This is a genomic window from Brevibacillus laterosporus LMG 15441 (genome assembly GCF_000219535.2).
Lineage (GTDB): Bacteria > Bacillota > Bacilli > Brevibacillales > Brevibacillaceae > Brevibacillus_B > Brevibacillus_B halotolerans.
Genome location: NZ_CP007806.1, coordinates 4,847,844 through 4,963,186, shown reverse-complemented (window position 1 = coordinate 4,963,186; position 115,343 = coordinate 4,847,844). Strand labels below are relative to the sequence as shown.

Annotated in this window: 101 protein-coding genes (2 of these 101 cut by a window edge); 82 read left to right on the top strand and 19 right to left on the bottom strand. The window is 42.2% G+C overall.

Annotation, left to right across the window (positions count from 1 at the left end; genetic code table 11):
* The 3 genes from BRLA_RS21915 to BRLA_RS21905 form a co-directional block, all read left to right on the top strand.
* Positions 1-1,291, top strand: partial view of an amino acid permease gene (locus BRLA_RS21915; protein ID WP_003334136.1) — the 3' portion only. 134 nt of this gene lie to the left of the window's left edge; the window shows 1,291 of its 1,425 coding nt (coding positions 135-1,425); its start codon lies beyond the left edge, outside the window; it ends in the stop codon at positions 1,289-1,291.
* Positions 1,292-1,439: 148 nt separating this feature from the next.
* Positions 1,440-1,979 carry a flavin reductase family protein gene (locus BRLA_RS21910; RefSeq protein ID WP_003334137.1) on the top strand — a complete coding sequence of 180 codons (540 nt, stop codon included), beginning with the start codon at positions 1,440-1,442 and terminating at the stop codon, positions 1,977-1,979.
* Positions 1,980-2,152: 173 nt separating this feature from the next.
* Positions 2,153-3,103 (top strand): aminopeptidase, encoded by a 951-nt coding sequence (locus BRLA_RS21905; RefSeq protein WP_003334138.1) that lies wholly within the window; start codon positions 2,153-2,155, stop codon positions 3,101-3,103.
* 107 nt (positions 3,104-3,210) lie between these two features.
* Here BRLA_RS21905 and BRLA_RS21900 read toward each other — a convergent pair whose 3' ends face one another.
* Complete coding sequence (locus BRLA_RS21900; protein ID WP_003334139.1) at positions 3,211-4,539, bottom strand: FAD-dependent oxidoreductase; 1,329 nt, start codon at positions 4,537-4,539, stop codon at positions 3,211-3,213.
* A gap of 478 nt (positions 4,540-5,017) precedes the next feature.
* Here BRLA_RS21900 and BRLA_RS21895 point away from each other — a divergent pair, with 478 nt between their 5' ends.
* The 3 genes from BRLA_RS21895 to rihC all read left to right on the top strand — a co-directional run bounded on the left by BRLA_RS21895 (position 5,018) and on the right by rihC (position 8,135).
* Positions 5,018-6,484 (top strand): flavocytochrome c, encoded by a 1,467-nt coding sequence (locus tag BRLA_RS21895; RefSeq protein ID WP_003334140.1) that lies wholly within the window; start codon positions 5,018-5,020, stop codon positions 6,482-6,484.
* 33 nt (positions 6,485-6,517) lie between these two features.
* On the top strand, positions 6,518-6,874 hold the full coding sequence (locus BRLA_RS24460; protein WP_003334141.1) for an FMN-binding protein: 357 nt from the start codon (positions 6,518-6,520) through the stop codon (positions 6,872-6,874).
* A gap of 334 nt (positions 6,875-7,208) precedes the next feature.
* Entirely contained in the window at positions 7,209-8,135 is a 927-nt protein-coding gene (gene rihC / locus BRLA_RS21885) for a ribonucleoside hydrolase RihC (RefSeq protein ID WP_003334142.1), read from the top strand.
* 86 nt (positions 8,136-8,221) lie between these two features.
* On the opposite strand, the gene BRLA_RS21880 is transcribed toward rihC, so the two are convergent.
* Positions 8,222-9,652: an alanine/glycine:cation symporter family protein gene (locus BRLA_RS21880; RefSeq protein WP_003334143.1), complete on the bottom strand. Its 1,431-nt coding sequence runs from the start codon at positions 9,650-9,652 to the stop codon at positions 8,222-8,224.
* A 238-nt stretch (positions 9,653-9,890) separates the two neighbouring features.
* On the opposite strand from BRLA_RS21880, the gene BRLA_RS21875 reads away from it, so the two are divergent.
* Positions 9,891-10,691 carry a TatD family hydrolase gene (locus tag BRLA_RS21875; protein ID WP_003334145.1) on the top strand — a complete coding sequence of 267 codons (801 nt, stop codon included), beginning with the start codon at positions 9,891-9,893 and terminating at the stop codon, positions 10,689-10,691.
* A 176-nt stretch (positions 10,692-10,867) separates the two neighbouring features.
* Positions 10,868-12,538, top strand: coding sequence for a glutamine--tRNA ligase/YqeY domain fusion protein (locus tag BRLA_RS21870; protein ID WP_003334146.1), 1,671 nt, complete (start codon positions 10,868-10,870; stop codon positions 12,536-12,538).
* Between the two features lie 88 nt (positions 12,539-12,626).
* Here the strand turns inward: BRLA_RS21870 and BRLA_RS21865 are convergent, their stop codons facing one another.
* The 4 genes from BRLA_RS21865 to BRLA_RS23465 form a co-directional block, all read right to left on the bottom strand.
* Positions 12,627-13,406 carry a DUF2705 family protein gene (locus tag BRLA_RS21865; RefSeq protein WP_003334147.1) on the bottom strand — a complete coding sequence of 260 codons (780 nt, stop codon included), beginning with the start codon at positions 13,404-13,406 and terminating at the stop codon, positions 12,627-12,629.
* 2 nt (positions 13,407-13,408) lie between these two features.
* Complete coding sequence (locus tag BRLA_RS21860; protein ID WP_003334148.1) at positions 13,409-14,323, bottom strand: ABC transporter ATP-binding protein; 915 nt, start codon at positions 14,321-14,323, stop codon at positions 13,409-13,411.
* A gap of 523 nt (positions 14,324-14,846) precedes the next feature.
* Positions 14,847-15,455, bottom strand: a complete 609-nt coding sequence (locus tag BRLA_RS21855) for an acetate uptake transporter (RefSeq protein ID WP_003334149.1) — start codon at positions 15,453-15,455, stop codon at positions 14,847-14,849.
* A 239-nt stretch (positions 15,456-15,694) separates the two neighbouring features.
* Positions 15,695-16,729 (bottom strand): Ig-like domain-containing protein, encoded by a 1,035-nt coding sequence (locus BRLA_RS23465; RefSeq protein ID WP_003334150.1) that lies wholly within the window; start codon positions 16,727-16,729, stop codon positions 15,695-15,697.
* Positions 16,730-17,359: 630 nt separating this feature from the next.
* Here BRLA_RS23465 and BRLA_RS21845 point away from each other — a divergent pair.
* The 9 genes from BRLA_RS21845 (at position 17,360) to BRLA_RS21805 (ending at position 27,652) form a co-directional block, all read left to right on the top strand.
* Positions 17,360-18,595 carry an exosporium glycoprotein BclB-related protein gene (locus BRLA_RS21845; RefSeq protein ID WP_081870835.1) on the top strand — a complete coding sequence of 412 codons (1,236 nt, stop codon included), beginning with the start codon at positions 17,360-17,362 and terminating at the stop codon, positions 18,593-18,595.
* A gap of 456 nt (positions 18,596-19,051) precedes the next feature.
* Positions 19,052-20,305 carry a cation:dicarboxylate symporter family transporter gene (locus BRLA_RS21840; RefSeq protein ID WP_003334152.1) on the top strand — a complete coding sequence of 418 codons (1,254 nt, stop codon included), beginning with the start codon at positions 19,052-19,054 and terminating at the stop codon, positions 20,303-20,305.
* A gap of 188 nt (positions 20,306-20,493) precedes the next feature.
* Positions 20,494-21,171 carry a uracil-DNA glycosylase gene (locus BRLA_RS21835; RefSeq protein ID WP_003334153.1) on the top strand — a complete coding sequence of 226 codons (678 nt, stop codon included), beginning with the start codon at positions 20,494-20,496 and terminating at the stop codon, positions 21,169-21,171.
* A 129-nt stretch (positions 21,172-21,300) separates the two neighbouring features.
* The gene (locus tag BRLA_RS21830; RefSeq protein ID WP_003334154.1) at positions 21,301-21,666 is read left to right on the top strand and encodes a Na-translocating system protein MpsC family protein; all 366 of its coding nucleotides are present in this window, start codon (positions 21,301-21,303) and stop codon (positions 21,664-21,666) included.
* Positions 21,667-21,829: 163 nt separating this feature from the next.
* Complete coding sequence (gene fdhD, locus BRLA_RS21825) at positions 21,830-22,651, top strand: formate dehydrogenase accessory sulfurtransferase FdhD (protein WP_041752429.1); 822 nt, start codon at positions 21,830-21,832, stop codon at positions 22,649-22,651.
* 70 nt (positions 22,652-22,721) lie between these two features.
* Positions 22,722-23,984 (top strand): molybdopterin molybdotransferase MoeA, encoded by a 1,263-nt coding sequence (gene glp / locus BRLA_RS21820; RefSeq protein WP_003334156.1) that lies wholly within the window; start codon positions 22,722-22,724, stop codon positions 23,982-23,984.
* Positions 23,985-24,002: 18 nt separating this feature from the next.
* On the top strand, positions 24,003-25,034 hold the full coding sequence (moaA, locus tag BRLA_RS21815) for a GTP 3',8-cyclase MoaA (protein ID WP_003334157.1): 1,032 nt from the start codon (positions 24,003-24,005) through the stop codon (positions 25,032-25,034).
* 300 nt (positions 25,035-25,334) lie between these two features.
* The gene (locus BRLA_RS21810; protein ID WP_003334158.1) at positions 25,335-27,227 is read left to right on the top strand and encodes an OPT family oligopeptide transporter; all 1,893 of its coding nucleotides are present in this window, start codon (positions 25,335-25,337) and stop codon (positions 27,225-27,227) included.
* A gap of 65 nt (positions 27,228-27,292) precedes the next feature.
* Positions 27,293-27,652 carry a PqqD family protein gene (locus tag BRLA_RS21805; protein WP_003334160.1) on the top strand — a complete coding sequence of 120 codons (360 nt, stop codon included), beginning with the start codon at positions 27,293-27,295 and terminating at the stop codon, positions 27,650-27,652.
* 53 nt (positions 27,653-27,705) lie between these two features.
* Here BRLA_RS21805 and BRLA_RS21800 read toward each other — a convergent pair whose 3' ends face one another.
* The gene (locus BRLA_RS21800; RefSeq protein ID WP_003334161.1) at positions 27,706-29,073 is read right to left on the bottom strand and encodes an aldehyde dehydrogenase; all 1,368 of its coding nucleotides are present in this window, start codon (positions 29,071-29,073) and stop codon (positions 27,706-27,708) included.
* 429 nt (positions 29,074-29,502) lie between these two features.
* Here BRLA_RS21800 and BRLA_RS21795 point away from each other — a divergent pair, with 429 nt between their 5' ends.
* Genes BRLA_RS21795 through BRLA_RS21780 form a run of 4 tightly spaced genes read left to right on the top strand, consistent with a single transcriptional unit; the run spans position 29,503 to position 34,997 of the window.
* Positions 29,503-31,254 carry an ABC transporter ATP-binding protein gene (locus BRLA_RS21795; protein WP_003334162.1) on the top strand — a complete coding sequence of 584 codons (1,752 nt, stop codon included), beginning with the start codon at positions 29,503-29,505 and terminating at the stop codon, positions 31,252-31,254.
* Positions 31,255-31,259: 5 nt separating this feature from the next.
* On the top strand, positions 31,260-33,281 hold the full coding sequence (locus tag BRLA_RS21790; RefSeq protein ID WP_003334163.1) for an ABC transporter ATP-binding protein: 2,022 nt from the start codon (positions 31,260-31,262) through the stop codon (positions 33,279-33,281).
* Between the two features lie 22 nt (positions 33,282-33,303).
* Positions 33,304-34,326, top strand: a complete 1,023-nt coding sequence (locus BRLA_RS21785) for a DUF2804 domain-containing protein (protein WP_003334165.1) — start codon at positions 33,304-33,306, stop codon at positions 34,324-34,326.
* 50 nt (positions 34,327-34,376) lie between these two features.
* Positions 34,377-34,997, top strand: coding sequence for a sterol desaturase family protein (locus BRLA_RS21780; RefSeq protein ID WP_119912749.1), 621 nt, complete (start codon positions 34,377-34,379; stop codon positions 34,995-34,997).
* A 58-nt stretch (positions 34,998-35,055) separates the two neighbouring features.
* On the opposite strand, the gene BRLA_RS21775 is transcribed toward BRLA_RS21780, so the two are convergent.
* Positions 35,056-36,510 carry a catalase gene (locus BRLA_RS21775; protein WP_003334168.1) on the bottom strand — a complete coding sequence of 485 codons (1,455 nt, stop codon included), beginning with the start codon at positions 36,508-36,510 and terminating at the stop codon, positions 35,056-35,058.
* Between the two features lie 429 nt (positions 36,511-36,939).
* On the opposite strand from BRLA_RS21775, the gene cls reads away from it, so the two are divergent.
* From cls to BRLA_RS21755, 4 genes are all read left to right on the top strand, one after another.
* Complete coding sequence (cls, locus tag BRLA_RS21770) at positions 36,940-38,451, top strand: cardiolipin synthase (protein WP_003334169.1); 1,512 nt, start codon at positions 36,940-36,942, stop codon at positions 38,449-38,451.
* Positions 38,452-38,729: 278 nt separating this feature from the next.
* Positions 38,730-40,106 carry an aspartate kinase gene (locus BRLA_RS21765; protein ID WP_003334170.1) on the top strand — a complete coding sequence of 459 codons (1,377 nt, stop codon included), beginning with the start codon at positions 38,730-38,732 and terminating at the stop codon, positions 40,104-40,106.
* A gap of 179 nt (positions 40,107-40,285) precedes the next feature.
* Positions 40,286-40,558 carry a hypothetical protein gene (locus BRLA_RS21760; protein ID WP_022586118.1) on the top strand — a complete coding sequence of 91 codons (273 nt, stop codon included), beginning with the start codon at positions 40,286-40,288 and terminating at the stop codon, positions 40,556-40,558.
* A 108-nt stretch (positions 40,559-40,666) separates the two neighbouring features.
* Positions 40,667-41,479 (top strand): class I SAM-dependent methyltransferase, encoded by an 813-nt coding sequence (locus BRLA_RS21755; RefSeq protein ID WP_003334172.1) that lies wholly within the window; start codon positions 40,667-40,669, stop codon positions 41,477-41,479.
* A gap of 117 nt (positions 41,480-41,596) precedes the next feature.
* Here BRLA_RS21755 and BRLA_RS21750 read toward each other — a convergent pair whose 3' ends face one another.
* The 7 genes from BRLA_RS21750 to BRLA_RS21720 all read right to left on the bottom strand — a co-directional run bounded on the left by BRLA_RS21750 (position 41,597) and on the right by BRLA_RS21720 (position 48,585).
* Positions 41,597-42,646, bottom strand: a complete 1,050-nt coding sequence (locus BRLA_RS21750) for an ABC transporter substrate-binding protein (protein WP_003334173.1) — start codon at positions 42,644-42,646, stop codon at positions 41,597-41,599.
* Between the two features lie 29 nt (positions 42,647-42,675).
* Positions 42,676-43,464, bottom strand: coding sequence for an ABC transporter permease (locus BRLA_RS21745; protein ID WP_371807996.1), 789 nt, complete (start codon positions 43,462-43,464; stop codon positions 42,676-42,678).
* Between the two features lie 10 nt (positions 43,465-43,474).
* Positions 43,475-44,323, bottom strand: coding sequence for an ABC transporter permease (locus tag BRLA_RS21740; protein WP_003334176.1), 849 nt, complete (start codon positions 44,321-44,323; stop codon positions 43,475-43,477).
* Positions 44,320-45,294, bottom strand: a complete 975-nt coding sequence (locus BRLA_RS21735; protein ID WP_003334177.1) for an ABC transporter ATP-binding protein — start codon at positions 45,292-45,294, stop codon at positions 44,320-44,322. Before BRLA_RS21735 ends, BRLA_RS21740 begins: the two co-directional genes overlap by 4 nt.
* Before the next feature lie 389 nt (positions 45,295-45,683).
* The gene (locus tag BRLA_RS21730; protein ID WP_003334178.1) at positions 45,684-46,523 is read right to left on the bottom strand and encodes an ABC transporter ATP-binding protein; all 840 of its coding nucleotides are present in this window, start codon (positions 46,521-46,523) and stop codon (positions 45,684-45,686) included.
* A gap of 14 nt (positions 46,524-46,537) precedes the next feature.
* Positions 46,538-47,575 (bottom strand): FecCD family ABC transporter permease, encoded by a 1,038-nt coding sequence (locus tag BRLA_RS21725; RefSeq protein WP_003334179.1) that lies wholly within the window; start codon positions 47,573-47,575, stop codon positions 46,538-46,540.
* Positions 47,575-48,585 carry a FecCD family ABC transporter permease gene (locus tag BRLA_RS21720; RefSeq protein WP_003334180.1) on the bottom strand — a complete coding sequence of 337 codons (1,011 nt, stop codon included), beginning with the start codon at positions 48,583-48,585 and terminating at the stop codon, positions 47,575-47,577. The genes BRLA_RS21725 and BRLA_RS21720 overlap by 1 nt, the downstream gene beginning before the upstream one ends.
* A 173-nt stretch (positions 48,586-48,758) precedes the next feature.
* Here BRLA_RS21720 and BRLA_RS21715 point away from each other — a divergent pair, with 173 nt between their 5' ends.
* Positions 48,759-49,763, top strand: coding sequence for an ABC transporter substrate-binding protein (locus BRLA_RS21715; RefSeq protein WP_003334181.1), 1,005 nt, complete (start codon positions 48,759-48,761; stop codon positions 49,761-49,763).
* A 62-nt stretch (positions 49,764-49,825) separates the two neighbouring features.
* On the opposite strand, the gene mutM is transcribed toward BRLA_RS21715, so the two are convergent.
* Complete coding sequence (mutM, locus tag BRLA_RS21710; RefSeq protein WP_003334182.1) at positions 49,826-50,635, bottom strand: bifunctional DNA-formamidopyrimidine glycosylase/DNA-(apurinic or apyrimidinic site) lyase; 810 nt, start codon at positions 50,633-50,635, stop codon at positions 49,826-49,828.
* Positions 50,636-50,860: 225 nt separating this feature from the next.
* Between mutM and BRLA_RS21705 the strand changes: the two genes are divergently transcribed.
* The gene (locus BRLA_RS21705; RefSeq protein ID WP_003334183.1) at positions 50,861-52,036 is read left to right on the top strand and encodes a THUMP domain-containing class I SAM-dependent RNA methyltransferase; all 1,176 of its coding nucleotides are present in this window, start codon (positions 50,861-50,863) and stop codon (positions 52,034-52,036) included.
* 65 nt (positions 52,037-52,101) lie between these two features.
* Entirely contained in the window at positions 52,102-55,035 is a 2,934-nt protein-coding gene (locus tag BRLA_RS21700; RefSeq protein ID WP_003334184.1) for a DUF4855 domain-containing protein, read from the top strand.
* 105 nt (positions 55,036-55,140) lie between these two features.
* Here the strand turns inward: BRLA_RS21700 and BRLA_RS21695 are convergent, their stop codons facing one another.
* Together BRLA_RS21695 and BRLA_RS21690 are read right to left on the bottom strand one after the other, a co-directional pair.
* The gene (locus tag BRLA_RS21695) at positions 55,141-56,385 is read right to left on the bottom strand and encodes an MDR family MFS transporter (protein WP_003334185.1); all 1,245 of its coding nucleotides are present in this window, start codon (positions 56,383-56,385) and stop codon (positions 55,141-55,143) included.
* A 400-nt stretch (positions 56,386-56,785) separates the two neighbouring features.
* Entirely contained in the window at positions 56,786-57,268 is a 483-nt protein-coding gene (locus BRLA_RS21690; protein ID WP_003334187.1) for a TspO/MBR family protein, read from the bottom strand.
* 205 nt (positions 57,269-57,473) lie between these two features.
* On the opposite strand from BRLA_RS21690, the gene BRLA_RS21685 reads away from it, so the two are divergent.
* From BRLA_RS21685 to BRLA_RS21660, 6 genes are all read left to right on the top strand, one after another.
* Complete coding sequence (locus tag BRLA_RS21685) at positions 57,474-58,586, top strand: aminopeptidase (RefSeq protein WP_003334188.1); 1,113 nt, start codon at positions 57,474-57,476, stop codon at positions 58,584-58,586.
* Positions 58,587-58,794: 208 nt separating this feature from the next.
* On the top strand, positions 58,795-59,733 hold the full coding sequence (locus BRLA_RS21680; RefSeq protein WP_003334189.1) for an RluA family pseudouridine synthase: 939 nt from the start codon (positions 58,795-58,797) through the stop codon (positions 59,731-59,733).
* Between the two features lie 52 nt (positions 59,734-59,785).
* Positions 59,786-61,084, top strand: a complete 1,299-nt coding sequence (locus tag BRLA_RS21675; protein ID WP_003334191.1) for an HD domain-containing protein — start codon at positions 59,786-59,788, stop codon at positions 61,082-61,084.
* A complete protein-coding gene (locus BRLA_RS21670; protein WP_003334192.1) occupies positions 61,077-61,586 on the top strand; it encodes a YwgA family protein in 510 nt (169 codons plus the stop codon). The genes BRLA_RS21675 and BRLA_RS21670 overlap by 8 nt, the downstream gene beginning before the upstream one ends.
* 180 nt (positions 61,587-61,766) lie before the next feature.
* Positions 61,767-62,282, top strand: coding sequence for a YwhD family protein (locus BRLA_RS21665; protein WP_003334193.1), 516 nt, complete (start codon positions 61,767-61,769; stop codon positions 62,280-62,282).
* A 205-nt stretch (positions 62,283-62,487) separates the two neighbouring features.
* Complete coding sequence (locus BRLA_RS21660) at positions 62,488-62,763, top strand: hypothetical protein (protein WP_003334194.1); 276 nt, start codon at positions 62,488-62,490, stop codon at positions 62,761-62,763.
* Positions 62,764-62,912: 149 nt separating this feature from the next.
* Here BRLA_RS21660 and BRLA_RS21655 read toward each other — a convergent pair whose 3' ends face one another.
* A complete protein-coding gene (locus tag BRLA_RS21655) occupies positions 62,913-64,955 on the bottom strand; it encodes a transglycosylase domain-containing protein (RefSeq protein WP_003334195.1) in 2,043 nt (680 codons plus the stop codon).
* Between the two features lie 331 nt (positions 64,956-65,286).
* On the opposite strand from BRLA_RS21655, the gene speE reads away from it, so the two are divergent.
* The 48 genes from speE to atpG all read left to right on the top strand — a co-directional run.
* Positions 65,287-66,120 (top strand): polyamine aminopropyltransferase, encoded by an 834-nt coding sequence (gene speE / locus BRLA_RS21650; RefSeq protein WP_003342247.1) that lies wholly within the window; start codon positions 65,287-65,289, stop codon positions 66,118-66,120.
* Positions 66,121-66,132: 12 nt separating this feature from the next.
* Positions 66,133-67,002 (top strand): agmatinase, encoded by an 870-nt coding sequence (gene speB, locus BRLA_RS21645; protein WP_003334197.1) that lies wholly within the window; start codon positions 66,133-66,135, stop codon positions 67,000-67,002.
* A gap of 197 nt (positions 67,003-67,199) precedes the next feature.
* A complete protein-coding gene (locus tag BRLA_RS21640) occupies positions 67,200-67,616 on the top strand; it encodes a YwiB family protein (protein ID WP_003334199.1) in 417 nt (138 codons plus the stop codon).
* Between the two features lie 15 nt (positions 67,617-67,631).
* Positions 67,632-68,021, top strand: a complete 390-nt coding sequence (locus BRLA_RS21635) for a hypothetical protein (RefSeq protein ID WP_003334200.1) — start codon at positions 67,632-67,634, stop codon at positions 68,019-68,021.
* 112 nt (positions 68,022-68,133) lie between these two features.
* Entirely contained in the window at positions 68,134-69,567 is a 1,434-nt protein-coding gene (locus BRLA_RS21630; RefSeq protein WP_041752704.1) for a sigma-54 interaction domain-containing protein, read from the top strand.
* 241 nt (positions 69,568-69,808) lie between these two features.
* On the top strand, positions 69,809-71,173 hold the full coding sequence (gene ablA, locus BRLA_RS21625) for a lysine 2,3-aminomutase (RefSeq protein ID WP_003334203.1): 1,365 nt from the start codon (positions 69,809-69,811) through the stop codon (positions 71,171-71,173).
* 341 nt (positions 71,174-71,514) lie between these two features.
* On the top strand, positions 71,515-73,599 hold the full coding sequence (locus BRLA_RS21620; protein ID WP_003334204.1) for a (Fe-S)-binding protein: 2,085 nt from the start codon (positions 71,515-71,517) through the stop codon (positions 73,597-73,599).
* Positions 73,600-73,759: 160 nt separating this feature from the next.
* Complete coding sequence (locus BRLA_RS21615; protein ID WP_003334205.1) at positions 73,760-74,947, top strand: acetyl-CoA C-acetyltransferase; 1,188 nt, start codon at positions 73,760-73,762, stop codon at positions 74,945-74,947.
* 82 nt (positions 74,948-75,029) lie between these two features.
* Positions 75,030-75,881, top strand: coding sequence for a 3-hydroxybutyryl-CoA dehydrogenase (locus BRLA_RS21610; protein WP_003334206.1), 852 nt, complete (start codon positions 75,030-75,032; stop codon positions 75,879-75,881).
* Between the two features lie 68 nt (positions 75,882-75,949).
* On the top strand, positions 75,950-77,092 hold the full coding sequence (locus BRLA_RS21605; protein ID WP_003334207.1) for an acyl-CoA dehydrogenase: 1,143 nt from the start codon (positions 75,950-75,952) through the stop codon (positions 77,090-77,092).
* A gap of 29 nt (positions 77,093-77,121) precedes the next feature.
* The gene (locus BRLA_RS21600) at positions 77,122-78,264 is read left to right on the top strand and encodes an acyl-CoA dehydrogenase (RefSeq protein WP_003334208.1); all 1,143 of its coding nucleotides are present in this window, start codon (positions 77,122-77,124) and stop codon (positions 78,262-78,264) included.
* 12 nt (positions 78,265-78,276) lie between these two features.
* Positions 78,277-79,218: a methylmalonyl Co-A mutase-associated GTPase MeaB gene (gene meaB / locus BRLA_RS21595; RefSeq protein WP_003334209.1), complete on the top strand. Its 942-nt coding sequence runs from the start codon at positions 78,277-78,279 to the stop codon at positions 79,216-79,218.
* 132 nt (positions 79,219-79,350) lie between these two features.
* The gene (locus BRLA_RS21590; RefSeq protein ID WP_003334210.1) at positions 79,351-79,983 is read left to right on the top strand and encodes a TetR/AcrR family transcriptional regulator; all 633 of its coding nucleotides are present in this window, start codon (positions 79,351-79,353) and stop codon (positions 79,981-79,983) included.
* Between the two features lie 32 nt (positions 79,984-80,015).
* Entirely contained in the window at positions 80,016-83,261 is a 3,246-nt protein-coding gene (icmF, locus tag BRLA_RS21585; protein ID WP_003334211.1) for a fused isobutyryl-CoA mutase/GTPase IcmF, read from the top strand.
* A 305-nt stretch (positions 83,262-83,566) separates the two neighbouring features.
* Entirely contained in the window at positions 83,567-84,121 is a 555-nt protein-coding gene (gene rpoE / locus BRLA_RS21580) for a DNA-directed RNA polymerase subunit delta (RefSeq protein WP_003334213.1), read from the top strand.
* 235 nt (positions 84,122-84,356) lie between these two features.
* Positions 84,357-85,961, top strand: coding sequence for a CTP synthase (locus BRLA_RS21575; protein ID WP_003334214.1), 1,605 nt, complete (start codon positions 84,357-84,359; stop codon positions 85,959-85,961).
* 273 nt (positions 85,962-86,234) lie between these two features.
* Entirely contained in the window at positions 86,235-86,600 is a 366-nt protein-coding gene (locus tag BRLA_RS21570) for a response regulator (RefSeq protein ID WP_003334216.1), read from the top strand.
* Between the two features lie 98 nt (positions 86,601-86,698).
* On the top strand, positions 86,699-87,553 hold the full coding sequence (gene fba / locus BRLA_RS21565; protein ID WP_003334217.1) for a class II fructose-1,6-bisphosphate aldolase: 855 nt from the start codon (positions 86,699-86,701) through the stop codon (positions 87,551-87,553).
* 15 nt (positions 87,554-87,568) lie between these two features.
* Positions 87,569-88,213 carry a fructose-6-phosphate aldolase gene (fsa, locus tag BRLA_RS21560; RefSeq protein WP_003334218.1) on the top strand — a complete coding sequence of 215 codons (645 nt, stop codon included), beginning with the start codon at positions 87,569-87,571 and terminating at the stop codon, positions 88,211-88,213.
* Between the two features lie 203 nt (positions 88,214-88,416).
* Positions 88,417-89,688: a UDP-N-acetylglucosamine 1-carboxyvinyltransferase gene (locus BRLA_RS21555; protein WP_003334219.1), complete on the top strand. Its 1,272-nt coding sequence runs from the start codon at positions 88,417-88,419 to the stop codon at positions 89,686-89,688.
* A gap of 14 nt (positions 89,689-89,702) precedes the next feature.
* Positions 89,703-90,665 carry a class II fructose-bisphosphatase gene (gene glpX, locus BRLA_RS21550; RefSeq protein ID WP_003334220.1) on the top strand — a complete coding sequence of 321 codons (963 nt, stop codon included), beginning with the start codon at positions 89,703-89,705 and terminating at the stop codon, positions 90,663-90,665.
* 54 nt (positions 90,666-90,719) lie between these two features.
* Positions 90,720-92,012, top strand: coding sequence for a transcription termination factor Rho (gene rho, locus BRLA_RS21545; RefSeq protein ID WP_003334221.1), 1,293 nt, complete (start codon positions 90,720-90,722; stop codon positions 92,010-92,012).
* A gap of 66 nt (positions 92,013-92,078) precedes the next feature.
* Positions 92,079-92,987 (top strand): M23 family metallopeptidase, encoded by a 909-nt coding sequence (locus BRLA_RS21540; protein ID WP_003334222.1) that lies wholly within the window; start codon positions 92,079-92,081, stop codon positions 92,985-92,987.
* Positions 92,988-93,058: 71 nt separating this feature from the next.
* On the top strand, positions 93,059-94,318 hold the full coding sequence (locus BRLA_RS21535) for a radical SAM family protein (protein ID WP_003334223.1): 1,260 nt from the start codon (positions 93,059-93,061) through the stop codon (positions 94,316-94,318).
* A gap of 128 nt (positions 94,319-94,446) precedes the next feature.
* On the top strand, positions 94,447-94,647 hold the full coding sequence (gene rpmE / locus BRLA_RS21530) for a 50S ribosomal protein L31 (protein ID WP_003334225.1): 201 nt from the start codon (positions 94,447-94,449) through the stop codon (positions 94,645-94,647).
* Between the two features lie 215 nt (positions 94,648-94,862).
* On the top strand, positions 94,863-95,471 hold the full coding sequence (locus tag BRLA_RS21525) for a thymidine kinase (RefSeq protein ID WP_003334226.1): 609 nt from the start codon (positions 94,863-94,865) through the stop codon (positions 95,469-95,471).
* 87 nt (positions 95,472-95,558) lie between these two features.
* The gene (locus BRLA_RS21520; RefSeq protein WP_003334227.1) at positions 95,559-96,005 is read left to right on the top strand and encodes an ATP-binding cassette domain-containing protein; all 447 of its coding nucleotides are present in this window, start codon (positions 95,559-95,561) and stop codon (positions 96,003-96,005) included.
* Between the two features lie 175 nt (positions 96,006-96,180).
* On the top strand, positions 96,181-97,254 hold the full coding sequence (gene prfA / locus BRLA_RS21515; RefSeq protein WP_003334228.1) for a peptide chain release factor 1: 1,074 nt from the start codon (positions 96,181-96,183) through the stop codon (positions 97,252-97,254).
* On the top strand, positions 97,241-98,140 hold the full coding sequence (gene prmC, locus BRLA_RS21510) for a peptide chain release factor N(5)-glutamine methyltransferase (protein WP_003334229.1): 900 nt from the start codon (positions 97,241-97,243) through the stop codon (positions 98,138-98,140). Before prfA ends, prmC begins: the two co-directional genes overlap by 14 nt.
* Before the next feature lie 86 nt (positions 98,141-98,226).
* Complete coding sequence (spoIIR, locus tag BRLA_RS21505) at positions 98,227-98,994, top strand: stage II sporulation protein R (protein ID WP_003334230.1); 768 nt, start codon at positions 98,227-98,229, stop codon at positions 98,992-98,994.
* Between the two features lie 197 nt (positions 98,995-99,191).
* Positions 99,192-100,259 carry an L-threonylcarbamoyladenylate synthase gene (locus BRLA_RS21500; RefSeq protein WP_187349302.1) on the top strand — a complete coding sequence of 356 codons (1,068 nt, stop codon included), beginning with the start codon at positions 99,192-99,194 and terminating at the stop codon, positions 100,257-100,259.
* An 82-nt stretch (positions 100,260-100,341) separates the two neighbouring features.
* Entirely contained in the window at positions 100,342-100,902 is a 561-nt protein-coding gene (locus BRLA_RS21495; protein ID WP_003334233.1) for a manganese efflux pump MntP, read from the top strand.
* A gap of 29 nt (positions 100,903-100,931) precedes the next feature.
* Positions 100,932-101,411: a low molecular weight protein arginine phosphatase gene (locus BRLA_RS21490; RefSeq protein ID WP_003334234.1), complete on the top strand. Its 480-nt coding sequence runs from the start codon at positions 100,932-100,934 to the stop codon at positions 101,409-101,411.
* A 183-nt stretch (positions 101,412-101,594) separates the two neighbouring features.
* Positions 101,595-102,050, top strand: a complete 456-nt coding sequence (rpiB, locus tag BRLA_RS21485) for a ribose 5-phosphate isomerase B (RefSeq protein WP_003334235.1) — start codon at positions 101,595-101,597, stop codon at positions 102,048-102,050.
* Between the two features lies 1 nt (position 102,051).
* Positions 102,052-102,618: a TIGR01440 family protein gene (locus BRLA_RS21480; protein ID WP_003334236.1), complete on the top strand. Its 567-nt coding sequence runs from the start codon at positions 102,052-102,054 to the stop codon at positions 102,616-102,618.
* A 69-nt stretch (positions 102,619-102,687) separates the two neighbouring features.
* Positions 102,688-103,941 (top strand): serine hydroxymethyltransferase, encoded by a 1,254-nt coding sequence (glyA, locus tag BRLA_RS21475; RefSeq protein ID WP_003334237.1) that lies wholly within the window; start codon positions 102,688-102,690, stop codon positions 103,939-103,941.
* Positions 103,942-104,228: 287 nt separating this feature from the next.
* Complete coding sequence (gene upp, locus BRLA_RS21470; protein WP_003334238.1) at positions 104,229-104,858, top strand: uracil phosphoribosyltransferase; 630 nt, start codon at positions 104,229-104,231, stop codon at positions 104,856-104,858.
* 14 nt (positions 104,859-104,872) lie between these two features.
* On the top strand, positions 104,873-106,039 hold the full coding sequence (gene wecB / locus BRLA_RS21465) for a non-hydrolyzing UDP-N-acetylglucosamine 2-epimerase (protein WP_003334239.1): 1,167 nt from the start codon (positions 104,873-104,875) through the stop codon (positions 106,037-106,039).
* 162 nt (positions 106,040-106,201) lie between these two features.
* Positions 106,202-108,934: a phosphodiester glycosidase family protein gene (locus BRLA_RS21460; RefSeq protein WP_003334241.1), complete on the top strand. Its 2,733-nt coding sequence runs from the start codon at positions 106,202-106,204 to the stop codon at positions 108,932-108,934.
* 286 nt (positions 108,935-109,220) lie between these two features.
* Positions 109,221-110,411: an acetyl-CoA C-acetyltransferase gene (locus BRLA_RS21455; protein ID WP_041752425.1), complete on the top strand. Its 1,191-nt coding sequence runs from the start codon at positions 109,221-109,223 to the stop codon at positions 110,409-110,411.
* Between the two features lie 119 nt (positions 110,412-110,530).
* Complete coding sequence (locus BRLA_RS21450; protein ID WP_022586152.1) at positions 110,531-110,743, top strand: AtpZ/AtpI family protein; 213 nt, start codon at positions 110,531-110,533, stop codon at positions 110,741-110,743.
* Positions 110,744-110,754: 11 nt separating this feature from the next.
* Positions 110,755-111,117: an ATP synthase subunit I gene (locus BRLA_RS21445; RefSeq protein ID WP_022586153.1), complete on the top strand. Its 363-nt coding sequence runs from the start codon at positions 110,755-110,757 to the stop codon at positions 111,115-111,117.
* A gap of 88 nt (positions 111,118-111,205) precedes the next feature.
* Positions 111,206-112,048 carry a F0F1 ATP synthase subunit A gene (gene atpB, locus BRLA_RS21440; protein WP_003334245.1) on the top strand — a complete coding sequence of 281 codons (843 nt, stop codon included), beginning with the start codon at positions 111,206-111,208 and terminating at the stop codon, positions 112,046-112,048.
* A 36-nt stretch (positions 112,049-112,084) separates the two neighbouring features.
* Positions 112,085-112,306 carry a F0F1 ATP synthase subunit C gene (gene atpE / locus BRLA_RS21435; protein WP_003334246.1) on the top strand — a complete coding sequence of 74 codons (222 nt, stop codon included), beginning with the start codon at positions 112,085-112,087 and terminating at the stop codon, positions 112,304-112,306.
* Between the two features lie 117 nt (positions 112,307-112,423).
* Positions 112,424-112,927 carry a F0F1 ATP synthase subunit B gene (atpF, locus tag BRLA_RS21430; RefSeq protein WP_003334247.1) on the top strand — a complete coding sequence of 168 codons (504 nt, stop codon included), beginning with the start codon at positions 112,424-112,426 and terminating at the stop codon, positions 112,925-112,927.
* Complete coding sequence (locus BRLA_RS21425; RefSeq protein ID WP_003334248.1) at positions 112,924-113,451, top strand: F0F1 ATP synthase subunit delta; 528 nt, start codon at positions 112,924-112,926, stop codon at positions 113,449-113,451. Before atpF ends, BRLA_RS21425 begins: the two co-directional genes overlap by 4 nt.
* 29 nt (positions 113,452-113,480) lie before the next feature.
* On the top strand, positions 113,481-114,992 hold the full coding sequence (gene atpA, locus BRLA_RS21420; RefSeq protein WP_003334249.1) for a F0F1 ATP synthase subunit alpha: 1,512 nt from the start codon (positions 113,481-113,483) through the stop codon (positions 114,990-114,992).
* A 76-nt stretch (positions 114,993-115,068) separates the two neighbouring features.
* Positions 115,069-115,343, top strand: the 5' end (the start) of a protein-coding gene (gene atpG / locus BRLA_RS21415; protein ID WP_003334250.1) for an ATP synthase F1 subunit gamma. The gene runs 592 nt beyond the window's last position; the window shows 275 of its 867 coding nt (coding positions 1-275); it begins with the start codon at positions 115,069-115,071; its stop codon lies beyond the right edge, outside the window.

The window sequence follows — 115,343 nt, the reverse complement described above, 5'->3', positions numbered from 1 at the left end:
AATTGCCTTATATTTTATTCCTTATGCCTTAATGGTGGGTCAATTAGGTTCTACCTTTAAAGAGGGTAAGGGTGGTGTTAGTACCTGGATTAAAGAAACGATGGGGCCTAATATTGCCTATTTGGCAGCATGGACCTACTGGGCTGTTCACATTCCATATCTAGCACAAAAGCCTCAGGCTATCTTGATTGCACTAGGCTGGACATTTACAGGCAGTGGTAAGGTACTCGACCAATATTCTACGTTGGTCATTCAATTAGCTTGTTTAGTTATCTTTTTACTCTTTGTATGGATTGCTTCTAAAGGTATTTCGTCCTTAAAGCGAATTGGGACCGTTGCCGGTATTTCTGTATTTGTGATGTCCTTGTTGTACATTTTGCTAGCTGTTACGGCACCAGCACTCACAGGTGTAAGTGTTGCAACAACCAATATGACGCTCAGCACATTCATTCCTGAATTTAATTTTGCTTATTTTACTACCTTATCCATGCTGGTCTTTGCGGTAGGCGGGGCAGAGAAGATCGCACCGTATGTCAACTTCACGAATAACCCAACTCGTGAGTTCCCAAGAGGGATGTTGATTCTAGCGATCATGGTTGCTGTCTGTGCGCTCTTAGGCTCGTATGCTATGGGGATTATGTTTGATGCGAATAACATTCCTGCTGACTTAAAAATGAATGGTCAATATTATGCGTTCCAAATGCTAGGTAATTACTATGGAATTGGTAACACGTTCTTAATTTTGTATGCGATTTCTAATACCTTGGCTCAAATTTCAGCATTGGCATTCTCGATTGATGCGCCATTGAAGGTATTATTATTAGATGCTGATGAAAGATACATTCCAAGAAAGCTTTTGAAAAGCAATGACAAGGGCGTCCCTACTAATGGTTATATCCTAACTACGGTGTTAGTAGGTATTCTCATCATCGTACCAGCTCTAGGTATCCGTAATATGAATACATTGTTTGACTGGTTGCTAGACTTAAATTCTGTAGTTATGCCGCTTCGTTACCTATGGGTATTTGCAGCCTATATTGCTGTAATGAAAATGGCTGATAAATTTACGTCTGAATATCAATTTGTGAAAAATAATAAGTTTGGTCTGCTGATTGGTGGATGGTGCTTTTTCTTCACTGCGTTTGCTTGCTTGATGGGGATGTTCCCGAAAGTACCTGCTTTTACACCACAATGGTACTTCCAGATTACTCTTAATATCGCAACACCGCTCGTGCTGTTAGGTTTGGGTCTGATCCTGCCGTCGATTGCTAAACTGACAAATAATAAATAAGCGTAAGAACGAATCCATCCTGTGTTTATACATGGGGTGGATTTTTTCCTGTAAAAGTGCGTCATGCTTTTGTCAAAAAGAGAGAAGGGACAAGGGGAAAATCCTCAGTACAATGAAAGGGAGAATAAACATCGAAAGGGTGTTTTTGATGGAGCAACAGCTAAGGAATACAGAAGATCATGAGCCGAAAAATCAAATGCCCGTGGCTTTTTTAGAGCAAATGGAGCTTGCAACAGACTGGCTGCATCGAAGAGGGGCTTTTCTAACAACCAAGGACAAAGAAGAGATCAACACGATGACAATTGCTTGGGGTAGCATTGGTTTTCTATTCGGAAAACCCACGCTGACCGTGATGGTGCGTAAAAGTAGGCATACCACCCAGCTTTTACAGGCTTCCAAGGAGTTTACGGTTAGTGTTCCTTTTTCAGAGGATATGGGGGAAAAGCTCTTTGCCTGTGGAACACAATCCGGTCGTACGGTGGATAAAATCTCTACATGCCAATTAACCCTTGCAGACTCTCAGGTCATTGATACACCTGTGATCGGCGACTGTGAGCGTTATTATGAATGTAAGGTGATCGTGGCTCAAGAAATTACGGCACCTGTCCTGTCCGAAGAGATTAGGCAGGAGCATGTGATAGCAGATGATCCTTATTATTGTTATATCGGTGAGATCGTTCATTGCTAGGGACACGGAGGGGCATATTACACGACAGGTGTTTAAAGAGATTCTGTATTTGTCGCGGAATACGACAGTAGGGAAGGTCGGTCCAAGCTGTGCCTATGTAAGGCGATCATGGTAAAGTATATGTCGGAATGAGTAAATAAAATTTCTCAAACGCTAGGAGAAAGGTGGTTCATATGCAACAATCTATCATTGAAATTAGTAAAAGTGTGCTGCAAAGCTCGTTGGGAGTAAAAGCTGGTGAAACTCTTTTAGTTGTAACGGATGACTCCAAGAAAAACCTAGCGGAGGCTCTCTATGAGGCAGGAAGAAGTCTAGGAGCCCAAGCCTTACTTATGGTTATGCAGGACCGTACCAAATCGGGGGAGGAGCCTCCTGAAGCCGTAGCGATCGCTATGACGAAGGCTGACGTAGTGATTGGGATTACCAAGCATTCGCTCACTCATACGCATGCCCGAAAAAATGCGGTAGCAGCAGGAGCTAGGGTGGCTACGATGCCAGGGATAACAGAGGATATGTTCATGGCAGGCGCTATTGCGGCCGATTATGCAAAAGTAAAAGAACTGACTGAAGAAGTAGCTAGCATGCTGACAGAAGCTAAGCAAGTAAGAATTGACAAAGCGGGTTATTCCCTAAGCTTTTCCATTGAGCAAAGAAAAGGGATTCCCAGTACCGGTGTGTATGTGAATCCCGGAGAATCGGGCAATCTGCCGTCCGGAGAAGCTTATATCGCTCCTTTAGAGGGAACAGCTACCGGGCAAATCCTTGTAGATGGTTCCATTGCTGGGATTGGAAAATTAACAGAACCTGTCTTGCTTACAATTGATAAAGGACGCATTGTCTCTGCAGAAGGCCCAAGCGGAAAACAGCTTTTGGAATTGCTGGGCGATGGAGATGGCCGACTATTAGCCGAGTTTGGAGTAGGGACGAATGATAAAGCTCGTATTACTGGGGTTGTTTTAGAGGATGAAAAGGTATACAGCACAATTCATGTAGCGTTTGGAAGCAACAATACCTTTGGGGGAGTCATCTCAGCAGGTGTACATATTGATTGTGTTGTAATGGAGCCAGACTTCTATTTAGATGAGCAGAAAGTAATGGAACAGGGAGCCTTGCTTGGCGTGTAGGTTAAAAAAGCATGAGAGAAAAAGAGCGTTAGCTAGGCTGACGCTCTTTTTGCTGATCACCTGGTTATTTGCAAAATAGGTGTACGAAGCTGTTGAATCTATTGTTTCTACATGGCTTGCAAGCCAGCCTGATTTAAGAAGTTCCAAGGCTTGTTGTAATGCGGTTGGAAGAAGAAATCGACAAAGGCAAGCTGGTCGATTGTCATATGATTTTGGATGCAGACAGATAAGGTATTCATGGATTGCGTTAAATCAGCCTTGGACATGATTTGGGCTCCGAGAATGCGGCGAGAAGCCTCTTCAAAGACTACTTTTAGTAAGACCTTTTCATGCTCTGGCATGAATTCTGGTCGATAGCTGTCTTCGATTGTGACAGTTTTCACATTGATAGCCAAGTCTGATGCAGCCCCTTCTGTTACTCCAGTAGAAGCGATGTTATAATCATAGATTTTAATCCCGGATGTTCCTTGTGTGCCCATATAAGCCATGGTAGGGGCTACTAGATTCTTAGCAACTAGTGTACCCATACGTACAGCATTAGTGGCTAGGGGAATATAGGTGTGTTGCCCGGTAGGATTGTAGCGAATCGCACAACTGTCTCCAGCAGCATACACATCCGTTTTGCTAGTTTGCATGTATTCATTTACGATAATGGCTCCGTTACTCAACATATCGACTTGTCCTGCAAGCAAGCCTGTATTGGGACGAAAGCCAATGCATAGAATCACCAAGTCAGCCTCGTATTCGCCTTTTGTGGTGATGACCTTTGTCACTTTACCGTCCATGCCATCAAATTTCGTAACAGTTTGACCTAGAGCAAGTGTAACACCATGGTCCAGTAATTCTTTTTCGGTAACTTGAGTAAATTCTTCATCAAGATAACGGTTTAGAATCCGATCAGCACTATCAATGAGAGTCACCTGCTTGCCATTCATTTCAAAGGCCTCGACTAATTCAATCCCAATGTATCCGGCCCCAACGACGACTACATTTTTAGCTGTTTTTGCCTTTTCAATAATGGTATTGGAGTGGTTAAAATTCTTGGACAGTACGATATTGTCTAGCTCAATTCCTGCTAAGTTAGGCATGATTGGCCAAGAACCAGTAGTAACGATTAATTTATCATAGGAATCTATGATCTCTTCATTTGTATTTAAATTGCGAACGACCAATGTTTTTTGATCGGTATCTATTGAGATCACATCGTGGCGCATATTGGTAACCACGCCAAGCTCAGCTAATTTCTCTGGGGAAGAGTAGAACAAGCCTTGCGGGTCTTTCACTACACCACCTACATACAAGGCAATACCGCAAGAAAGAAAGGAGATATTATCATTTCGTTCATAAACGGTAATGTGAGCATCTGGATATAACTTAGCAGCAGTAACAATAGCGGCAGTTCCGGCATGTGTGCATCCAATAACAGCAATTCTCATAGCTAGTCCTCCAAGCAGTTAGGATTTATGTGCAAGTCTGTTATTCCTCTTTTTACGATAAACACTGTTGTAATAGTGTTTATGATGTTTATTATAGGAGCGTATTAGTAAAGATGACAGTGAACGTTTTGTGAATGTTATCACATTCACAACCGTTGCTTTTTTCACTATGCACGTTCTGCTATAAATAGGGTAAGAACCGCATACATACAAGAATAAAAACAGATAAAGTTCTTTTGAATCCAGATGATGCACTTGTCTGATTATGACAGAAAATACCTTACATTTGAAAAAAACGAGATAAGAAGGGTGCATGGACGGACTTAGAAAAATATGGTGTGAAATTATTCACATACATTAGAACATCTACTGTTTATACTACCATCGAAGGATAACGTTATTGCTTTCATATAAAAAAGAGAAGAAAAAGGTACTGAATATCCATTTATCAAGTAGTAGAAAAAAGGGAGGATTCAACATGAAGAAATGGATGTCTCTTATGATGGCTGCATTTTTGGCAGTTCCTGTGCTGTCTGGATGCGGCAGTGCAACGACTCCGGGTGCAACGGAAGGCAAGGCTACAACCGAGACAGCAACTCCTCAGGATGAAAGTACGGATATCGTAGTAATTGGTGCAGGCGGTGCAGGTCTATCGGCCGCGGTAGAAGCCACAAATGCTGGTGCCAAGGTAATCGTACTGGAAAAAATGCCGATGGTCGGAGGTAACACAACTCGCGCTACTGGAGGATTAAATGCAGCGGGAACGGAAGCACAAAAGAAAAAAGGAATTGAAGACAGCCAAGAGCTGTTTTACCAAGATACAATGAAGGGCGGATACAATAAGAATAACCCTGAGCTAGTAAAAATTCTGACTACGCAAGCGAAAGATTCTGTGGTTTGGCTAGAATCAATGGGTGCTGATTTATCTGACGTTGGCCGTGCGGGTGGAGCAAGTGTAAGCCGTATTCATCGTCCGACTGGCGGAGCGGCTGTAGGCTCTAATGTTATATCTACTTTAAAGAATAAAGTAAAAGAACAAAATATTGATGTCCGTGTCAAAAATAAAGCGGTCGCAATTATCAAAGAACAACAGGGCAAAGTTACTGGTGTAACAGCCGAGAATAAAGATGGTAAGGCTTACACGATTAATGCAAAGGTGGTCATTTTAGCTACAGGTGGCTTTTCAGCTAATCAGGAGATGGTTATTTCCTATAAACCAGAGCTAAAAGGCTTTGCGACAACCAACCATCCAGGAGCATTGGGTGAAGGGATTACGTTGGGCGAAAGCGTTGGTGCCAATTTAGTTGATATGGCTGAAATCCAAACCCACCCAACAGTTGTTCCTGAAAAAGGTGTGATGGTAACAGAAGCTGTTCGCGGAAATGGAGCTATTCTAATCAATAAAGACGGGAAACGTTTCATCAACGAGCTATTAACTCGTGACGTAGTGTCTAAAGGTATTTTGGATCAAAAAGATGGTGTTGCTTACCTGTTCTTTGATGACGGATTAAGAAAAGGTCTAAAAGCGGTAGAAGAGTACTTCAACATGCAGCTAGTAACAGAAGCTGATTCTGTCGAAGAGCTGGCTGGTAAAATCGGTGTAGATAAAGACGCTATGATGAAAAGCGTAAAAACATATAATGATGCGGTAGCAGCGAAACAAGATAAGGAATTTAAGCGTGATGACCTACCTCTTCAATTAAACCAAGGAAAGGTTTATGCCATTCAAGTAACTCCTGCGGTTCATCACACTATGGGTGGCCTACAAATCAACACCAATGCAGAAGTCATGAATAAAGAAGGCCAAATCATTAAGGGTCTTTATGCAGCCGGAGAAGTTACAGGTGGCGTACATGGTGGTAACCGCCTAGGTGGTAATGCTATGGCTGATATCGTAACATTTGGTCGCATTGCAGGACAAAATGCAGCAAAGGCCGCGAAGTAATCTTGAAAGCAAGAATTTGAGGAGAGAATGATTATGAAAAAACTATTTTATCTAGTAGCTATGCTAGCGATGGCGGCGATGGTGCTTGTTGGCTGTGGAGCGACAGCTGATACCGGTAAATTTAAGGACGGTTCATATGAAGGTGTGGCTCGCGGTGCTAGTAGCGATATTAAAGTGTCTGTAGAAGTGAAAGCAGGCAAAATTGATGGTATTAAGATCCTAGAGCATGAGGAAACCCAAAATCTGATTGAAGCTGTTATGGAGAACACGATCCCCGAGATCATCGAAAAACAAGGCACAGAGGGTGTAGAGGCTATCTCTGGTGCATCTAAATCTAGTAGTGCTGTAAAAGAGGCAGTTAATCAAGCCTTGGAAAAAGCGAAAAAGTAACATAGAAAGACAAAAGATAAGAGAAGGATTAGACCAGTAGCGGTAGCCGATATGAACTAGTGAGTTATCAGATCAGCACGATTGACCTTATCTGTTCGGAGCATTATTACATTTCGTTACTTAAATAAGAGTTTTTTTGGAGTAAAACTCTTACAAAGAATATAGAAGGATGTAAGGCCGTTCCTGTAGGGAGCGGCTTTTCTTTATGAAAATATAACTCTCGCAGTGCTGGTCTAGTCGTATCTTTTTTCTCTTGTAATTGACGAACTAGCTAGCCCATCCTTACAATAAGATGCGTAAACGGTTACATAATGGATAAGAAAGGACGATCGAGATGGAACCAATACACCACATTATCATTGATACCGATCCGGGAATAGACGATGCAGTAGCAATTGCAGCAGCTCTGTTTCATGATCAGATAGATGTGAAATTAATCACCACAGTTGCTGGCAATGTGTCATGCGATAAAACTACCAATAATGCCTTAAAGCTCCTCGAATTCTTTCACAGTGATGTACCGGTTGCACAAGGGGCAATCAAGCCTCTATTACGGACACTAGAGGACTCTAGTCATATCCATGGCAACTCTGGGCTAGATGGATATGATTTTCCTCATCCAAAGAAGGAGACCCTTGGTATTCACGCTATTGAGGCAATGCGTGAAACCATTTTGAGCAGTAAGGAACCTATTACGTTAGTTCCTATTGGTCCGTTAACCAACATTGCTCTCCTATTATCTGTTTATCCAGAATGTAAGCAAAATATCAAAAGAATTGTGTTCATGGGTGGTTCAGCTTCACGCGGCAATCATTCTCCTGCGGCAGAGTTTAATGTGTTTGTTGACCCGGAAGCAGCGAAGATAGTATTACAGTCGGGGCTTGATATTACAATGTGTGGTTTGGATGTAACAAGCCTAGCTACTTTAACGAAGGAAAACGTAGAGGCTTTAAAAGAGATGAATCGAACAGGTGAAATGCTCTATGGGTTATTTCAGCATTATCGTGGCGGTAGCTTAGCGACTGGCTTACATATGCATGATCTCTGCGCTATTGCGTATTTAGTAAAGCCAGAGCTTTTTGTCACAAAGGAATGCTTTGTAGATGTAGAAGTTAATGGGAGATATACGGCTGGGGCGACTATCGTTGATCTGAAGAGCTATTATCAACAGCAAGCGAATGCAAAAGTATGCTTGGAGATTCGAGTAGAGGAATTCCGTCAGTGGTTTATGGAAATATTTACTAATCCGAGTATTTTGTAAAAAGATAAATAAGTAAAAAGAAGAGGACACTACTGCCTGTAGTATCCTCTTCTTGTGTATATTCTCATGTTTTTCCATTCTTATTGCTAGGAGACCTCTTTTACTTTATTAGGATCACGTTCCCAGCATTCTGTATTAACTAGTCCTGGAATAGAATCAGAATAAAAGACTGGGTCTTGGCCTGCTTTTCGCTGTTGAACATAATCGGTCAGAGCAGCAAATGCATATTTTCCAAGTAGGAAAATAGCAATCAGGTTAAGGAGTGCCATCATCCCCATAAATAAATCAGCTAATGTCCAGACGATATTGTTTTGTGCCAAGGATCCAAACATGACCATTCCGATAACGCAAAGTCGATAGAGAAGCACCCACGTGCGAGATTCACTGCGAATAAAGTCGATGTTAGTCTCACCATAATAGTAGTTACCAACAATGGAACTATACGCAAAAAAGAAAACAATTATGGCAACAAAGTAAACAGCCCAATAGCCGAGCTGAGTGCTTAGCGCCGCTTGTGTCAACTCAATTCCACCCATACCACTATCCACATAAATGCCAGATGTAAGAATAATAAACGCAGTTGCACTACATACCAACAAAGTATCTACATATACTCCCAGCGTTTGTAACAAGCCTTGTTTAACAGGATGTGTAATATCAGCAGTGGCTGCTGCATTAGGAGCACTACCCATCCCAGCTTCGTTAGAGAATAGTCCACGCTTGATTCCCATGCTAAGTGCCATACCAATACCGCCACCAAATGCTTCTTGCAGACCAAACGCATGACTTACTATGCTCATAAAGACAGCAGGAATTTGCTGATAATTCATAAGCATTACAAATAAGGCAATGCCAATATAAAGAGTTGCCATGATCGGTACAATCCATTTTGAGATAGCCGCTACGCGTTTTACTCCACCAAATACAACAATAGCAGTAAGGATACATAAAATGATACCCGTCGTTACTTTATCTACCCCGAAGGCCGTTTGCATAGCTGCCGTAATGGTATTGGCCTGTACGGCATTAAAGACAAACCCGAAGCAAAGCGTAATTAGAACAGCGAAGGTAATACCCATCCAGCGCTGATTTAAAGCTTTCTCCATGTAATAAGCAGGACCGCCTCTAAATCCATGCTTATCATGTACTTTATAAATCTGCGCCAGTGTGCATTCTACGAAGCTTGAAGCCGCTCCGACTGTAGCCAGCATCCACATCCAGAAGACTGCTCCAGGCCCACCAACTGCGATGGCAATAGCTACCCCAGCTAAATTTCCCGTTCCCACACGGGAGGCAGCACTCATACAAAAGGCTTGGAAAGAGGAAACCCCTTTTTTCTCCTGTGAATTACGATTAGCACCATCACCGAGCAGTCTAAACATTTCACCAATTAGGCGAATCTGCACAAATCTGGTACGAATCGTAAAATAAATTCCGACTGCAATGAGAATGAAAATGAGAATGTAAGTCCATAGGAAATCATTGCTAACAGATAATACTCTTTCTAATGATACCAAATGAAAGAGCCTCCTTTCTCCATAACCTTCCTAACATATTTTATCTATTTTAACATATATACACGTAAATAAAATTAGTAAAAGCTGATTATTTACTTTCGTGAAAAATTATGAATTATATATAAAAACTTAAAACGCTGTTGTTATAAGGTTTTTCCTACATATTTTTGTTTTAGCAGGAATGTGTAAAAAATTGCTACAATGAAAAAGATCAAGAGCCGATAAAGGAGGAATTCTCTTGCCAAATGGTTCCTATCCTATGATTGATGCGCATATACATGTAGATTCATATCATCCTGCTGATGCCCAGCGGATCATGGCTGAGTGTCAGTCATACGGGATTGAAAAGGTGATTTCTGTTTCTATGAATCTATCATCATGTCTTGCAAATCGGGACTGGTTACAGCGATATCCCGGCCGGGTTAACGTAGCATACGGTTTTCATCCTGAACAAAAATTGCCGGCAGAGGCAGAAATACAGCAATTGTTTGATTGGATTGACCAGCACCAAACGGAGATGGTAGCGATTGGGGAGGTAGGTTTGCCTTACTATACTCAATTAGAGGCCAGCAGGAATGAACAGGCATTTAACCAAGAGCCATATATTCACTTACTGGAACGTTTTATTATGACAGCTAGTCGCTATGATAAACCGATTATCCTACACGCTGTTTATGAGGATGCCGAAATAGCTTGTGAGCTGCTCGAAAAACATAATGTGACGAAAGCGCACTTTCATTGGTTTAAAGGCAGTAAGGCTACTACTTTAAGAATGAGTAGGAGTGGCTACTATATTTCTGTTACACCAGATGTTGTCTATGAGGTCGAGATTCAGCAACTGATTCTACAATATCCCTTGGAACAAATTATGATAGAGACAGATGGCCCATGGCCGTTTGAGGGGCCGTTTACGGGCCAGCTTACCCATCCCGCTATGATGAAGGAGAGCTGTCAAGCTATCGCCCGTTTAAAAGGTCTATCAGTTGAGGAGACAGCTTCTATCCTGTATCAAAATACAAAGCGTTTTTACAAGATATAAGATTCTTGTTTCTGTCATATCAATTGGTCAGAAGCAGGTGTAGTTTTTTCCTGTTTACGGCTAAACTAAAAAAGATTGGTTTATAAGCGAAGGTAGGTTGAACTAAAAAGTAGTAAACTGTATTATTTTACTTATACAAAATGGTACAAGGTACACGTTAACTTGGTGGAGAAAGGTTGATTTTAGTGGAAAACACTTCGGCATCATCAAATTTCATTCGTAACATAATTATTGATGATCTTGAATCAAAAAAAGTAGATGAGGTCGTGACAAGGTTTCCTCCAGAACCAAACGGCTACTTGCATATAGGCCATGCCAAATCTATTTGCTTAAACTTTGAGTTGGCGAAAGAATTTAACGGAAAAGCATTTTTACGTTTTGATGACACGAATCCTACGAAAGAGGATCAGGAATATGTAGAGTCCATCAAGGAAGATGTAAAGTGGCTTGGTTTTGAGTGGAATGAACTGTATTTTGCATCTAATTATTTCGAGGAAATGTATGAACGTGCAATATTGCTGATTAAAAAGGGGAAAGCGTATGTTTGTGATCTGTCCGCGGAGCAAATGAGAGAATATCGCGGTACCTTAACACAGCCAGGCAAGGAAAGCCCGTATCGCAATCGCAGCATCGAGGAGAATCTGGATTTGTTCGAGCGCATGCGCAAGGGTGAATTTGCGGATGGAGAAAAGGTGTTGCGTGCTAAGATTGACATGACTTCTCCGAACATGAACATGCGTGACCCAGTTCTTTATCGTATCTCGCACGCTACTCACCATAACACAAGTGATACCTGGTGCATTTACCCGATGTATGACTATGCTCATCCATTAGAGGATGCAATTGAAGGGGTTACGCACTCTATCTGTACTCTTGAGTTTGAAGACCATCGCCCTTTGTATGACTGGGTAGTCGCTGAGACAGAAATGAAGCATGTACCGCACCAATACGAATTTGCACGTTTGAATCTAACGCAAACAGTAATGAGCAAGCGTAAATTAAAACAGCTCGTTGATGAAAACATTGTGGATGGATGGGATGATCCGCGAATGCCAACCATCTCAGGATTACGCCGCAGAGGATTTACTCCGGAATCTATCCGAACCTTTGCTAGAGAGATTGGTGTTGCTCGCAGCTACAGCGTAGTAGATTCTAAGATGCTGGATCATTTTATTCGTGAAGATTTAAAGCTAAAAGCACCACGCACAATGGGAGTAGTAAAACCGCTTAAAGTGGTAATTACTAACTATCCAGAGGGACAAGTGGAGTGGCTTGAAGCTGAAATTAATCCGGAAAACCCAGAGATGGGCTCTCGCTTGATTCCGTTTACGCGTGAAATTTATGTAGAGCAAGATGATTTCATGGAAAACCCACCAAATAAGTATTTCCGACTATTCCCGGGAAATGAAGTTCGACTCAAGCATGCTTATTTCATTAAATGCAACGAGGTCATTAAGGATGAGAACGGCAATGTTGTGGAGCTTCACTGCACCTATGATCCTGAAACAAAGAGTGGCTCCGGTTTTACAGGACGCAAGGTAAAAGGGACACTTCATTGGGTAGATGCAACGCATGCTATTCCTGCTGAGTTCCGTCTCTATGAACCATTGATTTTAGATGAAGAGGAAGAAGAGGGCAAAACCTTCCTTGATTATATCAATCCGTCATCTTTAGAGATTCTACAAGGGTTTGTAGAGCCGAACATGGCAGAGGCAAAACCTCAAGATAAATTCCAATTTTTCCGCCATGGGTACTTCAATGTTGATCCGAAGCACACAACCGCTGATAAGCTGGTATTTAACTTGATTGTGTCACTGAAAAGTTCATTTGACCCAACGAAAAAATAAGCAAGCCCGATCAAGATGATCAAAAAAAGCTGGTTCTTCCGTTCGAAGAGCCAGCTTTTTGTATCTTGTACGATTTATTTTGAAAGGCTTATTGCACATCCCGTTTTTTGAAGATCAGGATTGATAAATAAACCATCAGGGCAATATAAATAGCGATTATCATCAAGGAGAACCAGATGCCTAAATCGGGATAGGCAGGTACAGACAAGCGAGAGACCAACGGATTGTCAGAATACGCTTGTAAGTCCAGATGATTGAAAATCACAAACTTACCCCATACATATTTCTTGGTAAACATACTAACGATGGAACCGGAAAAGTATGCAATGATAGCTACACTAATCGCAAGTGCATTTGTCTTAAATATAGTTGCAGTGAAAAAAGATAGTGTAGCTAAAAAGAATAATGCTGGAATGTTGTAAAAATAGGCTTGTAGTAATGTTATGAAGTCCAAACCGGCCATTGATTCTGTTCCGAAAAAGACTACTCCTACCAAACTGCTAAATAGCATCAAAAATAAAGTAGCAGCAACTAACATGATAAGAACTGTCACATATTTAGAAAGTAAAATGGTTGTACGGCTGCTAGGACGAATCAATAGTTGTTTAATAGTGCCTTCTTTATATTCGTCCGTCAGGATTTGAGAACCTATAACAAGGCCAAATAGAGTAATTAAAAAGCCAAGACCAATTTGCATGAAGACCGAGAATCCAGCATAGCCAATTCCAGATGTCATGTCGGTTGCATAAAATTTACCTATAAGTCCTGCTAATAAAACAAGAACGGCCAGTAAGGAGAAGAATAGCACGGTTTGTCTTTTCGCATTGAGCTTCATGATTTCATTTTGTATGAGATGGAAAAATTTCATCGCTATTTACCTCCTTTTGTCAGGGCTAAGAAGCGATCTTCCAGCGACTTGGTTCTAATTTTAATCTGATAAATAGGGCAATTGTTCTCTACTAAGCGTTGTACAATTACCGGAATGTCCGATTTTTCAATCTGAAGCAGAAGAAGCTTGTCGCTCATTACTTCAACTGTCCAGTCGTGTAAAACGTCTACTGCTTGCTGACTGCTTTCTACTTCAAATTCAACAGATAGTCCTTTAACCTCTGTTGCCTGATTGTTAACAATCATTTCTTCAATAAATCGACCTTCTTGGATTACAAGAGCCCGGTCACACATCAGCTCTACTTCAGAGAGTAGGTGACTGGAGACTAGAATAGCGATATTTTCACGTTTGGCTAACTCCCGTAGATAGTCGCGGAGCTGGCGAATCCCTGCCGGATCAAGGCCGTTTGTTGGTTCATCTAGAATCAAAATGGACGGGTTGTGTAGCAGAGCTTGAGCAATTCCTAAGCGCTGGCGCATCCCTAGAGAATAGGTTTTTACCTTTTGATTGATAGCACCTGTCAGCTCTACAAGGTCAATAATTTGATGAATGCGTTCCTTCGATACTGGTTGAACAGCCATCCGGGCAAAGTGGATCATGTTCTGCATCCCGGTCATATAGCCATATAGTTCAGGGTTCTCCACAATAGCACCGACATGAGCCATTGCTTTTGACCGATCCTTTTTTATATTGTAACCTTCCACATATATTTCGCCTTCCGTAATGGAAGAGAGGCCAACAATCATGCGAATGGTGGTAGTTTTACCAGAACCATTGGGACCAAGAAAACCATATACCTCTCCACGTTGTACGGAGAACGTCAGGTCTCTAACAAGTGTTTTCCCCGCGACTCTTTTTGTCACGTTTTCTAATTTCACCACTGGTTGGTTAGACATTCAGTTTCCTCCCACATTTTTTAATAATCTTCTATTAGCAAAAGAAATAGACATAGAACATCCTTTTTTTGCTTTTACTAGACTATTATAGTTGAAAAACCTTTCAGTGGACTTAACCTACTCTTAAACTTACCTTAAATAAGTGAAGGTTACCATTTCAAAGGCGTTTTTATTATGTTTGATTTTATCTAAGAATCGTTAAAACCAGATTAAGGTTAGACGCAAAATTAGAAAAGTAAGGTGAAGTGTAGACGGCCACCAGAACATGCCCTCTAGATTAACAGGTGGAGTAGTTATTATCGGCAAGGGAGGATTACGGAGCTTCGTGTTCCCTCCTTTCCCAGGTAAAGGGGAGGTGTAACACGTGTAGGATTTCTCTTTTATTGGGCATGGGCGTATGGTAACGAAACGGTTGAGATGTTTAATCAAGTCGCCTATGAACGCTATCTAAAAGGGGACTTGCATGTAAAAAGCCGCCTACGCAGGTGCGCAAGCGGCTATATAGAACGAAGTAACCAGTTCTTTACTTTTTAAAGATGCCCATTGGTTTGCCGATTGGTAGGAATTCACGACCAAAATGTGCATTAAGTACACAAGCAGCAGAACCATAGAAGGATGAGATAGAAATAAGTAGCTCTGATACTCCAGCAAGAGTATGCATTGGACCTTTAGCGATGCCAAGACTACTGAAAGTAAGTCCAATAAATAAGAAATCAATGAAAACAAAGATGATGAACAGGACTTTATTTGTTTCAGTGGCACCAATTGTCATGAATATGCTAAAGATGAGATATCCAAGGAAAGCAATCCCTAGATGTTTTCCATCTACTTTGGCAGCCATTTCCGCCCCGAAAACCCCCATCTGAATCATCCAAGATAATGCCATAGCAAACCAGAAAAAAGCAAAAGCCCCGAAAGCCGTAGTACCAAAAATATTATTGCGTTTCGAATCATTGATGCAAGCAAATAACTGTGCAAATGCTCCTAAGAAAATAGCCCACGGTATAACCATGGATAGGCCTTCAGTGAAGCCAAGTTTTTGCATAGAAGCTACCAATGTTACCATAGCTAAACCAAACAAACCTAATGCCGATGGATCGCAGTTGGTAATCTTCACGGATTGAGTATTCATCCTAGTGTGTTTCCTCCCTATATCTTGCTACGAAAAAATACTTACTTATTCTAAGGCAAGGATAGGGGGTCTTGCTATTGTAAATTCTAACAAATGTGTTACATTGCTATATTTGTTATATTCAAAAAACAACAAACGACTTTTTTATTTGGAAAAGCTATGTTCCATATTAGAAATCAAACACAAAGAAAGCAGTCCTGTTGATTGTCAGGCCTGCTTTTTTAGATAAAGAAGATGGATTACTCCTCCGTGCATGTTTTACTAGTGCTGGATTCAAAACAACTGCTGAAATAGCTGGAATCGCTAGAATGACTGGAAGAACTGGAAGGACTAGAATGACTGGAACGACTGGAAGGACTGGAAGGACTGGAAGGACTAGAATGACTGGAAGAACTGGAAGAACTGGAAGGACTAGAATGACTGGAACGACTGGAAGAACTGGAACGACTAGAACGACTAGAAGAACTGGAACAGCTAGAAAAGCTAGAATGGCTGGAGGAGGACGATTGGGAATGTGAGCAGCTCGAAGAACGAGATTTGTGATGGTGGTCACAACATTTTGCCCTCACTAGAACAATGACTCGCACAATTGCTGTGGAATGGCAAATCGGATCTATTACCAAGACTGTAAAGATATCTTTTCCAGTAAAATTGTGTTTTGGTTTATAAGCGTATCGACCATCGATTAAAAGTTTAAGACTACCGTGTTTTGGAGAAGACAGAAGTTTAAATAAGAGAGTGTTTCGGCTTGGATTAGCAATTTTAATAAACGATTTAATTCCTTCGCCTTGACGAACGACAATTCCATTATTTGCCGCCTGTAGTGGGAGGCAGGCTCCTTGGAAAGGTATCGTTACTACATTGGACAGGACAGTAATAGGAATTCGGCGCCCTTTTGAAAAGACCAGTGTACCAGTCAATCTTGCTTGACTACTGATTTTGGCTGGTGATGGAACAGTGACTACACGGAATTGATAAGTAACACTTACGGATTTTACTCTTTCAGGAATGGTCCCTAGACTGATGCCAGTTACGGGCGAAGCACCGGGCTGAGGAAATCCATTTACAGTGACGCTATTTGGTACAAACACAGTCCCTGTAGGAGTTTCATTAAACAAAAAGGCGTTAGTCAAAATCCCCTTACTTTTTCTATTACGTATTCGAGCTGTGAATGTAATGATGCTCCCAACCGCGACAAATGAGGTATTAGCTGAGAGTTTAACAATAATTTTTTTGTCGGGATGATGGTCACAATCGCGTGATGAAATATTCACGGTAATTTGTTCACCTCCAGGATTATTAAAAAATGGGGTAGCCCGAGTTTTAAATGACGAATGTAGAGTAATAAGCCGGGCTACTCACATGAGGTAACCTGGTATCCTTATTAACTGGTTACCCATAATACCTATCATCTTTTAAGAGGAAAAGGATGATATATACAGAGTGAAGCTAAGAATTACTCATGCGTAATTCTGGTAATTGGTGCGGGTGTATTAGGAATTACATGATAGGAACATGAAACCAAACTTGCTTTCCCTACATTTTTCAAAGAAAGAAAATATACTGTGTCAGATCACCTCTTTAGCCAGATGAAGTTTTCCGTAGCCATAGCTAAAGGGAGAACATAGGAGACAGGAGGAAGGTGTAGGGATGTAAACGCAAGTATGGTACCTCCTTTAACTAAGATAGTTATGTATATGTGTCGTTATGGTAGAAGGGTCACGATCAAACTTGGTTTGGGTTAAAAATGGTCATATGTAATAGGGATACTAGTCTAGTGATATCGTAAAAAGATGTTGTAAGGCCTATTTTTTACAAGTAAATCAACGTTTTTAAAATTAATGATAACCGAGTCTTTGGGTTTTCCATAAGATATCACATATTATTAAGGGAGGTGTGATTTTTTGCGATACGATAATCATGATGATTTACAAAAGATTAAAGATGGATTGATTGAATCGGAATTATTTGACTTTATGCGGCGAAATCCAACAGATAAATATAAAATGCACGGACATTGTACGTCCAGCTTTTCTAGATCTTCATGCACACATTTCACCACTTTTTGTCCGATAACAGGCCCAACAGGGGCAACGGGAGCGACAGGGGCAACGGGAGCGACAGGGGCAACGGGAGCCACGGGGGCAACGGGAGCCACGGGAGCCACGGGAGCGACAGGAGCCACGGGAGCGACAGGAGCCACGGGAGCCACGGGAGCGACAGGAGCCACGGGAGCCACGGGAGCGACAGGAGCCACGGGAGCAACAGGGGCAACAGGAGCAACAGGGGCAACAGGAGCGACAGGGGCAACAGGAGCCACGGGAGCGACAGGAGCGACAGGAGCCACGGGAGCGACAGGAGCAACAGGAGCGACAGGAGCGACAGGGGCGACAGGAGCCACGGGAGCGACAGGAGCCACAGGAGCAACAGGAGCAACAGGAGCGACAGGAGCGACAGGGGCAACAGGAGCGACAGGGGCAACAGGAGCCACGGGAGCAACAGGAGCCACGGGAGCGACAGGGGCAACAGGAGCGACAGGAGCCACGGGGGCAACAGGAGCCACGGGGGCAACAGGAGCCACGGGAGCCACCGGCCCAACAGGTCCAACCGGCCCAACAGGTGGAGGTTCAATCATTCCATTCGCATCCGGTGTTCCTCTTGTATTAACTACGCTTGTCAGTGGCCTTGCTGGAACTGTTGGATTAGTTGGTTTTGGTAGCTCAGGCCCAACAGTATTTGCCCTAGGAAGCACTATCGATTTGACAGGAGCAGCAGGTACACTTCTCAACTTTGCTTATTCTGTACCACGTGACGGTATTATTACGTCTATCTCAGCATTCTTTAGTACGGCAGTAGGTGTGACTATACTTGGAGGTTCAGCAACTATCACAGCTCAGCTCTACAGTTCGCCTACTCCTAATAACATCTTTACCCCAATTCCAGGAGCAATTGTGACCTTAACGCCTTCTCTTACAGGACTTGTCCCTATTGGTACGATAAGTAATGGCCTTACCACAGGATTAGCGATACCAGTAACAGCCCAAACCCGTCTATTAATGGTGTTTTCTATCACTACTACTGGTTTAACAGTAGTCACTGCTGTCACAGGTTATGCAAGTGCAGGTGTGACTATCGTATAATTCAATATGAATGAAATATCCCTCGAAGCTTGAGGGATATTTTTTTGTTTCATAATAGGCAATTTTTTGTTAAATGGATGTACCCGGAATGAATGGGGAATAAATAATCCAAAGGTAATATAGCCCTATAAATCGCCAATCATCGCTTTTACTATACGGCATAGTGAACGATTTATTGTCAATTAAACTTGTTACATATTGGAACTGAATATGCGCTCAGTTGTGAAAATATATTGTCTACTCGCTAGAGGCTTGATAAGATAAGTAAGCGATCACTTTCAACAAAATTAAATAACAAGTACATTTATATTTATACGAATAATGATATACCCCCTGTTTTTATAGCTTTTTCACTTAGTGTAATCGAATATTTTCCCCAATGATCGTAGGTTACTTTTTCTCAATCACCGTACATTTTTTTGTAAATATTTTAAGTTTTTTTAGCGAGGTGCTGGAATGAAAAAATATGGTTTAGCAGTGCAAATCCTTATTGGTCTTGTATTAGGTATTACAGTTGGTGCAATTTTTTATAATAATCCTGTTATAGAAGGTTATCTAAAGCCCATTGGGGATATTTTTCTTCACTTGATTAAAATGATCGTAGTCCCAATTGTAATTGCTAGCTTAATTGTCGGCGTAGCAGGTGTAGGCGACATAAAGAAACTGGGGAAAATTGGTGGTAAGACAATCTTGTATTTCGAGATTATTACTACGATTGCTATTGTCGTAGGTTTACTTGCAGCTAACGTCTTCAAGCCTGGTGTTGGGGTTAACATGGCTGAGTTGACTAAGACTGATATCAACAAATATGTTCAAACGGCAGATCAAGCCACTCATCATAGCTTTGTAGATACTTTTGTCAATATTGTACCGACAAATGTGTTTGAGGCTATTGGTAAAGGGGACATGCTGGCGATTATTTTCTTCTCTGTATTGTTTGGACTAGGTGTGGCAGCAATTGGAGAAAAGGGCAAACCAGTATTACAATTCTTCCAAGGTGTGGCAGACGCCATGTTCTGGGTAACGAATCAGATTATGAAATTTGCTCCGTTTGGTGTGTTCGCTTTAATTGGAATTACAGTATCTAAGTTTGGCTTACAATCTCTTGTCCCATTGGCCAAGCTCATGATTTTGGTATATGGAGCGATGTTCTTCTTTATTATCGTGGTGCTAGGTATTGTAGCTAGAATTAGTGGAATTCGCATCTTTACGATAATGAAAATCCTAAAGGATGAAATGCTACTAGCTTATACAACAGCTAGCTCAGAGACTGTATTGCCTAAGATTATGGAGAAGATGGAGAAATTCGGCTGTCCAAAGGCAATTACTTCCTTTGTGGTTCCGACTGGATATTCCTTCAATCTAGATGGCTCCACACTCTATCAGGCAATTGCAGCTATTTTCATCGCCCAAATGTACGGTATCGATTTATCTCTTTATCAACAGATTACACTAATGCTGGTTCTAATGGTAACATCTAAAGGGATTGCAGGTGTGCCAGGGGTATCCTTTGTTGTATTGCTTGCTACGCTGGGAACGGTAGGAATTCCGTTGGAGGGCTTAGCGTTTATTGCAGGGATTGACCGTTTGCTAGATATGGCACGAACTGTTGTTAACGTAATTGGGAATGCCTTAGCTGTTGTAGTTATTTCGAAATGGGAAAAAGAATATGATCCCGAAAAAGGAAAGCAGTATGTTGCTACTCTCTAACGGGATGAATTGAATAAGTACAAAAAGGTTGTCGGCAGAGGTCGGCAACCTTTTGTTGTATGAATTGGTTCGCATGGCAGGGCGAATCAATTGCGCTACACAACGATTGCTAGGGTAAGGGCAGAGACTTGGCGCTTTTTTACTTTTACTTTATGCTTAAGAAGTAAAAAAGCGGGGAGGTAAGATATATGGCTATTTTAAAAAACGACTGGGCTCCGTTGTTAGAGGATGAATTTCAGAAACCTTATTATTTACAATTACGAGAGTTTTTGCGAAACGAATATGCTACGAAAACGATATATCCAGATAAATATGATATTTTTAATGCTTTGCACCATACACCTTATCAACAGACGAAGGTAGTTATTTTAGGACAAGACCCTTATCATGGTCCGAATCAAGCACATGGATTAAGCTTTTCAGTTAATCCAGGCACGAAAATACCCCCTTCTCTCGTAAATATTTATAAGGAATTGCGAGACGACCTAGGGTGTTTCATTCCGAATCATGGATATTTAGTCTCTTGGGCGAAGCAAGGCGTTCTTTTGTTAAACACAGTACTTACAGTTAGAGATGGAGAAGCCAATTCTCATAAGGGGAGAGGCTGGGAGCTTTTCACTAATCGCGTGATTGAAGAGATAAACAAGCGGGATAAGCCAGTGGTCTTTATTTTATGGGGAAGACATGCTCAAGATAAAAAAAGTATGATTGATACCAATAGACATTATATTTTAGAATCAGTTCATCCAAGTCCGTTATCTGCGAGTAGGGGATTTTTCGGTACAAAACCGTTCTCAAAAGCGAATCAATTTCTTGTAAAAATAGGAGAAGAACCAATTGATTGGCAAATTCCCACGTTAAGCTAGATACGAACGGAAGGAATTGGGTTCTATTTAGCTAGGTGTTTTTATACAGATGTTTGCAATTGCCTAATCAGATCGATACTGTTAGAATTTATGAAATAGGTATATATTTGAATAAGTGAGTTGGATAACATGACGAACTATGAAGCTGAATTTAGCAATTTGGTCAGGACATTTCGCAAGCGTCATATGGGAAAGGGACCTAGTCAAATTAAAACTACATTTTGCAAAAACTGGGCGATCTGTGAAATGCAAGGGAATCTTTCTCCTGTAGAAAAATTCATTGCAACGGCAGATACAGGTAAGCAAATGCTTCGTTCAGCTAGGACTGAAATGGTCAAGGAGATGTACCAGAAAACGCGTCCTGTGGAGATGGAAGAGCTTCTTGGAGCTAAGTTTATAGACCTATTCGTAGATATTGATATTGAAAGTGACTTTGGGATGTCCATTTTTGTTTTTGACCAAGATATTGAGCGCAAATTTGGATCGGATCGCTAATCATAAGCTTACTTATATTTCAATAAGAGCAGTTGGAACTTGGTAGCGTACCTGCTAAAGACTAACCGCCGCAAGTTGCCTCCTTGTATTTCAAGGTAGGTTTAGCTTGTGGCATTTTTTATTTGGTTTAAAGGACTATTACATGGATGGAAGGAAGAGGGCTATGAGCAAGAAAGTATCAACCTTACGTGCCGTCATGAGATATGATGGAGAGGTTTTTCAAGACATAGACGACGAAATTGCCTGTGAATATCCATTAACCATCATGGTAAATGGCATGGAATTTGCGACCATGGTATGTACGCCGGAGCATATGGAGGAGCTTCTTCTTGGGTTCCTTGCATCAGAGGGGATTATTAGACTTCCAGATGATGTAGAGTCATTTTCCATCAATCAGAAAACGGGCTTTGCTTATGTAGAGGTAAAAAATAAAGGCAAGCTTTCACCGCAGCATTCCAAGCGTTTTATCGGCTCCTGCTGCGGTAAAAGTCGGCAGTTTTATTTGCAAAATGATGTCCGAACCGCTAAAACCATCATGTCAAAGCAGCAAATTAGCGTTCAAGATTGCCAGGCAATGATTAAGTATATGCAAGAACATTCCTCTTTTTTTAAGCAAACAGGCGGTGTTCATAATGCTGCCTTATGCAATACAGAAGGAGTCGTGGTGACAAGAACCGATATTGGGAGACACAATGCATTAGACAAGATATATGGATTTTGTTTGCAGAATCGGATTGGTTTATCGGATAAGGTTATTGCTTTTAGTGGAAGGATATCCTCAGAGGTATTGTTAAAGGTAGCGAAAATTGGTGTAGGAATCGTTCTCTCCAAATCAGCACCTACAGATCTTGCACTTGATCTTGCGGAAGAGCTGGGTATTACGACAGTCGGGTTTATCCGGGGGAATACGCTTAATGTATATACGCATCCAAAACGAATAATAGAGACACAGTCTGTAAAATGTGAAAGCTCTTATGATGTATAATATGTTGTAGGGACAAACATAATGGGCGTTTCATAAAGCACCTGTACACTAAAGGAAAGTGTGACATATTATGAATAGAACTCACCGATTTAAACGAAAAGCTCTTCCGGTTGAAGAAGCACAAAAGCGAATTCTTTCCCGCATAACAATCATGAATACGGAAGTGATTTCATTAGTTGACAGTATAGGAAGAAGATTAGCCGAGCCTATATATGCCACTAATCATATCCCTGCTTTCCCAAGAGCAGGTATGGATGGGTATGCTATCAGGTGTGCAGGAATTGAGAAGGCAACACCAGCAGAGCCGCTTACTTATCGAATTGTGGGAGATATTGCAGCAGGGAGTGCTCCCACAATGAAGCTGAACAAGGGAGAAGCTGTTCGAATCATGACCGGCGCTAGCGTTCCTGAAGGTGCTAATGCAGTGGTTATGTTTGAACAAACACAGGAATACGAACAAAATGAACAAGCTTTTGTACAGGTCAAACATAATGTGGGACAGGGTCAGAATATTGCACAGGTAGGAGAAGAAATCCAAGAGGGGCAGATTATCATAGAGTCTGGGAGAATCATTCAGCCGGGTCAAATGGCATTGCTCTCTACGTTTGGCTATCACCGTGTAAAGGTATTTACCCAGCCTAAAGTAGGGATTTTTGCTACAGGGACGGAATTGCTGCCAATTGATGAGCCTCTCCAGCCTGGCAAAATTCGCAATAGCAACAGCTATATGATCCAGGCATTGGTGGAAGCCTCTGGTGCAATCCCTTTTCTATACGGAATTATTCCAGACAACAAGGAACAAGCAAAGGCTTTATTGGAAGAAGCTTTTCAAGAGATGGATATTGTGATTACCACAGGTGGCGTATCAGTTGGTGATTATGATATTATGGCAGAAATCATTCGCGAGCAAGGGGAAGAGATGCTGTTTAACCGGGTATCCATGAGACCTGGCAGTCCTACCTCAGCAGCAGTCATTCATAACAAATTACTATTTGGCTTGTCCGGGAATCCGGGGGCATGTTTTGTTGGTTTTGAATTGTTTGTTAAGCCGGCTATTCGGGCCATGTTGGGTGCTAAAGAGGCCCTTCCTGCTGTAATGGAAGCCTTTTTAGCTACTGATTATGATAAAGGCTCTCCCCATGTGCGTTACGAACGGGGCAAATTATGGATTGAAAAGGGACTAGTCAAGGTAAAGTCGATTGGTGTGACTAAATCAAGCCATATGCTTTCCATACAGGATGCCGATTGTCTCCTTACGATCCCTTCAGGTAAATTAGGAGCAGCTAAAGGAGATTTAATTCAGGTAATCCCACTTCAGTACGATGTCACCTAAGGAAGGGAGCTGTGGCCAATGGACCAGAAGATTTCACATACAAAAGTAACGGACCAATTGCAACGTCCATTGCGAGATCTGCGCATTTCTGTTACCGATAAGTGCAATTTTAGGTGCCGCTATTGCATGCCAGAAGAAATTTTCCACAAGGATTTTCAGTTCCTACCCAAAGAGAAGCTGCTCTCGTTTGAGGAAATAGAACGGCTTACTCGCATTTTTGTAGGTATGGGTGTTGAAAAAATCCGATTAACCGGTGGAGAGCCCTTATTGCGTAAGGATATAACGATCTTGATCCAAAAAATCAGGCAGATTGAAGGCGTAAAGGATATCGCACTGACAACTAACGGTTCGCTGCTAGAAAAGTTTGCCCTCCCGTTAAAGGAAGCAGGACTTGATCGAGTATCGGTAAGCTTGGATAGTCTTGATGATGATCGGTTTGGCTATATGAATGGGCGAGGAATTAAAGTAAGTACGGTGTTAAAAGGTATCGAGGCCGCACAAAAAGCAGGGCTCGGGATCAAGATAAACATGGTAGTACAAAAAGGAGCAACAGATCCGGATATACTTCCTATGGCCCGCTATTTTAAGGAAGCTGGGATTACGTTGCGATTTATTGAATTTATGGATGTCGGAAATGCAAATGGCTGGGAATTGAAACAGGTGGTACCGAGCCGAGATATTCTAGAGATGATTAACCGGGAAATGCCGGTAGAACCAGTAGAGGCTGAGTATTTTGGAGAGGTTGCGAAACGTTACCGTTATTTAGGGACCGATACAGAGATTGGATTTATCTCTTCGGTCACACAAGCCTTCTGCTCTTCCTGTACAAGAGCCCGCTTGTCTGCCGAAGGTTATATATATATGTGTTTATTTGCTACAGAAGGAATAGATGTAAGAAGTCGCCTTCGCGATGGAACCACGGATGAAGAATTGACCCGCTATGTTCAACAGCTATGGTCAAATCGCAAGGATCGTTATTCAGAAGAACGTCTGTCAGCTACACAGGGGTTACCACGAAAAAAGGTGGAAATGTCTCATATAGGTGGATAAATAAACGTAGGCTATCTAAAAAAATACGACAATCAGAGAGAGGATACAAGGATTTCCTAATAGAGGAAATCAGTATTCTCTTTCTGTTTTTTGGCCTCAATAAAGAAGCGTAGAAGTCATCATGTAAGCATAAGAAACTAGTAGATTTGAAATAATAGCAGTAAGGAACACTTTACAGTTTGACCAATAAATGGTTTTGGTGTAAATAATAAGATATATTCTATTTTATTTCGCTACTATTGTTCTTAAAAATCAAAAAATTAAGAACTGCGAATCCATTTAAAGTTAGGGGGACCCTTTATGAATGGTGGAAAATCTAATTCTTCCTCATTCGTCCCGTATGTTCCTGCATCACGTTCCTTGCCAGAGCTTACTGTGGTTGCAGTCGTATTGGGATTAATCTTAGCTGTTGTTTTTGGAGCAGCCAATGCCTATTTAGGCCTTAAAATTGGTTTAACAGTCAGTGCATCTATCCCGGCTGCTGTTATTTCGATGGCAATTTTACGTGGTATTTTGCGTCGAGAGTCTATTTTAGAGAACAATATTGTGCAAACAATGACTACTGCTGGTGAAGCGGTTGCGGCGGGTGCTATTTTTACGTTGCCGGCTTTGTTTCTATGGAATGTTGTACCTAGTCAATTAACGATCAGCTTTATTGTGCTAACAGGTGGTTTTTTAGGCGTATTAATGATGATACCGTTACGTCGTCTGTTGATTGTAAACGAGCACCAAACGCTGCCTTACCCGGAAGGTACTGCTTGCGCGGAAGTTCTGATTTCTGGTGAAAAAGGGGGCAATAGCGCTAAGCTGGTCTTTACGGGGTTCGGACTAGGTGCTTTAGTAAAAGCATTAGGCGATGGATTTAAGCTATTTAAGACCGAAGTAGAGACAGGCATTGCCAATTTTAAAAATGCATTGATTGGATTGGATACATATCCGGCTCTGCTTGGCGTGGGATATATTATTGGCCCCAAAGTGTCTGGAGAGATGATGGCGGGCGGAATACTTGCGTGGGTTGTAATGATACCAATGATTAGCTTTTTTGGTATGCATAATTCCGAGGCAATTCAGCCAGCTTCCGGTATGATTGCTTCCATGGACGCATGGGCTATCTGGGGAGACTATATTCGTTATATTGGTGCGGGTGCTGTAGCTACAGGTGGTTTAATTAGCTTAATCAAAACGTTACCAATCTTATATTATTCATTGCGTGATACACTTGCAGGTTTAGACAAAGGCAATAATCAATTGCTAGTGGAGCGTACCGATCGTGATATTTCGAAGACATGGCTCTTACTCGGCATAATAGCAATCATCTTATTAATCGCCTTCTCACCGTTTACAGAAGTGGGGATGATAGGGGCTGTAGCTATTGCTATTTTTGGATTTTTGTTCGTTACAGTGGCTTCTCGTATCGTTGGGCTGATAGGTAGCTCCTCCTCACCTGTCTCAGGAATGACGATTGCTACCTTACTCATTGTTACAGTGGTATTTAAATCAATGGGTGTAACGGGTCAAACAGGAATGGTCACTGCTTTAATTGTGGGAGCGATCGTGTGTACTGCACTTGCTGTCGCGGGTGATATTTCACAGGATTTAAAAACAGGTTATTTAGTCGGAGCTACTCCGTGGAAACAACAGATAGCAATGATGCTCGGGGTGTTGATCTCAGGTCTGGTCATCGGTTATGTCCTTGTTATTTTACATGAAACATATGGAATGGGGACCAGGGATTTAGCGGCACCAAAGGCAGTTCTAATGAAAATGGTAATTGAAGGGCTTATGGATAATAACCTGCCGTGGGATTTAATTTTTATTGGTGCGGCTACCGCCATTTGTGTTGAATTCTTAGGCCTTCATTCCTTGACTGTAGCAGTAGGGATTTATTTACCGATCCACACCAGTGCACCGATTATGGTAGGTGGTTTGGTTCGTTGGCTAGTGGAATATTACTCGAAGGATAAAAGCCGCAGAAAGCTACGTTTGGAAAGAGGAACGCTGTTTGCATCTGGTCTAATTGCGGGTGAGTCGCTGTTAGGGGTAGTTATTGCTATGCTCATTTCAGCAAAAATAACGATGCCAGAGCATGTTATGTTTGAAAATGGCTTGGTAAGCACGGTTATCTTCGCAATAGTAGCGGCCGTCCTTTTCTGGGTGTCCATGCGTGCCAAAGAGCGGAGCAGTAGCCTTTAATGCCCTCATGTCAGGTGTCAATTCCTATGGAACTTGCTTATTACTAAAGTGTAGGTGAGAGGAGCATGCGGATTTTTACAAAGAAACAGCATCGAAATCTATTGACGATGAGACCTATGTTGACAAAACGGATTACACTAGAGAACACAGAAGAAGGCATTTCTACCGTGATTATCCCTCGCGATAGCTGGTTGGAACGATTGTCTGTACGCTATTTGAGACAGCCTGCCGTTTTCCGTATCAAGCTAGATACACTGGGGAGTTATGTGATTACTAGATGTACAGGTGCACATACCGTAGCAGAAATTGCCGATGAAATTCGACATGAATTTGGTGAACAAGCAGAGCCTGTACTACCACGACTAAGCCAATTCTTGCAAATGATTGACTCGAATCAATGGGTAACGTGGAGAGAGCACGAGTAGAGGAAGAGCCAATGACTGATCAGATGAGATCAATCATTGGCTCATTGTATGATTTATTTAAAAAACCATTTCATCTTTTTTAAAGCTTGCTTGGTTGTATGATAGCGAACAGGAATATCAAAGAGTGTAGTCTGCTTCAACACACTTTTTTGGTGGGAGAAAATTTCAAAGCTTCCTTTTCCATGATAGCTACCGATACCGCTATTACCAACCCCTCCAAATGGTAAATAGGGAGTAGCAATATGAAAGACCGTATCATTAATACAACCCCCGCCAAAGGAGAGGTGGGACAGGACTTGCTTCTGCGTCTCTTTATTTTCGGTGAAAAGATAAAGAGCTAGTGGCTTCGGCTGCGCATTTACCTTAGAAATAGCTTCAGCCAGATCATCGTAGGTTAGGATTGGGAGAATAGGTCCAAAAATCTCGTCCTGCATGACCGGGTCCTGCCAGGTTACGTTATCTAAGAGAGTAGGCTCAATCGCTAACGTACTAGGGCTTGTATTTCCCCCATGGATAACCTTTTTCTCATCCAGATACCCAAGCAATCGCTCAAAATGTCGTGTATTTACAATATGAGTATAATCGGAATTATGTAAGGCATCAGGATAAAGCTCTTGAATAAAGGTCTTGAGCTGTCTAATGAGTTCCTGTTTTACTGAGGAGTTCACAAGTAAATAATCGGGTGCTACACAGGTTTGGCCAGCATTTAGAAATTTGCCCCAAACAATTCGCTTAGCAGCCAAACGCAGGTTAGCATCTCGATGTACAATGCACGGACTTTTTCCGCCCAATTCAAGTGTTATCGGAGTTAGATGCTTGGAGGCGGCTTCCATTATCACACGGCCAACAGGGACACTACCTGTAAAAAAGATATAGTCAAACTTCTCTGCTAGCAACTGATTACTGACTTCAATCCCACCCTCTACTACACAAATAAATTCTGCAGGAAAGGTCTGTTCAAGTAACCGCCGAATAAGATTGGAGGTTCTAGGTGTAAGCTCTGACGGCTTGACAACAGCACAATTCCCGGCAGCAATAGCACCAATTAACGGTAACAGGGCGAGTTGAAATGGATAGTTCCATGGGGCAATAATCAGTGTGACACCATAGGGTTCAGGGTAAAGGTAACCCTTGGAACCAAAGTGGGTAAGTGCTGTTTTGACTCGTTTTGGCTTTACCCAGTTTTGTAAATGTTTACAGATATAACGAATTTCCTCCAGCACGATTCCAATTTCAGTTGAGTAGGATTCAAATTGTGATTTATGCAAATCGGCCTGTAGAGCTTCGTAGATTTGTTGTTCGTGCAAGATGATGGCATTACGTAAGTTTTGGAGTGCTTCTATTCGGAATGCAACGTGTTTTGTTTGTTGCGTGTGAAAGAATTGATGCTGCTTGGCTACTAATTCTTGAATAGGGTTCATAAGCGCCTCCGTTCATTTTTCTCAGGTATCCTGAGTTTATCATTGACAAAATATCGAATCAAATATTGCATGAATACTTAGATAATTAAACATAAAATATTCTGAAAAATAGATTGACGAACCTGAGGTTGTGAGGTAGAATCTGTAAATACGAAAGTAGCCTAAAAGGAAAAGGAGATGAGTAACGTGAGAATGATGTTGTTTCCCAATGCAAAGCAAATACAATTTCATATCTCCTGTAATCTATCTCTTATGTCCAAGGCATCACTGTCTTGATTAAACGTAGGTAAAAACTAAGAGTGTAGGTTACAGCAGTTTGTAACGTGCGCTTTTTATGACAGAACAGATGTAAAGACATGTCGCACATAGTGACGTGTCTTTTTTGATTCTGTCAGATATTGGGTTCATGCGAGAAGGGAGAGAGAATGCATGATAGCTGTGTTTCAAAAGTTAGGCTGGTTTTTTCGTGAAGAGTGGAAAAGATACTCCATTGCAGTCGTTTTTTTGGTGATAAATGGGGTATTGGAAGTTTTACCTCCGAAGTTAATGGGGACATCGATTGACCAAATTTTTGCTGGCTCTATGACAACCACAAGATTGTTCCTCATGATTGGCTTATTGCTGGCAATTGCTTTAAGTAATTATGGAGTCACTTATATTTGGATGAGAAATTTGTTCGGTGGCTCGTTTTTGGTTAGTAGGAAATTGCGCTCCAATTTAATGGGACAATTTTTAACAATGACCCCAACCTTTTATGAAAAAAATCGGACGGGAGATCTGATGGCTCGGGCGACGAACGATATTCAAGCAGTATCGCTAACCGCCGGGTTTGGGATTCTTACCTTAGTGGATGCGACTGTCTATCTGGGGGTTATTCTCCTTACAATGACGGTTGTAATTAGTTGGAAGCTTACCCTCATTTGTGTTTTACCAATGCCGCTGGCAGCTTACATATTAAGTAAGTATGGGGAGATGCTTCATAAAAGATTTACAGATGCACAGGATGTTTTTGGAAAAATGAATGATCAGGTGCTGGAGAATATTTCAGGTGTCCGGGTGGTTCGTGCTTATGTACAGGAAGCGGCAAGTAGGAAGAGCTTTCGAGAAATCTCTGAGGAAACGTATAAGAAAAACCTGTCCGTTGCCCGTATCGATTCACTATTTGAGCCAACGATGAAGTTGCTAAATGGTATAAGTTTTTTATTAGGCATTGGGTTTGGAGCGTATTATGTTTACCATCAAGAAATTACAATAGGCGATATGATTTCATTTAACATTTATTTAGCTATGCTGTCTTGGCCGATGTACGCGATTGGGGAGCTAGTTAATATTATGCAGCGGGGTAATGCTTCTTTGGATCGTGTGAACGAAACACTTGCTTATGAACCGGATGTTCAGAATGGGCCCGATCTAGTGGATGTGCCAACACCGGCTACCATCTCATTTCAGAATGTCACCTTCCGTTACCCTTCATCTGAAGTAGATAATTTAAAAGATATAACGTTTGAACTGAACCGAGGGCAAACCTTGGGAATCGTTGGACGTACAGGCAGCGGCAAGACAACTTTGATACGTCAGCTTCTGCGTGAGTATCCGTTAGGCAAAGGAGAAATCTTGATTTCAGGAACTTCCATGCAAAAAATTGCGATCGAGCAAGCAGTGGGCTGGCTAGGATATGTTCCGCAAGGGCAAATCTTATTTTCTAAAACCATTTTACAAAACATTCGATTTGGTAAACCGACCAGCTCGATGGCTGAAATCGAGCATGCGTTGGTGATGTCGGCTTTTCAAAAGGACATTGCCTACTTACCAGAGAGATTGGATACGATGGTTGGGGAGAAGGGTGTCTCCTTGTCTGGGGGCCAGAAGCAACGCGTCTCGATAGCCCGTGCACTAATAGCAGACCCAGAGATTCTTTTGTTAGATGATGCTCTTTCTGCGGTAGATGCTAAAACAGAGACGGAAATTATCACTCATATTCGTCAGGAGCGAGCAGGAAAGACCACGTGGATTACTACGCACCGCCTGTCAGCAGTTCAGCATGCCGATTTAATTATCGTAATGGATGATGGAACCATTGTGGAACGTGGAACTCATGATCAGCTTATGAAACAGGATGGCTGGTATAAACAACAATATGAACGTCAGCAAATCGAGGCAACTTTAACAGATGGAGAGTGAGAGACATGGGTAGGCCTTCTAAAAGGTTATGGCAATATGCCTTGCAGTTTAAGAAAACCCTCATCTTGGCTTTAACCATGCTATCATTAGCGGTTGTAGCTGACCTGATGGGGCCGATTTTAGTCAAACAGATGATTGATGTGCATATACGAGGAATCGAGTATAGCTGGTATCAGAGCGAACAGGGGAGTGAAGCTGTACCTTACCGAGGCCAGTATATAAAACGAAGTGATCATTGGGGGCCTGATGAGCAAAAAGGAAAAGAAGTTCGCATCTTACAGATCGGGCGAGAATATTACTTCATTGATCAACCGATTGCATTTGATGGGGAACGAACCTTTGAAAATGGAGTTATCCTGATTCAAAAGGGTTCGGACAAAGCGATGTACCCTGCTGAAAAATTAACGTCAGCGGAGGTATTTGCATTATACAAACCGGAAGTGCAGCCGCTTATTGCCCTTTGTTTGATTTACTTTGGCTTATTGGCTGTGATCTCCCTCCTGTTATATGTTAAAAAGTATTGGTTACAAATCTCCGCGAACCAGATTATTCAAAAGATGCGTGTAGACGTCTTTGACCATATACAGCGACTTCCGATTCAGTATTTTGACAATTTACCAGCAGGAAAAGTGGTTGCACGAGTGACCAATGATACAGAGGCAATTCGAGATCTTTATCTAACCGTGCTCTCGAACTTTTTTACGGGGATTATCTATATCACAGGTATTCTGGTCGCTATGTTCTTGCTAGATCCTATGCTAGGTGCCCTTTGTCTTGTGATCATTCCTATTTTGGTCGTGTGGATTTACGTCTATCGATATTTTGCTTCCCGTTTTAACCATGTCATTCGGGCAAGAATCAGTGATATTAATGGGATGATTAATGAATCGATTCAAGGGATGGCTATCATTCAGGCCTTCCGTCGTCAAAGGGAGACAAAGGAAGAGTTCGAGGAATTGAATTATGATCATTTTAAATACCAAAACAAATTATTGCTGCTCAACTCACTTACTTCCCATAATCTAACCAATTTCCTGCGAATCGTGGGATTTGCCCTGTTATTGTGGTATTTTGGAGCACAGTCTTTAACATTGGGCAACGTATTGTCCCTTGGAATGATGTATGCCTTTTTGGAATATATCGTTCGGCTCTTCAATCCAATTAGTGGGATTGTTAACCAGTTACCACAATTAGAACAAGCATTGGTGGGAGCCGAACGCGTATTTGAATTAATCGATGAATCGGGTATTCCAGTAACTGACGGTAAAATGGATCGATATAGGGGAAATGTGAAATTCGAAAATGTATGGTTTGCTTACAAGGATGAGGAATACGTGCTGAAAAATATCTCCTTTGAGGCGAAGGAAGGTCAAACCATTGCATTGGTTGGTCATACAGGATCAGGTAAGAGCTCCATCATGAATATCCTATTTCGATTTTATGATTTTGACAAAGGGAAAGTAACCATTGATGGCAAGGAGATTCAGGAATGGCCCAAACAATATGTACGTCAGCATATGGGAATCGTACTACAGGAGCCGTTCTTATTTACGGGAACGATTGCTAGCAATGTCAGTCTGGGCGACCCCAATATTTCTCGGGAAAGGATTGAGAAAGCTCTAGATGATGTAGGGGCCAGACAGTTGTTTGCCCATCTAAGTAAAGGTTATGATGAGCCTGTTGTGGAGAAAGGAAGTACGTTATCAGCGGGACAACGTCAAATCGTGTCATTTGCTCGTGCCCTTGCCTTTGACCCGGCTATTTTAATTTTGGATGAAGCAACCGCCTCTATTGATACGGAGACGGAGTCCATCATTCAAAAGGCGCTGGATGTAGTGAAGAGGGGACGTACTACCTTTATTATTGCACATCGCCTTTCTACGATCCGTCAGGCAGATTGTATTCTGGTCCTTGATAGAGGGGAAATTGTAGAACGCGGTAACCATGATGAATTAATGCAAATCAAAGGCAAGTATTATCAAATGTACCAGCTACAGCAAGGTGAAACGCAGGAGATAGGAGTATAGGACTTAGTAGAGGGAGGACACTATGGCGTTTCCTGCTCAAATTGAAAAAGAGATTACAGCGCATACCATTCTTTGTGACAGACGGGGAAATTTGCGACCAGAGGCCATTGGCTGGTCGCGTTATCCCTTGCACGATTGTCAGATACCAGGGCATTTAGGGCGAAAAAAGAAGTGGAATTTTTGGTTTATTGTAAATAATCAAGTTATTATAACGGTAGCTGTTTGTCATTTGGATTATATCGGAGTGGCATTTTTTCATTTGATCGATCTTCAATCGGGTCAGAAGGTGGAGCAAACGGTAAAGGTGCCCTTTGCGAGAGGAATATATTTGCCTGATTCTGTCCATGGTGATGTTCATTTTCAGCATAAGCATCTTCAGATTTCTTTTACGTCTCAGCAGACGACTACAATGATCGTGGTTGATGGGATGAATAGAGAAGGGATGCCTTTTTCAATAGAAATTAGTATCTCAGAGACTGCGGAAGCCTTGCATATGGTCATTCCTTGGAGTAATAGAAGATTTCAATATACAAAAAAACAACCGGGAAGAGCAGCCGCAGGTAAGGTACGCATAGGCAGTAAACATTACAATCTTACACAGGAGACGACATCAGCGAGCCTCGATTTTGGTCGTGGTGTTTGGCCTTATATAACCAAATGGAACTGGATGACTTGTAGCTTTCAATGGAGGGGGAGCTGGTGTGGGTGTAACTTAGGGGCTGGTTGGACGGATGGAACGGGAATGACTGAAAATGGCCTGTTGATTCAACAGCGAGCTGAAAAAATAGCAGAACCGATTCAATTTGAATATGATAAAACCTCGCCTATGAAACCGTGGCGCATCTCGACCATTGGCAGCGACCGCGTTCAACTCAAATTTACCCCTATTTATTATCAGGAGAAACGCGAAAATTATTTGGCATTATCCACTCATTTACAACAATATATTGGAAAGTATAGTGGGACGCTTCAAACAAAGAACAGCGAAATAATCAGAATAGATGATGTCTGGGGAATCTGTGAAGATCAACAGGCAAGGTGGTAACAGGCAGGTAACAATCAGTTGGAATGATAAGAAAAAACAGGGGGTTTAATCTGTTGAAGGAGTATGTTAAACAATATTTTAGCCAATTTGATGTGCTAGTGATTAGCATTTTGTTTGCTTTCGGCTTTTTATGGTTAATTCCTGATATGCATCGAATTCATGTTTGGATGGCATTGGCGATCGGGATGCTTTCCTACGCGGTCAGCGAATACCTCATCCATCGATTTATCTTTCATATGACCCCCCCTAAAATACGTTGGCTTTTAGCAATGCTAAAGCGATTACACTACGATCATCATGTATCACCCAATCAATTGAACCTGTTGTTCCTACCGGTCTGGTATAGCCTGCCTCTGATCATGCTTGCAGGGTGTGCCGCTTTTTTCATCACAAAGGATTTTTCTCTTATGGTTGCATTTGTAACAGGGATTATGGGTTATCTACTTTATTATGAATGGACCCATTATATTGCACACCAGCCTGTGCAGCCGATCACTCCATGGGGGAGATGGATGAAGAGAATGCATCTTTGGCATCACTATAAAAACGAAAACTATTGGTATGGCGTAACCAATCCTGCCCTCGATCTATTATTTTGTACCTATAAGAATGAGAAACAAGTCAACCGTAGCTCTACAGCTCGTAATTTGGAACAAAACGATATGAAATAAAAGCAGGAAGCCCATCTCTAAAGTGTCTGAGATGGGCTTATTATGTGTTTTCCTTTGGTTATTTGACATAGGAGCTAATGTCAACATTCAGAGCACTAGCGAGGCGCATGCCGAAATCTCGATCTGCACGGAAGAAGTTGCAAATAGCGAGCATTTTTGTTCGCTCATGTACAGTAGCCAAATCGTTAGCCAGATTAGCAATTAAATTGGCTTGTTCCTCTGGACTATAGCTGCGATAACGCTCGCCAGCTTGGGCAAAATCATTCGGTTTATCAATTTTTTCACGACTAACATACCCAAACAGAGGTGTCTCAGACTCCTTGTATGCAGGATCTTCTACAGGATTTTCCGCATGCCGGCTCGGTTCATAATTAACAGGAGAGCTTTGCTGCTTGAATGGCATTGCACCATCGCGTTGCTGATTATGTACAGGAGCATACGGACAATTGATCGGGAGTTGCAAGTAGTTAGCGCCTAACCGATAGCGCTGTGTATCGGGATAGGAGAACAAACGTCCTTGCAAAAGCTTATCCTCTGAAGGCTCAATACCTGGAACGGTTACACTTGGAGAGAAGGCAACCTGCTCTACTTCCGCGAAAAAGTTTTGTGGGTTACGATTCAGGGTCATCACACCCACTTCTTGTAATGGATAGCTTTGTTCATCCCAAATCTTTGTAGGGTCGAGTGGATCGTAATCCAGCGAATCCAGCTCATCGATAGGCATAATTTGAACATAGAGCGTCCACTGAGGGAAATCACCGGCTTCAATATGATCATACAAGTCTCGGGTAGCGTGGTTAAAATCCTTTGCCTGAATCTCTGAAACCTCCTGAGCAGTTAAATTTTTAACGCCTTGGGCTGGTTTCCAATGATATTTTACATATATGACTTGGCCTTCTGCATTGACCCATTTAAATGCATGGACACCAAAACCCTCCATTTGCCGATAGGTAGCAGGTGTACCATAGTCAGAGAATAGCCAGGTAAGCATATGTGTTGATTCAGGAGTTAGAGTCATGAAATCCCAATAACGGTCTGGGGTTTGGAGATTTGTATCAGGAGATGGCTTTAGGGAGTGAACCATGTCAGGGAATTTCAGGGCATCACGAATAAAAAACACCGGTAGATGGTTACCGACAAGGTCATAATTACCTTCTTCTGTATAAAATTTGGTAGCAAAGCCACGTGGGTCACGCAAAGTCTCTGGGGAACCCTGCCCATGAATAACGGTGGAGAATCGAACGAAGACAGGCGTTTTTTGTCCTACTTCCTGTAGGAAGGCAGCTTTCGTATATGAACGCATACTGTTCGTCACTACGAAAACCCCATGCGCACCTGAACCTCTAGCATGCACGACACGCTCAGGAATTCTTTCTCGATCAAAATGAGCTAACTTTTCAATTAAATGATAATCATCTAATGTCGCAGGTCCTCTTTTCCCAGCAGTGCGAGAATTTTGATTATCGCCTACAGGAACACCTTGATTGGTAGTTAAACGTGGTTTATTATCCATATATGAACCTCTCCCTTGATTAGAGTTATTATCATAAAATAAATGTATTAATTACTAATTTATAATTATTATAAAATTAAAGTCATTTTTGTCAATGGGAAATGTTAAGCAGTGGCCTCTGTTTGACCGGAATATTTAGATAAAACTGTTGAGAACATACTCATCCTTTTCAGCAATGACTCCGATATTTACATTAGATTGTTCTGCAACATCCTCGCAGGTACTATCTAATCTAGCCGATGAAATGCAGGGACGTTTGCAACGTTTTACATTATGAATATAGAAGTTCTAATAAAGCCAGCAGGCAATGATCCTGCTGGTTTTTTAATTCCCTGTGATTACTAATCATGATTTGGCAGGAAAGTAGGAAACCTACATACCAATGAATTATTTTCCCTACATGACCGGTTGAAAAGCGAGGGTGATTTTATGCTGTATTACTTTTTTGTTTCAACAATCATCCATCTTATCATTGCGCTCCTTTTTACAATTTTTATTATTAAGGAAAAACGTATGCCAGAGCGTACATTAGCATGGATTTTTGCAGTATATAGTTTTCCAGTGATTGGAATTTGTTGTTATTTTCTTATAGGGAGATTTTGGAGTTACGAGGAGAAGGATAGACAGGATAACAAGTATCAGAAGAAGGTAAATCAAATCACCGACACTCCACAAGGATTAGCCTTGCGATGTACAGATGAAGACTCTCAATTAGAGGCGAGTTGTTTAGGGTCGTCTATTAGAAAGCTGATCAGATTCAATCAATCTAATGCGGGTGCGCAACTAACACAGGAAAATCAAGTGGAATTATTTCATAAAGCGGCTCCTTTTTTCACTGCTTTATGGGAAAAAATAGACAAAGCTATGTATCAGATTCATGTATTGTTTTATACAATTGAAGGAGATTATGTGGGACGATCTCTGCTTGATTTATTGAAGAAAAAGGCTGAGCAAGGCTGTGAGGTACGCGTTATTGTGGACGACATAGGAAGCAAAACCTTTCCTGATGCTTGGGCTGATGAACTACGCCAAGCTGGCGGGCAGTTCTACAGATTCAGTCCGCGTAAGCATTTACGAACTTTTATACGACTTAATTATCGCAATCACCGCAAGATCGTTGTGATTGATCATGCTATTGGATTCTTTGGAGGCTGCAATATTGGAAAAGAATATGTAGGGGAAGATCCTAAGCTGGGATTTTGGCGAGATACTCATATACAGGTTACTGGAGAAGCTGCCTGCGAGCTTCAAAAAATCTTTATAAAAGACTGGAAGATGGTGTCTGGTCTTACCATAAATATGTCGAATTCTGAGGTAGCAACTAGTTCTGCCCAGACGAAGCAGCATGACGAACAGATGGGCAAATCAACTGTTGAACCGACTGATGAGCATGAGAATAAGCATCTGATTCAGGTGATTGAGACTGACCCACGAGAACGCTGGGAGCCCATTCGCCAAACCTTCCTGCAAATGATCATGCGGGCAGAAAAATCGGTGAAAATTACCTCCCCTTATTTTATCCCTGATGAGGTGCTGCTGGTAGCCTTGTGCACCATTGCACAGGCAGGAGTAGAGGTAACGCTTATCCTGCCAGGCATTCCTGACAGCAAGCTGGTCTACTATGCTTCTCAAAGCTTCCTCGACGAGTTAAGAAAAGCGGGGGTTAGCATTTATTTGTACGACAAAGGCTTCCTACATGCCAAGGTGTTACTAGTTGATGATAATCAAGCACTAGTGGGAACGAGCAATTGGGATTTCCGGAGCTTTTATCTCAATTTTGAAGTTAACGCCCTTTTTTATGGAAGGTCACGTTTCATTCAGGAGCTAACAGCGCAATTTGAACAGGATATTAGCAATAGTAAAGTAAGCAACGAAGAGCCTAAAACCATTAGCCGTAAATATATAGAATCTGTAGCGCGGCTATTCTCGCCTCTTCTCTAAATGATAGCTAAATAAAAATTTTTTGGATGAAATGTACATGTGGAGAGGACAATAGTTTTCATGGAATGGATTATGTGGTAGAGTGTAAACAGTAGAAGGTCGGATAAGGTGATACTATCTGTTTTTGCAGATTGGTAGTATCACCATTCCTCCTTATTTTAGGTTAAAACTGTAAAAAATGAGGAAATTTGAGTTTGTGTGATAGACATATGAAAAAGCAAGAGGTAGGATAGTGTACAACCTAAAGAGAAGCAATACGGAATGGTGGAGGGAACGACATGAAAGTATGTAAATTTGGTGGTACTTCCTTGGCTAACGCCGAACAGATTCGCAAGGTATGTCAGATCATTCTGAATGATGGGACTCGTAGGCTTATTGTGGTCTCAGCTCCTGGAAAGCGTTATAAGGAAGATATCAAGGTCACTGATTTACTGATTACATTTGGGGAGAAATTAATTGAATCAGGGCAAGCTCAAGCGGAATGGCAGGCGGTTGTCGATCGTTATCAGGAAATTTGTTCAGAGTTACAATTACCACCAACATGCATAGGGGAAATCATAGCTAATCTTCAAAAATTGTTGCAATGGAATAAAGAAGACTCAGAAGGTTTTATGGATGTAGTAAAGGCCTCAGGAGAAGATAATTGTGCCAGAGTGGTTGCAGAATATCTAAGAACACTAGGAGCCCCAGCGACGTACATTAATCCAAGAGATGCAGGTCTTCTAGTCAGTGGTGAATATGGCAATGCTCAGGTACTTCCAGAGGCTTATGAAAAATTAGCTCTATTAAAAGAGAAAGAAGGGTTGCTTATCTTTCCGGGCTTTTTTGGTTATACACAGGAGGGTAAGCTAACAACCTTTTCACGTGGGGGCTCTGATGTGACTGGCTCCATTTTGGCTGCTGCTGTTAGAGCAGAGCTATATGAAAATTTTACTGATGTTGATTCGGTGTACGCAGTAAATCCACAGTTAGTTCCTAATCCTTGTAAGATAAAAGAAATAACATATCGAGAAATGCGGGAATTATCATACGCAGGTTTTTCTGTTTTTCATGAGGAAGCGTTAATACCCGCCTTTCGTGCTGAAATTCCTGTTTGCATAAAAAATACGAATAATCCATCAGCACCAGGGACAAAAATTGTGACCAGACGAGATAATTCTTCTCGCATTGTAGCTGGTATTGCCAGTGATGTAGGGTTTTGTCGCATATATGTAAGTAAATACTTGATGAATAAAGAGATCGGCTTTGGCAGAAGGCTTTTGCAAATTCTTGAAGAGGAGCACCTGTCCTACGAGCATAGTCCCTCTGGAATTGACGATATTACAGTCATTCTTCGGCAACATCAGCTCACAAAGGAAAAAGAGGCTCGAATTGTATCTCGCATAAAAAATGAGTTGCATGTAGACGATGTACATGTACAATATAATATGGCTCTTGTTATGCTGGTAGGAGAGGGAATGAGGTCTTCTGTAGGTATTTCTGCTCGGGCAGCCACAGCGCTAGCTATCGCCGATATTAATATCGAAATGATTAACCAAGGTTCATCAGAAGTTAATTTAATGTTTGGTGTAAGAGCAGGGGATGCAGATAATGCTGTCATAGCTTTGTACCAGGAGTTTTACAAAGAAGAAGAGCTTTCTCTTGGAATATGCTAAAATAGATAAGTGCAAGGTTGTCCGTTGTCTGGACATGATTTCCTACGTGTAACAGAGATACCCCTATTTCAAGGTTGATAGATCGTACATGATTTGGATATCTTATAAAGGTAGAACAGACAACAAAACAGGCACGGATATTCAACATGTAAAAGAAAGGGTGAGGAAACATGTCGACAATGAGATGTATCACTGTATTTACAAACAATTACAGCGTGTTTTCTGAAATTTATCAGGTTGTGCTTAACACACCTTTGGCTGAGGATGAGGAAAAAGAAGTAGAAGGCGTTACCATCAGTGACGCAGGAGAAGTACCTGATGAATATATCGAAATGATGAAGCAAAAGCCAGAAGTTGCTGTTATGAGAATTAAAAAACAGAATATCACAATTCTACAGCATGGAGAAGTTTTTGAAATTCTGATGCCGTCGAATGAAGCAATTACTGCTTAATCTATTTACATTGGATTAAGCCGAATATAAGCAACAGAAGAGCCACCCATTCATACATTAGGAAAAGAAGAAGAACTTCTATCCAGTATGAAATGAGGTGGCTTTGTTTTGAATATTTTTCTTGAATATCCTGTATGTCCTCTGCCACGGCATGGTTATGGAAAACCCCCGCATGAAAAACTCCAACAAAAAATGGATCTGCAACGTAGTACGTATAGGGAATATCTTGAGGAGACCATGAAGCATGTTGATGCGTTAGCTGCGATATCGTTAGATTATCCACAGAATGATCAAGAGCCGTTTTATCGCAATAATTGGCTTCCTTTAATAGATGGTGCAGCCATATACACTTTCTTAGCAAAACATAAGCCGGCTCGATATGTAGAAGTAGGGTCAGGTAATTCCACGAAGTTTGCACGTAGGGCTATTCGGGATCTTCATTTACCAACTAAGATCATTTCGATTGATCCACAACCGAGAGCAGAGATTGATTCTTTATGTGATGAGGTCATTCGACAAACGCTGGAAACGATCCCGATGCAATTCTTCCAACAGCTAGAACCGGGAGATATCCTGTTTATCGATAGCTCACATCGTTCATTTACTAATTCTGACGTAACAGTTGCCTTTGTAGAGATTCTACCAATCTTAAAGCCAGGGGTAATTGTTCAAGTTCACGACATTTTCTTACCATATGATTATCCGCATGAATATATGAACCTCTTCTATTCGGAGCAATATTTATTAGCGTCTTATCTATTAGGCGGTTCCAAATTGAAGCTGTTATTGCCTAATTTTTATGTAGCGGAGGATTGCGAATTATTTAGTATGCTAGAGCCACTGTATACTAGGCTGGGTGTTCTTAGTACGAATCCGGTTTGTGAGGGATGCTCTTGTTGGCTAGAGGTTCAATCCGATTAAAATAGCATTACGTAATGAATCAGAACAAATATAGCCTAGATTAGCATGGTACATAGGCAAAATAAAAACCTGTTGTCTACAAAAAATGTTGACAACAGGTTTTTTCGTTTCAATATCTTAACGACCGCTTTTTAGCTCCGTCCATAGACGATCGTATACTTGCAAGGTTTCGCCGACATCTTTTAACCACTCTGTACGGCTCATCTCTTCAGGAGACAGGAAAATCATCTTATTGTTGCGATACTTTTCGCTATGCAGCGGATGCGCTTTTTCATTTGGATTGCTATAGCCGATTGTTTCATAGTTTTTCACAGATACTGCTGGGTCCATCATGTAATTGATGAATTCTTCGGCTAGTTTTTTGTGCTTGGCACCCTTTGGAATGGCAAAGGTATCAGCAAAAATGGTTCCGCCTTCTTTTGGAACAACGTAGCCAATGTCGTTATTTTCGGGATAAATAAAGGCTGCATCACCAGACCAAACAGTACCAATCCAAGCCTCTTCCGCAATGAATTTTTGCTTGATAGTGTCCGTATCAAATGCTAATAGGTTCGGTAACAGTTTCTTCAAGTCAGCATTGGCAATATCCAATTCTTTTTCACTGATTGTACTGTTGGAGAAGCCATTTTTTTTCAAGGACATGCCCAAAGCTTCACGAGAATCATTTAATACTACAACACGACCTTTATATTTCGGATTCCATAGATCGCTCCAGCTTGTTGGTGGCTCTGTTACATATTTTTTATTATAGGCAATCCCAGTTACACCCCATGTGTATACGACAGAGTATTTGTTGTCTGGATCATACGGAGGTGTTTTAAAGGTAGACACCAGATTTTGCAGATTAGGGATCGCTGATTTATCCAGTTCCTCTAGTAGGTTTAATTTGATCATCGTATCAACCATGTAGTCGGAAGGCTGAATAAGGTCAAATTGGGCACCGCCAGCCTGAACCTTTGCTAGCATATCTTCATTGCTGGAGAAAATCGCATAATTGACCTTAGCATCGAATTTTTGCTCGAAATCCTTAATAACATCCATATTAAAGTTATCTGCCCAGCTATAGATGTTTAATACTCTTTCTTCTTTTCCGCTATTAGATGAGCATCCAGTCAGGGCAAGTACAGTAGTCATAACGATTGGCACAATGGCCTTAAGTAAACGCATAGCATATCCTCCTCCTGTGAGAAAAAAGTTTAGTCTTGAGTGGTTTTATTTCCGGTACCTTTAAAAGCAAGTGATTCTGCAAGGACAATTAATACCACAATCACGAGAATCATTATTGTCGATAGGGCATTTAGTTCAGGAGAGACACCACGTTTGACCATACCATAAATATATAGTGGCAACGTAGTAGAATCTGGTCCTGCTACAAAGAAGCTGATGACGAAATCATCCAGAGACATCGTGAACGTCATTAAAGCAGCCGCGATCAGTCCTGGAGAAATAATGGGCAACGTAATATAACGGAACGTATTAAACGAGGAGGCGCCTAAATCTTGGGCTGCTTCCTCCAATTCCTGCCCCATACCAGCTAGACGAGCGGTAATGATGACCACCGCAAAAGACAAGCTAAAGGTGATATGAGCGATAATGATCGTTAGTTTACCCAGCGGCATATACAATTGGCTAAACATGACCAGCAAGGATAATCCCATCAGAATATCGGGAATTAGGATTGGTAAATAAATTAATCCATTGAATGCTTGCTTAAAGCGAAATTTGTAACGATGGAGGGCCAGTGACAGAAAGGCTGCCAGAATGGTAGTGACCACCGTTGTAACTACAGCGATAATCAAGCTATTCGTCAATGCATCTAGCACACGATCATTTTCAAACAGAGAAGTGTACCACTTTAAGGTGAAGCCTGACCAAGTGGCATTGATCCTCGAATCATTAAAAGAATAGAGGATGAGTACGGCGATCGGTAAATATAAAAACCCGATAATCGCCAAGGAGTATGCAAACAGGAGATTTTTACGCATTTTCATCGCCTCATCCTCTCCCTTCTTGTTTCTCTTGCATTTTTGTTGCGCGATAGTATAAATAAATCATGATGATCGAGAAGAGTACAATCACCATGGATAATGCTGAACCAAATGGCCAATCACGTGCAGACAGGAATTGGTTTTGAATGACATTACCAAATAGTGAAGATTTAGCTCCACCCATTACATCTGGAACAACGAACATACCCAGTGAAGAAACGAAAACTAAAATACAGCCGCTTACAACTCCCGGCATAGTTAGAGGCAGGGTAATGTGCCAAAATGTTTTGGCTGGTGTAGCTCCTAAATCATAGGCAGCCTCCAGCTTTTTACGATCTAATTGTTCTAAGGAGACATAGATCGGCAAGATAATAAACGGCAACAACGCATAGACCATCCCGAGCAAAACAGCTCCTGGTGTATACAAGAGCGTGAGCGGTTGGTCGATAAGGCCAAGCGATTGCAAAACAGTATTTACAAGACCTTGTGTACGTAAAATGATGACCCAAGCATAAGAGCGAACCAGAAAATTAATCCAAAATGGAATCATCACTAATAAGAGCCATAAGTTTTGCCACTTACGATCTAGTCGGGTAATCATATAAGCTAAAGGATAACCCAACAACAGACAAATGATGGTCGTTCCCACGGATACAAGCAAGGTTTCGATAAAGATTTGTACATATAGCGATTCAAAGAATCTAGCATAGTTAGCTAGTGTAAATTCATAGACGATTTGCCCGTATATTCCCCTCTTCAGAAAAGAAAGCATAACCACAAAAAGCATGGGCACTAAGAAAAAGATCGTTAACCAGAGGAATCCTGGGAGAGCAAGTAGCTTTCCTTTATTTTTCAACGCAGAATCACCTCATCTTCTTCTGCCCAGAATACACCAACTCTCTCGCCTTTGTGCCAAGAGCCTTTTTCGTAAAGATGTGCAGTAATAACAATGTCGTCCTCGGCGCGGACAAACACCTTAAAGATATTACCTAAGAAAATAATATCTTCAATGATTCCCTTGCTCTTGTGTCGAGCTACTTCCTCATTTTCTTTATATAAACGAATCTTTTCAGGACGTACTCCTAAAAGACCTGCTTTTGTATTTAAGATATTGTTTTCACCAATAAAGGTTGCAACAAACAGACTGTTTGGCTTGTAATAAATTTCTTCTGGTGTGCCCAATTGCTCAATTCGACCTTGGTTTACAACCGCGATGCGGTCTGACATCGACATAGCTTCATCCTGATCATGCGTCACATAGATAAAGGTAATGCCCAAATTCCGCTGAATATTTTTTAGTTCAACCTGAAGGTTTTTGCGCAGTTGGTAGTCGAGCGCACCAAGCGGCTCGTCCAATAATAATACCCTTGGATTGTTAATGATCGCACGGGCAATTGCAACACGTTGCTGCTGTCCACCAGATAGCTGTTTTGGTTTACGTTTCTGATATTCGGTCAGTTGTGTAAAATGCAGCACTTCTTCCAAACGAGTCTTTTGTTCGGCCTGAGGCACATTTTTCATTTTTAAACCAAAAAGAATGTTTTCAGCAACGGTCATGTGTGGGAACAGAGCATAATGTTGAAATACCATGTTCATATCTCGTTGGTAAGGAGGGATTTTGGTTACATCCTTTCCATCCAGGTAGATATGTCCAGAAGTAGGCTCTTCAAACCCAGAAATCATGCGCATCAGCGTCGTTTTTCCGCATCCGCTGGGACCGAGCAAAGTGATGAATTCACCTTCCTGGATTGACAGTGAAAATGCGGGAATGACCACGTGATCATTAAAGCTTTTTTCCACTGAATCCAAGTGTATGATCGTTTTCATTTATCATTTCCCATCTCTATATAAATTTAGTAGTTCTCACCCAATTTACTCTAAAAAAACGCTAAATATTAAGATATATCATTGGGGCAATAAATTCAATGAAATCACAAATAAAAAAGCAAGAAAAAATCTCCATCAACTAGCGACGGAGACATGTTCATAGTAGCGTGCAAGTAGCCTCGTAACAGTTATAAGAGCAATATGTATTCTAGATAGATTGTCTGTCAGACACAAAGTAATTATGAATGGCAAAAACTATCACACGAGGATTGTAACGTGAAAGACGATCGTTTGTCGAGTTCTAGAGCCAAATATCCACAAAATAATCTACATTTGCATGATGACTTTTATGGAGATCATTTATGCTTCAAATACATCCCGTTATCGTTTTACGTAGCAAGTCGTTGTGCTGGCAAAATCTCATCTTTTGCAGATGATAGTATCCGGCGACTGTTTCCTACAGGGATACACATTGGTGTTCCATACAGAGGATCGGCAATAATTTTCGATTGCATACGGAAAACATGTTCGACCATTTTTTCGGTCAGTACGGTTTCTGGACTACCTTGAGCATAAATTTGTTTATCTTGAACAGCGACTAAATGATGTGCATATCGACATGCTAAATTAAGATCATGCAGCACCATGACAATTGTAGATGCACGTGTCTGGTTTAATTCAAATAAAATATCAAGCACTTCAATTTGATGAGTCATATCTAAATAGGTAGTAGGCTCATCCAGCAAAATAATATCCGTATCTTGAGCCAGTGTAAGAGCAATCCAAGCACGCTGGCGCTGACCACCGGAAAGCGAATCAATGGGACGGTGAGCAAGCTCTGTTAATTGCGTCACTTCCAGAGCAAAGGCGACCTTTTCCTCATCTTCATCAGTCCATTGCTTGAGCCAGTTTTGGTGTGGATAACGCCCTTGTTTCACTAGCTGCAAGACAGTTAATCCTTCTGGTGCAATCGGGCCCTGTGGCAGAATAGCCATTTGTTTGGCGATCTCTTTTGTTGTTTGTTCTGCAATACCTTTCCCATTTAATAATATATGTCCTGATGCCGGTTTTAATAATCGAGCCAAGGAGCGAAGAAGGGTGGATTTCCCACAACCATTGCTTCCAATTAAAACGGTAATTTCACCCTTAGGAATTTGCAGACCAAGATTTTCAATTATAATGGAATCCCCGTATTGCAGGGTTAGTCCTTTGGTTTCTAGAGCAGACATTGCATCTCATCTCCTTACTTATTACGATTTTTAACCAATAGAAATATAAAGAATGGCGCTCCGATGAGGGAGGTGAAAATTCCTACAGGCAGATCAAGTGGCGCAAAAACTGTGCGAGCTACGAGATCAGAGACTAAGACGATAAGAGCACCCAGCAGTGCAGATGCGGGCAATAAAGCTCCAAAAACAGGACCTACTACCTTTTTTGCAATATGAGGAGCTAGCAGTCCAACAAAGCTGATTGCCCCACCGATGGCCACAGCAGCGCCTGCCAATGCCACGGAGAAGGACAATAGGATGAGTCGATGCAATTCAACAGCAGAGCCAGCTCCTTGGGCCACATCATCTCCTAATTGCAGCAGGTTGACACTACGACCGTATATAAAAGCGAGTAACATAAAGCAAGCGATCCAAGGAGCTAACATAGATACGGTATCCCATGATGTTCCATAGACACTGCCTGTTAGCCAAATTTTAGCTTTAGGCGTCAAATACAGCGGGCTTGCAACGGTGATTAAGGTGGTAAGTGCGGCTAAAATCTCTTTCACACCAACGCCTATCAATACTAGTCGTACAGGAGTTACTCCTTTTTTCCAAGCTAAGACATAAATGAGTAAGCCTGCAATACCAGCTCCTACAATAGCAAACAACGGAAGCCAGAAAATACTCGCTGTTTCAAACAAAACAATGAAGACGACTGCTGCAACACTAGCTCCACTGGTGATGCCAATAATGTCAGGAGAAGCGAGTGGATTGCGAATGATGCTTTGAAGGATTGCTCCTGATACACCAAGCCCCATTCCAACGAGCATACCTGTCAAAAGACGAGGCATGCGAAATTTCATGACAATCAGATTTTCCTGGTCGCTTCCTAATCCAAGAAACACTTTCATAACATTCCAGGGAGAAATTGGATATTCACCTACTCCGAGGCTGCACACCATTGCCATAAACGTTAGGAACAGAATAGCAAGCACGATCCATAGCACACGTTTTTCCATTAAATAGGAAATGTTTGGTTTTTTAAGTCGAAAAACAAGGAGTTTTTTCATCAACGAAGCATCCCCTTTCGAATGACATAAATGAAGAAGGGAGCTCCAAATAAGGCTGTCATTACACCAATTGGTAATTCCTGAGGCATCGCTATCGCTCTAGCTAAGATATCAGAGATAACCAGTAAAATTCCTCCGAATAATCCGCTGTACAATATTGTCCACTTCATATCGTTTCCAGTAAGGTAACGAGCTACATGAGGAGTGAACAAACCTACAAAGCCTATTGGTCCTGCTACAGCCACCGAACAGCCAGATAAAATAATCACAACTGCACCCATTCCGATTTTTAACAAAAGAGTTCGCTGTCCTAAGCCTTTTGCTACGTCTTCTCCTAGCATGAACGTATTAATTGCTGGGGCTAACAGCAGTGCTATTATCCATGCTGCGATCATGAACGGTAACCCTTCCATTAAATAGGAGAGCTTACGATCAGCTACAGAGCCAGCTAACCAAAATAATACTTCCTCTAAGGCTTGTTCATTTGTAACTAAAATTCCATTCGTGAAGGAAGAGAACAGAGCGGTTAATGCCGCACCTGCCAATGTCATTTTTAAGGGAGTTATCCCATCGCGACCAATAGAGCCTAAGATATAAACAGCGATCCCACCTAGCAGGGCTCCCGTGAAACCAGCCCAGGTTAAGGCTTGCATAGAGTTTGCTCCTAAGAAACCAACAGAACAAACAATAGCAAATGAAGCGGCCCCATTTATTCCAAAGATGCCTACGTCCCCAATCGGATTACGTGTCAAAGCTTGCAGAATACAACCTGCTATACCTAAATTAATCCCTATGGCTGCTGCAATAATACTGCGCGGAACTCTCGTTTCAAGAATGACAATATGTTCGTTGCTTCCGTTAAAATGTGTATAAGCTTCTATCAGAGTGTGTATATCAGTATTAATTACACCGTAAACGACACTGACGAGCATACAAGCTAGCAATACTAACAATCCGAGTAGTAGACCTATTGCTTTTACAAAAGGCCGTTCTAAGATGCTTTTTCCCATTTCAGTGTTCTCCTATTTTTTTGCATCAGATGACAGCTGTTCAACATAATCATTTTTTGAAAGTTCAAAACAGTAAAAGGAAATGTTTTCCCTTGTTGACACATTGTATTCTGGCATATACGATTATATCCGACATTGATAATCGTTATCAAGAGTTCTAGGGGGAACAACAGATGAAAATTTCACAAATCATGCATCATTCACGTCTCATGAAGATTGCTGCGCCTGTTTTGCTACTTATGATGCTTGTTGTAGGATGCGGTCAACAGCAGAATGCTACAACAGAAGCTAAGCCTAGTGAGACAAAGCAAGAGGGTACAGCTTATAAGGTGAAGCATGCAATGGGAGAAACGAATGTAAATGGAACTCCCCAACGTGTGGTAGTTTTGACACGTGAAGGTACAGAAGCTGTTCTCGAACTAGGGATTAAGCCAGTTGGTGCTGTACAATCTTGGGATAAAAAGGACCAACCCTTCTATGATCATATCAAAGCAGATATGGAGGGTGTAAAAGATGTCGGTGATGAGCTACAGCCTAATATTGAAGCAATTGCGGCTCTAAAACCCGATCTCATTCTTGGTGTAAAAATCCGTCATGAAAAGATTTATGATCAACTAAGTGCCGTTGCCCCAACTGTTTTAGCAGAAACATTGCGCGGTGAATGGAAAAACAACTTTAAATTGTATGCGGAAGCGTTACATAAGAAAGCAGAAGGCGATAAGGTAATTGCCGATTTTGATAAAAAGGTAGCAGACCTGCGTGCAAAAGCTGGGGATAAATTAAAAACAGAAGTATCTCTAGTTCGTTTTATGCCTGGCAAAACTCGCATTTACTACAGTCAAACCTTTGCAGGAATGCTATTGAATGAAGTAGGCTTTGCGCGACCAAAAGCACAGCAAAAAGATGATTTTGCAGCCGAAATTACCAAAGAACGCATGCCTGAATTAGATGGCGATATCTTGTTCTACTATACGTACAATAAAGGTGTAAAAGATGACAGTGGTAGCAAGCTAGAACAAGAATGGACAAATGATCCGTTATGGAAAAACCTTAAAGTATCAAAGAACAACAAAGTATTTAAAGTAGATGATGTCATCTGGAATATAGCAGGCGGTGTACGTGCAGCTAATCTGCTGTTAGATGAATTTGATAAGTATCTGGTAGAAGGTAAACAATAACATATTGTAAAAGAAAGAGGACTGATCCAGTAGCCTGAGAGGCTTATGATCAGTCCTCTTTTCTAATGCTGGCAGTTTGGGCAGTAAAATACCTTGCGGGAAGCTAAACGAGTCATGACGATAGGTGTCTGACAACGTAAACATGGCTCTTGAGGGCGGTCATAGACCAAGCAATGATGATTATATCCTCCGGTGAGACGATCACTCTTATAAAATCGGTACTCCATATAACCCCCTAGCTGTAAGGCGCGTGTCAATACCTCATGAAGTGCTTGGGATAATGCTTGAATATCTGCTTGCGATAATTCCTGACAATTTTTAAGAGGCAACTGCCTTGCTTGAAAGCAAATTTCATCAGAATAACAATTACCAATGCCTGCAATAACATGCTGATCGGTAAGGGCTTTTTTTAACACGGTTCGTTTCTTTTTCAACAGTTTGGCCAGAGTGGCTGCGGTAAATAACGGCATAAGCGGTTCGGGTCCAAGTGTAGCAAGCTGCTGAGAAATGCCTTCGTCTTTGTATATATGTAAGTAGCCGAGCCGCAGACCATGGAAAAAAAGCTTATGTTGATCAAAGCTCAGGGTAACCTGGGCCGTCCGATCCAATTTATCAGCATCGCTACCCCAGTACATAAATCCGGATAACATGAGGTGGAGCAACAGAACCTGGTTGTTGCTTAGATGAAATAATAGATACTTACCACGGCGCTGAACAGTTGTGATCGTTTGATTCAGCAGTGTCTGCTGGAAGTAAGTGACAGGACAATTGATGGTTTTCTCCCGTGTTACCTCGACATGTCGAATCGGTTTATCTAAGATGTAGCGATTTAACATGCCCCTATAATGCTCCATCTCTGGAAGTTCTGGCATAGAAGTTCCTCCTTTTACAAGAGTGGCAATACTAGATCTATAATCTCTGTTTACCTTCTCCATATCGTGAAGCCTTCAGCAGTAATAGTCTGTTTCAATTTCATAAGAAAAATGAGGAAGATAGGGAGAACCTTTCGTTTTTCGGGGAAAAATATACTATAATGAGACGAGTTGACTTCAAAATATCGAGTTCGTGAATAGATACATAAAGACAGGAGACTAAACATGAAACATCAAGTAGATTTGATCGCAACCGCTGCATTTGGCTTAGAAGCAGTAGTAGCGGAAGAAGTACGCGGGATGGGGTATGAGAATGTAACGGTAGAAAACGGAAAGGTTATGTTTCCTGCTGATATTTCGGATATTCCGCGTACAAATTTATGGCTGCGTACGGCAGATCGCATCCGATTGAAAATTGGTGAATTCAAAGCGACCAGCTTTGATGAATTATTTGAAAAAACAAAGGCATTGCCTTGGTCTGATTTTATTCCAGAGAATGGACACTTTCCTGTGGAGGGGAAATCAGTAAAGTCGGAGTTGTTTAGTGTATCTGATTGTCAGGCAATCGTAAAGAAAGCAGTTGTAGAAAGCTTAAAGGGAACCTACCATACTAGCTGGTTTAACGAAGATGGTCCTACTTTTAAAATTGAAGTGGCGTTATTAAAAGATATTGCGACGCTAACCATTGATACCAGTGGAGCAGGCTTACATAAACGTGGCTATCGTGATTGGATCGGGGCAGCTCCTATTAAGGAGACGATGGCAGCTTCGTTGATCATGCTTTCGCGTTGGAAGCCAGATCGTGTATTGATTGATCCGTTCTGTGGGTCTGGTACGATTCCGATTGAAGCCGCTATGATTGGCAGAAATATTGCTCCTGGTATGAACAGAGAATTCGTTTCGGAGAACTGGCCGATTATTCCGCGGACAACATGGCGTCAGGCGCGTGCTGAGACGCATGATTTGGCTCAATACGATCGGCAACTAGAAATTATAGGAACCGATATTGATGAAGAGGTTATTAAAATAGCGAGACGGAATGCAGAGGAAGCTGGAATAGATGACACGATCCACTTTCAACGCATGGATATGAGAGATTTACGTTCCAAAAAGAAATATGGCTACCTGATTTGCAATCCGCCATACGGAGAGCGTCTAAGCGACTATCGCACGGTAGAAAGATTGTATCGTGACATGGGGCAGGTATTTAGTAAGTTAGATACATGGTCTTCTTACGTGATTACCTCTGATGAAAATTTTGAGTCATATTTTGGCAAGAAAGCCAGCAAAAAACGCAAGCTATTTAATGGAAACATGCGTGTGGATTACTATCAATTCTTTGGGCCGCGTCCACCGCGTCCACGGGCTAATTCTGGGGATGTAACAGATCAAGAGAGATAAACGTCATATATAAGGTTGAATAGATAGAAAAGATTGATTCAGGTAAGGAGAGAGGTTGTTTTTTTATGTGGAAAAACGGTTTTACTCATAAGCTGATGAGTGTGGCAACAGCTACTGCCTTGTTATTGACCTCAGGCTTCATGACACCCCAAGCTTTTGCGGCAAAAGAGGGGAATGCTTCTATTCCGGCATCCTCTTCTGCTTATCTAGGGAATGGTGAGTTCCTTGATACGAAAGGTCACTATGCAGAAAAAGCAATTAAGCATCTTGCCAGCATGCAGGTTATTAATGGGGTGACGGCTACCGAATTTCGGCCAAATGCTCAAATATCCCGCCAGGATTTTATTGTACTATTGTCCCGTTCATTAGGAGTGCTGCCAAGCGAGCATGCAGAAAGCACATTCTCTGATCTTGCAAAAGATAGTGTGTATCAGGCATATGCTTCTACATTGGCTGATAATGGAATTATGAAAGGCAAAGCTGACGGTAGTATGGGAGGCAAAGAACCGCTTTCCCGTCAGGAGCTAGCTGTGCTGTTAGAGAGAGTTAATCAGCACCTTTCAATTGGAGCAAACGAGAAAAAAGCGAATCCTGCTACTTTTTTGGATGAAAAAAAGATAGCTGGCTTTGCACAAGAGGCAAGTTATGCAGCAGTTCGTCAAGGATGGCTGACGGCTTATAAAGGAGCATTTCAGCCTGATAAATTGGTAACGCGTGGCGATGCGGTTGTGTTAGTGGATCGCCTAGTAGAGCTTCGAAAAAAACAAGCTGATGGAAAAGGCTTTACTGTTAATCACTCTAGGATCAAGATCATGACTGGAATGACTGAACAAATCAAGGTCAAGCCTGAGGGAGATCAGCCACTGCCATTTACGCCGATTTTTGCTTTTGACGATAAAGCGCTAGGCCATATTTCTGCGGACGGTACATTCGTAGCGGGTACAGCAGCAGGTAAAGGAGTAATAACGGTAACGGTTGGTTATCAAAGCATCCAAATACCAGTAGAGGTAACAACTCATGGTGTAGCTGAGGATGAGAAAAAAGCGGAGAATCAAGCAAAAACAGACGAAGCCAAGACAAATCCTGCTGAATCTAAAGCTGATGATACGAAGCAAGCAGATGAAAAGAAACAAAACGTTGAGCAAAAATCATCAACGGACCAAGCTTCTTCCGAACAAAAAACACCAAGCCAGTCTGTAGCAACTGAGACAGATACTGTTAACAGCAATACAGCTAAGGAAAAGAAACAGGAACAAAAAGAGGAAGAGCCAGTAGAAGGCTGGATTAATTATGCCCGTAACAGTCAGGTAACCGTAAAATCACTCGATCCTGCTGACCCTTTATTTAATGAGTCAGAGAAGAAATACCCTGGTCCAGCTGGCGGATTGACCGATCCGGCAGATGTTTGGACAGGCTATCTTCGTCAAATGGGACGTGAAGTAACGCTTGATCTACATAAGGTACAGACGCTGGATATGGTAGAGCTTACCTTTAGACAAGAGAAAACAAGCGGGATTACATTGCCTTCCGAGCTAGAGGTGGAAGTATCGCGGGACGGTAAAATTTGGGGTTATGCGGGTAAAGCTACGCATGCTATTTCCCCTGGGGAATTACAAAAACTGGATCGCACCCTGCGCATTAGCTTACCGGAATTGGATGCACAGTATGTTCGAGTACGTTTTCCTGTAAAAGTGTTCACATTTGCTAAACAACTGAAAGTATATGGACATGAAGCAGAGCCTGCACGGGCTAAGCTCATCTCCTTTCCTTTAAGCAAAACAAGCACACCTATTGAAGATAATAAGGCAGATGACCGGGTAAAAGATATGCTATTGGTATACCATGGGGCATATGACGACCGTGGTAGCTGGTCGAAAGACGACTTTTTACCGATGGCGGGCTATATTGAGCCAGATGGTTCCATTCCTGATCAAATGTTTGATACCATGTTGTTCCTTCCGTTTCCGAACATGACGGAAACAAAGGCTGACTGGGAGAAGTATATGGACAATCTATTCGAACCGGGTCGCCAATTGGATGCCTTAAACTCAGCTATGTTTGAAATGAATAAACGACGTAATTCTCTTGTATTAAATACGAAGAAGGAAAAGGTGGTACTAACCTTGCCTTATCCTTCTCCAAAGGTGAGCGATTGGGGTAAGCTGGAGGAAAATGGGCCGTCTCTATCATTTGACCCTGCTAAGGTAGGGCAAGAGCAAGCCTATAAAAACCGCTTAGCAGCCATTACCTGGTACAAGGATAAGCTAATTAATCGTTGGTACCAATCAGAATATAAGTATTTGAAGCTAGAAGGAATCTACTGGTTCCAAGAGCTTGTAGATGACGCGGCACCGAAAGAACGCGAGTTGATTCGCAACGTTGCCGACATGGTTCATTACCATGGATTCCGTTTCTACTGGATTCCGTATTATGGCGCTCCAGGTTTAGAGGAATGGAAAAATCTTGGGTTTGATTATGCTTTCCTTCAGCCGAACTATTATCAGGCAAATGAAGTACCTATAGAACGGGTTCAGCTTACCTTAGATGTAGCTAATAAATATGGAATGGGTGTAGAGATCGAGGGAGACGAGAAATTCTTACGCGATATGCGTCTCTATCGTACCTACTACAATCAACTCATTGCCGGTCATAAAATCGGAATTGATAAGGACAAAATCCATGCGTATTATTTCGGTTCTAAAAATCTGTTGATGGCTTACCGCAGTAAGGAGCAGCAAGCCAGAAAGATTTATGATGATACGTACAAGTGGATGAAGGGCAAGTTTGATATGAAAGAATTCCTTGTTCCTGAGGTAGTGCCAACTCCTACTACGAAGCCAGAGGATCAAAAGCAAACAACGGGGGATGCAAATCCTGCTGCTAAGGATGAAGCTGGGGAAAAAGCTGATCAAAAGGCTGAGGATCAGAAAGCTGAATCTGAGAAACCAGTCAATGAGAAAACAACGGAAAATCATGATAAGGCTGAAACAAAAGAATAACGACATGTGTTGAAATGTAGACGCTGACAGGCCCCTGCCGCTCACGTAAGTTGAGAAGCAGGGGCCTGATTTTTTGAGCAAGGTTTTATAACAAAGCATTTAGGCCTAGACCGATTTTGCACGCCCCATTATGGTGAACATTTTTTGATAGCAAAGGATACTAAGAATTGTTACACCAAAAATAATTCCGAAAATGACTAGCGGACCAAACCAATTAGATAAAGTAACGAGCAGTGGTGCTAGGATGCGCCCAATCGTAAATTGTAGTGTGGAGGCACCCATATACTGCCCGCGTTGGTGTTCAGGGGCTAGTTTACTAACGAAGCCTAGAGCGATTGGAGTACGGATCAGCTCTCCAATTGTGAGAACAGCCATACAGAAGAGCAAGAACCAGATATTTTTACTAAAAGCCATCATGAAAAAGCCGATCCCACCCAGAAAAGATGCAATCACAAATGCTTTTTGATCGCTCCACGCACTAATCCAGCGTGTCATCGCTGCGGTTAGCGTCACTACCATGAATCCATTCAAGGCCATCATCCAGCCAAAAAAGGATGTTCCACCTAGAGAATAGGTCCAATCTCCCCACCATATCAACGGTTGATGTAACACATGTTCCTTTATATAAATCGCCATGTAAAGATCCATCTGGGAAAAAGCGATAAACACAAAGACCCCCGCTAGCAAGTAAAGAGAAAAAACCTTGTCACGAAAAATAACCTGAAAGGATTGCCATTCTTTTTTCCAACTGGGTGCTGAATCGACTACATCTGAGCTAGTTTGAGGTGCTGACGGCTTAGTCTCTTTTAAGACGAAAAAGTAGACAACAAATAGAATAGCAGTCACAATCATACAGGCTAGCATAAGCTCATTACGGTAATTTACAAAGAAAAAGGCTCCCAGCAAAGGGCCGATAACAACCCCTAAATTCATAGCTGTGTAAAACATGGCAAACACAAAATTGCGATCTTCCTCGTTGGTCAAATCTGCGATCATAGCTTCGCTAGCTGGTTGATACAAAGAGGCACTCAGATTCAGTCCGACAAAAGCAAGGTACATCATCCAAGGTGAAGAGGATAGAAAAAATAACAGGAACATGAGAACCTCAAACGCCACAGAAAATAGCATAACGGGACGACGCCCCAGTTTATCAGAAATACGACCACCAATTAAGCTTATGACAACACTAAGTAACGGGGGAATGATTAATAATACCCCAGCAGTACTCTTACCAAACGTTTCACTGAAAAACAGAGCCATGAAGGGTAAGAACATCCATAAAAAGATGGAAAATAAGGTTTCTCCGATCAGACGAACCTTTAAATTTACATCCCAAGATAGCCAGCTCATGCGCTGCACCTCCAACGTGTTTTCTGACTTACATACATGCTGGCTTCCTTCTTTCCCGTCTGAAAAAGAAGTGGTTTATGGTCCTGTTAGAATGTTACTGTTTATCAAAAAAGCGACTATATGCTGAAAAGCTTGCCGAACATACAAGCTTATCGCATAAATGCCGCTTCTTTCGTAAAGAAACGGGGCCGATAACCATAAATTCCATCAGTAAAGAAGAAAGCCGACCTCAATCAAGCATGACAAAAAGAATAGATTACCTTTTGTCTTTGCTGGATTAGATTAGATGGCTACAATTTTCTTTACTGATGAATTTCATTGGTTACATGCCCCTTTATTTTCGGTATTTTTTGATAAATGAAATTCTAACAGGTTTTATAAGGATGTGCAAGACAGGTTTCTAGAGATTGATTTGATAAATAACCCATGACATATACGTAGTTAGGCAGGACCAAACAAGATACGGAATAAGTAACAGTGCTGCCCAGCGAGAGTATTTGCCTGTGTACAATAGCAAGAGTAGGGTCGATATTGCGGTAGCCAGACAATCATAAAAGGCTAACGACAAATCCTTCTGAATAGACAGGATAAAGGTATAAGCTTGATTGATCACGTAGTTAATCACAAATAACAGATACCAAGAGTGGTTTAGGTTATCTAACCCAATGGTTTTTTGTAATACAACGACTGCAAGAGCAATCAGTGCGTATAATACAAACCATATGATAGCAATCAAGTTGCTTGAGGGAAGCCAATCAGGCTCTGCAAGGGTGTTATACCAGATTAGGTCACTTGGAAAAAGAATACCTGACAGCGAAAAAAGAGCTATTATGACGAGGAATAATATGATGGAGGATAATAGACTTGGCTTTTGCTGCGTCATGTAAAACTACCCCCTTTTCTTATAAGCTAGTACTTAGTTTATTATTGATTTTGTCGTCCATGCTTATTATTTCTGATTGCAAGATGAACATCATAGATGGACTAAGGCGTTTTGATAAAATATTTTTAATCAAAAACACAAAGAGAAGTGTCTATGCTACAATTTGTAATAAATCCCAATGGGAACGGACTGGAGGAGTCTCATCGTGCAAGATCCACGATTAAAAAAATTGGCTTATAATTTATTGCACTATTCTGTGGGTTTGAAGGAAAAGGAAGTTTTAAATATTGAAGTCCGTGGAAACGGGCATGATCTAGCTCGGGAGCTGATAAAAGAGGCATATGCTATCGGCGCCTATCCTTATGTGGAGATAATGGATACACGTATTCAACGGGAGTTAATGATGAATGCTAGTGCCGAGCGGGCAGAATATCTAAGAAAATGGTCTGAAGAACGCATCAAGGATCAGCATGCAACCATCATTATTAACGGGGTTGATAATGACAGCGAAATGTCTGATGTGCCAAATGATAAGCGTCAGGAGCATTACAGGGTGCTAAAGCCACTTAGTGATTACATGATCGCTAATACTCGTTGGGTTCTGCTTAATTATCCTACACCCTCTATGGCGCAAAATGCGAATATGTCGACTGAGGCATTTGAAGATTTCTTCTTTGATGTCTGTATAACAGATTACCGAAAGATGCATGATGCATTTCTGCCCCTGCAACAACTGATGAATAAGACGGATAAAGTACGATTAGTCGGGCCAGGAACCGATTTGACCTTTTCCATCAAAGGAATTCCAAACGTGATTTGTGCGGGAGAAAATAATATTCCAGATGGAGAGATTTTCACTGCTCCTGTGCGTGATTCGGTCAACGGTGTACTTACTCACAATGCGACGACACAATATATGGGGACTAAATTTGAGAATATTACCTTGCGTTTTGAGAATGGAAAGATTGTAGAAGCGACCTCAAATAATACCAAGAAGCTCAATGAAATTCTTGATACTGACGAAGGAGCTCGCTATATTGGAGAATTTGCCATCGGTGTAAATCCGTATGTGCTGCATCCGATGAATGATATTTTATTTGACGAGAAAATCGCAGGTAGCTTCCACTTTACTCCGGGTCAGGCCTATGAAGATGCTGATAATGGCAATCGAAGCATCGTGCATTGGGATATGGTAACCATTCAACGTCCGGAATACGGTGGCGGTGAAATTTGGTTTGATGATGTGTTAATCCGTAAAGATGGACTATTTGTGCTGGATACATTACAAGGTCTTAATCCAGATGCTTTAAAATCCTAAGCCAATCAAAAGAGCGAAAGAAACCCATATTCAAGATAGAGCACGAAAAAAAGTCTGGTGATGCCAGGCTTTTTTGCTTGAGATGAATGGAGATAACCTATATCAATATTCCCTTGATAGAACCAGCTTCTCGTCTCTAAAGTGGCATCCGATCTCGCTTTTCGTTACAATGAAGCGTAGAAACTGTAGAACGGAGAAAAAACTAGCTATGACAATGAAAAGATGGTTGGATCACACTGTAGACGATCAGGAAAAAGGAATGACTGTGGAGGAGATCGTACGACAAAAAATGTCGGTCTCTGGACGTATGCTGCAACGTCTGACACGGAGTAAAGGAATACTGGTAAATCGCAAGGTCCCTTTTCTTAAAAGGCAGGTCAAGGCTGGAGATGTGATTTCTGTACGCATTGTTGATGATAAACGCGAGCAGGAAGCGTTAGTCATGTTACCGCCAGCGCCATTTGAAATTCAATTGGAAGTTTTGTATGAGGACGAGTATTTTATTGTTGTCAATAAACCAACAGGTATGACTACGCATCCTATTCGTGAGGATCAGCATGATACTTTATTAAACCAACTTGTACTTTATTGGCATAAACAAGGCAAGTCGATTATGCCACATACCGTTCATCGCCTAGATCGCGAGACTTCAGGCACTATTTTAATCGCGAAGAGTTCCTATGCTCATCAGCTAGCAGATAAGCTGATAAGGGAGGGAAGTATAGAGCGGAATTACGTTGCTTTCGTAACTGGTCGCATGCAACCAGAATCGGGAACAATAGCAGAACCGATCAAGCGCGATCCTATGCATAAAGTAAAGCGTCAGGTACATCCAAAGGGTGAAGAAGCGGTTACTCATTACAAGGTGTTGGCTTCAAATGACGAGGTTAGCTTAGTCGATATTACATTGGACACAGGGAGAACCCACCAAATCCGTGTGCATTTTGAATACATGGGACATCCATTGGTTGGGGATACCCTGTACCGAGGTTCTCGAATGGGCTTTTCCAATCAAGCGTTGCATGCCTATCAGCTTTGTTTTAAGCATCCAGTGACAGAAGAGCTCCTTGAGATTAAGGCACCTATGCCATCAAAGATGAAGCGCTTTGTGGAGGATAGGTTTTTTCTCCCAAATTTTATGCTATAAAGATGATGCATGTGCAAAATAAATACAATGGGGAAGGGTGGAGGTGTAGAGCATGGTAGTGCAGAGGCTATTAGATGAGGAAAAGGTGTTTAAAGACCCTGTTCATCGCTATGTGCATGTCAGGGAGAAGGTCATTTGGGAGCTAATTGATTCACCAGAATTCCAACGACTAAGACGTATCAGACAGCTTGGGACAAGTTATTTTACCTTCCATGGCGGTGAGCATAGCCGATTCAATCACTCGCTGGGCGTCTATGAAATTATGAGACGCATCCTAGAGACCTTCGAGGGTAGAGTTAATCTTCCTTACGAAGAAAAGCTCCTGTGCCTTTGTGCGGCTTTACTGCACGATGTTGGACATGGTCCTTTTTCACACTCCTTTGAAAAGGTATTTCGGTTTGACCATGAGGAATGGACGAGAAAAATCATTATGGGCAGGACAGGCATTAATCAAATTTTACGTACGGTTAGCGAGACCTTTCCTAGAAAGGTTGCGGAGGTGATCGCAAAAACGTATGAGAATAAACTGATTGTCTCCCTTATTTCCAGTCAGATAGATGCAGACCGAATGGATTATTTGTTGCGAGATGCTTATTATACCGGAGTTAATTACGGTAATTTTGACATAGAGCGCATTCTGCGTGTAATGCGACCCTCTGAGGATGGAGTAGTGATTAAAGCGAGTGGGATGCATGCAGTGGAAGACTATATCATGTCACGCTATCAAATGTACTGGCAGGTGTATTTTCACCCGGTGACGCGGAGTGCAGAGGTTGTTCTACATAAAATTTTCAAACGTGCGAAGGAATTATTCCAGCGCGATTACCGTTTTCAATTAGAGCCGACACATTTCCTGCCGTTTTTCTGTGATCGTATCCAATTGAAGGACTATCTGATGCTGGATGAATCTATTGTTTATTTCTACATGCATCAGTGGCGAAATGAGCGAGATTCTATATTATCTGATTTGTGTTCACGATTTTTAGACAGGAATCTTCTGCAATACGTCGAATATAATCCTAGAAATTTCCGAACGGAATATGAGATCAGGGAATTGTTTCAAGAAGCGGGAATTGATCCCGACTATTATGTAGAAGTTGATTCTACATCCGATTTGCCCTATGATTATTATCGCCCTGGGAAAGAACAAGAACGGATTTCTATTATGTTAGTCAAACCAAACGGTGAGCAAGCGGAATTATCAACGATGTCAGAGATTGTAGAAGCGGTTTGTGGGAAGCGGAGATTTGATTATAAGCTTTATTATCCTGCTGATCTGATAGAATCGCTGCCTGCTGAACTTGCCCAAAAGATTAAAGAACGACTAGGAGTAGTGATGTCGGATGCATAGAGGGCACGCCAAAATAATGCGGCTAGTGGAGGTCCTTGGTGAAGTAACAGGAAGAAAGAAACTGCAAAAAATGGTGTATATCTCTAAAAAAATGCAGGTGGATTTTGAGGAAAGATTTGAGTTTCATATGTTCGGGCCTTATTCCGAAGAACTGACATTGCGCGTAGATGAGTTGTGTAGCTTTGGGCTGTTGAACGAACAACATGAAAGCAAGGGAGCGATCGAAGTATATCGTTACTCCTTAAACGAATTGGGAAAGGATTTTTTGCGTTATCATGATGTAGACCTAGGGGTAGGAGAGCGTCTGATTAAACGTTTAAATGAAGAAAATTCCCGTTTTCTTGAATTGGTGTCCACCATTCTTTATTTTGAGCACTTATCCTATGAGGAAATGCTGGTTAAAGTCTTTACATTAAAAAGCAAACAGCGCTATACAGAAGAGGAAGTACAAAAGGGACTTGCTTTTCTCGACGAATGCAAACAAATTAGCTTGCAGCATTAAAGGGTATAGCATTCTGGAGTCTGCTAGTATGACCATCTCGTTTACGCTTATGTGTGAACGAGATTTTTTTGTCCCACATCATCTATTTCACTAGATGTTATCCATGCGCCCCAAAAATTGCACGAGTATAAGTTTTCAGGGTAGAATAGACAGAAGATCTTTTTAGGGGTTGGTGATAACATGAATTTATTTGATAATAAAAAAAATAACGGCTTTACCATTGTGAGTAAAAAGACAGATGTTCATGGCGGATTTGGTCAAGGAGTGCTTGATTTAAGTCATGTTTCCTCTGTTATTATTGATGTTGAAGAAAATTATGCCTACATTGACATGGGAGCGTTGCATGCCAAGAGTGCTGTTGAACGAGGCATTAAATTTTCTACGAATAAGGAAGATGTTCCAAACGGAAAGCCGTACTGGCTTGTTTGGGTTACCATCGACCGCAAAGAAGAGGGACCTTACTATGCAGGTGTAACTGCTTGTTATATGGAGATTGACCGTGAAGCCCGCCGTGGATACAAGCTATTGGTAGATCACGTTAACCGTATGGATGCTGCTATGAAGCGCAAAATCATGATAAGTGAGCTAGGAGAAGTCGAAAAAGCAGCATTGCGCAAATTACTGATGGAACACAATGCAGACATGTGGGCAAACTCTGCTGAAGAACTTAAGCAGGGCTTAGAAACACAAGCATAGTTTGTACATGGGCGCTAGTTGAAAATCTGGTTTTTATTAGGAAAAAATGAACGCTGTGTGAACAACTAGCAAAAGAATTGTACGAAGAAACCAAAAAAGAGTAAACTTAGATTTGTATATAAAAAGCACTAGGTCAGCAAACAGGGAGCGACATTATGTCACTCCCTGTTTGTCTTAATTTGCAGGTTATGAATTAGCATTAGGGATGCACACTAAGAAGGCATATCAATACTTTATCTTCTCAGAGGGGGAGAATGCCTTGGATCATCAGAATGATCATTTTGTCAAACATGGTGGAGTGCATTTCCGCAATAATGTACCACCGCAAGAGATTAATAAATTTATTAATAGGCTACCGGCAGGAAAGCGAGAAAGTCTTTTTGAAGTGCTGGATAAATTGGAAAAAAACGGGCTTATCACGGTTTATAACGACCACGTTTTTACTGATGGAAATGGTGTTATTGGCGGCGGGGAGCAATAAGATAACGAAATAGAAATATGTCAAAGCCAGGCGCAGATATGATTTCCAGCGTAATAACAAGCTGCATGAATGAACAAAAAGCGCAAGAAAAAAGGGGTACCTAATCACAATAGTGATCTACGGTAGCCCTTTTTCATAAAGCTGACATGTTATCTGCCCCATAATTTGTTCCACAACGATTTCTTTTCTTTTTCAGGTGGTTTGGCATCGGGTATTGCTTGCTCAGGAATATGCTCGGAACAGTAATCCTGAGGCTCTGTTCCCGCCTTAAAATACATAACTTGCGCATGCGGGCAGTTCTGGGTAGCCAATTTTTTGGTGACTGGGTCGATGTAAACTGATACGACACCGGTAGGAGCATTAAATTGGCTAGGGGGTTGATTATCGAGAGCACTTTCCATGAATTCCGCCCAAAGCGGAGCCGCTAGACGGGCATCCTTAATCGGGTCAATCTTCTTCCCTTCATCATAGCCTGTCCAAACGCTGGTTACGAGCTGGGGTGTAAATCCGCCTATCCAGGAGTCATAGTCAGTGGAGCCTGTTTTCCCAGCAACGGGACGGTTTAATTGGCCTGCAACACGGTGAGCTGTGCCGCGCGTATCGCTAAAAACAGTCTGCATCATCTGATTTAACACATATGAGCTACTCGGATCTGCTACAGGGACATGGGCAGAGGAATCCTCAGCTAAAATGGCACCTGTATTATCCATAATTTTTAAAATCGCTACTGGTGTAATGTACGACCCATTATTTGCGATGGTACTGTAAGCTGCTGTTAATTCCAAAGGGGAGATAGGCGATGTTCCCAAAGCTAGAGAAGGTACAGCCTGTAGAGGGCTAGTTATCCCTAATTTTTTGGCTTCATCTACTATTTTTTGTGGTGTTAATTGGTTAATTGTTTTAACAGCATAAATATTATCTGATGTAGCGATGGCTTCTTGCATCGTAATAAAGGTATTCGTAAATTTATTACCATAATTACTAGGAACGTATTCCTTTCCATTTTCGTAAGTGAAGACAGTTGGCTCGCTTTTCATCAACGTTAAAGGAGTAAACCCATTATCTAAAGCTGATAAATACATAATTGGTTTAAAGGTAGAACCAGGCTGTCGTTTGCTCAATACACGATTGAATTGGCTTTTTTTATAATCGCGGCCACCTACCAGTGCCTTAATGAAGCCCGTTTTAGGATCAATGGCTACTAGGGCTATCTGTAATTCTTGATTATTTTTAGGCATGTGTTTACGAATAGCTTCTTCCGCTTTCTTTTGGATTGCAACGTCTAAGGTGGTGTAAATTTTTAATCCGCCGTTCTGAACAGCCTCTTCACTGATTCCATACTTATCCTTGGCTAAAGTGAGAATATAGTCCCGAAAATATGGGGCTATCGAAGCTTTTTGTACTTCCTTAGGTGAACGAAATGTTAATTTCTGCTCGTAAGCCTCCCGCATTTGTTTTTCGGAAATGTAACCGTCACGGTGCATAGCCGCTAGGATTAATTTTTGACGCTTTTTCGCATTATCAAAATTCGTAATCGGGGAATAATAGGTAGGCCCCTTTGGAATTCCTGCTAGCATAGAGCTTTCTGCAAGCGTTAAATCCTTCGCTTTTTTGCCAAAATAGGTTCCCGCGGCGGCCTCTGCACCATAGGCAGAATGTCCATAATAGATTTGATTCATGTACATTGCTAAAATTTCATCTTTTGTGTAATTAAGCTCTAGCTGTAGGGTGAGTAAGGCTTCTTTTGCCTTGCGAGTCCAGGTTTTCTCATGACTCAAATACAGATTGCGAGCTAGCTGCTGTGTAATCGTGCTGGCCCCTTGAGCTTTGTTCATTTCGACAATGTTGACGTAAGCTGCTTTTGCAGTCCGTTTTAGATCAATGCCCATATGCTGATAAAAGTAACGATCCTCGATGGAAAGAGTAGCTTGCACTAAATAAGGGGAAACATTGTCGAGTGTGACGACATAACGATTTTCTCCTCTGTGAATACTATCTATAACTTCTCCGTTGCCTGCGTAGATGGTTGAAGTTTGATGAATAACTGTGGCGGGCATTGGCTGAGAACGTAAATATAAGACCAGAAATAGGATGGATAATGCAGCCGCCAGCATAGTCAGACCTAGAATTTTTATAAAAAGCCTGACCCGCCTAAGCCAACGAAGTAAGGGATGCTCGCGGATGACTTCCATGAAAGACACGTCCTTTCTGCATAGTTTGGTAATACTAGGAAAAATCCTAATAGATAGTATAGGTAAATCAGCATATTTTCATACTATATAAAGCCGGTATCACCTGTTCCGTTAAGGTTTTGCACATCACTGGTAGTCCTTTTACAAATAGGCGATCTGTTCTGAAAAAGCAGTGAAGTAAGAAAAATATCGGATAAAAAGACAAAAAATACTTGCTTTTTGGGGGGTACCCTCTATAATTCATTTTGTTGATGCATTATGTGATCTTCATTACATCGCCCATCAACATGAAATGATTCGGTTAAAAAGGAGGCTTCATTACATTATGAACATGGAACTATGGTACACTGAGAAGCAAACGGAAAATCACGGAATTACTACAAAGATCTCCGAGACTCTATATAGTGAGAAAACGGATTTTCAACAATTGGATATTATCCATACCAATCAATTTGGACGTATGCTTGTACTTGACGGTATGGTTATGACTACCGATGTTGATGAATTCGTTTACCATGAAATGATTACTCACATTGCTCTTAACACCCACCCTAATCCTAAAAAAGTATTAGTTGTGGGCGGAGGAGACGGAGGAGCTATTCGTGAAATCGTTAAGCATGCTTCCGTAGAAAAAGCTGTACTAGCTGAGATTGACGGCGGAGTTATTGAAGCCTCCAAAAAATATTTCCCAGAGATTGCGAAAGATTTAATGGGAAATCCGCGTGTCGATGTGCAAGTTATCGATGGAATTAAACATATTCATGATCACAAGGGTGAATATGATGTAATCATGGTTGACTCTACCGAACCAGTTGGTCCAGCAGTGGGACTGTTTGAAAAAGGCTTTTATCAGGGAATTGCCGATGCGCTAAAACCAGACGGAATCATGGTTGCTCAGACAGAATCACCTTGGTTCAATCGTGAATTGATCAAACGAGTATTTAAAGACCTATCGTCTATTTTCCCAGTGACTCGTTTGTATACAGCAAGCATTCCAACATACCCATCAGGTCTGTGGAGCTTTACCATTGCTTCCAAAAAATATGATCCATTAGAAGTAGATCCATCTACAATTAAAGACATGGATACCAAATACTATAACAAAGATATTCATAAAGCAGTGTTCCAGCTTCCTAACTTTGTAGCTGAACTGACTCGCGACTAGGGGGGTAGTGAGATGCGTTTTGATGAAGCTTATTCTGGCAACGTGTTTATTCGTAGTCATCAAAACTATGAGGAGAGCCAAGCAGTCATTTATGGCATGCCGATGGATTGGACAGTTAGCTTTCGTCCAGGCTCCCGTTTCGGCCCTTCACGTATTCGCGAGGTCTCTATTGGCTTAGAAGAATACAGTCCTTATTTGGACAGGCTATTAGAGGATGTGAAGTATTTTGATGCAGGGGACATTCCATTACCTTTTGGAAATGTAGAAGGCAGTCTCCAAGCTATTCGCGAGTTCGTTGCGAAAGTATTAGCGGATAATAAAATCCCTGTAGGTATGGGCGGTGAACACTTGGTTACATGGCCAGTGATTCAAGCCATGCACGAGAAGTATAAGGACTTGGTTATCTTCCACTTTGATGCCCATACCGATCTTCGAGATAACTATGAGGGCTACGAGTACTCCCATTCAACGCCAATTAAAAAGGCGTGCAATTTGCTTGGAGGAAAAAACGTTTATTCGTTCGGAATCCGTAGCGGGATGAAGGAAGAGTTTGATTGGGCAAAGGAAAATATGCATTTATACAAATACGATGTATTGGAGCCTGTTAAGCAGGTGCTTCCTTCCATTGGAAATCGCCCTATCTACTTAACGATTGATATTGACGTGCTAGACCCTTCTGCTGCTCCTGGTACAGGTACAACAGAGGCTGGCGGCATCACATCTCGTGAATTACTAGATACGATTCATTTTATGGCTAACAACGGAGCCAATGTGGTCGGATTTGATTTAGTGGAAGTAGCACCTGTGTATGATCATAGTGAGATGACACAGATTGTTGCTTCTAAAATACTCCGTGAAATGATATTAAGCTTTGTAAAATAGTCGCTATTATCATTTGGATACTGGATATTACGTAGAAAAAGGCAAGGAGGCAGAGTGCTTTCTTGCCTTTTTCATTTTCTATACGAAATCGCTCTCGCTTGGTCAGAAAAATTGGAAGCGGGAAGGTAAACTATCCTATAATAAAGGGAAAGTAAACTAACAAATACTACAGTGACAAATAAAAGTGAGGTCTCGGAATGCAAGAGGTTCAATTATCGTTATCAATCATACAAAAGGCAGAAGGTCAAATCGACAAGACAGATTTACAAATGTCGGGTAAAGCATCCCTGCGTAATTCTTCTTGGTTTCTGCATTATAAAGAAGAGATAGAGGGAGCGGGAGAGGTCTCCAATATTGTTCGGATTAACCCAGATAGCACACAATTACTACGTCAAGGTAGCCTGCAAATGAAGCAAATATTTGAAAAGGGAAAAGGGACAGATAGCCTATATAGCAGTCCCTATGGAAATATGCAAATGCATACCCACACTCGAACATATAAAGTCACGTATCAAAGTGAGAAGCCTGTTCAGGTGTTGATTGCCTATCAATTGTGGCTAAGTGGACAATATGTTGGAGAATTCGAATGGGACATGAAAATTGCATGGGAGTAGAAAGGGGCAGTGTGTATGGTTTTTTCCCTCATTAATGGGCTATTTTCTGGCTTGTTGTTATCAGCTTTTCTGGCAATTGGAGATGGATTGTTTCAAACAAGCACATTTCAGGTATTATTAGATATTACTTATATTCCAGGGATGGAAAATACCCCTCCCTTACTAGCCTATCTCATTCATTTGGTGATTTCGGTTATCGTTGCCTTTGCGTTTATTTACTTTTATCCAAAGGGAAACGGGAAAAAGATTGTCATCTATGTAACCCTGTGGAATGTGGCATTTCTGATTCTATTCTTTCCCTTTACGTATCTAAGTCAAGGTGTTTATTCAGCAAGTAATATCTTGTTGTGGTTTTTTGGTCATTTGTTGTATACGGTATTTTTAACGTATCAAATTGAGCGATAGAGAGCAGCTTTTGTAGATGCGTAGTGCCGGTTTTTTAGCACAGTGACTAGTTTTTGGCAGTCTGATTAGGAGGGATGTTGTGAGTACATTACCAAAATCGGAGACAGTGGAGATGTTAAGCGCAATTTTAGGAGCAATTGATGAAGGCATCCATGTGGTTGACGCTCAGGGTATTACGATCATGTACAATCACATCGCTGCCAGACTGGATGGGTTAACGCAAGAGGAGGTGCTGGGTAAACCGTTGTTGCAAGTCTTTCCTTCCTTAGATAGCGAATCCAGCACCTTGTTAAATGTCATCCAAACCGGAAAGCCCATGTATAATCGCACGCAACGCTATACCAATTGGCGAGGCGTACAGGTGGAAACAATCAACACTACGTTACCAGTTCGTGTAGACGATCGGCTCGTTGGCGCAGTTGAGGTAGCTAAAGATATGAAGAAACTAAGGGAGCTGTCGGAGCAGCTAGTGGACCTACAGGTTCAAGTCCAAAGTGGACGAAAAAAGCAAGTGAAGCCACTTGTGTCCGATCAGGTGTTTTATGAATTCTCGGATATCTTAACGCATAACCCCGAGCTGAAGCGGGTGAAACAGATAGCGTTAAAAGCTGCGCGGACCACCTCACCAATACTGATTTATGGAGAAACAGGGACAGGTAAAGAGTTGCTGGTACAATCGATCCATCGAGCATCCCCGCGAAGGAAGCGTCCGTTTATTGCCCAAAACTGTGCTGCCTTACCCGCCTCCCTATTAGAAGGAATTCTCTTCGGTACAACTAAGGGGAGCTTTACCGGAGCAGATGATCGTCCAGGTTTGTTTGAAGTAGCCAATGGGGGTACGTTATTCCTAGATGAAATAAACAGTATGCCACTTGAGCTACAAGCTAAATTATTGCGTGTATTACAGGATGGTCAGATACGAAGAGTAGGCGGAACGGGATCATTGCAGGTAGATGTGAGAGTGATTGCGGCTACCAATGAAGTGCCAGAAAAAGTGGTGGAAAGCAAAGGATTGCGAGCTGACCTATATTATCGCTTAAATGTTGTATCCTTTTGGCTTCCACCATTGCACAAACGCCCAGAGGATTTGCCCCTTTTAGTAGAGCATTTTGTGCAGAAGTATAACAATATGTTTGAGCTACAGGTGAAAGGCTTGGATCAAGAGGTATGGACTTTATTCAAGCGATGTACGTGGCCGGGTAACATTCGGGAGCTAGAGCATATGATTGAAGCTGCCATGAATGTTACTGAAGGCGAATGGATTACAGTTGAAGACCTTCCTTTATCCTTTTTGAAAAGAATGAATGAGCTGGGAGTGGTATCTCAGGAAAGTGAAAGCGGATTCACTATGAAAACCTCAATTCCTATGGATGGGACCTTACGAGATGTTCTAAGACAAACAGAAAAGCATTTCATTCAAATGGCATTGGAGCAAACGAAAGGAAATATTCTGCAAGCCGCAAAACAATTAGGAATTCCTCGACAAACCCTACAGTATAAATTGGCCCAACAAAAAGAGAAACCAGATGATAAGAAGTCAGATTGACTTGGATTACAAATCATTCAACCCGACCTTGCCGAAAAGCTGGCACAATAAATAATCCGGTAAAGTGGCTGTAGGCAAACAAAACGTGCCCAAAACGCTTAAAAGCCTGCAAATACACTGCAAATATCACCTAATTCTGAAAATATTAAATATTCTATCGTAATTGGCATCCTCCTTGCATGATGTAAATCATGAAGCTTCAAAAGGTTTTGTTCATGTAAATATGCAGGGGGGATTATAAATGACATTAGCCGTTCGTAAATTGCGTGATTGGCGGGACGTGGAATTATGGAAAGACGTAACCGAGGAACAATGGAACGATTGGATGTGGCAGTTAACCCACACGATTAAAAACGTAGATGACTTAAAAAAGGTAATCAATTTAACTCCTGAGGAAGAAGAGGGAGTACGAATTTCCAACCAGACCATTCCGTTAAATATCACACCTTACTATGCTTTGCTAATGGATGAGAACGATCCAAAGGACCCGGTTCGTTTACAATCTGTCCCTTTATCTCACGAAATGGTTCGCACGCAGTACGATATGGAAGACCCGTTGCATGAGGATGAGGATTCGCCTGTTCCTGGTCTGACTCATCGCTACCCCGATCGCGTTTTATTTTTAGTAACAAACCAATGCTCTATGTATTGTCGTTACTGTACGCGCCGTCGTTTTTCTGGACAAATCGGCATGGGGGTACCTAAAAAACAATTAGATGCCTGTTTAGATTATATCCGTAACACCCCAGAGGTACGCGATGTGCTTTTGTCCGGTGGAGATGCTCTACTAATTAATGACCGTGTATTGGAATACGTAATAAAAAGTCTGCGAGAAATTCCTCATGTAGAGATCATTCGGATTGGAACGCGAGCACCTGTCGTTTTCCCACAACGCATCACGGAGAATTTGTGCGAGATCCTGAAGAAATATCATCCTGTTTGGCTCAATACACATTTTAATCATCCCAAAGAAATTACCGAGGAAGCAAAAAGAGCTTGTGAAATGCTTTCGTATGCCGGTGTCCCGCTTGGTAATCAGTCGGTTATTCTTGCTGGAGTTAATGACGATCCATATACGATGAAGCAATTAATGCAAGATCTGGTTAAAATCCGCGTACGTCCATATTATATCTATCAATGTGACCTGTCAGAAGGCATTGGTCATTTCCGAGCACCAATATCTAAGGGCTTAGAAATCATGGAATACTTACGCGGGCATACCTCAGGATATGCAGTACCTACTTTTGTGGTAGATGCCCCGCATGGTGGCGGCAAGATTCCGGTAATGCCAAACTATATCATTTCTCAATCGGCTGACAAAGTCATTCTACGTAATTTTGAAGGCGTCATTACTGCCTACCCTGAACCGCAAAATTACAAGGCACCCGATCTATCAAACAACGAATATTATCAGGCCGAGAGAGGAAAAGCAGTAGGTATTGCAGCCTTAATGGAAGATTTAGCAGACAATTTGGAGCCAGCAGGGCTACAGCGTAATAAACGGATTGAGGCCACCAAGGTCAAGTCACTTGCAGATGTGCGTAAGGAGCAAAGTGAGGTGAAAAAGCAAAAAGAGCGTGCTAGAATAAGTGAAAAAGAGGCATAGGAATGTCTGAGCAGGGTCTTTCGCCTTTCGGTGATTAAGTAGGACTTCGGGAATGGAAGTGTTACTTATGACGGTGAGCGAGAAGGCCCCTTTTTTGTGCTTGTAGCTAACTGATTACTCAATCTTTACGGTAGACAAATGAGTATGATATGATCAAAAAGAAAAATGAGCGACCACTCAGATGAACAGCGCGATTATTTTTACAAAATTTTTTGGGTAGAAATGTAAATTTTGAATGAATAGTCATTCATTTTTTCTGATACTTCTGATAAGATAAAACAAAAGAAAAAATTTACCATCAAATATAACTACAATAAGTAAAAGAAAGGGAGCTGGAAGATATGGAAATCCTACCACTATTAAATTTAATTGCCTTCTTCCTTGTGCTGGCTTATGGGCTATATCTTGTAGCGCATTTGTTGTACAGCAGGTATCTGTTTATCAAATTGGGAAAAAAGCCGGATACCAAGGATGACTTTAAGACCCGCCTGAACTTGATCCTTCAGAACGTTTTTTTGCAAAAGAAGCTCTTAAAGGACAAAAAGAGCGGTATTATGCACATTGTTCTCTTTTATGGCTTTATTATTTTGCAATTTGGTGCCATTGAACTTATTTTAAAGGGACTTATTATTGGGTATGAATTACCGTTTGGTAGCGCCCACAAGTACTTTAGCCTAATGCAGGAAATCACTGCTATGCTGATCCTTTTAGCTATCGGTTATGCTTATTATCGGCGGTATATTGAGAAACTAAAGCGTTTAAAGCGAGGCTTGAAATCAGGTTTAGTTATTATCTTTATCAGTTCGCTAATGGTGACCGTTCTTGGTTCACTAGCTTTCGAACAGCTATGGCTAGGTCATGAGGGCTCCATCTTTGCTCCCTTCTCGTCAGCTATTGCCTTTGTATTTTCAGGGATCGGTGAAACCGCGGCAGCCGCTTTATTCTTCTTTTTCTGGTGGGCGCATTTGCTCGTTTTGCTGAGCTTTGCTGTCTATGTACCACAATCCAAGCATGCTCACTTGATCTTTGCTCCCTTTAACGTTTGGTATAAAAAGCTAGAACCGCCTGGTAAGCTGTCTACCATTAACTTTGAAGATGAGACTCAGGAAGTTTTCGGAAATGGGAAGATTGAGGACTTTACCCAAACACAACTCATTGACTTATATGCCTGTGTTGAGTGTGGACGCTGTACTAATATGTGTCCGGCCTCTGGAACTGGCAAAATGCTCTCTCCTATGGATATTATCGTGAAAATGCGCGACCATTTGACTGAGAAAGGGGCAAGTGTTACTTCACGTACACCTTGGATGCCTACTTTTGCATTTCCTAACACAAAGGCTAACCAAATCGCTCTGCAGGCTGGTGAAGTAGCAGCGACTGCTGAAGGGGCCGCTGCTGTAGAAAATGTATATGATAAGGCATTGATAGGCGATGTGATTACCGAGCAGGAGCTGTGGGCATGTACAACCTGTCGTAACTGTGAAGACCAGTGTCCCGTGATGAACGAGCATGTTGACAAAATCATTGACATGCGCCGTTATCTCGTGATGACAGAAGGGAGCATGCCGCAAGAAGCTCAGCGTGCATTAAATAATATCGAACGCCAGGGTAACCCGTGGGGAATTAACCGTAAAGACCGCATGAAATGGATGGAGGGTCTGGATGAAGCCTATACAGTACCTACAGTAAAAACAGCAGAGGATTTTGAATATCTGTTTTGGGTAGGGGCTATGGGTTCCTTTGATAACCGCAGTATGAAGATTACGCATGCCTTTATTAAGCTGATGCACGAAGCAGGCATTAAGTTCGCCATTCTTGGCAATGAAGAAAAAAATTCAGGCGACACAGCTCGCCGTATCGGTAACGAATTTTTGTTTCAACAATTAGCGCAAGAAAACATTGCTTTATTTGAAGGCTACGATGTTAAGAAGATTGTGACCTGTGATCCGCATGCGTTTAATACCTTTAAGAATGAATATCCTGAGTTTGGTTTGCAAGCAGAGGTATATCATCATTCTGAGCTATTAGTTCAATGGATCGAGGAGGGGCGTCTTACACCGAAGAAAGAAGTGAAGGAACGTATTACGTATCATGATTCATGCTATTTGGGGCGATATAACAATATCTATGATATGCCTCGCCAGATTTTGCAACAAATTCCGGGTGTGGAGATTGTAGAGATGAAACGAAGCCAATGTGACAGCATGTGCTGTGGCGCTGGTGGCGGATTGATGTGGATGGAAGAACATGAAGGTACCCGTGTTAATGTCGCACGCACAGAGCAGGCCTTAGAGGTTAATCCAACAGAAATTGCAAGTGCTTGTCCATATTGTCTAACGATGATGGATGATGGATTAAAAATGAAAGAGGCGGAAGAACAAGTGAAAGCGAGAGATATCGCTGAAATCTTAGCCGATGCTTTGTAAGAAGTAACAGGATGAGCGGTGGTCAAAGGACCGCCGCTTATTGTCATAATAAATTGACTAATTCGAATAGAATGTGCAAAATAAAGATAACAAAGTGAGCGACCGCTCGATCAATGCTTATGTTTACTGATTAGATACATAAGAAAAGGGAGGAATTGCTTTGAACACAGTTATAGTTGGAACGGCTCGAACACCTTTTGGAAAGTTCAATGGCGCATTAAAGGAAGTGCCTGCTGTAGAACTGGGAGCATTGGCAATTAGAGAAGCGCTGAGTAGAGCTAAGGTTGATCCCTTATCAGTTGATAAGGTCATCATGGGGATGGTCGTGCAAGCGGGTGCTGGACAAATCCCCTCAAGGCAAGCTGCCAGAAAAGCTGGTCTCCCATGGGAAGTAACAAGCGAGACGATCAATAAGGTATGTGCGTCCGGGATGCGTTCCGTTGCCATGGCGGATCAAATCATACGTTGTCAGGATGCAGAGATTATAGTAGCTGGCGGAATGGAGAGCATGAGTAATGCTCCTTATGCAATGCCGCAAGCTAGAAATGGCTTTCGAATGGGCGATAATCTTGTGAGGGATTTAGTGTTATACGATGGGCTAACATGTGCATTTGATCAAGTTCCTATGGCTGTGCATGGGAGTAATGTGGCCGAAGAACACGGCATTACACGAGCAGAACAGGATGCATGGGCCTATCGCAGCCAGCAACGTGCGGCTAAAGCGAGGGAAGCAGGATATTTTGCTGAGGAAATTGTTCCGGTTCCCGTTCCCCAACGAAAAGGAGACCCACTGCTCGTCATGGAGGATGAAGCGATCCGAGCGGAAACAACCTTAGAAGGCTTGGCTAAATTAGCACCGGTATACAAAAAGGATGGGACGATTACAGCCGGTAATGCACCCGGACTTAATGATGGTGCTGGAGCGCTTGTGCTTATGTCGGAGCATAAAGCTAAGGAACTAGGGGCTAAGCCTTTAGCTACGATTCTAGGGCATGCGGAGGTTGCGGCAGAGGCTCCTTATATTGCTACTACACCTGGGCTTGCTATTCAAAAATTACTGCAAAAGACAGGAAAAAGCCTTGAGGAAATAGATTTATTTGAAGTAAACGAGGCATTCGCTGCGGTCACGCTTACAAGTGGAAAAATCGTTGGCTGGGATGAAGAGAAGGTGAACGTAAATGGCGGTGCGATTGCACTTGGTCATCCTATCGGCGCGAGCGGTGCAAGGATTATCATGACGCTTATTCATGAATTACAACGACGCGGCGGTGGATTAGGCATAGCGGCGATTTGCAGTGGAGCGGCTCAGGGAGATGCTATCTTAATACGTGTTGAGCCAGCCAGATAAGTAACTACTTCAATTTGATAGGGGATTTTAGGGTTTTTTACACGAAGCTGCATCATTTTTCAAAAGAAAAGGAGCAGGGTACATGAGCATTCAAACGATTATGGTTATAGGCGCAGGGCAGATGGGGAGCGGAATTGCTCAGGTGGCGGCACATGCCGGATTTCAAGTGATTTTACATGACCAATCTATGTCTTTTCTAGAACGTGGTTTAGGCAATATTGGTAAAAATTTAAATAGGCAAGTGGAAAAGGGCAAGCTGACTGAAGAAACAAAGGGAAAAATTCTCTCCCAGATATCCACTTCCACAGAGCTTACAAACGCTAGGGATGCGGATGTGGTTATAGAAGCTGTAGTAGAAAATATGCAGGTAAAAACCGAAATTTTTAAAAAATTGGATGAGATTTGCCAACCGCATGCCATCTTAGCCAGCAATACATCCTCTTTGCCTATTACAGAGATTGCAGCGGCTACAAATCGTCCTGAGCAGGTTATCGGCATGCATTTTATGAATCCTGTACCTGTGATGAAGCTAGTGGAAATGATTCGTGGCTTACAAACATCTGACGAGGTCTATCAAACAATCGAAGAACTGGCAAAACGACTGGATAAAATACCAGTTAGCTGCAAAGACTTCCCTGGTTTTATCTCAAATCGTGTATTAATGCCAATGATTAATGAAGCGATTTACTGTGTGTATGAAGGGGTAGCTACTCCAGAAGCAGTGGATGACATTATGAAACTGGGCATGAATCATCCGATGGGACCTATTACCTTAGCTGATTTTATTGGATTGGATACATGTCTCTACATTATGGAAGTACTCTATGAAGGATTCGGGGATTCCAAATATCGCCCTTGTCCGTTATTACGCCAATATGTAAAGGCTGGCTGGTTAGGCCGCAAGTCAGGAAGAGGATTCTATGTGTACACCTAACCTGATCGTGCATGGAGCGCCATATATGTAGGGGCAACGAGAAATTTACAAAAGGAAGGATTTTGTGTATGGAGCTTCATTTTACAGAAGAACAGCTCATGATGCGAAAGATGGTAAGTGATTTTGCCAAAAAAGAAATTGCGCCATTTGTTGCTCATATGGAAGAAACGGAAGAATTTCCGCGTCCATTACTAACAAAAATGGCACAGCTAGGCTTAATGGGGATTCCAATACCCGAAGAGTGGGGCGGCTCTGATTCTAATTTTATTTCGTATGTAATTACGATTCATGAGATTTCGAAAATAAGTGCGACTATAGGGGTAATTCTCTCGGTTCACACTTCTGTAGGCACGACTCCTATTTTGTACTACGGAAATGAGGAGCAAAAGAAAAAATATGTTCCGAAGCTGGCAAGTGGAGAATATTTGGGCGCATTTGCTCTGACAGAGCCTCAAGCAGGTTCTGATGCCGGACGTATTCGAACCTCTGCTATACGACAAGGGGATCATTACGTATTAAATGGCAGCAAAATTTTTATAACCAATGGTGGCGAAGCAGATACGTACATAACATTTGCCGTGACAGATGCTACTCAAGGAACACACGGAATTTCTGCTTTTATTGTAGAAAAAAATACCCCAGGCTTTACGGTGGGAAAAAAGGAAAAGAAGATGGGACTCCATGGATCCAATACAACGGAGCTCATTTTTGAGAATGCAATTGTTCCGATAGAAAATCTACTAGGCGAGGAAGGAAGAGGCTTCGCCATAGCTCTGTCTAATCTGGACGTGGGGCGAATCGGTATAGCGGCTCAAGCTTTGGGTATTGCTGAAGCGGCTTTAGAGTATTCCATTCAATATGCGAAGGAACGTGAGCAATTTGGCTCTCCGATTGGAAATCAGCAAGCGGTGGCTTTTAAGCTGGCAGATATGGCTACGCAGGTGGAGGCGGCTCGATTGCTTGTATATCGTGCAGCCTTTTTGCGCCAGGAGGGTCAACCATGCGGGCTGGAAGCATCCATTGCCAAAAAGTTTGCCTCGGATGTTGCTATGAAAGCAGCGATAGAGGCTGTACAGATTTATGGAGGATATGGCTACACAAGGGAATATCCAGTAGAGCGTTTGTTCAGAGATGCAAAAATCACGCAAATTTATGAAGGAACATCAGAAATTCAACAACTAGTCATTTCTAAGCATTTGCTTACTAAATAGAACAACAACAAACAGGGAGTGTGGAACAGATGGACTTTCGTCTTAATGAAGAACAGGAAATGCTACGTAAAATGATTCGAGAATTCGCTGAGGAGCACATAGCGCCAACTGCGGCAGAACGCGATGAAGAAGAGCGATTTGACCGCTCTATCTTCGAACAAATGGCAGAGTTAGGGCTTACGGGAATTCCGTGGGATGAGAAATATGGCGGGGCTGGAGCTGACTACCTAAGCTATGTCCTTGCTGTTGAAGAGCTATCAAGAGTAGATGCATCTATTGGTGTCACCCTCTCTGCACACGTCTCCTTAGCGAGCTGGCCGATCTATAAGTTTGGCACAGAAGAGCAAAAACAAACCTTCCTACGTCCGCTTGCAGAAGGTAAGAAAATGGGTGCATACTGTCTAACTGAAGCGGGGTCTGGCTCTGATTCAGCAGGAATGCGTACAACCGCTGTACGGGATGGGGATCATTATATCCTTAATGGAAATAAAATTTTTATCACAAATGCTGGCGAAGCTGAAACTTATATTGTTTTTGCGGTAACGAATCCTGATTTAAAACATAAGGGTGTAACAGCCTTCCTGTTAGAAAAAGATATGCCTGGCTTCTCAATGGGGAAAAAGGAGAAGAAGCTAGGAATTCGTTCCTCCCTCACATTAGAAGTGATTATGGAGGATGTACGTGTACCGGTAGCTAATCGTTTAGGCGAAGAGGGGCAAGGCTTTAAAATTGCGATGATGACACTAGACGGTGGACGAAACGGTATTGCCGCTCAGGCGCTAGGAATTGCTCAGGGTGCGTTTGAACATGCCCTAAGCTATGCGAAGGAACGCATTCAATTTGGCAAACCGATTGCTGCATTGCAGGCCATTCAGTTCAAATTGGCAGATATGGCTACCCAGATTGAGGCGGCACGATTGCTAACCTATCAAGCGGCTTGGTTAGAAGATAAAGGCCTGCCGTATGGAAAAGCGTCAGCTATGTCCAAGGTGTTTGCCGGCGACATTGCCATGCAAGTAACGACAGAAGCAGTGCAGGTGTTTGGAGGATATGGCTATACGCGCGAATATCCAGTAGAAAGATTTATGCGTGATGCAAAAATTACGCAGATTTATGAAGGAACAAATGAAATACAGCGTGTGGTTATCAGCAACCTGCTGTTAAAAGAGTAGGAGCTGACCTAATTGCATCCGATAACCAAGCGAATACTGGCAGGAGATGTTCGCGCGGCTGCCAGAGCAATTACCTGGATTGAAGATGGCTTTCCTGAAAAGGGGCAGGTGCTACAGGAAATTTTCCCCCATACTGGTAAGGCACGACTGATTGGGTTAACTGGTTCCCCAGGAGCAGGTAAGAGTTCATTAGTAGATGCATTGATTACTTATTTACGTTCACAGCAGATATCAGTCGGGGTCATTGCAGTAGACCCCACTAGTCCGTTTACCGGTGGAGCCCTGCTAGGAGATCGCATTCGGATGCAGCATCATGCTCCTGACCGAGGCGTCTTTATCAGAAGCATGGGAACCCGGGGAAATTTAGGTGGTTTATCACGCAATACCAAAGAAGCAGTACGTGTGCTGGATGCATATGGCTGTGAAGTCATTATTGTTGAGACAGTCGGGGTTGGACAGTCTGAGCTGGACATTATGAAAATCGTTGATACAGTCGCTGTTGTACTAAATCCCGGAAGTGGGGATACTGTTCAGGCATTTAAAGCTGGCATTATGGAAATTGCTGATCTCTTTGTCATTAACAAAGCAGATTTGCCTGGTCTGGATAAATTACTCACAGAGATTGAACAGATGATAGAGATTGTAAAGCATGATGCAAGCTGGCAACCTCCTCTAATTCGTACAATTGCAACTGACCGAGTGGGGATACCTGATTTGTGGCAAGCTATCCTTGCACATGAGAGGTTTCTGATGGAATCGGGTGAAGGGGAGAAGCGCAGATCATATCACTTACATGAAGAGGTAATAGAGTTAGTGAACCAAAATCTTTCTCGTGTCATGCTACAAAGAATGGAACAGGGAGCATTTGCTGACGAGCTAGTTGAGGTAGCGAACAGAAGGGTAGACCCTTATCACGCAGCAGAAAAAATGGTACGTATTTTTTTACAACGATGACTTATGGTGGCGTTTTTGTTACAAGTCTGGCACGATTAGCCGCAAAAAGAGGATTGTAGCATAAATTGTGGATTAGTATAATGGGGAGAAACCAGAGACGTTTAGTCAAATTGGTGAAAGGTGGCTTATTTCGTGCAAGAACGTAAGAAAGTAATCCCGTCCTTGGTGAAGGACCCAAAACTAATCGAAAAACGGCGTGAACAAATCATTGAAGCGGCCGTTGACCTATTTATACACAAAGGTTTCCACAAAACGACTACGCGGGAAATTGCTCGTGCCTCTGGCTTTAGCATTGGAACGCTATATGAGTACATTGAGTCCAAAGAGGATATTTTATATTTGGTTTGCGACTCTATTCATAATGAAATGGAAGAAAGACTGCGTGAAGCGATTACCTACAATGGTTCTGGTCTCAAAAGCCTTAAGCTCGCGTTGAAAAGCCTAATTCGCGTTATGGATCAGGTGAACGATCGTGTGCTATTAATCTATCAAGAAACCAAGTCGTTGCCACATGAAGCGATGACGTATGTGTTACGTCGAGAAGAGTCTATCACAGGGATTTTTGAAGAGATTCTGCATAAGGGAATGGAAGATGGTTCCATTCGGACTGATGAGCGCTATGTGAAGCTTATGGCTAACAACATCATGGTACTAGCGGAAATGTGGGTGTTCCGACGCTGGACACTTGGCAAAAGCTATACCTTGGACGAATACATCGAGAAACAGACTGAATTGCTTCTGCGGGATATCAGCGGACACGAATAGAGCCATCCCATAGATAAGGGGAGGCTGTCAAGGTGATAACAGAGGTCTATCGTCCGACAAATAAAGTACGTTTTGTAACAGCAGCGAGTCTCTATGACGGACATGATGCTTCCATAAATATTATGCGTCGAATTTTGCAATCCACTGGAGCGGAAGTGATTCATCTAGGTCACAACCGCTCTGTCATGGAGATTGTCGATGCTGCCATTCAGGAGGATGTTCAGGGAATCGCCATTAGCTCATATCAAGGTGGGCATGTCGAGTTTTTTAAATATATCATTGATTTGCTACAAGAGCGTGGTGCCGATCATATTCGCGTGTATGGCGGAGGTGGTGGCGTTATCGTCCCCCGTGAAATTCGCGAATTGGAGGAATATGGTGTAGCTAAGCTGTTTTCACCAGATGACGGCAGGGAACTTGGGCTTCAAGGCATGATTAACCTGATGATTCGAGAATGTGACTTTCCGACAGTAGCTTCCCTGCAAGCGGAAGTGGAGTTGTTACAGGAAAAGAATATTCAAGCGGTTGCTCGTCTGATTACACTGGCAGAGTATGATGTGACTGATAAGAAATGGTTCCTGCAGGTTAGAGATACGCTAGCTGGTTTCACTAATAATGTGCCGGTCGTGGGTATTACAGGCACAGGTGGAGCAGGGAAAAGCTCGTTAACAGATGAGTTAGTTCGTCGTTTTTTATATACGTACCCTGACAAAACCATTGCTATTCTGTCGATAGATCCGTCTAAACAGAAAACGGGCGGAGCTCTTCTGGGTGACCGCATTCGAATGAACGCAAATAACACATCCCGTGTTTATATGCGTAGTTTAGCGACTAGACAATCTGGATCAGAGCTGTCTCTTGCCCTTCAAGATGCGATTCAGGTAGCTAAGGCAGCCTGCTTTGATCTAGTCATCGTGGAAACAAGCGGGATTGGACAAGGGGATGCTCGCATTAGTGAGCTTTGTGATTTGTCACTGTATGTGATGACGAGTGAGTTCGGTGCGCCTTCTCAGCTAGAAAAAATTGATATGCTTGATTTTGCTGAATTGGTGTCCATTAATAAATTTGAGCGTAAAGGCTCAGAGGATGCTTTACGAGAAGTGAGAAAGCAGTACCGTCGCAATCATCAATTATTTGACGTAGAAGATGAACAGCTACCGATTTATGGCACGATTGCAAGTCAATTTAACGATCCAGGAACCAATGCTCTTTTTGCGGCTCTGATGCGAGCGGTCGTTCAGAAAAAGCAGCTTGACTGGGACGTTGAGCATCTAGACCCAACGCCCATTTTAGCCCATAAACCGCCGCTTATCCCGTCTGAAAAAATTACGTATCTTCAGGACATAGCTAATACGGTGCGGAATTATCACAAGTTTAGTGAAGAGCAGGCAGGTTATGCGCGTAAACTGTATCAGCTAGATGGAGCATACAAAGTTTTAGCAGAGCAGGGGGCAGACGAAGCCGTGCTTGCTCAATTAACCTCTCAAATTGCAGAATTTGAAGAGAAATTGCATCCCGAATTAAAAAAATGGTTGGAACACTGGCCCAAACAAAAGGAATTGTATAAACAGGATCAGTTCATCACGAAGATTCGCGATAAGGAAATAGTGACAAAGCTATTTTCTACATCACTTTCGGGATCACGGATTCCCAAGATTAGCACCCCAACCTTCCATGAGTGGGGGGATTTACTATCTTGGGCGATGAAAGAGAATGTCCCGGGGGAATTTCCCTATACGGCGGGTGTTTTTCCCTTTAAAAGGGAGGGAGAAGATCCGCGCAGACAATTTGCAGGAGAAGGATCGCCAGAGCGCACGAACAAACGATTCCATTTTCTATCTAAAAATGATGATGCAAAACGGTTAAGCACAGCATTTGATAGTGTGACCTTATATGGTCAAGACCCTCACGAGCGACCTGACATTTATGGGAAGATCGGAACCAGTGGGGTGAGTGTATGTACGTTGGATGATATGAAAAAGCTGTATGCGGGCTTTGATCTTTGTGCCCCTTCCACTTCTGTTTCCATGACAATCAACGGACCTGCACCAATGATTTTGGCTATGTTTTTAAATACGGCTATCGAACAACAGGTAGAGAATTTTGTAGAAAGAGAAGGGCGCCAACCTTCTACAGAAGAATATTTGCAAATTAAAGCCTTTACCTTATCAAACGTACGAGGAACAGTGCAAGCTGATATTTTAAAAGAAGATCAGGGGCAAAACACCTGCATTTTCTCTACGGAGTTCGCACTTCGCATGATGGGAGATATCCAGTCCTATTTTATTGAAAATAAAGTGCGTAATTACTATTCGGTTTCTATCTCAGGCTACCATATAGCTGAAGCAGGAGCGAACCCGATTACACAATTAGCTTTTACCCTTGCCAATGGATTTACGTATGTGGAGTATTATTTAAGCCGTGGCATGAAAATTGACGAATTTGCGCATAATTTGTCCTTCTTCTTCTCTAATGGACTTGATCCTGAATATACGGTAATAGGACGGGTAGCACGCAGGATTTGGGCAATCGCTATGAAGAATCGTTATGGTGCTAATGAGCGTAGCCAAAAGCTAAAGTATCACATCCAAACATCTGGGCGTTCTCTTCATGCCCAAGAAATGGACTTTAATGATATACGTACTACGCTACAAGCCCTGATTGCCATTTACGATAACTGCAATTCTTTGCACACCAATGCTTATGATGAAGCCATCACCACACCTACCGAAAATTCAGTGCGCAGGGCAATGGCCATCCAAATGATTATTAATAAAGAATTAGGGTTGGCCAAAAATGAAAACCCGTTGCAGGGTGCTTTTATCATTGAAGAACTGACTGACTTAGTAGAAGAAGCTGTATTGCAGGAATTTGAACGGTTAAGTATACGGGGTGGGGTCCTCGGAGCCATGGAAACACAATATCAACGCGGGAAAATTCAGGATGAGTCGATGTATTATGAGATGCGGAAACATTCTGGAGATTTGCCGATCATTGGAGTTAATACCTTCCTAAATCCAAACGCTTCTGAGGATGATTATGAAATTGAGCTTGCAAGGGCTACAGATGCAGAAAAGCAACAACAAATCGATAATGTGCGTGCCTTCCAGCAAAGACATGCTCAACAGATTCCTGAGGCATTGAAAAAGCTACAGGAGGTTGCATTAACAGGCGGAAATATATTCGCTGAATTGATGGAGTCGGTTAAAGTGGCTTCTCTTGGTCAAATTACAGCAGCATTGTATGAAGTGGGAGGACAATATCGACGCAATATGTAAGATGGATTATACCCCAGCTGGTAACATTTCCTCTGGGGTATTTCTTTTGCTTCATTCGTTTGCCATTTTAAAGACGTCTATTTGTGACAAAAGCCCAAGCAATCCCCACCTTTTTGTAAGCTCTCAGCAAGGCAGCTTGTGAGGAATCGTAGTGTGAAATATAATGTCAGCAAGACATGGGTTACAGATAAGATATGGAGTCGAAAAAAGCTTTTCTTTCCATAGGGTTTGAATCACTTGCATTTTCGGATAAAATAGGGAATACTGTATGATAGCCAAGTTTTGTTTGAAAGGACGTGCCTTGCTTGAGTAAATTACTTCAGCAATATAATGAAGAGAAGTTGCAAGAGATGGCGATGGTTGATATCGCTTATGAAATCCTAAGAGAAACAAATCGCCCTTATAATTTCCGTGAACTTATGAATGAAATTGCTATCTTGCGTAAGCTGACAGAAGAGCAATTGATGGCTGTCATTGCTCAAGTGTATACAGAAGTAAATATTGATGGTCGTTATGTATGTATTGGTGAGAATACATGGGGATTAAAACGTTGGTATGCAACGGAAGCAGTTGAAGAGAGCCAAGAAGGCGGAGTTAAAAAGAAAAAATCTGCTGTTGTTGACGACTTTGAAGACTTCGATATGGAAGACGATGATGTTGCTGAAGTATTTGAAGAGGAAGATGATATCGCCCTGTTTGAAGAGGAAGAGGAAGAATTTGTTGATGAGGACGATGTTGATTCAGAGGAAGACATTGAAGACATCGATGAAGACGAAGAAGATCTAGAAGATGAGGATCTTTTTGAAGATGACGAAGAAACCGAGGAAGAAGACGAAGAAGATCCTGATCTTGATAAGTAAGGATCTATCGACTTTAACGACTTTGTCCTTGACTTTCATTTCAGCCCATTATAAAATACTTTTTGGGCTTCACATGAAGATTTGTCATATATGAAAGAATAACAAACAAAAGCGCCCCTATTCAGCAGAGATGTTGGGATAGGACCCCGCTTTTGTTTTTTCTTTTTGTAGCACCCTACTTAATAACTGTTCATCAAAAATGTTGAAATAAGGGAAAAGAGGGGACGTAGGCAATATGGCGAAGTATATATTTGTTACAGGTGGGGTCGTTTCCTCGCTAGGTAAAGGGATTACAGCTGCTTCACTAGGACGGTTGCTAAAAAACAGAGGATGCAAGGTTACTATTCAAAAATTTGATCCATATATCAATGTTGACCCAGGAACAATGAGTCCATTTCAACATGGTGAGGTTTTTGTAACGGATGATGGTGCAGAAACCGATTTGGATCTTGGTCACTATGAGCGCTTTATTGATATTAACCTAAGCGCTAATTCCAATGTAACAACCGGTAAGATTTATTCTAGTGTTATTAGTAAAGAACGTCGTGGAGATTACTTGGGTGGAACTGTACAAGTTATTCCGCATATCACAAATGAAATTAAAGAGCGAGTATTCCGTGCTGGTCGTGAAACGAATGCAGATGTTGTTATCACGGAAATTGGTGGAACAGTAGGGGACATCGAGAGCTTGCCTTTCCTTGAAGCAATTCGCCAAATCAAGAGTGATGTAGGTGTCTCTAACGTCATGTATATCCACGTAACCTTGATTCCGTACATTCGTGCAGCCGGTGAAATGAAAACAAAGCCAACGCAGCATAGCGTAAAAGAATTACGTAGCTTGGGAATTCAGCCAAATGTGATTGTCACGAGAACAGAACAGCCGCTGTCTCAAGATATGAAGGACAAGCTTGCTCTATTCTGCGATATTGATAAAAATGCTGTAATTGAGTGCCGCGATGCAGATACGTTGTATGAAGTGCCACTAATGCTGCAAGAGCAAGGCTTAGATGATTATGTATGCAAACACTTTGGACTGTCTTGCCCTCAGGCAGATATGACAGAGTGGAGTGTACTTGTTGATAAGGTGAAGAGCTTACAGCATAGAACCCGTATTGCGATTGTAGGTAAATATGTTGAGTTACATGACGCTTATCTGTCAGTAGCTGAAGCACTTTACCATGCAGGGTTTGCTAATGATACCGATATTGAAATCAAATGGGTTAATTCTGAAGAGGTTACAGATGAAAATGTAGCTGAAGTTTTAGGTGATGTTCATGGTATCTTAGTTCCAGGTGGTTTTGGGGATCGTGGGATTGAAGGGAAGATTGCTGCAACTCGCTTCGCACGTGAGAACAAGGTTCCATTCTTTGGAATTTGCTTAGGGATGCAAGTGGCAGTTATTGAATATTCTCGTCATATGCTAAACCTAGCTGGTGCGAACAGCTCAGAAATTGATCCTTCCACTAGCTATCCTGTTATTGATCTATTGCCTGAACAGAAGGATATTGAGGATAAAGGCGGCACTATGCGTCTTGGCCTTGGACCAACTAAAGCAAAAGAAGGAACAATGGCAGCACAAGCGTATGGTAGCACATTGATTTATGAGCGCCACCGCCATCGTTATGAAGTAAATAATGAATACCGCGATCAACTCGAAAAAGCAGGCTTGGTGATTTCTGGTACGACACCAGACGGTAAATTAGTAGAGATGGTTGAGTTAAAGGATCATCCATGGTTCTTAGCTGCGCAGTTCCATCCAGAATTTACTTCTCGTCCGAATCGTCCTCAGCCGTTATTCCGTGAATTCGTGAAAGCTGCTTTGCACTCTCATCAATCATAAATAAAGAATACCAATAGCTTAAAAATAGCCAAAGGCTGTCGAGTTTCTCGACAGTCTTTTTTTGTTACAAGCTAGAAAGCCTGCTGTAGCAAGAGAAGAGCTTCCATCATGACAAAACCGTGAGCAATGTTAAAAGTAACGAAATTTTGGGATTTTATGTAATTTAAAACCTTGCTACAAGCTACTGGAAAAATAAAGATGGAATGTGGCAGGATTTCCGATCTGCAAGGCGTATTTTAGTAATTACAAGCAAAGGAACGAGGGGGAAGTAATATGCAGGACAAGAAGGTACTAGTCGTGGATGACCAGTACGGCATCCGCATCCTACTGTATGAGGTATTGGGTAAGGAAGGATACTGCACTTTCCAGGCGGCTAACGGCAAGCAAGCACTCGAAATCGTCGAAAATGAGTCTCCAGATCTCGTTATTTTAGATATGAAGATTCCCGGAATGGACGGTATAGAAATTTTAAAACACATTAAAAAGATAAACAAAGATATTAAAGTCATCATGATGACCGCGTATGGAGAATTAGATATGATCAAGGAAGCTACACAACTGGGAGCGCTTACTCATTTTACCAAACCTTTTGATATTGATGAGTTACGCTGTGTAGTCAATCAACAATTAGTCAGTTAGTCACAAGTTCTCTGTTAATAAAGGCGTCGTTGTGGTATAATAACCCCGTATTGCAAGTAGTGAAATACAGAGAGTTAGGATTAGGAGGACATACCGAAATGCAATTAGTACCTATGACCGCCTTTATTGAGGACGCAAAGAAAAATAAGTATGCTGTTGGACAATTCAATTTGAACAACCTAGAATTTACGCAGGCAATTACCGAAGCAGCAAAAGAGGAGAAATCCCCTGTAATTTTCGGAGTTTCAGAAGGTGCTATGCGTTATATGGGTATTGAGTATACAGTAGCAATGGCTAAAGCCGCTGCTAAAACTGCTGGCGTACCAATTGCGCTACACTTGGATCATGGTAGCAACTTTGATGTTGTTATGAAATGTATCCAAGCTGGATTCTCTTCTGTTATGTTCGATGGTTCCCACCATTCCTTCGAAGATAACATCCGTTTGACTAAACAAGTTGTAGAAGCTGCCCACGCTGTAGGCGTATCTGTTGAGGGTGAGCTAGGTACAATTGGCGGAGTAGAAGACGATCTACAAGTAGCTGAAGAAGATGCTAGCTTGGCAAAACCAGAAGAAGCAATTCGTTTCTGGGAAGAGACTAAAGTTGACTACCTAGCTATTGCTGTAGGTACTGCTCATGGTATGTACAAAGGTGAACCAAAAATCCATTTCGATATTATCGAAGAAGTAGTGAAAAACATTGGTGCTCCAATTGTATTGCACGGTGGATCTGGTGTACCAGACGAAGCGATCCGTCAAGCTATCTTGAGCGGTGCTGGTAAAATCAACGTAAACACTGAAAACCAAGTGGCTTGCACAGCTGCAATTCGTAAAGTGCTAGCTGAAAAACCTAACGAAATCGATCCTCGTAAATACATGGGTCCTGCTCGTGAGGCAATCAAGCAAACTGTTATCGAGAAAATTCGTTTGTTCGGAAGTAATAACCGCGTCTAATTCAGGAGGGTACCCATGCGTTTCTTCATAGACACAGCGAATGTTGATGAAATTCGAGAGATTCATGAGTGGGGAGTCGTATCCGGCGTAACCACCAATCCGTCTCTAGTAGCTAAAGAAGGCCGCGATTTCATCGAAACATTAAAAGAGATTCTTGATATTGTAGATGGTCCTATCAGTGCAGAGGTTATTAGCATTGATGCAAAAGGTATGATCGAAGAAGGGGAAAAGCTGGCTAGTCTATCAAAAAACATCGTCATTAAGGTGCCGATGACAGAAGAAGGACTTAAAGCTGTAAAGATTTTCTCAAAACGCAAAATTAAAACCAATGTAACATTAGTTTTTAACGCGAACCAAGCATTGATGGCTGCAAGAGCAGGAGCTACTTATGTGTCTCCGTTCCTTGGCAGACTGGATGATATTGGTTACGACGGCATGCAACTCATCGCAGACATCACAGAAATCTTTGCTGTCCATGACATAGAAACGGAAATTATTGCAGCAAGTATTCGTCACCCTCTACATGTGACGGAGGCTGCAAAGCTTGGGGCGGATATTGCCACCATTCCTCATAAAGTATTTAAACAACTCTTGCAGCATCCCTTAACAAGCAGCGGAATTGAGAAATTCCTTGCCGATTGGGAAAGTATGCAAAAGTAACTAAACCGAAGAGCACCTTTTCCAGTGGAGAAGGTGCTTCTTTACCGTAATGACCTCTTTCATCCTCGTTTTCTCTTTTTGCCCATTAAATTTTAATAATCATAAGGTTGATTACAGACTGTAAAGCATGAAAGACTAGACTAACTGCAATAGAGGGTATATTCTGAATAGGTGCAAGAACATCATTTAGGGAGATTAAATGTATGGATAAATTGCTAATACAGGGTGGAGTCCCACTGTGTGGAAAAGTAGGGATTAGCGGTGCGAAGAATAGTGCTGTGGCATTAATTCCGGCTGCGATTCTCGCTGATGGACCAGTTGTCATTGAGAATTTACCGCATATTGAGGATGTGGAAGTATATGTAGAGCTCCTCCGGGAGATGGGCGCAGATGTTTTGTTTGAGGACGATTGGATAGAAATTGATGGACGTCCTATTAGAGAAACATTCATGCCTAATGGTAAGGTAAAAAAATTACGTGCTTCCTATTACTTATGGGGCGCACTACTAGGCAAGTTTAAGGAAGCCCAAATTGGATTGCCTGGTGGCTGTGATTTAGGACCAAGACCGGTTGATTTGCATATAAAAGGCTTTGAAGCCCTTGGTGCAGTTGTTGAAAATCGAAAAGGTGTTATGATTATTCGTGCGGAGAGGTTGAAGGGCGCACGTATTTATATGGATGTAGTAAGTGTAGGCGCTACCATTAATATCATGCTGGCAGCGGTTTATGCGGAAGGAATCACAACAATTGAAAACGCTGCACATGAGCCAGAGATCGTGGATGTCGCCACATTGTTAAACAATATGGGTGCTAAGATTTCTGGCGCGGGAACAGATGTAATTCGTATTCAAGGTGTAGACAAATTGCGCGGTTGCCGACATACTATAATACCAGACCGTATCGAAGCAGGAACATATATGATTGCTGCTGCTGCAACCGGTGGAGATGTGACGTTAGAAAATGTTATATCGAAGCATATGGAGCCCGTTACAGCCAAGCTTCGTGAAATAGGAGTGGAAATAATCGAAGGTGACGATACAATCCGGGTTATCGGACATAAAAACTATCGTGCAGTCGACATTAAAACTAGTCCATATCCTGGATTTCCTACTGACTTACAACAACCTATGACCACACTGTTAACACAATCAAAAGGAACAAGTATTGTCACTGATAATATATATAGTGCTAGGTTCCGTCATGCCGATGAATTAAGACGTATGGGAGCAACGCTAAAGATTGAAGGGCGATCCGCTGTTCTGGAGGGACCTTCTACATTACTGGGGGCAAAAGTAGTAGCTTCTGATTTGCGCGCAGGAGCCGCTTTAGTGATAGCAGGCTTACTTGCACAAGGAACGACAGAAGTTGAGGGACTTGAACATATTGATAGAGGTTATGAAAATCTGGTACAGAAACTTCAAAATCTTGGCGCCAGAGTTACGCGAGAAAAGCTGTATAAAGCCGAACAAAAATGAGGAGGACAATCGAGATGGAGCGCAGTCTCACACTTGAATTGGTTCGTGTAACGGAAGCGGCGGCCTTGGCTTCCGCAAGATGGATGGGGACAGGTAAAAAGGATGAAGCAGATGGGGCAGCAACACAAGCGATGCGATCTGAATTTGAGAATATACCTATGGATGGTGTTGTAGTAATTGGGGAAGGCGAAATGGATGAAGCGCCTATGCTCTACATTGGTGAGAGATTAGGGCAGGGTGTGGCGCCTTTCGTAGATGTTGCAGTCGATCCGCTTGAGGGGACGAACATTGTAGCTAAAGGTACATGGAATGCTATCTCTGTCATTGCGATTGCCGATAGAGGGAATTTGTTGCATGCGCCTGACATGTACATGGAAAAAATTGCAGTAGGCCCCAATGCGGTAGGGAAAGTAGACATTGATGCGCCAATACGTGATAATTTAAAAGCTGTTGCTCTAGCAAATGGAAAAGATATGAGCGATTTAGTCGCCTGTGTGCTGGATAGGGATCGGCATAGTCGCATTATTGAAGAGATTCGTGCAGCCGGAGCCCGTATAAAATTAATTCCAGATGGAGACGTAGCGGCAGCAATTAATACTGCCTTTCCTGATACAGGTGTGGATATTCTATTTGGATCAGGTGGAGCTCCTGAAGGGGTTTTAGCAGCCGTAGCTCTAAAGTGTTTAGGTGGAGAAATTCAGGGCAAATTATTGCCTCAAAATGATGAAGAACTGCAACGATGTTTGAAGATGGGTCTGACCAACCCACACCAGGTTTTGCATATGGATCAGTTGGTTAAAGGAGACGATGCCATTTTTGCAGCTACGGGTGTTACGGATGGAGAATTGCTGAAAGGCGTTCGTTTTCAGGGAACGAGAGCGACAACACATTCTGTGGTAATGAGGGCCAAAACAGGAACGATTCGTTTCATTGAAGGTAACCACCGCTTAGAAAAGAAACCTGGGTTAGTATTATAGGTAATTTTTAGGAAATAATAATAGTAGAAAGTGCAAAGAGTGGTGGAATAATACGTGCTTTTATCAGAATTAGAAGAAAAGAAATTAACCGATTTGTATAAGTTGGCAAAAGACTTTCAAATTCCTTATTACTCACAACTTAAGAAGAAAGAACTAATTTTTGCCATATTACGAGCTCAGGCTGAGCGAGATGGACTTATGTTTATGGAAGGCGTGTTGGAAATTTTACCGGAAGGGTTTGGTTTCCTTCGCCCTATCAATTATTTACCTAGCCCCGAAGATATTTATATTTCCCAGTCCCAAATTCGACGTTTTGATCTAAGGAATGGAGATTTAGTATCAGGAAAAGCGAGAGCGCCGAAGGAAACAGAGCGTTACTTCGGATTATTGCAAGTAGAAGCTGTTAACGGTCAGGACCCTGAGATGGCATCCGAAAGACTACATTTCCCCGCCTTAACACCGCTGTATCCTCAAGAAAAACTTGCGTTGGAAACGTCACCTACTAAGCTTTCTGTTCGGTTGATGGATATGATAGCACCTGTTGGCCTTGGACAGCGCGGATTGATTGTAGCGCCTCCTAAGGCTGGTAAAACTATGCTACTAAAAGAAATCGCCAATAGCATTTCTGCTAATAATCCAGATATTCATCTATTTGTTTTGCTTATTGATGAGCGTCCAGAGGAAGTAACAGATATGCAACGCTCTGTTAAAGGCGAGGTTATTGCTTCTACCTTTGACGAGGTGCCGGAGAACCACATTAAAGTTGCAGAGTTGGTTTTGGAACGAGCAAAACGCTTAGTAGAACATAAGAAGGATGTTGTCATTCTCTTAGATTCCATTACCCGTTTGGCCCGTGCTTATAATCTGGTTATTCCGCCAAGTGGTCGTACGCTGTCAGGGGGTATTGATCCTGCTGCCTTCCATCGTCCGAAAAGATTCTTTGGTTCCGCTCGAAATGTTGAAGAGGGTGGTAGCTTAACTATTTTGGCTACGGCTTTGGTTGAGACGGGATCTCGTATGGACGATGTTATTTATGAAGAATTTAAAGGGACAGGCAATATGGAGCTACATTTGGATCGTAAATTGGCAGAGCGCCGGATATTCCCAGCTATCGATATTAGACGATCTGGTACACGCCGAGAGGAAATGCTTTTGTCCAAAGAAGAATTGGATAAGTTGTGGGTAATTCGTAAGAACATGAACGAAAGTCATGATTTTGTGGAAACGTTCTTGAAAAAATTAGGTGATTCTAAAACCAACGAGGAATTCTTGCAAGGTCTTGATAGCATCAACCCTGCAAAGACATCAAAGGGAAAAACATATACAACATCGACGACGGCGGGTTAATCCCCCGTCATTTTTTTTAGATTGGCGCATAGGATAGTCATATGCACATGAGGGGAGGTTACCCGGATGGATGCCAATCACCCAACACTTATGACGGAGTGGAAAAGTAGTGGAGAAGCAAAACAGGCTGTCGTGGAGCAGGCCTTGTTTGAGGTGTTTAATCCGTACTCGTCAATTGATATCAATCATAAAGTATCCAAAAGCAAGCGTGCTATCGCTTCGTACACCGTTCAAAAAGGGGACACGCTCTCACGTATATCAGAACAATTTGGGATTACGTTACAACAATTGATCCAGGATAATAAACTGAGGAATCCTAATATGGTGGGAATTGGGATGAAGCTAGTGATCAATACCAAAGAGATGACCCACACGGTAGAGGCTGGAGAGTCGTTAGAGCTCATTGCCCGCAGATATCAGGTATCCAAAGATGAAATTATAAATCACAATCGCTTGCTCAAGGCAATTCCAGATTGTCTGTATCAGGGACAACGCTTAACGATCCCAGTAGAAGCTAGTGGATCTGCATTAGCAGGAACTGTTGATATGCGAAGACAAATGGCACAGGTAGCTAGTAGAAGCGTAAATCTAAACCGTGTAATGGAGTGGCCAATTCCAGCACCGACTGTAACAAGCGATTTTGGATCACGATGGGGCAAAATGCATAAAGGTGTTGATTTATGGAATGAACGGCGAGGCAATACACCTATTATGGCAGCAAAAGAGGGATTCGTAGCAGAGGCTGGGGCAATTCGTAGCGGATACGGACGAATGGTAGTGTTGGATCATGGGAATGGACTGCAAACCTTTTATGCGCACATGCGCAAGATTAATGTTGTAGCCGGGCAGTATGTGCATCAAGGTGATGTGCTTGGCTTTATGGGCAAAACAGGAGATTCTACTGACTACCATCTTCATTTTGAAGTAAGACAGGACGACATTCCGCTTAATCCCATGCGCTATTTACGGAAGTAGTCTCCACGTTTACAATGCTCTCTCAATACGCTACAATTGTCTCCAGCAGAAAAGAGAGGCGGATGTAATTCATGTATTTGGTGTATGCGGATAAAAAAGGCCAGGTGTATGACCATCAAGCTGTTCTGGCGATTGCCAGAAACGGTGACATCCTGACGGAAATCCTTGAGGAAGAATTGATTCCTCTGCCAGAGGGCTCAACATTGGTTAGTTTGCCAGAAACGGTTCCAGTGGGTATGGATGAGGACACGGGTGAAATGATTAAGCTGGATGGTTATACTGCGGTAGGAGCGTTGATCCCGCAAGGTTTTACACGCTTATTACTTCCTGGTTACATCAAAACGAACAAAGAGAGTAAGTTTCCTCTATTTGGTTACACGGCGGTCGTATGGAAAGATGATGCTTTTTGGGTGGCTGCCCGAAAAAGTGATGAACCACATAATTGGAACCCAGATCATTTTCCGATGGAAGAGCTACGCGGTAAAGTGGATGCTACTCTGAAGCAATTTCCGGAAAATAGAATTTTACAGCACTTATCTCACTGTGCTCTAGAATATGAGTGTTTGACTGCGTCCAACAACTTTTTCCATCGTTGGGAAGGCAGCTTACCCGTATCTAAAACCTGTAATGCTGGTTGCTACGGCTGTATTTCGGAGCAACCTGATGACAGTGGCTTCCCTTCTCCTCAGACCCGTATGAATTTCAGGCCAACGGAGGACGAGCTAGTAGAGGTAATGCTGCATCACCTGCAAACCCCAGACAGCATCATTAGTTTTGGACAAGGGTGCGAAGGGGAGCCCTCTACTATGGCGTCGATTATTATTCCGGCAATGCGACGCGTTCGTGAGCGTACGAACATGGGCTACATCAATATTAATACAAATGCTGGATTAACCGATCATATTAGAGGAATTGTTGATGCAGGTCTTGATCTTATGCGAATTAGTACCATCAGTGCAATTGAGGAGCATTACAACGCTTATTACCGACCGCGTGGCTACTCGCTTGAAAATATAGCACGCTCTGCTGAGTACGCAGCAAGCCAAGGTGTATACACATCCATTAACTATCTGTGCTTCCCAGGTGTATTTGATAGGGAAGAAGAGATGGAAGCAATGATCGAATTTATCAAGCGAACAGGTATTAAGTTAATTCAATTGCGTAATCTAAATATTGATCCAGAAAGCTATTTAGCTATGATTCCAAAAGCCCAAGGGGAAATATTTGGTATGAAGCAGGCGATTGAAATCTATCAGCAGGAATTACCTGATGTGGTGATTGGATCATTTACGCATGTCCCGCCTGAGAACCAGCGCAGGCAGAAAAAGTAGGAATTAGACTTTTCCTTCCAATCAAGTTAGGATGGTTGCAATAGAAACATAGACGTGATACTATTCACTTATGTGTTTATATAACTCTGATTCGGCAAACGATTCAGGGCGGAAAGAGGTGCATAGAGATGAAACCAGGTATTCATCCAAACTACAAAATGGTTAAAGTAACTTGCGCATGTGGCAATGAGTTCGAATCCGGCTCTGTAAAAGATGTCCTTCGCGTAGAAGTTTGCTCCGCTTGCCATCCGTTTTACACTGGTAAACAAAAGTTTATCGATGCTGGCGGCCGTGTAGATCGTTTCAAACGCAAATACAATCTTTCCTAATTATAGGAAAAAGGCAAAGACCAGGTGGAAAGTATTCTACCTGGTCTTGTTGTTGTTATCGAGCTTTTATTCACGAGAGGAGCTTGTGTGACTTTCGAGGTTGATTTTAATATATTGGGTGACTCTCCATTGGCGTTCCTCCCATAAAGTGATATGATGTTACAGTTGCTTGGAACGGAAGTAAAAAAAGAATGGCGACAGAGGGAGAATGCGGAGTGGCTCAATTGTATTTTCGATATGGTGCAATGAACGCATCCAAATCTATTCAATTGCTTACAGTAGCACATAACTATGAACAATCCGGCAAGAAGGTAATGGTATTCACGCCGGAAATTGATGACCGTTATGGTATAGGGATGGTAGCGTCCAGAGTCGGGATTTCACGAGAGGCATTTCCGATTCAGAATACCACTGATCTGTATCGGGTTGTGAAGGACGAGCAAGAGAAGCCTCACTGTGTGCTAGTAGACGAGGGGCAGTTTTTAGCGGAAGAACACGTTAGACAGCTTGCGAGAATTGTGGATGAATTAAATATCCCTGTAATCGTGTATGGACTGCTAAAAGACTTTAAAAATCAATTATTTGCTGGTAGTCAGGCTTTGCTCTGTGAAGCCGATAAGATTGAGGAAATTAAAACGGTCTGTGTTTTCTGTAATAAAAAGGCGACACATATTTTGAAATTCCAGCAAGGTAAACCAGTATACACAGGGGAAACCATTCAAATAGGTGGAGAGGAAACCTATAGTAGCGTCTGCCGTAGACACTACTATCAGCCGCCTGGAATTCCTAAAACCTTGTCTGTTGACTCCGATAATGGTAAGTAACAATAAATGATAGGAGAGCTATCTCTTTTTTTGCATGGGTGTGAGAGTGCTTGCACACACTAGGCAAAGCGGGAGGTGGCTTTTTTGATGCAAAACAACAAAAATGGGACGAGCCTATTCTTAAGTAAAATCTTACTTACTGTCACTTTAGGGATGATAATAGGCGGGTGTGCTTCAAGTACTCAGCCTAAGGTACAGCAGCAGGAACAAAAGCAAGCGATTCATCAAGCGATGCGACAGCAGCAGAAGCTGCAGCGCGTTCCCAAGGAGCAAAAGCCTTATAAGGCTATGGGCGAACAAAAGGCAACTCCTCAGTTGCTTAAGGAAATGGAACAAGAAGCGAAGAAGGTTCAAGGTGTAGAAAATGCGCGTGTCTCGATCCGCGAAAAAGACGTGTATGTCACGCTTGATCTTAAGCCGAAAGTAACAGCAGCAGAAGCTCGAAAGATTGAGCATCATGTCATAGATGCCCTTCATAAAAAGAGCAAACGCTACGATTTTCATGTCACTTCCTACGATGGGCATCATTCATAGGAAAGGGGAAAAACTCGGTATGTAAGCCGAGTTTTTCTTTCTGTGATGCATATAATGGATAGGTAAATCCTTTGACTTTCAAAGCGAAATCTACTATACTTTTGATGTTATGCATTGATTTATAGCTTATATACAAAAAGCTTACAGGAAATTGGGAAAAATGGGGTGAGAAGCTATGTTTAAACGCCTATCTGCTGTTGAAGAGCGTTACGAAGAAGTTACAAACCTTTTGTGTGACCCCGACGTAATTAGTGATACAAAAAAGCTACGTGAACTCTCCAAAGAACAATCCTCTTTGGAAGATATGGTCACCGCGTACCGTGAATATAAATCTGTTCTTACTCAACTTGACGATTCTAAGGCTATGTTTGAAGAGAAATTGGACGATGAGATGCGTGAAATGGTTAAAATGGAAATCGCTGAGCTGTCCAAAAGTAAGGAAGAGCTGGAGAATCGTCTGAAAATCTTACTACTGCCAAAAGACCCGAATGATGATAAAAACGTTATCGTTGAAATTCGTGGTGCGGCAGGTGGAGATGAAGCGGCTTTATTTGCTTCAAGCTTATACCGAATGTACACTCGTTTTGCAGAGCGTCATGGCTTTAAAATTGACGTGATGGAAGCGAATGAAACTGATATTGGTGGCTTTAAAGAAATCGTGTTTGCTGTAAACGGTAGAGGTGCTTACAGCAAGCTTAAATTTGAGAGCGGCGCACATCGTGTACAACGCATACCGTCTACAGAGTCTGGCGGTCGTATTCATACGTCCACAGCTACCGTTCTGGTATTACCTGAGGTTGAAGAAGTAGACGTAGAAATTAGTGATAAAGATATCCGTATTGACACGTTCTGTTCTAGCGGTGCGGGTGGACAGTCTGTTAATACTACCAAGTCAGCGGTGCGTGTTACTCACTTACCGACTGGTATCATGGTATCTTGTCAGGATGAGAAGTCTCAGCATTCCAATAAGGACAAAGCATTAAAAATTCTCCGTGCTCGTTTGTCTGATTTCTACCGTCAACAAGCGAACGCTGAAATTGATGCGAACCGTAAATCCTTAGTAGGTACTGGTGACCGCAGTGAGCGTATTCGTACCTATAACTTCCCGCAAAGTCGCGTAACGGATCACCGCATTGGTTTGACGCTTCATCGTCTGGAAGGTATCCTCGATGGAGATATGGATGAAATTATTGATAATCTCATTATGCACGAGCAAACGGAGCTAATGAAAAACGATGCCAGCGCATAAGATGGATTCGATAAATAATGTAAGAGAAGCCCTGCTTTGGGCTTCTTCCTTTTTAGAAGAAGCCGGAACAAAGGACCCGCGGTTTGAAGCTGAATTAATGATTCGTCATGTACTCAAGATGAATCGGGCGAGCTTCTTAGCATCTATGCCTGATCCGATTAAAGAGGAAGAGATAGCTTCTATTCGAATGTTACTTAAGCGAAGAGCTGCTCATGAACCGATTCAGTACATCTTGGGGGAACAAAATTTTTATGGACGTGATTTTATTGTAGCTCCAGGTGTATTGATTCCGCGTCCAGAAACAGAATTGTTAATAGAACAGGTTCTCTTGCATTCCCAACGAATTTGGAGTGCAGAACAGCCCTTATCTGTTGTAGATTTTGGGACGGGAAGTGGAGCAATTACGTTAACGCTGGCAGCGGAGAAGCCGAATTGGCAACTAACGACTGTGGATATTTCTTTGGATGCGATTGCGATTGCCAAGCAAAATGCTGAGCGATTAGATGTGGAAAAAAGAGTTCGTTTTATACAAGGGGATTTAGTTGAGCCAATCCTGGAAACAGGTGAGCGTGTGGATATCATCGTATCTAACCCGCCCTATATTCCAAGTACGGATGTAGACGAATTGGACAGGGAAGTTCTTGGCTATGAACCGCGTTTAGCTCTTGATGGTGGAGCGGACGGCTATATTTTCTATCGCAGAATATGTGAAGCATTACCGCAATTGCTGGCACCGACAGGACTGGTTGCTTTTGAAGTAGGGATATATCAGGCGAATACGGTAGCTCAACTGATGAAGGAATCAGGCGCCGTTGACGAAGTATTCATTTATCCTGATTTGGCAGGTATTGATCGGATAATTGTCGGCTATCGACTACACAATTAAAAATAGTTTATAGAACCGGGTTTATCATAGGCTCTTTGTGTCCATACTGTTTACTAGAGAAACAGTACATGAGGGGAGAGTTGGTTATGATGAAACGGTTCTTTTTTATCTTATTTGGCTTAATGATCGCGTTAATGAGCTGGGAAGGACAACTGGCATCGGCAAATATACATAACAATGGTCCGATTCCACAAGAATCTATTCGGCTGCGTATATTGGCAAATAGCGATTCCGTCGAGGATCAATGGCTAAAACGTGAAGTGCGTGATGCGATTATTGCTGAAATGAACAAATGGATAAAAGAGATTCATAGCTATGACCAAGCTCGTCTACTTGTAGCTGATCATATGAACAAGATTAAAAAAGTTGTGGATAAAACAATTGCTGATCGAGGCTATTCCTATCCGGCAGAAGTATATTTTGGCCGAGTTGAATTTCCTACCAAGCAATACGGTTCCTATATTTATCCTGCGGGTGATTATGAAGCTCTGCGTGTACGCATTGGGAAAGCAGAAGGACAAAATTGGTGGTGTGTCTTATTTCCTCCGCTATGCTTTATTGATTTATCGAATGGGGACGGAATTGCGAAAAGGGAAGAAACTGTGGATAACTTTTCAGGTGCTGTGGAAGAAGCGGTACAAGTGGAAGAATCTGAACACGATACAGTGGGAAATAAAGACTTGCAACTGCAATTTGATAAAGAATATTCTGATTATTACAACAAAAAAGATGCAGGTATTGGACAGAAGGAAATGACGGAGAATATTGATATACCAGCTATTTCACCTAATAAACAAGCTTCTAACGTCGAAGTGCGCTCCTTTCTATGGGACAAACTTCGCTCCTGGTTTTAAACCGGGAAATAACATTGCTCCCCCTCAAGCCTGTCTTATGCGGATAGGCTTTTTTTAATAGAAAAGTCACAAAAATCTATAGTTTTATCCACAGGTTACCCACAGCCTGTTGAAAACTTTTTTTGAAAAACATATACTATGGAAGCGAAGCGAGCACGAATAACGAATAAGAAAGGGTTTATCGGATGGAACAGAATATACTGACAAAGGTTTGGGTTGTGGATAAGAATGTGGAAGAACAAAAAAGTTGTGCACATCTTGTGGATGCAGCAAAACTTGTCGAATCAGGAGAGCTTGTTGCGTTTCCTACCGAAACGGTTTATGGGCTAGGGGCGAACGCTTTATCTGATGAGGCTGTGGAAAAAATCTTCGTTGCTAAGGGTAGACCGAGTGATAATCCACTGATCGTCCATATTGGTGAAAAATCACAACTAGACACTGTGGCCACTGACATCCCTGTAAAAGCAAGACAGTTGATGGAGGCATTTTGGCCAGGTCCACTTACAATGTTTCTACCCAAGAAAGCAGGAATCGCCTCCAAAGTAACGGCTGGATTATCTACAGTGGGAGTACGCATGCCTGATCATCCTGTTGCGTTGGAATTGATTAAACAGGCACACGTTCCAATAGCAGCACCAAGTGCAAACCGCTCTGGACGTCCAAGCCCTACTACAGCTCAGCATGTCCTAGAGGATTTAGCTGGAAGAATCTCAGGGATTGTAGACGGAGGAAGCACAGGTGTAGGTGTGGAATCTACGACAATAGACATGACAGTGGAACCGCCGATGATTCATCGACCAGGTGGTATTACTGTGGAGCAAATTGAGCGTGTAATCGGAGAGGTGGCAATTGATCCGGCTTTCTTAACGGAGGAAAAGGAACAACCAATCTCGCCTGGAATGAAATATAAGCATTATGCCCCTAAAGGAGATTTATGGTTAGTATCTGGTCAAGAGGATAAAGTAAGAGCAAAAATGCTGGAGCTTTTAACAGAAGCAAAAGAACAAGGATTAACAACAGGAGTAATGGTACCTAGAGAACATCTGAAGCACTGGGATAATCATGCTCTAGTAGATGTAACGCTTCAATGTGGTTCATTGGCATCATTGGAGGAAGTAGCTCAGGATTTGTATACGGACTTACGCCGATTTGATGAGGAGCAGATTCAGTTTATTTTAGCGGAAACGTATCCACGTGAGGGTCTTGGGCTCGCTGTAATGAATCGTTTAGAAAAAGCAGCATCTCATCGAATGATAAAGGCCTAAACATCTAAAGGAACAACCTGTTATAGAAAAAGAATGTTTACCCCCCTGTCCGCATAAGGTGAAAAAGACAGGGGGGAAGAGTGTGGACGCTACAGTATTTCTTTGGGGACAATTTCTAACATTACTACTAATTGCGATTGCGTTGGGGATGGATGCGTTCTCACTGGGTATTGGGCTTGGTATGGTAGGTCTACGGTTGCGCAAAATTGTGAACATCAGCATTATGATTGGGTGTTTTCATGTTGCTATGCCTCTATTAGGCATTGCAATCGGCTCCTATCTCTCTGATATAGTAGGAGATATCGCTATTTTCATTGGAGGCAGTATCTTGATTCTCCTTGGCGTTCATATGTTATGGAGCGTCTTTTTTGGAGAAAATGAGGGGAGTATAGTGAAAACATCAGGTCTTGGACTGATTTTATTTGCTATTAGTGTTAGTCTGGATGCCCTATCAGTTGGCTTCTCACTTGGTTTGATGACAGTGAACAAATGGCTGGCAGTTAGCATGTTTGGTATCGTTGGAGGGATGATGTCTTGTGCTGGGTTACTGCTGGGGAGAAGCGTTGGAGGCTGGATGGGTGAATATAGTGAAATTATTGGCGGTGTTATCCTGCTGATTTTTGGTTTAAAATTTATTTTGTAAGTAGTGTGGACAGAAAGGGGCACCAGAACATGCGAATTTTATTTGTTTGTACGGGCAATACTTGCAGAAGTCCCATGGCAGAAGTTCTTTTCCGTGAACAAGTAAAGGATTTACAAATGGAAATTGCCTCAGCGGGAGTTGCTGTGTTTGAGGGGCAGCCTGCTTCCTTGCATGCCCAACAGGTGCTAGGGGAAAAGGGACTAGCGCATGAGCATGCTTCGAAACAGATAACAAATGACCAAATAAATCAGGCTGACCTTATCATTACGATGACTCAAGGGCATAAAATAGCAATTTTGAGTCATTTTCCTGAAGCGACGGCAAAGGTATACTCATTAAAAGAGTATGCGTATGGAGAGCAAGGCGATATTACAGATCCTTACGGTGGAAGCTTAGAGATATATCGGGCTACAGCGCAGGAATTAGAAAAGGATCTACAAGCCGTGCGCGAAAAACTACTGAAGATCGTAAACGAAAAGAATAACGAGTATCGTCAGGATATGGAATGAGTGAAAAAGGTGCTGGAACATTCCCAGGACCTTATTTATTTAAAACACGAACGATTAATTTATTTTGTTGATTAATGTTTGTGTTTTGTTGGTAAAACAAGCTTTTCGTAGTTTCCATACTGTATTTCGTTAGGATAATCATGTATAATACATCATATGACGACAAAAGTGAGGGATTGCACAATGAAAGTAGCATTAGCAGCCGATCACGGCGGAGTACATCTAAAAGAAGAGATCAAAAAGCTTTTAACATCCATGCAGATTGCGTTCGAAGATTTTGGTTGTAATTGCGAGACCTCTGTTGATTACCCAGACTATGCCTTGCCTGTTGCGGAAAAAGTAGCTTCTGGAGAGTTTGACAGAGGTATTTTAGTATGTGGGACAGGTATTGGGATGTCCATTGCGGCTAATAAGGTACGTGGAATTCGTTGTGCATTAGTTCATGATACATTCTCTGCCAAAGCAACTCGTGAGCATAATGATACGAATATGCTAGCGATGGGAGAGCGAGTAATTGGACCTGGCCTAGCTCTTGATATTGTGAAAATTTGGCTAGGAACTGATTTTGAAGGTGGCCGTCATGAGAATCGCGTTAAGAAAGTGATGGATATTGAGGCCAAATATTCGGGAGTGAAGTAAAGTGGAAATTGCTCGTCTCAAGCAAGAGATCAGGGACTGTGTACTGGAATTAGGTAAGGTAGCAAAGCTGCGTGCTGACCAGCTTCTGGTGATCGGTTGCAGTACGAGCGAGGTGATTGGTCAGCATATTGGTAAAGCAGGTAGCCAAGAAGTAGCTGGCGCTATCTGGAAGGGGATTGAAGAAGCTCGGCAACAAACAGGCTTTCAGCTTGCTTTTCAATGCTGTGAGCATTTAAATCGTGCCCTTGTTGTAGAACGTTCTATTTTAAGACAATATGGACTTGAAGAAGTAAGTGTTATTCCGGTACCGCGTGCAGGAGGATCTATGGCAGCCTATGCCTATCAGCATATGCAAATGCCGGCTGTGGTAGAGCATATAAAAGCAGATGCTGGCCTTGATATTGGAGATACCTTTATCGGCATGCATCTAAAGCACGTGGTAGTTCCAGTTAGACTTAGTCGTAAACAAATAGGAGAGGCTCATCTTACAGCAGCCTATACACGACCAAAAATGATTGGCGGAGCACGAGCGGTTTATGAACGTATTGATCAATTAACTTGTACTTAGAGAAAAGCAACTTGGGTTGATATACAATGGTGAACGAAATAGAAGTGCAGATTACCAGGGAGGGATAAGATGATGTTCGATATCTTAAAAGAAAAAGATCCACAAATTACAGAAGCTATTCGTTTGGAATTAGGTCGCCAGCGTGACAAGATTGAGCTAATTGCATCAGAAAACTTTGTTAGTCGTACTGTAATGGAAGCGATGGGGACTGTACTTACTAACAAGTATGCGGAAGGTTATCCGGGTCGCCGCTATTACGGTGGTTGTGAATATGTGGATATTGCAGAAAACATCGCACGTGATCGCGTCAAGGAAATTTTCGGTGCAGAACATGCCAACGTACAGCCGCATTCTGGCGCTCAAGCTAACATGGCGGTTTACTTTACCATTCTACAGCCAGGAGATACTGTATTGGGCATGAACTTATCCCATGGCGGTCATTTAACCCATGGTAGTAGCGTTAACTTCTCAGGTACTCTCTATAATTTTGTTGAATATGGTGTGGATGAAGAGACGCATCTGATTAACTATGAGATCGTTCGAGAAAAAGCATTAGAACACAAACCAAAATTGATTGTAGCTGGTGCAAGTGCGTATCCGCGTGAGATTGATTTTGCTAAGTTCCGTGAAATTGCGGATGAGATTGGAGCTTATCTCATGGTTGATATGGCGCATATCGCTGGCCTTGTCGCAGCAGGCTTACATCAAAATCCAGTACCGCATGCTCATTTTGTTACATCCACTACACATAAAACATTACGCGGTCCGCGCGGTGGCTTAATTCTTTGCAAGGAAGAGTTTGCCAAAGCAATCGACAAATCTGTATTCCCAGGAATACAGGGTGGACCATTGATGCATGTCATTGCGGCAAAGGCGGTAGCCTTCGGTGAAGCGCTACAACCAGAATTCAAAGAATACTCCCAGCGTGTAGTCAACAATGCTCGTGCTTTTGCTGCGGCACTACAGGCGGAAGGATTACAGCTAGTGTCTGGTGGTACGGATAATCATCTGGTATTAGTAGACGTACGAAATCTAGAGCTTACAGGTAAGGTGGCAGAGCATCTTCTTGATGAAGTAGGTATTACGACAAACAAAAATACAATCCCATTTGATCCAGCTAGCCCGTTTGTAACAAGCGGTGTACGCATGGGTACGCCAGCGGTTACTAGTCGTGGATTTGATGAGGAGGCAATGAAGGAAGTAGCTGGCATCATTGCTTTGACCCTGAAGAATCCAGAGGATCAAGCTAAGCATGCAGAAGCTCGTGAACGTGTTGCCGCATTAAACAAGAAGTTCCCGCTGTATGAAGGATTGTCTATCTAATCTTTCAGAAACTATTTTTAAACAACCATAAATAATAAACAGGTCCACCTGCCTTACGAGGAGAGGGCCTGTTTTTCTGTGTGTTTCTTCCTATTTATATTTCAATATAGGCGGGGGAAAACTAGCGGGAGAAGCAAACGCACGACATTGATATCAGATATAAGTCAATATTTTCAGGCAAATTGACGTGATAGCTTTGCTCCTTTATGATAAGAAAAGCTTATTTCAAGGAGCCATGGGCTTCGTGTACATAATGGATTTGCTAATAATGAAACGGAGGTACCAACATGAGCCGTGTATATGTATTTGACCATCCTTTGATTCAGCATAAGTTGACGTTTATTCGTGATAAAAATACAGGAACAAAAGAATTTCGCGAGTTGGTAGATGAAGTAGCAACTCTTATGGCGTATGAGATTACCAGAGATATGCCTTTAGAAGAGGTAGAAATCCAAACACCAGTAGCAACTTGTAAATCCAATGTAATTGCAGGTAAAAAAGTAGGGCTAGTACCGATTTTGCGTGCTGGATTAGGCATGGTTGACGGTGTACTGAAATTAATTCCTGCTGCAAAAGTAGGGCATGTAGGGCTGTATCGTGATCCGGAAACATTGCAACCGGTAGAATACTATGTAAAATTACCATCCGATGTTGCTGAGCGTGAGTTGATTGTTATTGACCCTATGCTAGCAACAGGGGGTTCGGCAGTTGCTGCTATTGAAGCTCTGAAAAAACGTGGTGCTAAGAACCTTAAATTAATGTGTTTAATCGCTGCTCCCGAAGGAATTAAGGTCATCCAAGACGAACACCCAGATGTAGATATCTTCGTAGCGAAAGTAGATGAATATCTGGACGATCATGGCTATATTATTCCTGGACTAGGAGATGCCGGAGATCGTTTATACGGAACGAAATAGGGGGTGTCTTGCTGATGAAAAAGATAAAAGTAATGACGGTATTCGGGACAAGACCGGAGGCTATCAAGATGGCTCCGCTTGTTCACGAGTTAAAAAAACATAAAGAACAGATTGAATCTATCGTATGCGTGACAGCACAACATCGACAAATGTTGGATCAGGTTCTGGAAATTTTCCAGATCACGCCTGACATGGATTTAAATATTATGAAGGATCGTCAGACTTTGATCGACATCACCACCCGTGCATTAGAAAGCTTGGATAAAGCGATCAAAGAGGCACAACCAGATATCGTGCTCGTACATGGCGACACCACGACAACCTTCGTTGCAAGCTTGGCTTCCTTCTACAATCAGGTAGCGATCGGACATGTTGAAGCTGGTCTTCGTACGTGGGACAAGTATTCTCCATTCCCGGAAGAGATGAATCGCCAGCTGACAGGAGTTATGGCTGATCTTCATTTTTCACCAACAGAAGGATCGGCAGATAATTTACGCCGTGAGAACAAGCAAGAGCAAGCCATCTATATTACGGGGAATACTGCGATTGATGCATTACAGACAACTGTGAAGTCTGACTATCAGCATCCTGTCTTGGAAAAGGTAGCAGGCAAAAAGATGGTGTTGATGACAGCCCATCGTCGTGAAAATCTAGGTGATCCAATGCGCCGTATCTTCCGAGCTGTGCGTAAATTGGTAGATGAGCATGAAGAGATCGCTGTGGTTTACCCTGTGCATCTAAACCCAGCGGTGCAGGAAGTGGCACAAGAGTTCTTGGGGAACCATGATCGTATCCATTTAATTGATCCGTTAGATGCGTTTGACTTCCACAACTTTGCTCGACATGCTCACTTGATTCTGACAGACTCAGGTGGAGTGCAGGAAGAAGCTCCTTCTCTTGGGGTACCGGTACTTGTCTTGCGTGACACCACAGAGCGTCCAGAAGGAATCGCGGCTGGTACGTTGAAATTGGCAGGCACAGATGAGCAACAGGTATATGAGATGGCAAATGAATTGTTAACCAATTCAGTGGCATATGAACAAATGGCGCAAGCAGCAAATCCATATGGAGACGGAAAGGCATCGGAAAGAATTGTGAAAGCAATCCTGTACCATTTTGGTTACATTTCTGATCGCCCAGTCCCTTTTCAACCAAGTCAAGAGAAGTTATTATCTAAATAAAGCATATAAAAGAGGCGTTTTTTCAGAACGTCTCTTTTCCTTTTGTGGCAAATAAAAATCGCGAAAAAAAACTGAAACTTGTGGGCGATTCGCTACGTCTAAACATTGTAATGGATAGGAAAAAAGAGAAAGTTTAGCCAATGGAGAGGGGTTTCAACAATAATGAAAAAGAAGCCAGCTCGGTTTCTGTCGTTAATGCTGGCTACAACTGTAGCATGCGGGGCAATTATTCCTGTTGTGCTGCCTGCCTATGTAGTAGAAGCTGCGACTGTAGGACCGTTAACAATGGTTTGGCAAACGCCAATTGGGGAAGGTACAATCTTAACGCATTATGAAAAGGTCTATGGAAACCAGAAAAGCAAAATCTACATAACAAAAGTCGATCTGAATAATGAATACGTAGAAGTGAAGCCCATTTACGGGACAAATGGACATGTAACAGAAAAACAAAGCATTACGAAAATGACAAATGAAGCAGGAGCAGTTGTTGGTGTAAATGCCGACTTTTTCAATATGTCTCTACGTGGTGCACCATTCGGAATTGTTGTAAAAGATGGACAAACGATTTCTTCAATGGGACATTTACCGTATTACTACAGCTTAGGGATAACTGCGGATAAGACAGCCGCTATTGAGCGATTTGGGTTCACGGGGCTGGTAACCTCGCAAAACGGTAAAAACATGAGCCTGCGCGGAATTAATAAGGAAGAGTACTCTTCTTCAGCAGGTAAAAGCCATGAGAACCAGCTTAATATGTATACACCTGCCTTTGGGAAGACCAGTCTAGGAACAATTAAAGGCTATAAAGGTGTGGTTGAGGTAGTCTTTCGCAATGGTATAGCTACTGAGGTTCGAGTGGATCAGCCTGGAGCGGCAATTCCTGCCGATGGTTTTGTTTTATGGGGACACGGGACAGCTGCTCAATTTTTGCAACAAGAGTTTCCTGTAGGCTCTTCTGTGACTGTAGATTCACAAACTACTCCTAATTCAAAAGAGTGGGCCCAAGCAGTGGGAGGGCATGCTTTGCTAGTTAATCAGGGAAAAGTAGCTACTATTTCCGCTGATAAAGCAGTTATGGGGAAAACAGCCCGGACTGGTGTCGGCGTCTCTAAAGACGGAAAGACACTCTACATTGTAAGTGTAGAGCAAGGCAGTGCCAGCCGTGGGGTAACATTGGTCGAATTTGCTCAGATCATGGTTGAAGCTGGCTCTTATATGGCGGCCAATTTTGATGGCGGTGGTTCACAAACATTAGCCGTTCGCATGCTAGGGGAAACAGAAGCCAAATTGGCCAATCGCCCTATGCAGGGAGTAGAACGTCGTGTTCCAACGGGATTAGGTGTATTTAATACGGCACCTGCCGGGGATTTGGCTGGATTCCAATTAACAGGACCTACTGAAACGTTAATTGGACAGGCTATTCAATTTGGAACCAAAGCATATGACAACCACTATTTACCTTATAAAATTGACGCAAACCAGATTTCTTGGGGAGTAGATGGGGATTCTGGATCATTTGAAGGAAGCTCATTTATCGCTCGTCAATCAGGTACATCTGTTGTTACGGCTAGCGTCAATGGAATTCAGACGAAGAAAAATATTCATGTCGTTAGTGGTGCTGAGGTAGAGCAAGTGATGGTATCGCCATCTCCACTTACCGTAATGCCAGGTCAAACATTGCCACTCGATATTAAAATCAAAACGAAAAAAGGGCAGTTGGTCACAGCAACGCCATTATCTGTTACAACCACTGTAAGCAACGAGCTTGTACATATTAATGAACAAATGCAGTTGGTTGCAGGAGAACAAACAGGACAAGCTACCTTGACTGTATCTTATGACGGTAAATCAACCACGGTACCAATTACAGTAGGGGCTACAGAGCAGCAATGGATCAATTTTGATAATATTGCCGGCATTTCGTTTGCAGGAAATCCAGAAGGGTTAACTTCGAAGGGCTCCTTCTTGCTCCAAAGTGAACAAGTGCATCGTTCTGGTAAATCTGCTAAATTAACGTATGATTTCAGCGGAGCATCATCTGCTAATACCCGTTTCGCCTATGGAAAAATGGGGGCAGCTCCTATAGCGATTCCGGGACAGCCTATTGGTATGGGCTTGTGGGTTTATGGGGATAACAGTAACCACTGGCTTCGCGCTGAAGTAATAGATAGCAAGGGCAAAACACATTATGTTGATCTTGCCAAGGAGATAGACTGGACTGGTTGGAAACAGCTTAGAGGCTACTTCCCATCAAATGCGGCTTATCCTCTACAACTGAAGAGTATCTATATTGCTAATTTGCCTGAAGGCTCTGAATCGCGCCCGGAAAAGGGAAGCATCTATATGGACGATGCGACACTGTTGGTACCATACGGTCAACAGTTTAGCGATATTGCCAACCACCCTTATAAAAAAGAGATTCTTTATATGGCGGAACAGGAGTTTGTAAAAGGGCTGTCTGCTAACAAATTTGGCCCAGACGTCCCATTAACACGCGCTCAATATGTTGCGCTATTAGCTAGGGTGTTTAATTGGGAGCTACCCAACCAACCTAAATTGAACTTCAAAGATCAAGTGCCTTCATATGCGCAAGGTGCAGTACAGGTAGCGGTGTCCATGGAATTGGTGAAAGGGTATAAGGATAATACCTTCCGTCCAGATCAGCCTGTTACACGAGCAGAAGCAGCTATCATACTGGATCGAATCCTGCAACAGCAAGCTACTCCGAAAGTAAAGCTGAAGGATCAGAATCAAATTGCTTCATGGGCATCAGCCTCTGTTTCAAATATAGTAGGACTAGGATTAATTGATCCAATCCAAGGAAGCTTTAAACCTGACAGCCCAACCACACGCGCTGTTTGTGTTGCCGCCTTGTATCGTTTGATTCAACGATAAAGGAAGGACTTAGCCGTCTTTTGCTATCTGCCAAAGACGGCTTTTTTCTATTAAACTGTAATATGCGATTTCATTCTAAAAGTTACCTGTTTACTTTTTGGTTATTTCTACTATAGTAATAATGGGAAACTTATAAATAGGATAATCTAAGGGATATCTGTCTCCTTAAAAATATGGTAATATATAGCTTAGTTACTAATTATTGTTATCAAAAGACTGAAGATTCACAAGTGGCAAAATTAACTAACTAAAGCTTACGATCTGATGTTTTTAAGGAGTGGATATGATGAAAGGTAGCGATGTAGTTATTGTCAGTGCTGTGCGCACTGCCATCGGTAGTTTTCAAGGAAAGTTATCTTCTGTAAGCGCAACTAGATTAGGAGCAGTAGTGATTGAAGCGGCACTTGCCAAAGCAGGTCTTGATAAACAGCATGTAGACGAGGTCGTGATGGGGAACGTATTACAGGCGGGGCTTGGGCAAAACCCAACGCGTCAGGCGGCCATGCTAGCAGGCATTGGTGAGGAGAAACCCTCATTGACTATTAATAAAGTCTGCGGGTCAGGATTAAAAGCTGTACATATAGCTTATCAGGCTATCGTGTCTGGAGAAGCAGATGTGGTAGTTGCAGGTGGTATGGAAAATATGAGTCAGGCTTCTTATTTATTAGAAGGGGCCAGAGACGGGTATCGCATGGGTGATCAGAAGGTCGTAGACTCCATGATCCGCGATGGGCTTTGGTGTGCCTTTAATGATTATCATATGGGAATAACAGCTGAAAATCTTTGCGAACGTTATCAGATAAGCCGAGAAGAACAGGATGAATTTGCGGCTTGGAGCCAACAAAAGGCAAACAAAGCGATTCAAGAAGGACGTTTTTTAGATGAGATCGTCCCTGTCACTATCCCGCAAAAAAAGGGAGAGGCTATTTTGTTTGAGCAAGATGAGTTCCCGCGAGCAGGTGCAACGGTGGATGCATTAGCTAAACTGCGACCTGCTTTTAAAAAGGACGGGAGCGTCACGGCAGGAAATGCCTCAGGAATTAATGATGGAGCTGCAGCACTAGTCTTAATGTCTTATGCAAAGGCAGAAGAGCTGGGGATTAAGCCTTTAGCTACAATAGTTGCCAATGCAAGCGCTGGAGTCAATCCGCAAGTAATGGGACTAGGCCCAGTACCGGCTACAGAAAAGGCTCTAAAGAAGGCGGGGCTTTCTATAGATCAAATAGATCTGATTGAAGCCAATGAGGCTTTTGCGGCACAAGCAATAGCGGTTGGGAAGGAATTAGGCCTTGATCGAGAGAAGCTAAACGTGAACGGAGGAGCGATTGCCCTTGGTCATCCAATTGGAGCAAGCGGGGCTCGCGTTCTGGTTAGTCTTGTCCATGAAATGTTGAAACGAAGCGATTCTCGCTATGGTCTAGCTACCTTATGCATAGGTGGCGGTCAAGGAATTTCAACAATAATCAAAATAATATAGACAAATTGTGAAAAATTTGTGTCCTACAGTTCGACAAGTTGACAATGTAGATAAATCTTCGTTAATATGTTAAGGTGTCAACCAAGCTCTTCCATTTCTGTCTGAAGGGAGAAGCGAACTTGTCAAAAAAGGTAAATAACCCATGGAAAGCTATCGGATTAGTAAGCATGATTGGAGCAGATCTAGCAATATGTATCATAGCCGGAGTCTTATTTGGACAGTATTTAGATGAATGGTTACATACGGCTCCTTGGCTCATGATTGTCGGGCTGTTTCTAGGGTTGGGCGTAGGTATTGTAAGCGTATACCAAATGATACGTCCTTATCTGTAGGGAGATGTAACATGCAAACATTCTATACTGCCGTACGTAATATCATCCGCTGTGTTTTATGGTCTATTGCCCTTATCGGGGTTCTATGGTTTCTCCTACCTGATTATAGATTGTTTTTTCAGTCATTACTGTTGGGTAGCTTTGCAAGTCTTATCAATGGACTTCTCCTTTATCTGAAGGTATGGAAAATTACTGGTAATATAGGAAAAACCAAGGGAATAGGAATGGTGCAGAGGTTTGCAGTTACAATTATAGCAGTTTTTATAGCCCTAAGATTTCCAGAATTGTTTCAAATTATGGGAGTTATTATTGGACTGCTAGTATTTCAAGTGTTTTCGATTATTTTTGTGTATTACAATCTTAAAAATAGATGATTAGTTCAATATTTGTTAACTGTTTTTCAACAAGTTAAGAGGTAGAATAAAGAGTAAGCTCTTAAAAGGTTGACTAAGGAAGTATTTTTTGAGGGAAAGGGGTGAACAAATTTTGGATCATTGGTCATTAAAATTTAAGCTCGGTGGACTCGTATTCGATATTCCGACCATGCTTATGATTACGTTGACAGCTATTTTGGTTTTTGTCCTACTGGTTGTTTTATCTCGTCAATTAACGACAGGTGTTCCAGGTGGAAGGCAAAACCTTCTAGAGTGGATTGTCGATTTCATCAATAACTTGGCAAGATCGGTTATGGATGCAAAAACGGCTGCAAGGTTTATTACACTTGCTGTAACAGTTTTTCTCTATATCATTCTAGGGAACTGGTTAGGGCTAGGTCTTAACGTAGTTACGCTGCATCACAACGACCCTGCTCAAAACAAGGTAGTTAACGAACAAGTTGTTGAGATGTTGACGATTTCTGGGACTCCTGAGGCTCAGGCTAAGAAAATCGAAAAAGTGGAACATGCACTTGAACCAGGTGGACATGGTATACACATCGCATGGTGGAAGTCTCCAACGGCTGCTGCAAGTGTGACCTTCTCGCTGGCGCTTACTATCCTTCTTTACTCTCAATACGTGGATATTCGACGTCATGGGCTAGGTACGTACCTGAAGCATTTTCTTAACCCACTCCATATCCTTGAAGAACTGGTCATTAAGCCATTAACACTTCCACTCCGTCTATTTGGTAACATTTTTGCCGGGGAAGTTTTGATTGCCTTCTTAATGAGCACCGGTGTCTTTATTGGTAGTATCCCATTATTAGCGTGGCTTGGTTATTCCGTCTTCGTAGGGGCAGTTCAAGCTTATATCTTCACGACCCTTACAATCATATATATTTCGCAGAAAACGAATGATGGTCACTAATTTTTAATCAACAGAAACTTGAGGAGGATTATTTTAATGAATACTTTGGCTTTAGCAATCGGTATTATCTTTGGTTTAGCTGCATTAGGTGGAGCAATCGGTAACTCACTAGTTATCTCTCGCACAATTGAAGGTGTTGCACGTCAACCAGAAGCTCGTGGTAGCTTGATGGGTCTTATGCTTCTAGGGGTAGGTCTTGTTGAAGCGGTGCCTATCATCGCGGTTGCGGTTGGTTTCATTCTTTACTCCCAAATGTAATTTTACGGGGCGAAGGCTAGCAGGCTAGGCCTTCGCCTTGTTTATGCAACAGTAAAAGATCATTGATTTTTTATCATTACTTAAAATACTCTTCTGAACCAGGAAGGAGTGAATAGCATGCTAGAGTTTGGAGCGGTAACCCTTGAAGGGGGCACGATGCTCTTTCAAGTACTCGCATTCCTGATACTTCTTTTAGTTGTTAGGAAATTTGCAGTTGGCCCTATAACACAAATCATGGAAAAACGCCGTCAATACGTTGCATCAGAAATTGAAGCAGCAGAACGTAACCGTAAAGAAGCGGAAGGACTACTAGCTGAACAACGCCGCTTGTTAGAAGAAGCTCGTCAAGAAACAAAAGCTCTAATTGAGCGTGCAACTCGTCAAGCACAAGAAGAAGAAGCGCGTATTAAGAAAGAGGCAGAAGAAACGGCAGCTCGTCTGAAAGCGGAAGCAAGTGCAGAAATTGCTCGCGAGACAGAGAAAGCTAAAGAAGAACTACGTACGCAAATGGCAAGTCTATCTGTTATGTTGGCTTCTAAAATTATTGAAAAAGAATTGGATGAAGCTACACAAAAATCCACGATTGATCAGTTCCTGAAACAAGTAGGGGATCGCTTATGAGTGGAGCATTAGCAAAACGTTACGCGCGTGCTCTGTTTGAGATTGCAGAAGAGCGTGGACTCATTGATCAAATTGAAGGTGAGTTAAAAGACCTTGCTGAAGCATTAAAACAGGTACCTGACTTCCATAAATTATTTACGCATCCTCGAATTGCCGTTGCTTCTAAGAAAGAGTTGCTGGAGGAGCTTTTCAAAGGAAAAGCTTCGCAGGAAGTAATCAACTTTCTTTTTGCGTTAGTAGACAACAAACGTGAAAGTGAATTCGCAGAAATAACCAGAGCATACGTAGAAATGGCCAACGATAAACGTGGCTTTGCGGATGCCGTTGTTACTACAGCTAAACCACTGAGCCAGGAAGAATTAGAAGAGCTTGCTATTCAGTTTGGTCAAATGCTGAATAAAAAGCTACGCTTCGAAAGCGTAATAGACCCTACTATTATTGGTGGAGTCGTTGTGAAGATTGGCGATCGTTTATATGACGGTAGCTTGAAAACGAAATTAGAGCATTTTGCGCATCAAATATAAGACGCTGGGTTGAATGGGGTGAATCGTAAGTGAGTGCAATCAGACCTGAAGAAATTAGCTCGCTCATCAAAGAGCGCATCGCTAATTATAAAGCTGAGATCGAAATCGCTGACGTAGGTACGGTTATCACTGTTGGTGACGGTATTGCGCGCGTACATGGTTTGGAAAAAGCAATGGCCGGTGAGCTTCTTGAGTTCCAAAACGGCGTTATGGGTATGGTACTCAACTTGGAAAGCGATAACGTAGGGGTAATTATCCTTGGAGCTTTCCGTGACATTAAAGAAGGTGACACGGTTAAACGTACTGGCCGTGTAATGGAAGTACCAGTAGGGGAAGCGCTATTAGGTCGCGTAGTTAACCCACTTGGTCAACCGATTGACGGATTGGGTCCAATTGCGACTACGGAATTCCGTCCTATCGAAAACAATGCTCCTGGTGTAATGGCACGTAAATCCGTTCATGAGCCATTGCAAACAGGTATTAAAGCTATTGACTCCATGGTACCGATCGGTCGTGGTCAGCGTGAGTTGATCATCGGTGACCGTCAAACAGGTAAAACATCTGTTGCTTTGGATACCATCATCAATCAAAAGGGTAACGGCATGATTTGTATCTACGTTGCCATTGGTCAAAAGCAATCAACAGTTGCTGGCGTAGTTGAAACACTTCGTAAGCATGGTGCTCTTGATTATACAATCGTTGTTTCCGCTACAGCTTCTGATCCAGCTCCATTGCTGTATCTAGCTCCTTATGCGGGTGTAACAATGGGTGAGTATTTCATGTACAAGGGCGGACATGTCCTATGTATTTATGATGACTTATCTAAACAAGCGGCAGCTTATCGTGAGTTGTCCCTATTGCTTCGCCGTCCTCCAGGTCGTGAAGCATACCCTGGTGACGTATTCTACTTGCATTCCCGCTTGTTAGAGCGTGCAGCCAAATTATCTGATGAACTAGGAGCTGGTTCTCTAACAGCACTTCCTTTCATCGAGACTCAAGGTTCTGACGTATCTGCGTACATTCCAACGAACGTTATCTCCATCACAGATGGACAGATCTTCTTGGAAACCGATTTGTTTAACGCAGGTCAACGTCCAGCGGTTAACGCAGGTATCTCTGTATCCCGCGTAGGTGGTTCCGCACAGATTAAAGCAATGAAAAAAGTAGCTGGTCCACTTCGTTTGGACTTGGCACAATATCGTGAGTTGGCTGCGTTTGCGCAGTTCGGTTCCGATTTGGATAAAGCAACACAAGCTCGTTTGACTCGTGGTGAGCGTGTTGTTGAAATCCTAAAACAACCTTCATACCAACCAATGCCTGTTGAAAAGCAAGTTATCTCTATCTTCGCTGCGACAAAAGGCTTCCTAGACGAAATTGCTGTGGAAGACGTTCGTCGTTTCGAAAAAGAATTGCTTGCCTTCATCGACTCCAATAAACCACAGTTGTTCGAACATATCCGTACAACAAACGAATTACCGGATGAAAAAGAATTAGGAGCAGCGATCGAAGAGTTTAAAAAAGGCTTTGCTCCAAGCCGTTAATCTTCGGCATCGATAGATTTTGTGCATGCTGGGTTCAGAAGAATTCAGCATGCATTTCCCAAGGTGGTGAAAATGAGTGGCTCAAGGTATTCGTGAAGTAAAACGACGTATAAAAAGCGTTAAAAACACGCGTCAGATCACGAAAGCGATGAAGATGGTGTCTACTGCAAAACTTCGCCGTGCCCAAGACCAAGCGCAAGCGGCTCGCCCGTATGCTCAAAAGGTTCAAGAGGTAGTAGCAAGTATTGCCGCAGGAAGCACTGGCTTTAAACATCCGATGCTTCAAACCCGTCCGGTGAAGAAGACAGGATATATCGTAATTACTTCTGACCGTGGACTCGCAGGAGGATA

Excerpts from the sequence above, each read along its gene's own strand:
- BRLA_RS21910 (WP_003334137.1), top strand. The coding sequence starts at position 1,440 with ATGGAGCAACAGCTAAGGAATACAGAAGATCATGAGCCGAAAAATCAA.
- BRLA_RS21905 (WP_003334138.1), top strand. The coding sequence starts at position 2,153 with ATGCAACAATCTATCATTGAAATTAGTAAAAGTGTGCTGCAAAGCTCG.
- BRLA_RS21900 (WP_003334139.1), bottom strand. The coding sequence starts at position 4,539 with ATGAGAATTGCTGTTATTGGATGCACACATGCCGGAACTGCCGCTATT.
- BRLA_RS21895 (WP_003334140.1), top strand. The coding sequence starts at position 5,018 with ATGAAGAAATGGATGTCTCTTATGATGGCTGCATTTTTGGCAGTTCCT.
- BRLA_RS24460 (WP_003334141.1), top strand. The coding sequence starts at position 6,518 with ATGAAAAAACTATTTTATCTAGTAGCTATGCTAGCGATGGCGGCGATG.
- rihC (WP_003334142.1), top strand. The coding sequence starts at position 7,209 with ATGGAACCAATACACCACATTATCATTGATACCGATCCGGGAATAGAC.
- BRLA_RS21865 (WP_003334147.1), bottom strand. The coding sequence starts at position 13,406 with ATGAAATTTTTCCATCTCATACAAAATGAAATCATGAAGCTCAATGCG.
- BRLA_RS21860 (WP_003334148.1), bottom strand. The coding sequence starts at position 14,323 with ATGTCTAACCAACCAGTGGTGAAATTAGAAAACGTGACAAAAAGAGTC.
- BRLA_RS21855 (WP_003334149.1), bottom strand. The coding sequence starts at position 15,455 with ATGAATACTCAATCCGTGAAGATTACCAACTGCGATCCATCGGCATTA.
- BRLA_RS21840 (WP_003334152.1), top strand. The coding sequence starts at position 19,052 with ATGAAAAAATATGGTTTAGCAGTGCAAATCCTTATTGGTCTTGTATTA.
- BRLA_RS21835 (WP_003334153.1), top strand. The coding sequence starts at position 20,494 with ATGGCTATTTTAAAAAACGACTGGGCTCCGTTGTTAGAGGATGAATTT.
- BRLA_RS21830 (WP_003334154.1), top strand. The coding sequence starts at position 21,301 with ATGACGAACTATGAAGCTGAATTTAGCAATTTGGTCAGGACATTTCGC.
- fdhD (WP_041752429.1), top strand. The coding sequence starts at position 21,830 with ATGAGCAAGAAAGTATCAACCTTACGTGCCGTCATGAGATATGATGGA.
- glp (WP_003334156.1), top strand. The coding sequence starts at position 22,722 with ATGAATAGAACTCACCGATTTAAACGAAAAGCTCTTCCGGTTGAAGAA.
- moaA (WP_003334157.1), top strand. The coding sequence starts at position 24,003 with ATGGACCAGAAGATTTCACATACAAAAGTAACGGACCAATTGCAACGT.
- BRLA_RS21810 (WP_003334158.1), top strand. The coding sequence starts at position 25,335 with ATGAATGGTGGAAAATCTAATTCTTCCTCATTCGTCCCGTATGTTCCT.
- BRLA_RS21805 (WP_003334160.1), top strand. The coding sequence starts at position 27,293 with ATGCGGATTTTTACAAAGAAACAGCATCGAAATCTATTGACGATGAGA.
- BRLA_RS21800 (WP_003334161.1), bottom strand. The coding sequence starts at position 29,073 with ATGAACCCTATTCAAGAATTAGTAGCCAAGCAGCATCAATTCTTTCAC.
- BRLA_RS21795 (WP_003334162.1), top strand. The coding sequence starts at position 29,503 with ATGATAGCTGTGTTTCAAAAGTTAGGCTGGTTTTTTCGTGAAGAGTGG.
- BRLA_RS21790 (WP_003334163.1), top strand. The coding sequence starts at position 31,260 with ATGGGTAGGCCTTCTAAAAGGTTATGGCAATATGCCTTGCAGTTTAAG.
- BRLA_RS21785 (WP_003334165.1), top strand. The coding sequence starts at position 33,304 with ATGGCGTTTCCTGCTCAAATTGAAAAAGAGATTACAGCGCATACCATT.
- BRLA_RS21775 (WP_003334168.1), bottom strand. The coding sequence starts at position 36,510 with ATGGATAATAAACCACGTTTAACTACCAATCAAGGTGTTCCTGTAGGC.
- cls (WP_003334169.1), top strand. The coding sequence starts at position 36,940 with ATGCTGTATTACTTTTTTGTTTCAACAATCATCCATCTTATCATTGCG.
- BRLA_RS21765 (WP_003334170.1), top strand. The coding sequence starts at position 38,730 with ATGAAAGTATGTAAATTTGGTGGTACTTCCTTGGCTAACGCCGAACAG.
- BRLA_RS21760 (WP_022586118.1), top strand. The coding sequence starts at position 40,286 with ATGAGATGTATCACTGTATTTACAAACAATTACAGCGTGTTTTCTGAA.
- BRLA_RS21750 (WP_003334173.1), bottom strand. The coding sequence starts at position 42,646 with ATGCGTTTACTTAAGGCCATTGTGCCAATCGTTATGACTACTGTACTT.
- BRLA_RS21745 (WP_371807996.1), bottom strand. The coding sequence starts at position 43,464 with ATGCGTAAAAATCTCCTGTTTGCATACTCCTTGGCGATTATCGGGTTT.
- BRLA_RS21735 (WP_003334177.1), bottom strand. The coding sequence starts at position 45,294 with ATGAAAACGATCATACACTTGGATTCAGTGGAAAAAAGCTTTAATGAT.
- BRLA_RS21730 (WP_003334178.1), bottom strand. The coding sequence starts at position 46,523 with ATGTCTGCTCTAGAAACCAAAGGACTAACCCTGCAATACGGGGATTCC.
- BRLA_RS21725 (WP_003334179.1), bottom strand. The coding sequence starts at position 47,575 with ATGAAAAAACTCCTTGTTTTTCGACTTAAAAAACCAAACATTTCCTAT.
- BRLA_RS21720 (WP_003334180.1), bottom strand. The coding sequence starts at position 48,585 with ATGGGAAAAAGCATCTTAGAACGGCCTTTTGTAAAAGCAATAGGTCTA.
- BRLA_RS21715 (WP_003334181.1), top strand. The coding sequence starts at position 48,759 with ATGAAAATTTCACAAATCATGCATCATTCACGTCTCATGAAGATTGCT.
- mutM (WP_003334182.1), bottom strand. The coding sequence starts at position 50,635 with ATGCCAGAACTTCCAGAGATGGAGCATTATAGGGGCATGTTAAATCGC.
- BRLA_RS21705 (WP_003334183.1), top strand. The coding sequence starts at position 50,861 with ATGAAACATCAAGTAGATTTGATCGCAACCGCTGCATTTGGCTTAGAA.
- BRLA_RS21700 (WP_003334184.1), top strand. The coding sequence starts at position 52,102 with ATGTGGAAAAACGGTTTTACTCATAAGCTGATGAGTGTGGCAACAGCT.
- BRLA_RS21695 (WP_003334185.1), bottom strand. The coding sequence starts at position 56,385 with ATGAGCTGGCTATCTTGGGATGTAAATTTAAAGGTTCGTCTGATCGGA.
- BRLA_RS21690 (WP_003334187.1), bottom strand. The coding sequence starts at position 57,268 with ATGACGCAGCAAAAGCCAAGTCTATTATCCTCCATCATATTATTCCTC.
- BRLA_RS21680 (WP_003334189.1), top strand. The coding sequence starts at position 58,795 with ATGACAATGAAAAGATGGTTGGATCACACTGTAGACGATCAGGAAAAA.
- BRLA_RS21675 (WP_003334191.1), top strand. The coding sequence starts at position 59,786 with ATGGTAGTGCAGAGGCTATTAGATGAGGAAAAGGTGTTTAAAGACCCT.
- BRLA_RS21670 (WP_003334192.1), top strand. The coding sequence starts at position 61,077 with ATGCATAGAGGGCACGCCAAAATAATGCGGCTAGTGGAGGTCCTTGGT.
- BRLA_RS21665 (WP_003334193.1), top strand. The coding sequence starts at position 61,767 with ATGAATTTATTTGATAATAAAAAAAATAACGGCTTTACCATTGTGAGT.
- BRLA_RS21660 (WP_003334194.1), top strand. The coding sequence starts at position 62,488 with ATGCACACTAAGAAGGCATATCAATACTTTATCTTCTCAGAGGGGGAG.
- BRLA_RS21655 (WP_003334195.1), bottom strand. The coding sequence starts at position 64,955 with ATGGAAGTCATCCGCGAGCATCCCTTACTTCGTTGGCTTAGGCGGGTC.
- speE (WP_003342247.1), top strand. The coding sequence starts at position 65,287 with ATGGAACTATGGTACACTGAGAAGCAAACGGAAAATCACGGAATTACT.
- speB (WP_003334197.1), top strand. The coding sequence starts at position 66,133 with ATGCGTTTTGATGAAGCTTATTCTGGCAACGTGTTTATTCGTAGTCAT.
- BRLA_RS21640 (WP_003334199.1), top strand. The coding sequence starts at position 67,200 with ATGCAAGAGGTTCAATTATCGTTATCAATCATACAAAAGGCAGAAGGT.
- BRLA_RS21635 (WP_003334200.1), top strand. The coding sequence starts at position 67,632 with ATGGTTTTTTCCCTCATTAATGGGCTATTTTCTGGCTTGTTGTTATCA.
- BRLA_RS21630 (WP_041752704.1), top strand. The coding sequence starts at position 68,134 with ATGTTAAGCGCAATTTTAGGAGCAATTGATGAAGGCATCCATGTGGTT.
- ablA (WP_003334203.1), top strand. The coding sequence starts at position 69,809 with ATGACATTAGCCGTTCGTAAATTGCGTGATTGGCGGGACGTGGAATTA.
- BRLA_RS21620 (WP_003334204.1), top strand. The coding sequence starts at position 71,515 with ATGGAAATCCTACCACTATTAAATTTAATTGCCTTCTTCCTTGTGCTG.
- BRLA_RS21610 (WP_003334206.1), top strand. The coding sequence starts at position 75,030 with ATGAGCATTCAAACGATTATGGTTATAGGCGCAGGGCAGATGGGGAGC.
- BRLA_RS21605 (WP_003334207.1), top strand. The coding sequence starts at position 75,950 with ATGGAGCTTCATTTTACAGAAGAACAGCTCATGATGCGAAAGATGGTA.
- BRLA_RS21600 (WP_003334208.1), top strand. The coding sequence starts at position 77,122 with ATGGACTTTCGTCTTAATGAAGAACAGGAAATGCTACGTAAAATGATT.
- BRLA_RS21575 (WP_003334214.1), top strand. The coding sequence starts at position 84,357 with ATGGCGAAGTATATATTTGTTACAGGTGGGGTCGTTTCCTCGCTAGGT.
- BRLA_RS21570 (WP_003334216.1), top strand. The coding sequence starts at position 86,235 with ATGCAGGACAAGAAGGTACTAGTCGTGGATGACCAGTACGGCATCCGC.
- fba (WP_003334217.1), top strand. The coding sequence starts at position 86,699 with ATGCAATTAGTACCTATGACCGCCTTTATTGAGGACGCAAAGAAAAAT.
- fsa (WP_003334218.1), top strand. The coding sequence starts at position 87,569 with ATGCGTTTCTTCATAGACACAGCGAATGTTGATGAAATTCGAGAGATT.
- BRLA_RS21555 (WP_003334219.1), top strand. The coding sequence starts at position 88,417 with ATGGATAAATTGCTAATACAGGGTGGAGTCCCACTGTGTGGAAAAGTA.
- glpX (WP_003334220.1), top strand. The coding sequence starts at position 89,703 with ATGGAGCGCAGTCTCACACTTGAATTGGTTCGTGTAACGGAAGCGGCG.
- BRLA_RS21540 (WP_003334222.1), top strand. The coding sequence starts at position 92,079 with ATGGATGCCAATCACCCAACACTTATGACGGAGTGGAAAAGTAGTGGA.
- BRLA_RS21535 (WP_003334223.1), top strand. The coding sequence starts at position 93,059 with ATGTATTTGGTGTATGCGGATAAAAAAGGCCAGGTGTATGACCATCAA.
- rpmE (WP_003334225.1), top strand. The coding sequence starts at position 94,447 with ATGAAACCAGGTATTCATCCAAACTACAAAATGGTTAAAGTAACTTGC.
- BRLA_RS21520 (WP_003334227.1), top strand. The coding sequence starts at position 95,559 with ATGCAAAACAACAAAAATGGGACGAGCCTATTCTTAAGTAAAATCTTA.
- prfA (WP_003334228.1), top strand. The coding sequence starts at position 96,181 with ATGTTTAAACGCCTATCTGCTGTTGAAGAGCGTTACGAAGAAGTTACA.
- prmC (WP_003334229.1), top strand. The coding sequence starts at position 97,241 with ATGCCAGCGCATAAGATGGATTCGATAAATAATGTAAGAGAAGCCCTG.
- spoIIR (WP_003334230.1), top strand. The coding sequence starts at position 98,227 with ATGATGAAACGGTTCTTTTTTATCTTATTTGGCTTAATGATCGCGTTA.
- BRLA_RS21490 (WP_003334234.1), top strand. The coding sequence starts at position 100,932 with ATGCGAATTTTATTTGTTTGTACGGGCAATACTTGCAGAAGTCCCATG.
- rpiB (WP_003334235.1), top strand. The coding sequence starts at position 101,595 with ATGAAAGTAGCATTAGCAGCCGATCACGGCGGAGTACATCTAAAAGAA.
- glyA (WP_003334237.1), top strand. The coding sequence starts at position 102,688 with ATGATGTTCGATATCTTAAAAGAAAAAGATCCACAAATTACAGAAGCT.
- upp (WP_003334238.1), top strand. The coding sequence starts at position 104,229 with ATGAGCCGTGTATATGTATTTGACCATCCTTTGATTCAGCATAAGTTG.
- wecB (WP_003334239.1), top strand. The coding sequence starts at position 104,873 with ATGAAAAAGATAAAAGTAATGACGGTATTCGGGACAAGACCGGAGGCT.
- BRLA_RS21460 (WP_003334241.1), top strand. The coding sequence starts at position 106,202 with ATGAAAAAGAAGCCAGCTCGGTTTCTGTCGTTAATGCTGGCTACAACT.
- BRLA_RS21455 (WP_041752425.1), top strand. The coding sequence starts at position 109,221 with ATGAAAGGTAGCGATGTAGTTATTGTCAGTGCTGTGCGCACTGCCATC.
- BRLA_RS21445 (WP_022586153.1), top strand. The coding sequence starts at position 110,755 with ATGCAAACATTCTATACTGCCGTACGTAATATCATCCGCTGTGTTTTA.
- atpE (WP_003334246.1), top strand. The coding sequence starts at position 112,085 with ATGAATACTTTGGCTTTAGCAATCGGTATTATCTTTGGTTTAGCTGCA.
- atpF (WP_003334247.1), top strand. The coding sequence starts at position 112,424 with ATGCTAGAGTTTGGAGCGGTAACCCTTGAAGGGGGCACGATGCTCTTT.
- BRLA_RS21425 (WP_003334248.1), top strand. The coding sequence starts at position 112,924 with ATGAGTGGAGCATTAGCAAAACGTTACGCGCGTGCTCTGTTTGAGATT.